A 114,261-nucleotide genomic window follows, 5' to 3' on the forward strand; every position below is an offset into this window, starting at 1 on the left:
GCAGCCACAAGTGCGGGGCTAGGTAACATGATGGCCACCGCCGCGCTGACCTCGCTGGCCAGTACCGGTGCTGTGAGCACGATCAACAACAAAGGCAACATCGGCATTGCGCTCAAGGACACTTTCAGCAGCAGCAGCCTGAAAAACGCCGCTATCGCTGGTCTGGCAACCGGGGCGTTGAACTACGCCGACAGTAATTGGTTCAAGGGCGCGAGCCCGGCCGACGGCGCGGGCGCGAAAGTCACTACGGCGGGGCCGGTGCAGAACCCGGGTTATTCCAGTGATTGGCTCAGCTGGCCAAAAGCTCAGGATGCTGTCCTGCGCGGTGGCACTCATGCCGTCATCGAAAGTGGCATTTCTACAGCCATCAACGGCGGCAGCTTGAAAGACAATCTGAGCTCCGCCTTGGTGTCGCAAGGTTTCGACCTTGCCGCTGCGGCCGGCAACAAGGGGCTTGGCAATCTGGCGAGCGACCTTGATCTGAGCCCCGGCTCGGCGGAGAAGGTCCTGATGCATGCCATCTTGGGTGGCGCACTTTCAGCTGCTCGAGGCGGGGACTTCAAGACCGGCGCCATTGCCGCCGGCGCGGCTGAAGGGCTGACAGCAATTGCGACAGAGAACTTGGGTAAGTACCTGGATGATCGTTTCGCAACGGATAATCAATTCAAAGTCGCAACCGCGCAAATCATCGGTATTGCGGCTGGTTCTCTAGTGAACGGCAATCCGAACGACGCCGCTTGGGTGGCGGGCAATGTTGAACGTTACAACGAGCAACTGCACCCGCGAGCCGCCGAACTGATTAAAGATCAAGCGCCAAAAATGGCGGCGGATTTAAAGATCAGTCAGGAAGAGGCCTCGCGGCGCATGGGGGTTGCGCTGGCCTATTACACCGATGATGGCTGGAGAAAATCAATCTCGGCAGATGATGTAAGCAATATCGATACAGCAACCTTGCAGCACTTAGGTGTGGCTCTGGCACCCATTGCGGATAACTACGCGCGAACCGATGCGTCCGCGGACGGAAGCCAGCGCGGATACAGTGGTAATGAGACGGCGGCCTTGATTCTTGATTTCAAGGACACGCGCCCGTCTGCCTACAAAGACGGCACTAGAAATATCGACTACTTGGGCGACCCTGAAGGGCACAACAGCCAAGGAACAGTGGATTTCTATCAGTCCAATTTGAACTACAGCGATAAGCCGACGGACTACCTGGAGAGCTTTAAAGGCGGAGTGGCAGGCGTAGGTCGTAGTGCGTGGGGCCTAGTTACATCCACTGCTAAGCTCGGTAGTGAGCTTTTGGGTGGAAATGCACTGGGCGTTGCCAATGACTTCCTGGGGCCTGTTGCCGATCCGTCTCTGAACCCGGTTGGTCAAATGACCACCCGGCAAACGGGTCGGGCATTCGTTTCAGGCCTGCAAGGCAACAGCTATGAGTCAGCTGCGCAAGTTTCAGAGTTAGTCACTGACGCTGCGACTATGGCCGCTCCTGGGTCTACTGCTGGCAGGTTTGGGCAGATTTCCAAGGCTAGCGAAGCCTCGGCTCTTGTCAGGGCTGACAGTGCCCTGGTGGCGAGAAGCGAAGCCGCTGCGGGGATGACGGCCCGATTGGCGGATGACATCCCAACCTACGGCCTGAGCCCCAACAGCTTTGACACCACGTTACAGTTTGAGCGCACGGGCACCCGTACACCGACCACATCCGTCGGTGCCTATCAACCGACTGCCCTCACTGGTGATGTAGGCAGCTACGTCAGAGCGGATGACTTACTTGCTGCCCGAAGCAATGAAGTCGTGCTCACGAAATACAAAGAGCCCTGCTGCTTCGCTGCCGGCACTAAAGTCTCAACCCCTAACGGCGACCGCGCCATCGAATCGCTCAAAGTCGGCGACGTGGTCTGGAGCAAACCGGAAAAAGGCGGCAAACCCTTCGCCGCTAAGATCCTGGCGACCCATCAGCGTTCCGACCAGCCGATTTACCGCCTCAAACTGAAAAGCGTTCGGGCAGACGGCATAGCTGAGGGCGAAACCCTGCTAGTCACGCCGGGTCACCCGTTCTATGTTCCGGCCAAGCGCGACTTCATTCCTGTCATCGATCTGAAACCGGGCGATCTGCTGCAGTCCCTCGCTGATGGCGAGACGAACAACACATCGTCTGAGGTGGAGTCGCTGGAGCTTTACTTGCCTGTGGGCGAGACCTTCAACCTGACGGTGGACGTGGGGCACACGTTCTATGTTGGAGAGTTGAAGACGTGGGTGCACAATACGGGGCCGTGTGCGTTGCCGGAGGGGTATTTTGGTCCAAAAGGCGCAGGTACATCTCTAGAGCGAGGTCTTGCCTACGACAACCCATCTAACCTTATCCAAAGCCGTGTAAGTGAAATTCAGTCACAAATACCTGCGAATTCTCAAGGCCGAATAACTATGGGTGTTGCGGTAGTAGAGGATGCCAATGGTGTTCGCTCTGTTCTGGTCAGTACAAGTGAACCTCGTGGCTATCTTCGTCCTGGAGTGAGTTTGCAAGAAGGCGAGAAAGTAGTTGTTGGAACTGGCCACGCAGAAGCGGATATTGTCAGCTATGCCAACGCTAACGGATTGAAAGTTGTTGATATCGGTGCGACACGTCCTGTCTGTGCATCATGTCAGAACGTAATTGAGCCGACAGGGGCCAATGTGTCAACGCCATTAAAACCACTGCCAAAGGCTAAACAATGATTATGCGTTTAGAAATGGTTGAGAAAGGACTTGTAGAAAAGCTTAAGTTGGTCAGTGAGGAGCAACGAAGAGTTGCTGTAAAAGTGGCTTGCGAACTTGCTTTTCAGGCTTGTCCAGTAGAAGTGCCTATTGTTGTCGAGTCTCTTAGGCAACTACTATCTGGTAATAGACTCACAAATGATCAGGTTTCTGGGCTAGATGCTTTAGCTGCACAGTTAGATGAGAAGTATTTTGACTTGCAAGACAGCCTGGATGAAGGGCAAAACTTAAATCTAGAAGGTCTTCAGTTGTTTAGCCAAGCTCGTGCTGTATCGGCGCTGTCCTTAGCTGGTGGAGAGAATTCGCTTATGACAGCGACCGAAGCAATATATGAAGCATCGTCAGCCGTTGATGATGGAACTCATATTTTTAAAGCAGTACTTTCGGTTTTGCCAGAGTCTTAATCATCAGGTGTTTTGCTTTGGCTGAGATCCGGCGCACTCTTGCGCCGGTATTTCCAGTTTCTGTTGCGCCCTGATTGCACCCTATTTGCACTCTTTCTGCATCCTATTTGCATCCTTTTTGCCGTCAAGTTGCATCCCTTTTGCACCCACCCTTTGGTTCATCAACCGACCATGGAAGATGTAAAAGTCATTCTAAATAAATATAGTAAATTCGATGGCGTCGCGTCGTTGTCTATTTCCCTGGGACCTGAATATGGGCCTTACGAAATCAACCTTTACGCTGATTCTGGAAATTATCTTTTGATGCTAAATCAATACCTCGATAATGGGGAGCACGCTGTGCGTACTCTTAGTAATACGTCGGCTGGAACAAGTCCGGTTGAGATTCTGGGCGATTATTATCCGGCGAATTTCATCACAAGAGATATAGATATCGTCATTTCTTGTTTTCAAGAATTTTTGAATTCTGGTGATGTAAGCTCTTTAAGTGAATAATTAAAGGGAGCAGGAAGCAAAAGGGGGACAGATTTATTTTAATTCGACATGTTGGTTAAAATTCTATTAAATAAACCTATCCTTTTTTGTTTGCATTTATTTAGATAGTGATGGCGAGTTATGTTGGACAAGCAAGTATGCGAGCTAACGATTGATGATTTTGATAGCTGTAACGTTTGGTTTTTTCCGATGGACGACACCGTGGAGGACGAGTTAACTGTACGCCCCCTGTGCGAACAAGACGCGTGCTCAGACTTTCAGATTATTGTTCGAGCTGATTTTTTTGGTGTGAATGGGACTGTATATTGCGGTTATTTGTATTGGGGCTTTAATGCCGAAGTTGAATACTTGAAGCCTGTTATATTATCTGATGAGGGGAAGGTCGTAACTTTTTGGAGCGGTATAGTAACGCCTGCGTGGGAAAGCTCAGAGTTTGCCTGTTCGATTAGGTCCGAGTTGCCTCTTTCTTATGTCTCAGAACCGGTTTTTGGTCTTCCTTCTATTTGCGGAAAACTTGAGGGGCTTTATTACCTTTCCGATGATCAGGTGTGCTGCGTGAAATGACCGGGAAAGTCGCGAGCTGAATTGATCCACTTTCTTCGGGTCGCCAAACCCGGTCGCTTTTTGAGCGACCGCCGGACTATAAGCCGCACCATCAAACCCACGCAAGGCATCAAAATGCCGCCTCGTCGGAGAATACCCACAACCCCTAACGTCTTCCCCTCCATTGCCGATAGGTTATCGACGAAAAACGCACCACGAATACAAAATCCACCCTCAAACATTAAAGGACTGATGTGAAAAACCTCCTCCTAATCCTTTTCACCACCCTCATCCTCGGCGGTTGCGTCAGCCACCCGCTCACTCCCGAAAACCGCGCGCAGATCAAGACGGTAAAAGTCCTGCCCGTGAAGTGGGAAAAGAACATGGTGTACTTCGGCCGCGAACAAGCCTGGGGCGCGGCACTGGGGGCCGGGGTTGGCGCGGGTGTTGGCGTGGCCAGCGGTGCGTCCAAGGTGGGTACTGCGGCGTTGAGCGGCGCCGGTTTGGCTGGCGGCATGAAGCTTGGGCAGTTGGCAGAGATGCCGACGTCGATGGCGATCCTGACGCTGATCGAAGCGGAAAAAATCGACGTGGGTGTGTTGCTCAAGCAGGGCTTTGTCGATGCACTGGGCAAGACCTCGACGCTCAAGGTGGTCGGTGACGATGAACCGGCCGATGCGCAGATCCAGTTGACCGTGTCCGAGTGGGGTTTTCGCCTGACCCAGGGGTTCAGCAGCGTGATTTACCCCACCATTAGCGTGGTGGCGCAGATGAATCGCGGCGATGAGATGATCTGGCGCACCTTTGAAACGGTTACACCATTCAATGGCCAGAACGTTTATGGCTACACGCCGCTGACTTATCGCACCGACCCTGAAGCCTTGCGCCGGGCGTTGACCGGGATTACGCAGATTTCTGCGCAGTATCTGGTGAAGGAGCTCAAGTAAGGCGGACGGTGATGTAACAACGGCTAGGCGGCGTTTTTCTGGTTGCTCGCGTTATCGTTGACGATTTTCGCGAGCAAGCTCGCTCCTACAGGGTGGGCGGTGTTGGGGCGTGCCGCTTATAGCTTTGAACATTTTGTTTATCCCAGTGTCTTTACCCCGCCCACCCGCAATCGGTCGGGCTGCATGGACTGCAGCGTTTTCAAATGACATTAAGGATTGATGTGAACCTTTCCCTCTTACGACCCCTTTCTGCCACCGCCTGCGGTGCACCGGCTCGCGCCTGCGATTCCCAGGGACGTCAGAGGCATCATTCGGATCGATTGATCCTTTCCCACAGCACACCTACTGCCGCCGGGCCTCTTGGCGGTTTTGACCTGTAGTTCATGGAGTTAGAAATGAAGCGCAAGCAGTTCCAGAAAAGTCTGTTGGCAATCATGGTCGGCGCGATCAGCACCCAAGTGCTGGCAGTCGAGTTCGACCTGGGTCAGGGCAAGAATATTTGGGCCAATGAGACGTTTAACGAGCCAGTAACCATTACTGGCAAGTTTTCCGAGGTGGTCGATTCCAGCACGACTGACCCCGCCGGTCTCGGATTTGTGAACACCAACATTCAAGGCTCGCTGATCAATCGCGCAGACATCACGCTGGACTCACAGGGCAAAACCATTCGCGCCATCGCCATCGACCCGATGTTCTGGTCTGGTCCTTCCGGTCTGAACCCCGGCACAATCACTGGGGATGTGGTTCAGGCGGGCAATATCCTGATGACCCATGGCGCCTATGAAGGGCTTGAAATCGGCGCTACCACCATTGGCGGCAGCGTTATCAACTCCGGCACCATCCGTTCCACGCCGCCGGTGAGCGCCGAGCCCTTTCCCGGCTACCTGGGCGGTGGTGAGGGTATTTACCTGCACGGCACCACGGTTGCCGGTGACGTTTCCAACACTGGCGTGATTGATATGGCCGGCCCGGAAGCGATCGGCCTGGTCCTCGACGTCAACAGCGGCACGCCGACCACCATCGGCGGCAAGCTGCTCAACTCGGGCTCGATTATCGCCACAGGTAATGGCGCCTGGGGTATGGAAGTTGAGACCGCTACCAACCCCCTGCGCATCGAAAACAGTGGCCTGATTTCCGCCAACGGCAATGAAGCCAAGGGCCTGACGTTTTACGCGGGCACCGTCGATTACATCCTCAACACCGGCACCATTGAAGCCAAAGGCGCGGCGGCCAATGCCTTCGACCTGTCCGGCGCCAGCTTTGCGCAGAACAGCGCCACGGGCGCGCGCGGTATCGTCAACCGCGGCCTCATCACCGCCGACGGCACTGCGATCCAGGTGAGTGCGGCTGAGCAGTCCTCGCCGTTCGAAATCAACCAGCAAGCCGGCGAAATCCGCAGTAACAGCGGCATCGCCGTCGACGCCAATAACCTCGCCAGCCTGAACTGGACCGGCGGCAAAATCACCGGCGACTTGCTCAACCTCAGCGCGGTCAACGTCGATGGCCAGGCAGGTTTCAGCGGTGGCCGTATCATCGCGCCGGTGTCGGTCAACTCGGGTTCGCTGAACCTCTCCGCGCCCGGCACCGCTATCACCGGCAACCTCAATGTGGCCAGCGGCGCGGGCATTGATATGCACCTGGCCGACAGCGTGGTGCCGACCACGCCGTATCTCACCGTCAACGGCACGGCCAATCTGGCCCAGGCCTCCAAGCTGACCGTCAGCGCCAACCCGGGCGACTTCGCCGCGCCTAAAGCCGGCACGCAATACACCTTGCTGCAAGCCACCAACGTGCAGAACAGCGGCGTGGCCGTGGCCAGTGCGTCGTCGTTGCTGAACGTGCTCAGCTACTCGGCCGATGCGCAGACGGTCAAAGCCGTGGTGGCGGTGAAAAGCGATCAGCAGGTGCAGCAGGAACTGGCGGGTGCCAGCGCGGGGGCGTCGGCCGCAACCGCCGTTAACGTGTTGAAGAACGATGTGCTCGGCCAGCTCAACCAAAACGATCCGGTGTTCCAGAGCCTGGCCAACGCCGGGACGGCACAGCAACTGGCGCAACTCGCCGACCAACTCACCCCGGACGTCAACCGTGGCGCCCTCGACGTGGCGCTGTCGGGGCAAACCGTGGTCAACGGCGCGATCTTCAATCGCCTCATCGACCAGCGCGAAAGCCACCAGGTCGGCGGCGTGTGGGTGCAGGGCCTGAGCAGCAACATGGACCAGGACGGCCGTGGCGGCAACAACGGTTACTCGGCCAACAGCAGCGGCATGGCGGTGGGCGTGGACGGTCGTGTGAACGACACCACCACCTTGGGTGTGGCCTACAGCTACCTCAACTCGAATATCCATTCGGACCTGGGCAACAAGACCGAAGTCGAGGGCCACGCGCTGTCGCTGTACGGCAATTGGGCGCTGCAGAACTGGTTCGTGGATGGCAGCCTCAGCTACGGCCATAACGAGAACGACAGCAAGCGCCACGTCGCGGGCACCACGGCCAAGGGCAGCTACGACAGCAATGTGTTGGCGGCCAGCGTGATCGGCGGCTACAGCTTCAAGCCGTCCCAGGCGGTGGTGATCGAGCCACGTGTAGCGGCGCGCTATGCCAACGTACGCATGGATGGTTTTACCGAGAAAGGTTCGTCGGCGGCGTTGAGCACGGCTTCGCAGCGTTATGAAGTGGGCGAGCTGGGTGCTGGTGTGCGTTTGGCGGCCAACCTGCCGTTGAGTGCCGGCACGCTGCAACCGGAAGCCACGTTGATGGCCTATCACGACCTGATGGGTGATCGCGTCGCGCAAACCTCCAGCTTCGTGGCGGGTGGTTCGCCGTTTACCGTGACCGGCGCATCGGTGGCGCGTGACAGCTATGAAGCCAGTGTGGGCGTGAATTACCAAGTGTCGGACTTCACCGTCGGCGCCAGCTACACCCGCCAGGCACGCAGCGGTTTCGATGCTGACGGCGTCATGCTCAAGGCGCGATACGCGTTCTAAGCAACCGCAAAACAAGTGTGGGAGGGGGCTTGCTCCTGATAGCGGTGGTCCAGTCAATGATGTGTTGACTGACTCACCGCCATCGGGGGCAAGCCCTAATGCCAGTCAGTTAAGCGTACACCGCCGTCTGTAGGAGCGAGCTTGCTCGCGAAAAACGTCAACGATAACGCGTGCTTTCTGAATGAACGCGGTGCCTGTGAGTTTTTCGCGAGCAAGCTCGCTCCTACAAAAAGCCCTAACTGACTGGCATTAGGGCAAGCCCCCTCCCACATTTGGATTTGTGTGAATCCGTCAGAACAACTTGCGCTGTACCGCCTCATCCAGCGTGCTGCGCGTCAACGCCTCTACCACTTCCCGGGTGTCTGCCTGGAACGGGATGCCCACGATCAGCACCAGGTGCATCCAGGTGCGTACCGACTCGCTCTTCTTGACGCGGCCCAATTCCTTGCCATCTTTGTCCTTGAACACGGTTTCCAGGGTAAAGGTGTTCTTGGCTGTGGACGGGATGATGAAGAACGTCACGCCGGTGATGATCGCCGAGGCCATGCTGAACTGTTCGTTGTTGTACAGGGTGGCGTCGGCGTAGATGTCCGAGTCGACCTTGTCGGTGCTCACCCGTGCAAAGCGGTTGGACTGGCGGAACCCATCCGCCACGGCTTTTTCCCACAGGGCGGCAGGTGCGCCGGCAGCGGCGTTGGCGGGGCCGCCGTTGATCTGGTTCAGCCCGGTGGTGCGCACGTACGCCGTAGGTTTGTGTGCGGGCGCGTTGGCGGTGGGCGGCCAGGTCTGTACTGGTGGCAGTTCGTGTTGCGAGTAAGACACGCAGCCCGTCAGCAAGACTGCCGCGAGTACCAGGCCGTGCTTGATCAATCCTTTCATGTGGTGCTCCCTGCGGTTACGGTTTGGCCAGTTTGGCGGTGGCGGTGTCGAGCAGTTGCGCGACGAGTTCGTTCAGTTGTTTGGCGCCCATGGTCGGGGCCCAGTATTCGCGACCGTAAAGGCCCACGTTGCGCTCGAACTTGACCTCTTGTTTGCTGCTGGCCAGTTCCTTGCCGTCGCGGTCGACGATCACCAAGTCGCCGGCCAGGTCGAAGGTGTCGACGTAGATGGGGCCGTTGACCCAGATCCAGATCGTCAACGTCAGCAAAGCACCGGGCACGTAACCGGGGTGCACGCCGCGATGGCCCTTGAGCGACGTCATGTTGAACTTGAGCGAAACATCCTGCTCACCCAGGCGCACCGGGTACTCGGTAACCTGCTTGAAGTAACCGGCCGCGCGCACGTACTGGTTGAGCTGCAGCGTCAACGAACGGCTGATCGCGGTTTTGTTGGCGTCGTTGACGTCGGCGGCGTTCACCGTCACATCAGCGATTTGCGCGCTGCGCGGGCTGCTGACAGAAGCCGGGTGTAACGGGGCGCCGATAGGGCCGGTGACGGTGTAGGACACACAGCCGGTCATCGACAGTGCGGCAACGAGGGCCGCTGCCCGCAAGAGGATTTTCAACACGCAATATCCCTATTAATGAATGAACCAGATCAGGGTCTCGGCACGTCGGCTCAGAACTTTAGGCCGATCCGGTTTCCCTCCCTCAGCAGCCCCATTCATCACTTAACCCTGCGTTTATTCAAAACACCTTGAGAACCGCTCTCAACCCCGTAAAATGCCGCAGCCGTTGCGGCACGACAGGTTCAGGGATGAATACAGACGCACGTGTTTCCCTCCCCGAAAATGGCCGCAGCCCTGCGCTCTGCCGATTTCTCACTTTAGGAGCAACACGTGAAGACACTGTCCAAAATCCTGCTGTCGGGCCTCACCGCCGCGGCGCTGTTGACCGTGGCCGGTTGCGCCACCGAGAGCAACCGCGCAATGCCGGTGGAGCAAGTCGCCAGCGCCAGCGTGGCCTATTCCGGCGTGCGCGTGCCGATTGCCGTGGGCAAGTTCGACAACCGCTCCAGCTACATGCGCGGTATCTTTTCCGACGGCGTCGACCGTCTCGGTGGCCAGGCCAAGACCATCCTCATCACCCACTTGCAGCAGACCAACCGCTTCAGCGTGCTGGACCGCGACAACATGGGCGAAATCTCCCAGGAAGCCAAAATCAAAGGCACCGTGCAGAAGCTCAAGGGCGCTGATTACGTGGTGACCGGCGATGTGACCGAGTTCGGTCGCAAGGAAACCGGCGACCGCCAGCTGTTCGGCATCCTCGGCCGTGGCAAGACCCAAGTGGCCTACGCCAAAGTCGCGTTGAATATCGTCAACATCAACACCTCCGAAGTGGTGTATTCCACCCAGGGCGCCGGTGAGTACGCGCTCTCCAACCGTGAAGTGATCGGCTTCGGCGGCACCGCCAGCTACGACTCCACCCTCAATGGCAAGGTGCTTGACCTGGCCATGCGCGAAGCGATCAACCGCCTGGTGGACGGCATCAACGCCGGCGCCTGGAACCCACGTAACTGATCAGCAACACCTCAAGGAGCAGTACACGGATGAGCAAGGCAGTGAAGTTGGCGCTGACGCTGGCAGCAATCGCGACGGTAACCGGGTGCCAGACGGCGCCCCAGCCCCTGTATCAATGGGAGAGCTACCAGCCGCAGGTTTACGAATACTTCAAGGGCGAGCCCAAGGAAGCGCAGGTCGAGGCACTGGAGCGCGACCTGCAAAAGATCAACGCCACCGGCCGCAAAGCGCCGCCGGGCTACCACGCGCATTTGGGCATGCTGTACATGAACATGGGCAAGGACGACCAGATGGTGCAGGAGTTTCGTACCGAGAAGGCGCTGTTCCCTGAGTCGGCCGCCTACATGGACTTTCTGCTGAAAAACGCCAAGACCGGAGTCGCCACTAAATGAGCCTGTTAAAACTCACCGGCGCCCTGCTGGCCCTGGCCTTGCTCGGCGGTTGCGCGGCGCCCAAGACGTTTGATTACTCAGCCTACAAACAGGCGCGGCCCAAGTCGATCCTGGTACTGCCGCCGATCAACGAATCGCCGGAAGTGCAGGCGTCCTACAGCCTGGTGTCGCAAGTCACCTACCCGTTGGCCGAAGCCGGCTACTACGTGCTGCCGATCGCCCTGGTGGATGAAACCTTCCGCCAGAACGGCCTGACCACCGCCAACGATATCCAGGCCGTACTGCCGGCCAAGCTGCATGACATCTTTGGTGCGGACGCCGCGCTGTACATCACCGTCAGCGAGTACGGCACCAAGTACATGCTGATCTCCAGCGACACCTCCGTGACCGCCTCGGCCAAACTGGTCGACCTGCGCACCGGCACCACCCTGTGGACCGGCACGGCGCGTGCGTCGAGCGAGGAGGGCAACAATAACAGCGGTGGCCTGGTGGGTATGTTGATTACAGCGGCGGTCAAGCAAGTGATCAACAGCTCCACCGACGCGGCGCACCCGATTGCGGGCATCACCAGCGCACGGTTGCTCTCGGCCGGGCAGCGCACCGGCATCCTGTACGGCCCGCGCAACCCGAAATACGGCACGGACTGATAGGCTCTGCAGATCAAATGTGGGAGGGGGCTTGCCCCCGATAGCTTAGTGTCAGCCACTGCATCTGGTGGCTGACCCACCGCCATCGGGAGCAAGCCCCCTCCCACCCTGATTTCTGCTGTTATCTAAATCGAGAGCATTAACCCGAACCCCGCATTCCTCGCGTCTGACCTTGTGAACGGACTATTCACTCACGAGGTTCAGCCCATGTCCCGCCCTCTGCTCTCCCTGCGTCCTGCTGCCCAAGGCTTCTCCCTTACCCTGCTGGTGGCGCTGGCCGGTTGCGGGCTGTCGTCCTCGCCTGACCTGGCGAAACCGGCTGAGCCTGTCGCAGAGCTTCAGCGTGCGCCGGCCCAGGGCGTATTGGTCAAGCGCATGGCCATGCCTGCACCGATGCAAATGCGCGAGACCGCGACCATGGACTACCGCAGCGAACCCCGCGAGCAATACGCCAACCTGCCCGACAACCCGGTGCATCGCGTCGCCGAAACCCCGGTCTCCACCTTCAGCGTGGATGTCGACACCGGCAGCTACGCCAATGTCAGACGTTTCCTCAACCAAGGCAGCCTGCCGCCCGAAGGCGCGGTGCGATTGGAGGAAATGGTCAACTACTTCCCCTATGACTACGCGTTGCCTACCGATGGCTCACCCTTTGGCGTCACGACCGAAGTCGCCGCCACGCCGTGGAACCCACGGACTAAACTTCTGCGCATCGGCATCAAAGCGTCCGACCGCACCGTGGCGGAACTGCCGCCGGCCAACCTGGTGTTTCTGGTGGATGTGTCCGGCTCGATGGATCGTCGCGAAGGTTTGCCATTAGTGAAAAGCACCCTGAAATTGCTGGTGGATCAACTGCGTGATCAGGACCGCGTGTCGCTGGTGGTCTATGCCGGTGAGTCCCGCGTGGTGCTCAAGCCGACTTCGGGCCGCGACAAAACCAAAATCCGCAACGCTATCGACCAACTCACCGCCGGTGGATCCACTGCTGGCGCGTCCGGCATCGAACTGGCCTACCAGATGGCCCGCGAAGGCTTTATCGACAAGGGCATCAACCGCATCCTGCTGGCTACCGACGGTGACTTCAACGTGGGCATCAGCGACTTCGAAAGCCTCAAGCAAATGGCCGTCGACCAGCGCAAAAGCGGCGTTTCGCTGACCACCCTCGGTTTCGGTGTGGGCAACTACAACGAACACCTGATGGAGCAACTGGCCGACGCCGGTGACGGCAACTACGCCTACATCGACAACCTGCGCGAAGCCCGCAAGGTGTTGGTAGACCAGCTCAGCTCAACGCTGGCGGTGGTGGCGCGGGACGTAAAATTGCAGGTGGAATTCAACCCGGCACAGGTCAGCGAGTACCGCCTGCTCGGCTATGAAAACCGCGCCTTGAAGCGTGAGGATTTCAACAACGACAAAGTCGATGCCGGCGAAATCGGCGCAGGGCACACGCTGACCGCGCTGTACGAAATCGTACCGAAGGGCGAGAAGGGCTGGTTGGAGCCGTTGCGCTATGCCAGAGCGCCTGCAGCTGAAAACACCTCGGCCGAACTGGCGACGGTGCGCGTACGCTACAAACCTGCGGCGGGCGGTGATAGCCAATTGATCGAACGGGCCGTCGATAAAATATCCACCAAGCCCAGTGACGACCTGCGCTTCAGTGCCGCCGTGGCCGCCTTCGCCCAACAGCTCAAGGGCGATGGCCGCTACACTGGCAGCATGAGTTTGCAGGACACCGCCAACCTGGCCCGCACTGCACGCGGCGGCGACCCGTTCGGCCTGCGCAACGAGTTCGTACAACTGGTCGAACTGGCCCAAAGCCTGAAACGCTGACCAAATGTGGGAGGGGGCTTGCCCCCGATAGCGGTGTGTCAGCCAGCATGTCCGATACTGACCCACCGCCATCGGGAGCAAGCCCCCTCCCACAGTCAATCCTGCTTCGGCTGACAAAAAGGAGTTCACCCCAGCACATGGCCGTCCCAGACGATCCACCCAGCGACGAATTGCTGCTGGCCCGCTACCGCACCGGCGACTCCGCTGCTTTCGAAGCCTTGTACGCCCGGCACCGCCAAAGCCTGTACCGCTTCCTCATTTCCCTGTGCAACAAACCCGAACTGGCCGAGGAAATCTACCAGGACACCTGGCTCAGCCTGATCCGCAGCACCACCCAGCCACATGGCCGGGCGAGTTTTCGTACGTGGCTGTTCCAGATCGCGCGCAACCGCCTGATCGACCACTGGCGCAAGCACGGCATCCACAACCCGCTGCACGACAGCTACGACGAGCAGCTGCACGCCCAGGCTGACCACAGCGCCGGCCCCGAGCAACACCTGAGCCTGAGCCGCGACCAGGCGCGCCTCGACGCCGCCGTGCAAGACCTGCCCGAAGACCAGCGCGAAGTCTTCCTGCTGCGCCTGCACGGCGAACTCGAAGTCCCCCAAATCGCCACGCTCATCGGCGCCCCGCTGGAAACCGTAAAAAGCCGCCTGCGCTACGCCCTGCAGAAATTGCGGCGCTTGCTGGCCGACGAGGTAACTGTATGACTGACACTCGACCCACCCCAGACGACGAACTGCTCCAGCACTACCGCCAACACAGCACCGGCGAACCCCCCGCGTCCCTCGACGCCTTCATCCTCGCCACCGCCCGCCGCGAAGCCCCGGCGCCACAACCGAACCTGTGGCAACGCTGGCTGCACGCCTGCCAACGCCCACGCTGGCAAATGGCATTCGCCACTGTCGCAGGTTTAGCGCTGATGATCGGCGTGCTCACGCGCTCCCCGGTGCCGCAGCCCGAAATCTCCACCGCGACATTCTCCGCCCTGCACCACCAAGAAGCCGCCCAGCCAACGCCGCAAGCCTTCTCAGCCCCCGCGCCAATGGCCCGAATGGCAGCGGCGCCCAGGCTTGAAAGTACACCGGCTCAGGCTGAAACCGCAGATGCACTGGCGGCTCCGCCAGCGGCAAAGCTCAGCAAGGCCGCGCCGGTTGCATTGCCGTCTTTGGAGCAGGAGTTGCAGGCGATCGTGAAGTTGCGTGAGGCGGGAGAGAGCAAGGCAGCTGATGAGAAACTGCTGGCGCTGCATAAGCGCTTTCCCGAGGAAGATTTGCCGGCGCGGTTGGAGGCGTTGCAGAAGCGCTGAATTGGCACCCACAAAAAAGCCCCAGGCCTTTCGGCCTGGGGCTTTTTCATTCATATCTGATGCCCCGGCGTCGTTTGAACTGGGCGGTAAGATGCCCGTATTTATTGGGCTTCTTTGGTGGTGCGTCGGTTAGGCATACACCTGGGCATACAGGGCGCAGTGTGCTGACGCCTTTAACGCTCTTTCTGGAGGTTCCATCGAAGCTCCTCGTGACCTGGATCCCGATGGGTGACTCGCTGTCTTCAATGGCCTCTCCACGTTGAATCCTGTGGTCCTTTCGCCACCAGCATAACTACGGTGCTTTCGCGACATTCAGTAATTGGGTGAAGGTATTAATTGCTAGGTGGATGTCATCTTGGGTATCTCCGTCCCACTCCTCAACCGTTTCTAACTCGGCTCGTAAGCTGACGATACGCTGTTCGATTTCTTCGATCTCAGCGGCACCGCATTGCTTAGCGATTGTCTGCCAACTGTCATCAGAGATTTTTTCGTCGAGAGCTAAGCCGGATCGGGCATTTACGATTAGGTTCTGGAGGTTACTCATCTGAGATCTCGGTGGGTTGCAGAAAAAGGTGCTGGGGTCCCTGACGATATCCTGAGTATACGGGGGCATGAAACCCGCGGGATTAAGTTAGTGGGAGGCGTCGGAAGTTACTGAAATTTCAATCATTGAAATTGAAAGGATCTTGAAGAAAAAGGGTTATCGTTACAGCTTCGGTAAAGGTGGCTGTGTGTGTTGCTGATAGTGAACACCTGCATGGCGTCAACCATGGTGATGGGTGTCAACCACGTCAACCTGTCAACCAACTTAAAAAATCCAGCCGCTAACACGAACGCGCGGGTTCTATGCCCCGTACCTTTAAGAATGCTCCAGGGTCCCCACTATCGAACCAAAGCCAAGAGCATGACCCGCCTCGCTTCGCTGGAGGAGCAATACTAAATGGGGCTAGGGGGATACCCTGATAAAACCGTGTTACGGGTGTTACGCGTATTACTTAAGTAGGTAAGCGTATGATTTTAAATGATTTATATGGCGTTACACAGCTGTGACTGGTTTGCCGATATGCGTGTTACATGGCAAATAGGTGTTACATCAATGAATGCTCTGGGAGGAGCGGTTTGTGATGATTAAGGCGGGTCTTATCAATTAGGGGCTTTCGCTTAGAGGGCCGCTACCGCCGCTGCCCGTCGGCATCAGGGAATAAGGAGATTGATCATGTGGCTCAAAAATGTAGCATTTGCGCTGTTGATTTGCCCCCACGTCACCGCTTGCTTTAGCAAGCCATTCCAGCCCCCCACGGCCGATGCCGACTTGTGGGAGAAAACCCGGCGCCAGTCATCAGGATGTGGTTGCGTCCATGTTGGCGTGTGGTGAGAAGAATGGTTCCGGCGTTGATCCCAAGGCCAGCTTCCAAGAGATGGCCCAGCGATTTGTATGTATGAAGCGTGCGGGCTATACCAGGCGTGACGGTTTCGACATCTGTGCATTGCACCCCAAGGAGCCGTTGAAGGCCTGTGAGTCGGCGCTATGAAGCCATAAAGGCATCGCACGGTATTAAAACTCGTTAGGGCGAGTTGCCCCAGGTATCTATAGGTACATCCAGCTGACTGCTTCCGGCCAATAGCAGCCTATCGCCGACACTCCGTTTTAGGCGGTTCGACGCCCTTTCCAGTGATCGCTTACCATGGCTCACTGATTTTGATTTTCAATCATTAAATGGTACTGAGTAATGAAAAGGTTTATATCCCACGCCCTCGTATTGACGTTGCTCTGTGCACTTTCTAATGGAGTGTCCGCTGAGACGCCTTCTCATCGGGACGCCAAAATTTTCGTCAATCAGGCACAGATCGGCCGAAACCTTCCCGGTATTGCACTATCGGTGGCAAAGCGGACGGTGACCTTTACAATTCTCGCCGGCAGGCTGGGACATGCGGATGCGGCTTCAGCGGTATCGAAAGAGATCGACGCACTACTGCCCAAGTATCAATCCAGGTGGGATGAAAACATCGCGCAAGCATATGAAAAATCATTCTCTGATGAGGAGTTGTCTTCGCTCGCATCGGAAGGCCGATCATCAAAATACGCGGCGAAAGTCAGAGAGCAACAAGACAAGATCGGTATAGCGATGGAGTCAAGCTCCAAACCGATCCTGAGCGAAATGGTCTCAGAAGCCCTCAATGCTACGTTTTCCAAGCAATCCTTTGAATAAGTGTTCTGTCATTGAAACTATCGACGTGTCTTCCGCTTTCAATTTCAAACGACCGACAACTTCGCCCCCCTTCACGATGGGCAGCAATCGGCCAATAGCGGTCATTGCAATGTCATTGTGAGCGGATTGAGCCCTGGATTGCGCAAATAGCAGCCAGCAATTGACTTCATGGTGCGAGACCGCCATACATAAATTTTCCAACGTGGCGTAGGTAGATCTGACAATGGTGCAAGTGGATGCAAACCTGATTTCTGATTGGCAAACATTCCACAATGTTTTCGCAGAAAAGTTCGGCTTTCCTGGCTTTTACGGTCGCAATATGGACGCCTGGGTTGATTGTCTTTCATACCTCGATGACCCCGGCGCAGAAATGTCGTCTATCCACGTTCAAAGCGGACAAACACTTGCATTGGTCATCGACAATGCCCAGAGCTTCAAGCGCCGCTGTCCTGAACAATTTGAAGCGCTTGTGGAATCTGCCGCTTTTGTGAACTGGCGAATCGTGATCGCTGGCGGAACTCCGCTCTTGGCACTTGCTTTCAATGTTTAAATGCTCGCCCATGCCAATCGACGGGATGTCATCCACTTGTGACTATTGGGATCAGGTGCCTACGTCATTTATCAGTTCGCGCCAGAAATCCCTTGCCTTCTGCTCAGAGGTAAAGACTTGTACTTTTGGATGCCAGAACTGCCCCTCATTTACGATGCATTCCAAGGTAGAGTCCTGAAACGTAAAGACATAATGGATGGCATCTTTTAGAAACCGCTGTTTATCGTGTCGCGGATGAATGGCGTTTCTCTGTTCAAGCTCTGCTAACCAGGGCGAGTTATCTATTCGATGAATTCTGTAGTGCTTGAGGCCATGTCCAATGAGCGGATGCCCGGCCAGAGCCTCGTCGTTTGGTGAGCCGAACTGAATTTTTTTCACTAGGGGAAAATGGATTACAGCTATTTTTTCCTCAGCGGTGCAATACCGTAAACAAAGCTGCGTGTCCGTGGCGAACACCACGGGTTCGGGTGACGTACTTGGCTGTGGCCAGGAGTCGAGCAGCACTACGGTTGCAAATGACATAGGGGCGCCTAGTGAAGAAGTAGGGGGCAAAACAGAGTGCGAGAGCGACGCGTTGTCGTCAAACGGTTCTGATCGCGTTCGGCTGCTTTTGGCCGATTTCTGCCTGTTATGATTGACCTACATCGACCCACTAGGGCCAGTCGCGACAGGTAGACCCCAGCCATGAGAGTGCGAACTGTATGGCACCCAAATTTGTGGAGAAAATCGCTGTGCGAGTAAGAAAGGAGCAAAGCATTTGTGAATGGCAGGGGGTTATCCCAGATCGACCACAATCTGGGTCAAAAATCGGAATAGCGTTGGGCACCCTGGGGCTACAGCCCATAAATGGGTTAAGGGTTAATCCGGAAAACGGTACGAACGGTTGGTACCTGTGGTGCGGTATGGAGTGGTCTGAGGCTGACGATTTTTTTTCACCCCTGCATGTAGGGCACATCACGGACTATCTACCGGAAGTTGTCGAATATCTCGATTTGCCGCCAGGGTATCGTTTTTACATCGACGGCAATAATTTTGAAGACGTTTGGCTTGACCCAGAGTTGGTACGCACTTGACTCTCCCCGTGAATTGCCGTGAGTTTTCACAGACACATCGAATGACTACTCCTGGCCGATTTCTGCCGCTGATGACGGGCAGCGATCGGCCAGAAGTGGTCACTCGCCTGACGACAAGAATGCGCCCCCATTTGAGTTTGCTGGAGTAAGCTCCGCTCGATAAAGTTGACCGTTATATATTGCCCGTTTTGTCTTTGCTCGGAAAAATAAAAGGAGCTGCGGCTACGTCAAATTTATCTATTGTAATAGTGATCTTATCGTCATCGGAGTCCACATCACCAGTTACGTCAAGGTTGCTGATCATAAATCCATTTTTGAGATTACTGGCAAATGGGTTCGCGTGGTTCGTAGGTTCGTTCCATCCGTGCGCCCGAATGAACTCTTCGGTAGATATCTCCCCTGCGAGAAGTCGAAGCAGCCCTCTAGATGAGATTGTAACCTTATTTCCTTGCATAGAATATCTTCCTAATTGATCGTATCCAACGCCTGGAGTTTTCAGCAGCGAAGCAGAATGATAGGCGGGACGTAATGGCCTCGGTAAGTTTGGTAACGCGACATGCAACGCTGCGGTCAATGATTCAATTGATTCATTCGTAGCTCGGCGAGAGCGAGCCAAAAGAGGAGCAAAGATTAGCTCGTAGCTCATCTGATATTCTGGTGGACTACCAAATGGTTGATGCGGCTCATCTATGGCGACTAGCAACACAGCATCAATACTACTATTCTGACGAAGAAAGTCTTCTGCGACTTCTCGCGCGCTATAGGTATAATGTGATTTCCCTCGATTTCCGCGTCTAATTAAATCGCAACCGCCATCACAGGCGATGATAATACGAAGAGAGTCATCTGACGCGCCATTTAGCTGCTTAACTTTACCTTTTAGCGCACTAAATAAAGGGTTGATACTTTTTGATGTGGCTACAGTGTAGCTAGTATGGCTGCCACCACCACTCTCCCAATTCGGATCGTAGATGATTTGAAGGCTGGTGTTGTTTTCGGTACGATCAAATCTGGATTTTATTGCGGGGGCTTCTCTGATGCTATAAAACCATGGTTCAAGCTCTGTTTTGATGAAGCTACTCATCTCAGCTTTTTCAGGTAGCATCAGGCGCATTTTGCTTCTATGGCGAGGCCCTGTAGTTTCTCCACGCACATCTATCCAAAAATTTCCGGGGCGCAATCCAAACTTAGATGCAATTCGAAGAATTTCTTCGCTGATATATTTTAGGGGGTTCTGAGCGTCAAGCCCATCATCTGATATTGTGGTGATATCACCGATGATCGTTAGTGTGCCACCGTCTTGCTTATTTATCGTCCAACGGATGTCAGGGCAACGTCCATTTGGCAACGCCTGCTCGTGCTTGAGGTGTCCCGCTTGGGAGAGCCCATGCAATATTACTAACTCCCACATTACATGCAGTCGGGTGGCGTTCGTAGCGTTGAGTCTGTTGATGATTGCCGTGAGCTGAGTGGGGCTAAGGGTTTTCGCAAGGTCATTGATGCGAGCTTGCATTGCTCTACGTGAAAATACGAAATTAGTCACTCATTCCCTCCACGGGGCGGTCATCATACATCGGCGGCATTGTGACATTGCACTCGACGAAGGGCAGCCTATTGGTCGAAAGCAGGCGATCGGAAGCTTCCGCTTATGGCCGATAGCGTGCTGTCAAAGTTTGTATGTTGCCCATCATCAGGATTCGCTGAGCGCCTCTCGATGCCACGTCGTCTGTTAGCACTAGTAATGCGAGGGCTAGGGAGGCCGCTTTCACCGAAAGTGGACTGACGGCAAGGTTAGCTCCTGTGAAAGTCGGCCCGTATTAGCTCACGATCTTTTAAACCGGTAACGACCATCAATCGGTTCAGTTGGACGGCAAATATAGCAATTAGCTACTATGTCGCCGCATTCATAAAGCGACTCCGCTTCAATCGCTGAACAAAACCTGCCCTGCCTCAAGCCGACGGCTCGAAGTGGTATAGCCTCCATCGATTCAAAACCAATTTTCTGCCTATCCACGAATGCGACAAGGACTGTTCAATGCACCACGATAAGGACGATCCTAAAGGCTACTACGCAGTCTTGGGTCTAACATCGATCGTCAGCGCCGAGCAGATCAAAACGGCATTCCGCAGACGCGCCATGGAGCTGCACCCTGACCGCAACCCTGGCAACAACACGACTCAGCAATTTCAGTTTTTGAATGAGGCGTACGCAGTGCTTTCGGACCCGGCTTCCAAAGCCGATTACGATACTCAGACCACTCGTAGCAGGGCCGTAGAACCCGAGACGTCTAAAGTACCAGATCCCATCGTGTGCTCCGTTTGCGCCAAGGTATCAGCCCAGCCACGAGTAGTGGTGTTCCGTTCCGTGAAGAGCTTCCTCTTACTTACAATTCGTAAACCCATCGTTGGCGTGTATTGCAGTCCCTGCGCCCAAAAGCAGTCTCTCAAGGCGTCAGCAACCAGTTGGCTGCTTGGATGGTGGGGATTTCCATGGGGCCCGCTGTATACGGTTCATGCATTGGTCACCAACATGTTCGGTGGATCACATCCACCGCTGGAGAACGCCAGAATGTTGGGTTACCAAGCATATTACTTCTACTCAACCGGTCGTCCAGACCTAGCGCGGTCAATCGCCCAAAACGCGATAACGTACTGCAAGAAGATCCCTAAGACGCTTGGCCGCACTGAGGCAGGGATCAACGAAAGAGATAGCCTGACCAGCAACCTTGAAGCCTTCATAGACGAACTTGGCGGCGACAAAGACAATCGTTTGAAGAGTAGTTGGGGTTTCATTCACAGCCGATTCTTCATCCATCTCGGCGCTATCGCTACAGTGGCTGCGGTGATCATTATCACGGTAATGAATTCGTCCGGAACGCATTATTCCGCTCCGCGTGGTCCGATGCCGTATTCCGCTCAGGCCGTTCCATCGGTTACAGCTTCTAACGGCTCAGGTACCAACGCAGCTCAACGCCCTATAAGCGTTGCAAATCAGCGCGAGGCGGCCGCGAAGAAGCCGGCCTACGTGCGGCCAAAAAACGCGCCCAATGGCCGCCCATGGCCCCGTACTGCCGGTTACCTAGTAGATGAGCCACAAACGCACAAAGCCGGCCATTCAGAAGTAACCATCGACAATGGGCAGAACAACTCAGACGTGTTTCTAAAACTCGTCTCCCTACAAGGCGCGGTAGCCAGGCCGGCAAGGCAGATTTACATTCCTGCACGAAGCCGCTTCACCATCAAAAATCTCACTGCTGGTGCTTATGACGTTCGGTATCGCGACCTGACCTCTGGGGGCCTTTCACGCTCCGAATCAATGACGCTCACTGAAACCACCACCAGCCGGAACATCCAATACAGCGCAATCACGCTCACGCTCTACAAAGTTGCTAACGGCAACACTGCGACATACGGCCTTTCAGAGGACGAGTTCTAGATAGATCTGGAATAGGTGCAAGACATGGCCATCCGGTTCAGCACCAATTGGCGGGTGCTGTGCGCCTCGCCTGATTACTTGGCGCGATACGGTGAGCCCCAGAAGCCTGCTGATCTGGATAACCAAAAGCTCATCGTGCTGATGACATCCGCAGGCCCATTGAACACCTTTCACTTTGTGGTGGACGGCCATGGTGGAATTACACCGTGCCCATGAGCCAGGCGTGGGAAATCAATGATGGCGCACTCGCGCGTAAATGGGCGTTGGCCGAGCATGGCATCGCACACAAAAACCATTTGAGACGCGGCGGCCGATGTCCGTGCCGGAAGGCTAAAAGTCCTGTTGCCGGAGTTTTGTGTTCGAGAGGCCGACGTTTAAGCAGTGCTGCACGGCAATCATTACCGGGTTGCGGAACCTTCAAGATCAACGGTCTCAACGTTTAGCGCAAACGAGTTACCTCGGTGGTTTGTACGGAACCTTGCTCGGAGTTACGACGCGGCCACTTTGAATTCGTGGCAGGACGACTTCCGCGTAGTAGTGACCCAGCGGCCAGTTGAAAAAGTGTCGTGGCCGCCTAATAGCAGATCGTGCATGACTCACTCGATGCGTGAGACCCAATTAAGTGCCCTTTCAACTTTCTGCATTGTTGTTGACGTTCGCTTGGGGTCGATTTATGCCTGTAGCCACCGTCAGCTTTTGGCGGAAAGCGGTCCTAAGCCCACAGCCGCCAAAGATCAGAAGCCGAAAAATCTAGAGGCTTGTTTCGTAATCGGAGGATCTAGAGAAGCGGAGGCTGTTTAGGCTTCCGCCTCTTCTTTATCCGGCCTTTCTTTTGAGCTGAAGGTCAATGAAGTGGAGCTCCGCCTTGATTGCATCAATCGTGAGCGTCTCAACTTTAGTTTCTTTGATTCCTATTGCGTTGAGCTTTTTAATTCTGGTCATGCCGACAATTATCCCGTTCAAATGCAGCTTTCGGGACTTTAGGTAATCCGGCATCTGAGCACTGTTCTGTAGTGTCTTGTTCATTGTTAGACCGATGGTAGGCCCGAATCAACCGGCCCTCGCCGGTTGCTTCGGGGAAGGTTTGAGTTAGGCCGCCAACAGGTCAAGCAGGCTGTGTTGGTGTGAGCGAGCCGCGAGTTCTCGCCAGGTCCAGCTTCCAAAGTGCTCGCCCAGTTCAGGGATATCCAGCTTCATCAGTGCAACCGGGTCACGACTAATCAGGTTGCGTGCGGCCCACAGCTTGCCGCCGGTCTCCAGCAGTGTTTTGGCGGCCTCATTCCACTGTTCTTCCAGCACAGTGTTCGCCAGGTGAGCCGCTTTATTCTCGATCTCGGTGCGTTCCTTTTGTGCCTCTGTGATATGCAGATCAATCGTCACCAGCTCCTGCTCCAGTGCGGTGATGAGCAGTTGTTGGCGGCGGTGATGCTCAGCCGCAGCCGTGAGGTTTTTTGCTGCCTTTTGAGCTTCTGCGTTAGCCGCTTTTTCGCCCTCTACATCGCCCCAGGCGACGGCCTGTGAATAAGCGGTGGCCGCGTCCGTTTCAGCTTGTCGAGCTTTTGCCATGTCTTCCTGATCGCTCTGGCGGACCTGCTGTAACCGAGTCTCGATGCTGCTGCGCTTTTCGTTGAGTTCCATCTCGTCGGCTTTCCAGTTCGCCATATCGCTGAGATATCCCGCAGCCAAGCTCTCACGGTTTGCCAATCTCTCAAGGCGAAGAATCTTTTGATTCAGGTTGCTGATCTCCAGATTTCGCGAGTCGATACGTCTTTTGTGATCGTTGATTTCATCTTGCACGGCTCGTTGACGGCCCTGCTGGATGACCTCTGGGCTTTCCAGCGCCTCTTCGAAGGGAGCCAGGTCACCCTGAATGCTCTCAACTTCGAGGGTCAGTTGGTCGCGGCGGTCTTTCAATTCTTGGATAGTGTTCATCTGTATTGTCTCTGGGTACTGCGGTTAATAGGGATGGTTGTCGAATGGCTGGCAAGGCCGGTAATGAGCCGGCGCTACCTCGATCAGCAGGCTCGCCGTCAGGCGGCCTTGGCCTCGCCTTCGTCCGTTCCTGGAACGGTCTTCACCACGTAGCAGCGCTGGGGCCCTAACCCGGGCAGACGGATCAAGCTGTATGCCTTGCCGTCACTACCTGGCTCAAGCACGCCGCGTTGCAGCAACTCCTTGTTCACCGCACTGATGTTTATGCCCTTGAAAATCTCGGCCCTCCAGGCTTCAGGCAGCACGTAATAGGTGTTGGTTGTGTGCAAGGCATCGCCCATGCCGTGTTCCAGGGTCTTGCGAAAGCCCAACCGATCAATCGTGCGTGGGCCGTGTTCATCGATCTTGGCGGCGGCGGATTCCCAGCGGGTAAAGCGGCTTTCTCCAAAGCGCTCGATGACCTGTCTCAGTCGCGCCAAAATCGCATCGCCCTCGAAATTTCCGGCGCCGCCACGCTCGGCTAGCCACGCATGCAGACATACACGTGCAGCGGTCGTGGCTGTGCCGTCCGGCCAGCCGGTGACTCCGAAGGCGGTGGCTAACTCTCCGGCCGCTGCGGCGAGGCCGAAGCGAAGGGCGGCACGCTGCGCCTGACCACTGGCCGAGGCTGGTAGGTTTTGGGTGATGAACTGTTCCACCGTGCGGCGCACGATCACTGTCCACCTGAGCATTTCCCCAGGCGCACACAGTGCGTGCAGGAACGCGGTGAGGGGCGTGCCGTAATATTTGGCTACTCGGGCCTTGAGCGCATCGGAGAGGGCGGCAGCGTCCTCAAAACCATTCAGCACATCGAACATGCCGAGGCCTTTGCTGGCATCCGCTGGCACGGCGAGCATGCGCACCTCCATACCGGCTTTCAGCTCCTTGTTTGCATCCGCCATGTGCTGCGCCAGCGTCTTCTCGCCGGTCGAGAGAAACAGCAAGCGCCACTCCTGCACCTGTCGGCCCGCTTGTCCTCGGTCATTCGCCCGGGCCTTGCCGGTGCCGTTGCCGAGCATGTACACCGTCTCGCCAATAATGCGCGGGTCGCACATGCCGATTTCATCCAGTACCGGGAGACCGTCTGAGTGTGCGGCGGCGATGGACTCCAGGGCGTTATCCGTGGAGCGCCACGAGCGCACCAGACGCGGTCCGCCATAGACCGAGGCAGCGACTTGCAAGTGGGGGGGCTTGCTATCTGAGCTGTCGCCGTAGAGGTGGAAGCCGGACTCATGTCCGAGCATGTTCAATATTGGGCCTGCAAAGGCTACAGAGATGACAAACGCTAAGCGGTGGTTGCCAACGCACAGCGCGCCGATTTGCTGCTGCCATTGTTCCAGAGAGCCCGCCTCGCTGATCGGCGGCAACTGCGCACCGGCCTCATAAAAATGCAGGTGTTCGGAGTGCGAGCCGATCTGTTGTTTGGGCAATAGAAACGCGTTGTCGTGCCAGCCCAGGCGCGTCACCAAGCGTGCTCGCTGGGCGCTATCGAAGCCGCCGAGATAACTCATCGCGGGCATTGCGCCCTGATCGGGTTCCCGCGAGGCGCAGGCCCATGTCGACCGGGGGACCGAGTACGTCCTTGCCGAAGTCGCCAGTCATGGTTCGGGCCGGAATGTTCCAGCGCTTTTTGGCGCCGTCCGGGTAATCGAATTCGACCAACAAGCCCCAGTTGTGGCCCTTGTCGTCGCGATTACAGGCGACGGATAGCCAGAAACAAGAAAGCCCGCACGGGGCGGGCTTCTTGGAGTGTTTCGTAGACTGTCTGAGACAGCCCGAGACTGCTATATGGTGCACCCGGCGGGATTCGAACCCACGACCCCTGCCTTCGGAGGGCAGTACTCTATCCAGCTGAGCTACGGATGCTTGTGCGGGCGACATCATACCCATGTCGACCTTGGGCGTCCATGCCGGTCTTTGGGCCTTTAAGTGTAGGAATCCGCCGCGTGCAGGCTCTGGGCCGGGGGCCATCGATCAGTGCGGTGAAACCAAGTGCAACTACGCTGATCAGAAAGGTCTGACGGATAGGCCGTTTTTGTTCTTTTTTTCGAACATCCTATTGCCCTGTACCCCCATTGCTCCTAGGATTCGTTTGAGATTTCAAACGCTCTGTCTCCCGTGCGCACTTTATTGGTTCTTGCGCAGCGAGGCCGATTTCCCTGACGGCAGCCCACCAGGCGCCTTTCAACAACTCTAATTCGCTCCGCGCGCGCGCGGTGCTGTTAAGGAAAGCCGACATGCAGCTTAAAGACACCCAGTTGTTCCGCCAGCAAGCGTTCATCGATGGCGCTTGGGTCGATGCGGACAACGGTCAAACCATCAAGGTCAACAACCCGGCCACGGGCGAGATTCTCGGCACCGTGCCGAAGATGGGCGCCGCCGAAACTCGCCGCGCCATCGAAGCCGCCGACAAGGCCCTGCCGGCCTGGCGTGCACTCACCGCCAAGGAGCGCGCCAACAAGCTGCGCCGTTGGTTCGAACTGTTGATCGAAAACCAGGACGACCTCGGCCGCCTGATGACCCTCGAACAAGGCAAGCCGCTGGCCGAAGCCAAGGGCGAAATCGTCTACGCCGCTTCCTTTATCGAGTGGTTCGCCGAAGAAGCCAAGCGCATCTACGGTGACGTGATTCCCGGCCACCAGCCCGACAAGCGCCTGATCGTGATCAAGCAGCCGATCGGCGTGACCGCTGCCATCACCCCGTGGAACTTCCCTGCGGCAATGATCACCCGCAAAGCCGGCCCGGCCCTGGCCGCCGGTTGCACCATGGTGATCAAGCCAGCGTCGCAAACCCCGTTCTCGGCCCTGGCCCTGGTTGAGCTGGCACACCGTGCCGGCATCCCGAAAGGCGTGCTGAGCGTGGTCACCGGCAGCGCCGGCGACATCGGCGGCGAGCTAACCAGCAACCCGATCGTGCGTAAATTGTCCTTCACCGGCTCCACCGAAATCGGTCGTCAACTGATGGCCGAGTGCGCCAAGGACATCAAGAAAGTCTCCCTGGAGCTGGGCGGCAACGCGCCGTTCATCGTGTTCGACGACGCCGACCTGGATAAGGCCGTCGAAGGCGCGATCATCTCCAAGTACCGCAACAACGGCCAGACGTGCGTCTGCGCCAACCGCCTGTACATCCAGGATTCGGTCTACGACGCGTTCGCCGAAAAACTCAAAGTGGCCGTGGCCAAGCTCAAGATCGGCAACGGTCTGGAAGAAGGCACCACTACCGGCCCGCTGATTGACGAAAAGGCCGTGGCCAAGGTCCAGGAACACATCGCCGATGCACTGAGCAAAGGTGCCAAACTGTTGGCCGGTGGCAAGGCGATGGAAGGCAACTTCTTCGAGCCGACCATCCTGACCGACGTGCCGAAAAACGCCGCCGTGGCCAAGGAAGAAACCTTCGGCCCACTGGCACCGCTGTTCCGCTTCAAAGACGAAGCCGAAGTGATCGCGATGGCCAACGACACCGAGTTTGGCCTGGCGTCCTACTTCTATGCCCGCGACCTGGGCCGTGTGTTCCGTGTGGCTGAAGCCCTGGAATACGGCATGGTCGGCGTCAACACCGGGTTGATCTCCAACGAAGTGGCGCCGTTCGGCGGCATCAAGGCTTCGGGCCTGGGCCGTGAAGGTTCCAAGTACGGGATCGAGGATTACCTGGAAATCAAATACCTCTGCCTGGGCATCTGACCGGTAAGGGATTGCAGTAAACGCAGAGGGCACGAGAGCGCTGTCCCTTTGCGTGTTTCACGCCGTTATTCGCAGTGGCCGGAAAGCTGTGGCAGTCGATCATCGCATGCTGCCGTAGTTGCCTCCCCGCCACCTATCCTTGAGCCACGCCGCCCGATGAGCGGCGAATGAGGACTTTATGAGCAAGACCAACGCTTCCCTGATGAAACGCCGCGAAGCCGCTGTACCGCGCGGTGTTGGCCAGATTCACCCGATCTTCGCCGAATCCGCGAAGAACGCCACCGTGACCGACGTTGAAGGTCGCGAGTTCATCGACTTCGCCGGCGGTATCGCCGTGCTGAACACCGGTCACGTGCACCCGAAAATCATCGCAGCGGTGACCGAGCAGCTGAACAAGCTGACGCACACTTGCTTCCAGGTCTTGGCCTACGAGCCTTACGTGGAGCTGTGCGAAAAAATCAACGCCAAGGTGCCAGGTGATTTCGCCAAGAAAACCCTGCTGGTCACCACCGGTTCCGAAGCGGTCGAGAACGCCGTGAAAATCGCCCGTGCCGCCACGGGCCGTGCCGGTGTGATCGCCTTCACCGGCGCGTACCACGGCCGCACCATGATGACCTTGGGCCTGACCGGTAAGGTCGTGCCGTATTCGGCCGGCATGGGCTTGATGCCGGGCGGCGTGTTCCGTGCGCTGTTCCCCAATGAACTGCACGGTGTGAGCGACGACGACGCCATCGCCAGCATCGAGCGTATTTTCAAGAACGATGCCGAGCCGCGTGATATCGCTGCGATCATCATCGAGCCGGTGCAGGGCGAAGGCGGTTTCTACGTCGCGCCGAAAACCTTCATGAAGCGCCTGCGCGAACTGTGCGACAAGCACGGCATCCTGCTGATCGCCGACGAAGTGCAAACCGGTGCCGGCCGCACTGGCACTTTCTTCGCCATGGAACAGATGGGCGTCGCCGCCGACCTGACCACCTTCGCCAAATCCATCGCCGGTGGTTTCCCGCTGGCCGGTGTGTGCGGCAAGGCCGAATACATGGACGCCATCGCCCCAGGCGGCCTGGGCGGTACCTACGCCGGTAGCCCGATCGCTTGCGCGGCCGCGCTGGCGGTAATGGAAGTGTTCGAAGAAGAGCACCTGCTGGACCGCTGCAAAGCCGTCGGCGAGCGCCTGGTAACCGGCCTCAAGGCCATCCAGGCCAAATACCCGGTAATCGGCGAAGTGCGTGCCCTGGGCGCGATGATTGCCGTGGAGTTGTTCGAAGATGGCGATAGCCACAAACCGAACGCCGCTGCCGTTGCATCCGTGGTGGCCAAGGCGCGTGACAAGGGCCTGATCCTGCTGTCCTGCGGTACCTACGGCAACGTCTTGCGCGTACTGGTGCCGCTGACCTCGCCGGACGAGCAGCTGGACAAAGGCTTGGCAATTATTGAAGAGTGTTTCGCAGAGCTTTGAGCCCAGCGCTTTTCTCGATAGAAAAACCCCGCGTCGGCGGGGTTTTTTTATAACCGGTGAATCACCTCCAGGCGTTGATTGGGTTAATCCGCGATCACCACACCGATCAACGGCACGATCAACGCCGTACTGATCGCCATGGACAAGACGTTGCCGATGTAGGGGTGCAGGTAGCCAGGCAGACGCCCGGCAATCGCGCAGGCCAGCGGCGGGGCGATCAGCGCGCCCAGTATCGCGCTGGCTACAATCACTGTCGGGTTGCCGCCATAGGTCAATACGGCAGCGGGCACTACCGACACCAGGGGCACATAGGTTGGGTACCAGCCACGCTCACGCCATTGCCGACGCCACAAAAGAATACCGATGAGTGAGGTCAGCGCTTGGCCTGCAATCAGGTGTGGCAACCATCCAGATCCATACGCGGGGCTCAGGGGATTCAGCGCATAAGCCAGCAACACCCCAGCGAGCAAACCCAGGCTGGCCCACTCATTGCCATAGAACGGCGCTTCGGAAAAGTCCGCCAGCACCCGACGTAACGTCCAGCGTATACCGTAATCGGGTATTTTCAGGGCTGTGGCGGGAGGGATGCTGGCCCTGGGTTCAGCTGCACGGCTTACCAGCACCGGCAGGGCACGGCATAGTAAAAACGCCACCACACTGCCCAAAGCCATGCCCAATACATTGCCAATCACCACCGGCAAACCCAGCGGAATGCACAGGTAGTTGACCAGCAACAGGCAGCTCGGCGTCACCAAAAGCGCGCCGAGCAAGGCGCCATTGAGCGTGACCTTCCACCCCCCGCCAAACAGCAGCACCATGGCCGCCGGCAGCGAAACAAAGGCGGCGAACGTGGGTTGCCAGGCGTCTGCCGTCAGGGTCCAGCCCCACATCGCATTGCTCAGCAGCAGGCCCAGCAATGAACTGGTCACCAGCCAGGGCCAGAGCCCCGTGCCGTAGGCGATGCTGAAGCCTTGCCAGGCCTGGGCATAACGACTGGTCCAGTAACCGAAAGCGCCACCGAGCAGCAGGCCGAGTGACGCGAACTCGTGTTTGTAGAAGGCCACCTCACTGATATCGCCGACCACCCAACGCAACCACGCTGTTGGTGTGGGCAGGCTGGCCATCATGTCGTTGTAGCTTGGCCAAAGCTCCGGCGCCGAAGTGGAGTAAGCCACTGACAACCCGGTGAGTGACACTACCAGGGTGAGCGAGGCCAGGAACAGAATGACAAGGTGGCGAACAGGTGAGTCTGATGGCAGTTTTTTTGTCGGTAGGAGAGCCATGGTCGCACCCCCATCAGCGTGGCAGGCACGGGTGAAGGCGGTAGCCGAGCATCCCGTCATACAGGTCGCTGCGACGATCCCGTTGCAGGTCGTTGAGGCTGTTCCAGATCGGTGCGCTGCGAGCGCTGGAGAGGTCGATGTCGGCGTAAATAATCGCTTGCTCGTTAGGTGAAGCGATCTTGCCGATGGGCCAGCCGTTGGTGCCGGCAATCAGTGAACACCCAAGGTAACGTGCATCCTGTTCCTCGCCGATACGGTTGGCCGCAGCAATGAACACGTTGTTGACGTGGGCGGCCGTCATGGTCAAGTACGAGGCCATGCATTTGCCGGCTTCGTCGAACAGCGGCGGTGGGGTCCACACCCAGTTGTTCAGGCTGCAGATGATATCGGCGCCTTGCTGGGTCAGGATGCGTGGGACCTCGGGGAACCAGATGTCCCAGCAGATCAGTAAACCTATACGGCCTATGGGGGTTTCAAACACGGGGAATCCAAGGTTTCCGGGGCTGAACCAGAGCTTTTCCTTGTTCCAGAGGTGGGCCTTGCGGTATTTGCCAATCAGGCCGTCGGGGCCCAGCAGCACGGCGGTGTCGAACAGTTGCATGCCGTCGCGTTCAGCCAGGCCTGCCACGAGATGCACCTGGTGAAACTGCGCGAAATCCATCCAGGCCCGCAGGCTGGGACCGTCTGGAACGGGCTCGGCATGCAGATAGGCATCCTGGCGACTGTTGAACAGATAACCGGTATTGGCCAACTCGGGCAGCACAATCAAATTGGCGCCATTGTTAACCGCTTGCAGGGCAAGGCTCAGGCTGGTTTCCAGGTTGGAAGCGCGATTGTAGGTGCCGACTTGCGGATCAAATTGCACAACGGCGACGCGTACGGGGCTCGTGGACTCGTTCATGGTGCAGACCTCTTATTGTTATGAGCCCACCGGAATGGGTGGGCCGTTTAATAGGAAGTCTTCTTTTGCTGGGCGTCAGTAGGTTGTTTCCTTTTGAAGCGTAGGCAGTTGCTGTATCAGCGGCTGCCTCTGGTAGCGCGGTACGCGACTAGCGCTGCCAACCCAATACGAGCTAACCCGCGATCACCCGATTTTTACCCTGGCGTTTTGCCTCATACATCGCCGCATCGGCGCGGCCGAACAGGCTGTCGAGGGTCGAGTCGTCTTCGCGCAGGCTGGTCAGGCCTTGGCTGACGGTCACTGTAAACGCGTGGCCTTCAACGCTGAAACTCAGCGCCTGGATTTCCTTGCCCAGCCGCTCGGCTACCTGCAGGGCCATGTCCGGGGCGCAGCCGGGCAGTATGGCGGCGAATTCTTCGCCGCCGATGCGGCCGAACAGGTCGCCACGGCGCAACACGCTTCGGCCACTTTCGGCGATGCGCCGCAGCACCTGGTCACCTTCGAGGTGGCCATAACTGTCGTTGATGTCTTTGAAGTCGTCGATGTCCAGCAACAGGAACGCCAGCGGCGTGCCCTGCATACAGGCGTTGTCAAAGGCCTGGTTGGCGAGTTCGAAGAAGTGCCGGCGGTTGCTGCTCTGGGTCAGTACATCGGTGGTGGCCAGGCGATGCAGTTCCAGCTCCAACTGCTTCTTTTCGGTGATGTCCTCGGCCATGCCCACGACGATCATCGGCTTGCCCGGCTCGGCCTGCTGATTGATATAGCATTTGTCGCTGAGCCAGCGGATCTGCCCGTCGACCGTGACGATGCGGTATTCGCGGTCTTCCACGGCGCCCTGTTCCAGCACGCGGGCCAGGCTGTGTTCGGCGTAGTCGAGGTCTTCGGGGTGGATGCTGTTGCGCCATTCCCGGTGATCGGCCAACAGCAAACCGGCGCTGCGGCCGAATATCCGTTCGTAGGCCGGGCTGACGTACAGCACGCGACGCGTTTCCCAGTCGATGGCCCACAGCACCGCGTTCACGCTCACCAGCAGCGAGCTGAGCAGCTGCTCACGCTCACTCAGCCGCTCGACCTCGCCCTGGGCATGCATCAGCGCCAGCAGGGTCGACGCCGCCGCTGGGCGCGGTGGCTGGACGGTGGACAGGTCAATCGGGCAGGGCTTTTCGTGAACCATCGGAACAACTCTCTCTGGGCGCGCCGCAGGATGGAACAGCGGTCACTACAAGGGGTCACCATGATGGCGAAGTGTTCTTTGAGAGAGGGGAATTGCGGTGAAGTTCCGTGATCGGGATGGATTGGCGGTGCCCGGAAAATGGCGCCAAAAAGCCAGTGTGCGGGAGGGAGAGCCCTCCCGCAGTACCGTCAGACCGCTGCGGGACGCAGTGAATAGGTCTTCAATTGGTGAGCGAAATCACGCAGAGATTGAATGCCGCTGGCCTCGGCTTCGTGCACCCATTCCTTGATCGCCGCCAGCATGTCGTGGCCGTTGGAACTGGTTTTGAGCCAGATTTGCTGCAGCGCCAGGCGCTTCTCGTAGATCACGCTCAGCGCATGGCTGTGTTCCAGCATGCTCTGGATGCGCACGTGGTGGCGATCGCTCAGCAGGCTGGTTTCCCGCGACAGCAGGCGCTTGGCGCGGTGAAACTGGTGGCGCACCGAATGATCGACTTTCTCCAGCTCCTGCTTGACCAGCGGGCCGATCACCAATTTGCGGTATTGGGCCATGATCTGGAAGCGGTTGTTGAGGATCGCCATCGCGGTGTCCATGTCCAGGTGGCCCTTGCCTTCGACACGGTGGGCGATCGGCGCGACGCGCTGCACCTTGGCCAGGCGCAGGAAGCTGAATACCTTGATCCAGGCCCAGCCCAGATCGAATTCCCACTTCTTCACCGACAACTTGGCCGAGTTGGGATAGGTGTGGTGGTTGTTGTGCAGTTCTTCGCCACCGACGATGATGCCCCACGGCACCAGGTTGGTCGCCGCGTCGCGGCATTCGAAGTTGCGATAGCCCACGGCATGGCCCAGGCCGTTGATGACGCCGGCGGCCCAGAACGGGATCCACATCATCTGGATCGCCCAGATGGTGATGCCAATGGTGCCGAACAGCAGCACGTCGATGACACCCATGATCGCCACGCCCAGCAGCGGGTAGCGCGTGTAGAGGTTGCGTTCGATCCAGTCGTCCGGGCAGTTCTTGCCGTAGATGCGCAGGGTCTCGGGGTTTTCCGCCTCGGCGCGGTACAGTTCGGCACCTTTGCGCAGCACGGTGGACAGGCCCTTGATCACCGGGCTGTGCGGGTCATCGACGGTTTCGCATTTGGCGTGGTGCTTGCGATGGATGGCGGTCCACTCGCGGGTGTTCTGCGCCGTGGTCAACCACAGCCAGAAGCGGAAGAAGTGTTTCAGGCCAGCATTGAGCTCGAGCGAGCGATGGGCCGAATAACGGTGCAGATAGACGGTGACCCCGATAATGGTCACATGGGTCATCAACAACGTGACTGCCACCAGTTGCCAGGCTGACAGGTCAAGAAAACCGTTGTACCACATAGGCTGTATGGCCCTCAGATAAAGTAAAGAACAGCTCACGCATTATCACTAAGCCTACAGAGAAAACCAGCCGCCCTTTCAGATAGAAGTGACTGGATGTTTCTTATTCTATAATCCTCAGCCTTCGTAGGGCGATTGTGTTTTTTTGGTAAGGATTACTGAGCATATGTTGTTTTCATACCGAGGAGCCCTACGTGCGGGGCTGGTATACCTGCTGATTTCCGTTCTATGGCTCCAGCTTAGCCACCAATTATTAATCAGCTTTATCGATGATCCACGGGTCTTGGCGCATTGGCTGCAACTGCGCGGCTATGTCTGGGTAGGCCTGAGCGCGCTGGCTATTTACCTGATGGGCGCGCGGTTTGCCCGTGCCCACACGTTGCAGCAACCCTTGAAAGAAAACCGTGAACGCCTGCAACAGGCCGCTGCGGTGTTTGATTGCACCCGCGAAGGCGTGCTGGTCACCGACGCTCAGGGCCTGATCGTGCACGTCAATCGGGCGTTCATCGAGATCACCGGATACCGCCGCGAAGACGTCATGGGCCGGCCCCCCAGCCTGTTCAAGTCCGGGCGCCATTCGTCGAATTTTTATCAACAGATGTTCCATGCCCTCCAGCGCAGCGGTGAATGGAGCGGCGAAATCTGGAATCGACGCAAAAGCGGAGAAATTTACCCCCAGTGGCAAACCATCCGCGTCATCCGTGATGACCAGGGCCACATCAGCCACTACGTCGCCGTGTTCTCGGATATCAGCGCCATCAAGGACTCCGAACACGAGCTGGCGCACCTGGCCCACCACGACCCGCTGACCGGCCTGCCCAACCGCCTGCTGTTCACCGACCGCGCCGAGCAGGCGCTGGCCTCGGCACGCGTGCACAAGCGCGGCTGTGCATTGCTGTTGATGGACCTGGATCACTTCAAGATCATCAATGACAGCCTCGGCCACAATGTTGGCGATCAACTGCTCAAGCTGGTGGCCGACCGTCTCAAGGGGCTTTTCGGGCCTGGGGTGACCCTGGCGCGCCTGGGGGGCGACGAGTTCGCCGTGCTGGCGGAAAGTTGTCCACAGGTGATGCAGGCTGCGGCCATGGCCCAGCGCATGCTCGAGGCCATGAAGGAGCCGTTCATTTTTGACGGCAACCAGCTGTTTATCAGCGCCAGCATCGGTATCAGCCTGTTCCCCAGTGATGCGCTGAGCGCCGAGCAATTGTTGCGCAACGCTGACTCGGCCTTGTTCAAGGCCAAAAACGCGGGCCGTGAAAGCTACGCCTTATACACCGAGGAACTGACGGCTCACGCGCAGAGTCGTGTGGAAATCGCCAGCGAATTGCGCCGCGCCCTCGACCGGCAGGAACTGCGCGTCTATTACCAGCCCGTGCACGACCTGCAGAACAGCCGTTTGATTGGCGTGGAAGCGCTGGTGCGCTGGCAGCACCCGGAGCGCGGCCTGGTGCCGCCGGCTGAATTTATCCCCATCGCCGAGCGCACCGGGTTGATCGCCGACATCGATGCCTGGGTGATGGACCAGGCCTGCCGCCAGATGTGCCTATGGTTGGCGGACGGCGCGCCGTTGGGGTTTATCGCGATCAATGTCTCCAGCCGTCTGTTTGCCCGGCGCGAGCTCTACGAACAGGTGGGTCAGGTGCTCCACGACACAGGCCTGGACCCAGCCTTCCTTGAGCTGGAAGTCACCGAAAGCGCGGTGATGGATGACCCGGAAGTCGCCCTTGAACAACTGCACCGCCTGCGCGAACTGGGCTTGCGCCTGGCCATCGACGACTTCGGCACCGGCTATTCCTCGCTGTTGCGCCTCAAGCGCCTGCCGGTGCAGAAACTCAAGATCGACCAAGGTTTTGTCGCCGGCTTGCCTTGGGATGAAGACGACGCCGCTATCGTGCGCGTGGTCATCGCCCTGGCCAAAAGCATGGGCATGCAGGTGCATGCCGAGGGGATCGAGCAAGTGGAGCAGGCGCGCTTCCTGCTGGACCAGGAATGCGACATGGGCCAGGGGTATTGGTTTGGCAAGCCGATGCCGGCCCAGGAGATAGATTGGACCCGGACACCCCCCATCCACATTTGAAATGCATTCAACTGTGGGAGGGGGCTTGCTCCCGATAGCGGTCTATCAGGTTAGAAAATCTTGTCTGACCCACCGCCATCGGGAGCAAGCCCCCTCCCACATTTGGATTACATCAGGCCTTAATTTCAGTGGCTGAACGCAAAACCTGCGCGCAACCCCACGTCCCGTCAGAAAATTCTTTCTGGTTATATAAACATTCTTAAATAGTATTTTTAAGAATATCCGCGCTTATCTACTATCGCCCTCACGCCGCAAGCAGTGCCGCCACTGCCAGGCATTATTCATTTCAGGAGCGAGACCATGAGCGCATCTCTACGTAGCGTCGACGGCCAGGACGAAGCAGCCATTTTGCGTGAGATCCAGAGCGCCTTGCGCGATCTGCGGTTTGGCGCGGTGGAAATCACCGTACACAACGCTCAAGTGGTACAGATCGAACGCAAGGAAAAATTCCGTCTGCAGAACCCGGGTAACAAACCCGCCTAAGAATAAGCCACCAGTAGGAGCGAGCTTGCTCGCGAAAAACGCCAACGATAACGCTGCGCATCAGGTTTAACGCGGTGCTCCTGGGTTTTTCGCGAGCAAGCTCGCTCCTACAGGGTTGCGCCAACATAAGAATTTCAGGAGCTTCTATGTCGTCGATTCGCCGTTACGCCCTGGCCGCATTGGCCAGTGCCGTGTTTGCCGGTTCCGCCGTTGCCAAGGACTACGAGTTGCTCAACGTCTCGTACGACCCGACCCGTGAGCTGTACCAGGACTACAACGCTGAGTTCACCAGCTTCTGGAAACAGTCTCACCCGGGCGACAACGTGAAGATCCAGCAATCCCACGGTGGTTCGGGCAAGCAGGGCCGCGCGGTGATCGACGGCCTGCGCGCCGACGTGGTGACCCTGGCCCTGGCCGGCGACATCGACGAAATCGCCAAGCTGGGCAAGACCCTGCCGGAAAACTGGCAGACCCGCCTGCCGGATGCCAGCACCCCGTACACCTCGACCATCGTGTTCCTGGTACGCAAGGGCAACCCCAAGGGCATCAAGGACTGGGGCGACCTGATCAAGAAAGACGTTTCGGTGATCACGCCCAACCCGAAAACCTCCGGCGGTGCGCGCTGGAACTTCCTCGCGGCCTGGGCCTACGGCCTGAAGACCGGCGGCAGCGAAGCCAAGGCTCAGGAATACGTCAAGGAGCTGTTCAAGCATGTGCCGATCCTCGACACCGGCGCGCGCGGTTCCACCATCACTTTCGTCAACAACGGCCAGGGCGACGTGCTGCTGGCGTGGGAAAACGAGGCGTTCCTGGCGCTGAAAGAAGACGGCGGCGCCGACAAGTTCGACATCGTCGTGCCTTCCCTGTCGATCCTCGCCGAGCCACCAGTGGCCGTGGTCGACAAGAACGCCGAGAAAAAGGGCAATACCGAGATCGCCACCGAATACCTCAAGCACCTGTACAGCCCGGCTGGCCAGGAGATTGCGGCGAACAACTTCTACCGCCCACGCGATGAGAAAGTCGCCGCCAAATACGCCCAACAGTTCCCGAAACTGGACTTGGTGACTATCGACAAAGATTTCGGCGGCTGGAAAACTGCCCAACCGAAATTCTTCAACGACGGTGGCGTGTTCGACCAGATCTACACGGCGCAGTAAGCCAAAGTACCTGTAGGAGCGAGCTTTCTGTGGCGAGGGAGCTTGCTCCCGCTGGAGTGCGAAGCGCTCCCAGTACCGGTCCCCACGGTTCATCGGGTCGCCTGGTCCTGGGGCTGCTGCGCAGCCCAGCGGGAGCAAGCTCCCTCGCCACAACAGCTGGCTTCTACAGTGGTTTCTACCCTTTAACCAAGGACTCTTATGTCGCGTCGTATCTCCCCCGTCATACCCGGCTTCGGGCTGACGCTGGGCTACACCGTCGTGTACCTCAGCCTGATCGTGCTCATCCCGCTGGCGGCGATGTTTGTACACGCCGCTCAACTCACCTGGGATCAGTTCTGGAACATCATCTCCGCACCCCGCGTGCTGGCGGCGTTGAAACTAAGCTTCAGCACCGCGTTGTACGCCGCGCTGATCAACGGCGTGATCGGCACCCTGCTGGCCTGGGTGCTGGTGCGCTACACCTTCTCCGGACGCAAGATCATCGATGCGATGATCGATCTGCCGTTCGCCTTGCCCACCGCCGTGGCCGGTATCGCGTTGACCGCGCTGTATGCGCCTAACGGGCTGGTTGGCCAGTTCGCCGCCGACCTGGGCTTCAAGATCGCCTACACCCCGCTGGGCATCACCCTGGCGCTGACCTTCGTTACCTTGCCCTTCGTGGTGCGCACCGTACAGCCGGTACTCGCCGATATCCCCCGGGAAGTCGAGGAGGCCGCCGCCTGCCTGGGCGCCAAGCCGCTGCAAGTGTTCCGTCACATCCTCGTGCCGGCGCTGTTGCCGGCCTGGCTGACCGGTTTTGCATTGGCCTTCGCCCGTGGCGTCGGCGAGTACGGTTCGGTGATTTTCATCGCCGGCAACATGCCGATGAAAACCGAGATTCTGCCGCTGCTGATCATGGTCAAGCTTGACCAGTACGACTACCGCGGCGCCACCTCGATCGGTGTGCTGATGCTGGTGGTTTCCTTTGTCCTGCTGCTGCTGATCAACTTGTTGCAGCGGCGCATCGAACGTCCATAAGGAGGCGCGGAACATGTCCCAATCGTCTATCTCCGCCGCGTCCTCGGCCAACGCCGCCCGGCGCGGCAGCGCCACCTCGCGACGCATCCTGATCGGCCTCGGCTGGCTGGTGTTCGCGCTGTTTTTGCTGCTGCCGCTGTTGATCGTGGTGTCCCAGGGCTTGAAGAATGGCCTCGGCGCGTTCTTCACTGCGATCCTTGAACCGGACGCGCTGTCGGCGCTGAAACTCACGGTAATCGCCGTGGTGATTTCGGTGCCGCTCAACCTGGTGTTTGGTGTCAGCGCCGCGTGGTGCGTGAGCAAGTATTCTTTCCGTGGCAAAAGCATATTGGTAACGCTGATCGACCTGCCGTTCTCGGTCTCGCCCGTGATCGCAGGCCTGGTGTATGTGCTGATGTTCGGCGCCCAGGGATTCTTCGGACCGTGGTTGCAGGCCCATGACATCCAGATCGTGTTCGCCTTGCCCGGCATCGTGCTGGCGACCATCTTCGTCACCGTGCCGTTCGTGGCCCGCGAGCTGATCCCGTTGATGCAGGAGCAGGGCACCCAGGAAGAAGAGGCCGCGCGCCTGCTCGGTGCCAACGGCTGGCAGATGTTCTGGCATGTCACCGTGCCGAACATCAAGTGGGGCCTGATCTACGGCGTGGTGCTGTGTACCGCGCGGGCCATGGGTGAGTTCGGCGCGGTGTCGGTGGTGTCCGGCCATATTCGTGGCGTAACCAACACGCTGCCGCTGCACGTCGAGATTCTCTACAACGAATACAACCACGTCGCCGCCTTCGCGGTGGCCAGCCTGTTGCTGATCCTGGCGCTCTTCATCCTGCTGCTCAAGCAGTGGAGCGAGAACCGAATCAACCGCCTGCGCAACAGCGCCGGTGAGGAATAAGTCATGTCGATCGAAGTCCGTAATGTCAGCAAGAACTTCAATGCCTTCAAGGCCCTGGACAGCATCAACCTGGATATCCAGAGTGGCGAGCTGGTGGCCTTGCTGGGCCCGTCCGGCTGCGGCAAGACCACCTTGCTGCGCATCATCGCAGGTCTCGAAACCCCGGATGACGGTAGCATCGTGTTCCACGGCGAGGACGTCTCCGGCCACGATGTGCGTGATCGCAACGTGGGCTTTGTGTTCCAGCACTATGCGCTGTTCCGCCACATGACCGTGTTCGACAACGTCGCCTTCGGCCTGCGCATGAAGCCGAAAAACCAGCGCCCGAGCGAAAGCCAGATCGCGACCAAGGTTCACGACCTGCTGAACATGGTGCAGCTCGATTGGCTGTCCGATCGCTACCCGGAACAACTCTCCGGCGGCCAGCGCCAACGTATCGCCCTGGCCCGCGCCCTGGCGGTAGAGCCTAAAGTGCTGCTGCTGGACGAACCCTTCGGCGCCCTCGATGCCAAGGTGCGCAAGGAGCTGCGCCGCTGGCTGGCGCGCTTGCACGAGGATATCAACCTGACCTCGGTGTTCGTGACCCATGACCAGGAGGAGGCCATGGAAGTCGCCGACCGGATCGTGGTGATGAACAAGGGCGTGATTGAGCAGATCGGCTCACCGGGCGAGGTGTATGAAAACCCTGCCAGCGATTTTGTGTACCACTTCCTGGGTGACTCGAACCGCCTGCACTTGGGCGAGGATAAACACCTGCTGTTCCGCCCCCACGAGGTGTCGCTGTCGCGGCATGAGCTGGAGGATCACCATGCGGCTGAGGTGCGCGATATTCGGCCATTGGGCGCGACCACACGGGTGACGTTGAAGGTGGAAGGCCAACCCGAGCTGATCGAAGCCGAAGTGGTCAAAGACCACGACAGCCTCACCGGCCTGGCCCGTGGCGAAACCCTGTTCTTCAAACCCAAGGTCTGGCAAAAAACTTAAGCTCACCGCAGTGCCAAATGTGAAATGGGGCCAATGTGGGAGGGGCTTGCTCCCGATAGCGGAGTGTCAGTTGGCCTATGAATCAGCTGACCCACCGCCATCGGGAGCAAGCCCCCTCCCACATTCAGACCTCGCTTGGCTTGAGATCGCGACGAGCCACCGGCCCCGAGCGCGCTTCAATCTGTTGTTTCAGGTCCTGCCGCAAGCCCACCAGAAACGCCAACTCCGCCACCACAAACAACGGCCCCACGATCAGCCCCGACACGTCGTCCACAAACGCCGGCTTGCGGCCTTCGTAGTAATGCCCGACAAACTGGATCACCCAGCCCAGTACAAACAGGCCCACGCCGCTGCCCAGCCACACCGTCGTGCTCTGCGCCGCCAGTACATGCCCGGCCCACACCGACAAACCCATCAGCACCGTCATCAACCCACCCAGCGCCAGCTCCAGGCGCAGGTAGAACCACGCCGAAAACAGCGCCAGCAGCACCGCCGGTGATAGCCACAGCCCGCCCACCGCCCATTCGGGGCGTGACAGCAGCACGGCGACCGCCACCACGATCAACGGAATGCCGATGAAATGACTGGTGATATTGCGCGGGTCGCGGTGGTAGGCGGCGTATTGACTGAGGTGGTCGACGAGGCTTTTCATTGTTATTCCTCTTGTAGGATGTTTGATCATGCCCTGTCAGTCGGCTGCCAGCGGCTGCTGCTGATGATCGCGCAAGGCCAGGGTGAAGTCGAGCAGGCGCGCCTATGAACCGCGATAGGTGGAGAAGCCGTAAGGGCTGAGCAACAGCGGGATGTGGTAGTGCTGGTCAGCCTGCTTGACTTGGAAAATCACCGGCACTTCGGGGAAGAAGGTTTCGCGGTTGGCTTTCTTGTAATAGTCGCCGGTCTTGAACACCACGCGGTACTCGCCCGGCTTCATTTTGCGGTCAGCCGGGAACAGTTCGGCGATGCGCCCTTGCTGGTTGGTCACGCCTTGGGACAGCGCCTGCCATTGGTCGCCCACGTGTTCTTCCAGGGTGACGTTGACGCCGGCGCTCGGCAGGCCATTTTCCAGGTTGAGCACATGCACGCTCAGCGGGTTGCCGTCGGCCAGGGCCAGATTGCACAGGCCGCTCAGGCTGAGGGCGGCGAGGGTCATGCTTAGGGTTTTCATCGAGAAGTCCTTGTTGACAGGAGTGGAATCAAGGGGTGATTTTCAAGCCCAGTTTCTCGGCCGCCTGTACGGCGCAGGCTTCATCCTGCGGCGCGCCGCCGGCACCGGCGATGCCCAGCGCGCCGACCAGTTCGGCCTCGGCAAACAGCGGCACGCCACCGCCAAGCAACAGCAATTCGGGCAAGCTGTTAAGGTTGGCGGCCTCGGGGTTGTTGCGCGCAAGCTCGGCGAACAGCCGGGTTGGGGTTTTGGTCGACAACGCCGTGTACGCCTTGCGCTGGCTGGCGAGGCTGTTGTGCGGGCCGACGCCGTCGGCGCGCAGGCTCAGCAACAGATTGCCGCCGCGGTCGAGCACAGTCAGCGCGGCGTTGCAGTGAGCCAGGCTGGCATCGGCCAATTGGCGCGCGGTGCGTAAATCAAGCGTGGCGTGGCGTGGCAGTTGTGGCGTCGCCTGGGCGGCAGTCGCCACGGCGAGGCTCAGGAATAAAGCAGTGCGATACATGGTGAACGCTCCAGAAGGCAGGCCGTCACGGTAGCCAGTGGAGGTGGACAAAAGCCGCACAATTTGATGACAGGTTTGTAATCAAACCCAGAGGTAAGGCATGCACGTGTTGTTAGTGGAAGACCAGCCGCAACTGGCGCAACGGATGGCCCAGGGCTTGAGCGAGGCCGGTTTTACCGTGGAAGTCGCGGCCAACGGCATGGCCGCGCAGCGGTTTGTGGAAAGCACCGTGTACGACCTGGTGATCCTGGATGTGATGCTGCCGGGCCTGAATGCCTGGAAGTTGCAGCAGGAGATTCGCCAACGCGGCGAAACGCCCGTGCTGTTTCTGACCACGCCCGATGGCATTGAAGATCGTTTGCGCGGGTTGGAATTGCATGAAGACGACTACTTGCTCAAGCCGTTTGATGCCAAGGCATTGGTGGCGCGGGTGAGGAAGGTGTTGAGGCGTGATCGGGGGCGGTGATTGCCTGGACCACCGCTATCGGGGGCAAGCCCCCTCCCACATTTGAACTGTATTCACAAATCAACTGTGGGAGGGGGCTTGCCCCCGATGAGGCCCTCAAAGCCAACCCCACATCTGCCTACCGCAACCCATCCCTGAACTGCCCCGGCGTCATCCCCGTCCAGCGCTTGAACGCCCGATTGAAGCTGCTGGTATCGGCGAACCCCAGCAAATGGCTGATCTCGGCCAATGAACACTGCGGATCGCGCAGGTGCAACAGCGCCAGGTTCTGCCGACACTCATTGAGCAGCGCATCAAACCGGCAGCCTTCATCCGCCAGGTGCCGCTGCAGGCTGCGCAGGCTCAAATGTAGCGCCTGGGCGATCCGCTCCGCGCTGGGTTCGCCGTCGGGCAGTTGCGCCTCGATGGCGGCGCGCACCTTGCGTTCCCAGGTCAGCGGTTGCAGTTGGGCCAGGGTGCGCTTGAGCACGGTTTCATTGTGTTCGGCCAACTCCGGGTTGGCGTCGTCCAGGTGGCTGTCGAAGTCGCGGGCGGCGAACTCCAGGCGGTCTTCCTCGGCGCCGAAGAACACCGGTGAGCGAAACACCGTGTGCCACGGTGCAGGGTCGGCCGGTTCCGGGCGCCGCAGGTATACCGCCAGCGGTGCGTAGTCACGCCCCAGGCGATTGCGGCAGGTGCGCACATAGATCGCCGCGAACGCATCGATGGCTTCCAGCGCCGGCGCCGGGCTGCCTTCGGGTTGCAGCAGGCGGAAACGGTAGCCGTCACCGTGACGGCTCAGCTCCAGGCTCAGGGCATCACTGACCACCTGGTGATAGCGCACGATACGCTCGAACACCTCGCGCAGGCTGCCGCTGGCCACCAGCGCATACCCCAACGCATGAAAGGTGGTGGGGCTGACAAACCTCGACACCCGCAAGCCAATCGCCGGATCGCCACTGGCCTGCACCGCCAGTTCCCAAAGGCGCGTGGTGGCCGACAACGGGTAGCGCGCATTCGGGTCGTCCATCAACAGCGGGTCGAGCCCGGCCTCGCGGCAGAGCGCGGCGCTGTCGAGGCCCAGGGCGTCGAGTTGCTTGCGCAGGGCGCGGGTCCAACTGGCGAGGGAGGTGGGTTCGGTCATGGCGATTGGCGCTTGCGGTCAACAGGTTGGCGTGCGGAGCTAGCGCCCTGCGCCAGGGTAGGGTGCAGGATGCAGGCATCACTCCACTAGAGAATGGAAGCATGGACGGTACTTGTGCAAGTCCCCAGCAGATGAACGCCCAACAGCGTTCGGCGCATATCCGTGAGGTGGTGCTGGCCGAGGGCGTGCGATTGCGCCAGCGCCACCCCTGGCTGCTGCATCAGGACGCCCTGGGCGCGGGCATCCTGGCGTTTGCGCTGGTCGGCATGCTGGGTTCGGCAGCGCTCTATATCAGCGGCCAGATGGCCTGGTGGGTGTGCCTGCTGCTCAATGCCTTCTTCGCCTCACTCACCCATGAGCTGGAACATGACCTGATCCACAGCATGTACTTTCGCAAGCAGCGCGTGCCGCACAACCTGATGATGGGCCTGGTCTGGCTGGCGCGACCGAGCACCATCAATCCATGGATTCGCCGGCACCTGCACCTTAACCATCACAAGGTCTCCGGTACCGAGGCCGATATGGAAGAGCGCGCGATCACCAACGGCGAGCCCTGGGGCATCGCGCGCTTGCTGATGGTGGGCGACAACATGATGTCGGCATTGATCCGCCTGCTGCGCGCCAAGACCTGGCGGCACCGGTTCAGCATCCTCAAGCGCGTAGTGATGGTGTACGCACCGCTGGCGCTGCTGCATTGGGGCGCGTGGTACGTGTTCCTGGGTTTTCATGCCGCCAATGGCATCGCCAGCCTGATGGGCGCGCCCATCGAGTGGTCAGCCGGCACGCTGCAGATGATGCAGGTGATCGACATCGCCGCCGTGGTGATCATCGGCCCCAACGTGCTGCGCACCTTCTGCCTGCACTTCGTCAGCTCCAACATGCATTACTACGGCGATGTGGAGCTGGGCAATGTGATCCAGCAGACCCAGGTGCTCAACCCCTGGTGGATGTGGCCGTTGCAGGCGTTCTGTTTCAATTTCGGCAGCACCCACGGCATCCACCATTTTGTGGTGAAGGAGCCGTTCTATATTCGCCAGATGACCGCCAAGGTGGCGCACAAGGTCATGGCCGAGATGGGTGTGCGCTTCAATGATTTGGGCACCTTTGCGCGGGCCAATCGGCTTGAGCGCCAGGAGCAGCCGCGCAGCGAACTGTCGTTCAGCAAGCGATGAACGCCAACGGCAGGTCGCGGATCTGTTCGCGCGCCGGCGGCTGGTAGTGATCGTCGCTGGTCAATTCATGCAGCAGCTCTTCGCGCAACTGGTGGAATTCAAAGCTGCTGCGCTGGCGTGGATGGGGCAGGGCAATCTCGACCACCTGCTTGATCCGTCCCGGTCGAGGCTCCATCACCACCACCCGGTCGGCCAGGAAAATCGCTTCCTCCACGTCGTGAGTCACCAGCACCGTGGTGATGCTGGCGCGGGCGCGGATCGCCAGCAATTCGTCCTGCATCTGCTGGCGGGTCAGCGCATCCAGTGCGCCGAACGGCTCGTCCAGCAGCAGAATTCGTGGGCTGGCGACCAAGCCGCGAGCGATCGCCACCCGTTGCGCCATGCCGCCGGACAACTGGTGAGGATAGGCGCGGGTGAAGTCAGTCAGGCCCACCAGTTCGATAAAGTCGCTGATGCGCCGGCTGCGCTCGGCCTCGCTCAAGGGCTCGTTGACCAGACCCAGGCCAATGTTCTGTGCCACCGTCAGCCACGGAAACAGGCGGTGTTCCTGGAACACAATGCCGCGTTCGCCACCGATGCCGTTCACCGGTTTACCGTCCACCTGAATCTCGCCGCGAAACTGCGTATCCAGCCCCACCAGCAAGCGCAGCAGCGTGGATTTTCCGCAACCGCTGGAGCCGACAATCGCAACGAATTCGCCCTCGGCGATCTGCAGGTTGAACTCACGGATGGCCTCCAATTCGAAGCCGTCCACATCGAAAGACTTGCCCACATGGTTGAAGCTGACAATCGGTGCGTTCATGCGTGTCTCCAGCGGGTGGCGCGAGTTTCCAGGCGTTGGCCGACAAGGTTGAGGGTGGCGCCGGTAAGGCCGACCAGCAGCATGCCGCTCATGATCAAGTCCATGCGCAGCAGCTGTTGGGCGCCGATCATCAGGCTGCCGATACCGCCGTTGGACGGCATGAAGTATTCCGCGCCGATGGTGCCCAGCCAGGCGTAGATCAGGCTCAGGCGCAGGCCGGCGAAAATTCCCGCTGCCGCGCCGGGCAAGATCAGGCAGCGCAGCCGTTGGGGCAGGTCCAGGCGCAGCACTTGGGCGGCTTCGCTCAGTTGGGGGGACAGGTTCAACACGCTGCGCTGGGTGGCGACAAACAAGGGGAAAAACGCCGCCAGGCCGATAAACACCCACTTGGCCAATTCCCCCAGGCCAAACCAGGCCGTGAGCAGTGGCACCCAGGCGAAGATGGCGATCTGGCGCAACGCGGCGAGGGTAGGGCCCAGTACCCGCTCACTGCGCGGTGACAAGCCCAGCCACAAGCCCACGGCAAACCCCAGGCTGCCGCCCAGCACCAAGCCGCCCAAGGTGCGCCCCAGGCTTTTGCCCAGCGCCCCCGACAGCGTGCCATCCGCGACACCCGAGGCGGTGGTGTGCAGCACCGTCCACGGGCTCACCAGGATATTCGCGTCGACCCAGCCCTGTTGCGTCGCCACCTGCCACAGCGCGAGCAACAACAGCGGCAGCAGCCACGGCTGCAGGCGTGGCCAGCCGTGGTAACGCGGGCCGCGACGGATCTGCGCCGTGGCCGGATGCGGCCAGTGCACCCAGCGCCGATCCAGCCAGCCGATGCCACGGTCCATCGCCACGCCCAGCACGCCGATGACCACGATGCACACAAAGACGATATCGAGCATGAACAACTGGCGCGCCCACACCATCAGGTAGCCGATGCCTTCGCTGGAGGCGAGCAGTTCCACCGCCAGCAGCGACGTCCAACCGGCTGCCAGGGCCAGGCGCACGCCAGCCATGAACGCCGGCAGGGCGGCGGGCAGGATCAGCCGGCGGATCAGCAGAGGGGTGGGCAGGCGCAGCACCCGCGCAGCCTCACGCAACTGCGGTTGGGCATCGCGCACGCCGACCAGCGTATGCAGGGTGACCGGCACCACGATGGCATTGACCAGCACCACCAGTTTCAGCGTCTCGCCAATGCCGAAAAACACCATGAACAGTGGGATCCACGCCAGGGTCGGCACCTGAGACAGCGCGCTGAATGTCGGAAATACCAGGCGCTCGGCACGCGCGCTGAAGCCCAGCCAGGCGCCGAGCAAGGCCCCGGCGCTGATGCCCGCCAGCAAGCCCCAGCACAAGCGTTGCAGGCTGATCGCCAAATGGCTCCACAACTCGCCGCCCGCCAGTTCCACCGCGCTGCGCCAGACCAGTGAAGGCGGCGGCAGGATCTGTTCGCTCATCCACTGCTGACGGCTGGCCAGCCACCACAGGGCAAACAGCGACAGCGGCAGCAGCCAGTGGCTGAACGACGGCCAGCGCAGGATGGGCGTTGTCAGAGGCGGGCTCAACCGTGCGCTCCGGGCCATTGAGGACTTCCCTTTCGTTATGTGATTTCGATCTTATAAAAACGTAATCAAGATGATTGTGGGATAAGAGAACTCATTTAAAGCCTGCGCTCCACACGCATCCAATGCATTCGAAGAATATTTTCGATGCTGTTTATGCATAGGTCGCTGGAGCCTGCGGTTTGGCTCGCATAGTGCTGAAAGCTATAAAATTGTGAATTTATAGTATTTAAAGTTTTCAGCAGCCTGTGCCTACTTTCAGCTCCCCGGCGACCGACGCCCACCAGGAGCTGCGCTTATGAAACTGCCCTTCAAACGTCTTATCACGCTGTTCGCGGGCACCGCACTGGCGGGGCTGGTGCATGCCGCCGAACTCAAGGAAATCCGCATTGCCGTGCCCGACCTCAGCGCTGGCACCCAACACAGCGGTGGCGGCATCACCGATGTGTTGCGCCAACAGCAGATCTTCGAAAAGGCCTTCGCCGACCAAGGCATCACGATTCAGTGGAATTACTTCAAGGGCGCGGGCCCGGTGATCAACGAAGCCTTTGCCAACGGCCAGGTGGACCTCGCCTACCTGGGCGACCTGGCGGCCATCATCGGCCGCTCCAATGGCCTGCAGACCCGCTTGCTCAGTGCAACGGCACGGGACATCAAGCAGTACCTCGGCGTGGTACCGGGCTCGGGCATCAAGACCCTGCAAGACCTCAAGGGCAAGCGCGTCGCGGTGTTTCGCGGCACGGCCAGCCAGTTGTCGTTCGACAGCGCACTGGCCAGCCAGGGCTTGAATGAGAAAGACCTGAAAGTCATCAACCTGGATTTCAACGCGGCCGGTGCGGCGCTGGCCGCCAAGCAAATCGACGCGACCTGGGGCGGCTCGAACCTGACCGCGCTGCAAGCCAAGGGGCTGGCCGAAATCGCCCTGACCACCAAGGACCTCGGCGGTGCCGGCAGCATTCAGGCGGTGCTGGTGGGCAGCAAACAGTTTGTCGATGAGCATCCCGACGCCGTGGCCAAGCTGCTCAAGGCCCAGCAGCAGGCGGTGCAATGGTTGACCGATGACAGCAACAAGCAGGCTTACATCGAACTGGTGTCGGGGCTGGCCAGTTATCCGCCGGTGATCCTGACCAATGATTTGAAAGACCAGCAGCTCAGCGCGATTTTCCCGGCAACGCTTGATCCGGTGTTCCTTGGCAAATTGCAGGATGCAGTGGACTTGGCGTCCAGGGAAAAGCTGATTCGCCGGTCGTTTCAGGTGAGTGACTGGGTGGCGCCTGGGTTGGTGGCGGCGGGGCTTTGAGCTGAGTGGTGCCTGGGCCATAGCTATCGGGGGCAAGCCCCCTCCCACACTTTGAATGTGTTCGCAGTTCAAATGTGGGAGGGGGCTTGCCCCCGATGAGGCCTTCAGACCGCCACACTCACCTCTTGCCTGTCTACCTCAACCAACGTCTCGATCATCGCCTTGGCCGCCGGCGACAAGCGTGACCCGGTACGGCTGACAACCCCGCACCGCGCACTCAGGGTCTCCAGGCTCTGCGGCAGATTGCGCCAGTGCAGCAGCACCAGCGCACCTCGGGCGATGTCCTCGGCGAACGCTTCTTCGGTGCCCACGCCGATGGCATTGGACTGCAGCACAATCTTTACCAGCGCCGGGAAGTGTTCGGTCTGGATGCTCGGTGAAAAGTCCATGCGCCCGCTCAGGTTTGCCAGCAGTTTGCGAATGCCCTGGGAGATCAGCGGCGCGGCCAGCGGGTAGTCGAACATGTCGTTGGTCGACAGGCTGTCCTTGGCCAGCAGCGGGTGCCCCGGGCGGCAGAAAAACACGCCGCGCTTGGGCGTCAGCGCACGGGTCTGGAAGTTCGGGTCGGCTTCGAACTGGCGGATGTCGGCAATGAAGAATTCGATCTCCTCACGGCTCAGTGCACGGCTGAGCTTTTCCCAGTTATCCACTTGGAAACTGGTGCGGATTTTCGGGTGCGCGCCGATAAAACGCGCCACCGCATCCGGCACCAGCTTCACCGCGGGCGCCGGGCCGCAGCCGAAGCGCAGGTCGCCGGCATCGAGCTTGGTCATGCGCGTGACTTCACTGCTCAGCAAGGCGGCGCCATGCACCAGGGTCAGGGCGTGTTGCAGCACCACCTGACCTTCCGGTGTCGGGCGCAGGTCCTTGTGGCCACGGTCCACCAGCACGCAGCCAAACTCCTGTTCCAGCCCCTGGATACTGCGGCTGAACGCCGGTTGCGTGATGCCCATGGCGTCCGCCGCACGCACAAAACTGCGGTGTTCGTTGAGGGCGATGAAGTAGCGCAGCTGACGAAGATCCATATGCATTCCCGGCATTTGAAAAATAGGTCGAAGGCATTTGCGAGCGACGCAGCTGAGGTTTTAAATGCAAGCTCTTATTCCGTCAACGAAGCATTGGTTCAATTGCTAGATCTAAAAGGCATATGAATAGAGCGTTGTCGGCGAGCGTTCCACCATCCGCAGGCACATGAGGGTCACTACAATGAGCAACGCCGCATTAGCTGTTCAACCCATCGCCCAGGCACTGGAGATTCATCCGGTTGCCGGCCGCATCGGTGCCGAGATTCGTGGCATCACACTGTCCGGTCACCTCGATGCCGCCACGGTCGAAGCCATCCAGCAAGCGCTGGTGCAGTACAAGGTGATCTTCTTTCGCGAGCAAACGCACCTCGATGACCAGAGCCAGGAAGCCTTCGCCCATCTGCTCGGCGAGCCGATTGCGCACCCGACTGTGCCGGTACGCGACGGCACGCGCTTTTTGATGGAGCTGGACGGCACCCGCGGCCAGCGCGCCAATTCCTGGCACACCGACGTGACCTTCGTCGACGCCTACCCGAAAGCCTCGATCCTGCGTTCAGTGCTGGCGCCAGCCTCCGGCGGTGACACCGTCTGGGCCAACACGGCGGCCGCCTACAACGACCTCAGCGTCGAACTGCGCGCCCTGGCGGACAACCTCTGGGCCATTCACAGCAACGAATACGACTACGCCGCGCGCAAGCCGGATGTGGCGGTGGAGAAGCTTGAAGAATACCGCAAGGTGTTCACCTCGACGGTGTATGAAACCGAGCACCCGGTGGTGCGCGTGCATCCGGTCAGTGGCGAGAAAACCCTGCTGCTGGGGCATTTCGTCAAACGCCTGAAAGGCTACTCCCAGGCTGACTCGACGCAACTGTTCAACCTGCTGCAAAGCCACGTCACCCGCCTGGAAAACACCGTGCGCTGGCGCTGGAACAGCGGCGACGTGGCCATCTGGGACAACCGCGCCACCCAGCATTACGCGGTGGATGACTACGGCACCCAGGAACGCATCGTGCGCCGGGTGACGCTCAAGGGCGATGTGCCGGTGGGTGTGCAGGGCCAACGCAGCCAGACCACCAAAGGCCTTTAAATTCACACAGATGATCGTTCCCACGCTCCGCGTGGGAATGCCTCCTGGGACGCTCCGCGTCCCGCTACCGCGCACAGGTGACGCAGAGCGTCACGGGCTGCATTCCCACGCAGAGCGTGGGAACGATCATAGGCCTTACCAGACCCCAATCTGCACCACCCTCTCCGCCTCCGGCTCCCCATAGCGAAACCACTGGCCACGCACTTCAATCTCCGTGTGGCTGATGGTCGTGCGCCGCTTCAACCCACGCAGCCACTCGAACAGATAACCCACGTGTGTCTCGCGCACATCCGCATAGGCCGGATCGGCGCCCAGGTCGTGCACTTCCTGCGGGTCGTTTTCCAGGTCGAACAGCTGCGCGCGAAAGCCGTCGTACGCCAGGTATTTCCAGCGCTCGCTGCGCACCATGGTCATGCGGCAACGGTCGATCGGCTGGCCCAGGCGCTCGCGGGCCGGCGCCTGGAAGGCGTAGTCGTATTCGGCAATTGCATACTGGCGCCAAGGGGTCGGCTGACCATGCAGCAGCGGGATCAGCGAGCGGCCTTCCAGGCGGTGATCGGCGGCGGGCAGGCCCAGGGCGTCGAGGAAGGTCGGCAGGGCATCGATGGTCTCTACCAGGCGCGCGTCCACCGAGCCGCGGCTGCTATCGGCACTGGCGCGCGGGTCGCGCACAATCAAGGGAATGCCCACGGCAGGCTCCAGCAGAAATTCCTTTTCACCGAGGAAGTGGTCGCCGAGGAAGTCGCCGTGGTCGCTGGTGAACACGATCAGTGTGTCATCCCAGCGCCCGTTGCTTTGCAGGAAATCGAACAGCCGCCCGAGCTGGTCGTCGATCTGTTTGATCAACCCCATGTAGGTCGGAACCACCGTGAGCCGCACCTCGTCGCGGGAGAAATTCACGCTCTCCTGGTGCTGGCGGAACGCCTGGTACACCGGGTGATCGCTGGTCTGCTCCGGTTGAATCGGCGCCTGGACATGCTCGGCGGCGTACAACGCGTGGTACGGCGCCGGTGCGATATAGGGCCAGTGCGGCTTGATGTAGGACAGGTGCAGGCACCAGGGTTGCTCGGCCTGCTCCTGGATGAAGTCGATGGCGCGGTCGGTGGTGTAGACGGTTTCCGAATGCTGCTCGGCGACCCGTGCCGGCAAACCGGCGTTGCGCATATGCCAGCCGCTGAGCACTTCGCCGTTTTCACCTTGTGCGGCATTGGCCCATTCATGCCACGGGTTGCTGCCGCTGTAGCCCTGTTCGCGCAGGTAATGCGTGTAGGGCGCGGACTCGCGTTTATCCTCGAACAGCGGGCTGTCGGGGTAGATGCCGTCGTGACGAAAGTAGGCGTCGAAGCCCACTTCATTCAGCGGCTCGGCCTGGGCGCTTTCGGGGTCGATGTTCACGCGTTGCAGCGCATCCAGATTCGGCGTGGCGTGGGTCTTGCCCACCAGCGCAGTACGGATGCCGTGGGGGCGCAGATAGTCGCCAATGGTCAATTCGTCCAGCGGCAGCGGCACGGCATTCCACGCCACCTGGTGGCTGCTGACATAACGCCCGGTGTACGCCGACATTCGCGACGGCCCACAAATGGTGCCTTGGGTGTAAGCCCGGCTGAAACGCACGCCGGCAGCGGCGAGGCGGTCGATATTGGGGGTGTGCAAATGCGCATGGCCGTAGCACGAGAGGTAATCGCGGCGTAGTTGATCGCACATGATGTACAGCACATTGCGCACGGGTTGGGGTTTGGACATGAGGCTTCACCGAACGGAGGACAGGTGACGGTTTTCGCCGTTCGGATGGGCGCTGGCAAGTGCATTTGGGGTCTGGGTTTCATGCAGTGAATGCATGGGGCTTGCCCCCGATGGCGTCGGTTCACACAGCGACATTCTCCAGCGTACAAATGTCTTCATCCAACTCATCAATCTCCTTGATCTGCTCAATCATCGCCTCCGCCAGCGGCGACAACCGATACCCCGCGCGGCTGACGATGCCGTAGCGGGTGTAACGCTCCTCCAGGTTTTCATCCAGGCCGTCGATCGTCAGGCACACCAATTCGCCGCGAGCCATCTGCAGCACGTCGCTGTTGGCGCTGACGATACCGATGGCGTCCGAGCGCAGCACCACCCCAGCAGGCTGTAGCCGTTTTCGCATTCGACATTGGGCAGGTAATCCGGTCGGCCGCTGAGGTCGACGATGACTTTGCGCAGGTTCGGTGGGCGGATGGTCACGGCCAGCGGATAGCTCATCAGTTCGGCGGCGCTGACGCTGTCGCGGGCGGCGAGGGGGTGGCCGACGCGGCAGCAGAAATACCAGCGGCGCGGGCGCAGGCGATGGGTGTGATAGTCGGGGTTGGCCTCGAAATGACGGGTGTCGGCGACGAAGAATTCGAACTCTTCGCTGAGCAGGCGTTTGCTCAAGCTTTCCCAGTCGTCCACCTGGAACTGCACGCGGGCCTTGGGATAGCGCCCGATAAAACTGCCGATGGCGCGGGGGATCAAGCCGCCCGCCGGGGCCGGGCCGCACCCGAAGCGCAGTTCGCCTGCCTCGAGGCCATTGAATTGGCTGATTTCGTTAGCCAATTGCTGCGCGCCGCTGACCAGGCGCCGGGCGTGTTCGAGCAGCACCTGGCCTTGTTTGGTCGGCGCCAGGTCTTTGCGCCCGCGGTCCACCAACTGGCAGCCGGCGCTGTGTTCCAGGGCCTGGATGCTGCGGCTGAAGGCCGATTGCGACAGGTTCACCGTCAACGCCGCCGCGACAAAACTGCGTTGTTCGGCGAGGGCGATGAAGTGGCGAAGCTGGCGCAGGTCGATATGCATTTTTCACATCAAAAATATCCGGGAAATGCATTGGCTATGCATTAGGTCGACTCCTTATAAAGGCTATCTCTTATGCAGTAAATGTTCGTAAAAACATAAATAAATAACCTAAAGGAATATCAGAGATTGAATATTCCCGGGTTCCGGAGCCGCTCATGAGTCTGTTCACGCCCGCTGTACCTTGCTTCCCCTGGACGCTCAAGCGCCTGCCCTTGGCCCTGTTGCTCGCGGGCAGTGCCGGCTGGTCGTCCAGCCACGCGGCTGAGCCGGCGCCTGCGGGCGAAAGCATTAGTGGCCAGCTGGAAACCGTCACGGTCACGGCCCGCCGGCGCACCGAAAGCGCCCAGGCGGTACCGACGCCCATGAGCGTGGTCGGCGGCCAAGCGCTGGAGAGCCAGCGGGTGTACCGGATTCAGGATTTGCAGCAACTGGTGCCCAGCGTCAACGTCGCCTATATGCATGCGCGCCAGTCCAGCGTGTCGATTCGCGGCCTGGGCAACAACCCGGCCAGTGACGGCCTGGAAGGCAGCGTGGGGTTGTATATCGATAACGTGTACCTCGGCCGCCCCGGCATGGCGGTGTTCGACCTCATGGACATCGAGCAGCTCGAGGTGCTGCGCGGCCCGCAAGGTACGTTGTTCGGCAAGAACACCACGGCGGGGGTGATCAATATCAGCACGCGCGCGCCGAGTTTCACCCCGGAGCGCAGCATCGAAACCTCGCTGGGCGAGGACGGTTATTTCCAGACCAAGGGCACGATTTCCGGCCCGCTGACCGATGAGTTGGCCGGGCGCTTTTCGGCCTATCGCACGCGCAGCGACGGCGACATCAAGAACGAACATGACGGGCATGACCTCAATGGCGGTTCGCGCCAGGGCTTTCGCGGGCAACTGCTGTACAAGCCCAATGAGGCGTTCAACCTGCGCTGGATCGGTGACTACAACGAGGAGGATTCCAGCGCCGGTACCCGCGTGCTCTACAGCACCGGGCCGACCATCAACGGTACCAACCTCTACCAGTCCAGGGCCAACGCAGCGGGCGCGACGCTGGTCGATGGCACCCACCGCAAGGTCAATCTGGACAATGACCAGCACGTCACGGTGTTCCAGGGCGGAACGTCGCTGGAGGCCAACTGGACCTTGCCGAGCGATTTCACCCTGACGTCGGTCAGCGCCTACCGCTGGTGGAATTTCACCCCGCGCAATGATGACGGGCTTAACGTGCCGGCCTCGTATAACGCCGGCGTATCGGTGGAAGACAAACAGTGGTCCCAGGAATTTCGCCTGGCTTCACCCCAGGGCGGGTTCTTCGACTACGTGCTCGGCGCCTATTACTTCGGCTCAGACCTGGATAACCAAGCCTTCGCCTACTACGGCCCGAGGGCCGACATCTGGAACGGCACGCCGACCGGCGCGTTGAATAATGTGAGCAGCGTCGGCAACGGGCACATCCGCACCGACAGCTTTGCGCTGTTCGCCCAAGGCACCTGGCACCTGACTGAACGCCTGGATTTCACCGCCGGCCTGCGCGGCACCTACGAAGAAAAAAGTGCCTGGGTGACACGCAATGCCCCGCTCGGCGGCGTAGCGGTCAGCGGCGCGGCTGCCACGGCGCGGCGCGGGCGTGCCGGGGCGTATGACTCGGGTGACCTGACGCAATACAGCGCCACGCCGTCGGGGCTGCTCAACCTCAGTTATCACTTCAACGACAACCTGCTGGGCTACGCGACGCTGTCCCACGGCGAGAAGTCCGGTGGCGTCAACCTGGCGGTCGGCTCGGCACCGACGGCCGGGGCCGACTCGCTGCTGATCGGCACCGAGCGCGCCAACAATGCCGAGTTGGGTTTCAAGAGCACGTTGTGGGATCGACGCCTGCAGCTCAATGCCAACCTGTTCTGGACCCAGGTCAATGGCTACCAGACCAACGCTTACGATCAGGACAACCGGGTGCAATACCTCACCAACGCCGGCTCCGTGCGCTCGCGGGGCGTTGAAGTGGAAAGCACCCTGGTGCCGATCAAGGGCCTGACGTTGAATATCAACGGCTCGTTCAACGACGTGAGTTACCTGTCTTACAAGGACGCGCCCTGCCCGCCGGAAGTCAGCCTGCGCCCCGGTGCGCCGGCGTCCTGCGACTTGACCGGGCACCAGGTGGTGGGCGCGTCGAAATGGATTGCCAATGCCAACGGCGAGTACAAGTGGAACCTGGATAACGGCTTTGAACCCTACGTCACCGCCAGTTATGCCTTCCGCTCCAAGGCGGTGGGCACGGTGGAAGACTCCGACTACGGGCAGATCCCCGCCTATGCGCTGGTCAACCTCTCCACTGGCCTGCGCGGCAACTACGAGCAAGGCCAGTGGGATGTGTCGTTGTGGCTGAAAAACGCCTTCGACAAAACCTACTACACCACCCTGTGGACCGGCGGCAACGGCGGTTACGAAGGCCTGCTGGGCACGCCGCGCACCCTAGGCGTGACCGGGCGCTACGACTTCTAGCCCGGTGCGGTAGGTGGCCGGGCTGAACACCCGCGTCACCAGCAGCATCGCCACCGCCGTTACCGTGAGCACGACCCAGGCGCTGATGAAGTTGCCGGTGAGTTCGCGCAGCCAGCCGGTCAACCACGGCGAAATCGCGTTGATCAAAAAGCCCACGCCTTGTACGAAGGCCGCCAGTTGCCCGGCCTGGCGTGGGTCGCGGTGATGGTCGAGGGTCAGCAGCAGGCTCAGGGCGAAGCACGCACCCAGGCCGAACCCGCACAAGGCCACCCACAGGTGCGGGAATGCGGTGGGCGCGATGATCAGGCCGAGGTAGCCGAGGGTTTGCGCCAACAGGCTGAAGCCGAGCAGCGGGCGACGGTCGATCCCACGTTGCGCCAGTACCGGCATCAGCAGCGCGGCGATTACTTGAAAAATGGTCATGAACGCCAGCAACGAGCCGCTGGGCAGCACGCCCCAACCCAGTTGCTGATAGTAGGCGGGCAGCCAGGCCACCATGCTCATGTAGCCGCAATTGACCAGGCCGAAATACAGCGCCAGCAGCCAGGCGCGGCGATTGCGCAGGCCTTTGAACGCAGGGGCAACCTGTGTATTTCGGGCGGCGCCCAGTGGCAACCCTGCCCATAGCAACAACGCCCCCAGCGCCGGCAACAGCCACACGCCCAGGCCCGCCTGCCATTGCTGGAAATACGTGGCCACCACCGGGCTGAGCAGCGCCGCGAGCCCTCCACCGGCCATCAGCGACGCCGAATACACGCCCATCGCCACCGGCACTCGATGCTGAAATTCGCGCTTGATCATCGCCGGTACCAACGCCTGGATCAGCGCCACACCCGCGCCGCCGAGCAATGCCGTGACCAACAGCGCCGAGGCCTGGCCCATCAGCCAGCGCGCCAGGCACGCCAGCAAAATCATCACCAGTCCCAGCGCAATACCGCGCCGTTCACCCAGCCGTGCTTCTACCCTCACGCCCACCAGCGCCACCAACCCCATGCACACCACCGGCAGGCTGGTGAGCAGGGCGCTGCTCTGGAAGCTCAGGCCGGTGGCTTGGCGAATTTCACCGAGCAGCGGGCTGATGGAGCTGAGGATGGGCCGCAGGTTCAGGCCCAGGACCACCAGGAGACCCCAGCCTGCGAGCTTGCTGGCGATCGAATGGTTAAGCGTCATGCAGGACCTGCCGGAGTGCAAAAAGAGGCAGGGAGTATGCCAGCCGTTGTGCTGGGTCGACAGCCTGAGCACGCCTGGGGTGAGTTGCTTATCTGGTGCGATGCAAATCCCGTTTGAACCATGCCTTCGCTGAATATTTTGTATGCCGTAAACGCATGCAAAAACAAGCGCTTCGTGCAAAGCCACGGAAGACGCGGGCTTGACGCAGGGGACGTATTTTTATATTCGCTTTAGATATATCCATAACTTTAAAGATTACTTTAAGAGATAAGCGCTCAACCCCGATGATTCAGCCCTCGACGGCCTTTCAAGCAGGCCTGTCGGTTTTTTGGTCTTAAAGCCGTAGGGAGTGAATCAATGGGCAATGTCCAGACCGCCGCCAGTGCACAAGAGGCGCAATGGCGCCTGGCACCGGGTGGTGAGTTGGTCGACCTTGGCCGGCCGCACCGTGCGCCGTTGGGTCAGTTACGCCTGCAACAGACCCCCAAGCGGTTTTCCAGCCGACGCGAAGGCATTCTGCTGGGCTTGTTGGTGCTGGCCTTGCACGGCGCCGTGATCTATTGGGTGAGCCAGAAGCCCACTCCGGTGCTGCCAGTGGTGCCGCCGGAAATTCCGCCGATGACCATCGAGTTTTCCCGGCCGGCGCCACCCGTGGTCGAGCCGCCACCGCCCGTGCCGCCACCACCTGCGGTGGTCGAGCCGCCACCGCCGGTGGTGGATGAGTTGGCCGCCAAGCCGGCGCCGCCCAAACCGATTCCTAAACCCAAACCCAAACCCAAGCCCGTGCCCAAACCTGAGCCCAAGCCGGTACCCAAGGCGATCGAACAGCCGCCCGCGCCGCCTGTACCCGCGCCGCCGGCACCTGTTGCACCGCCCGCGCCGGCCCCGGTAACGCCCGCTTCGGCCAACGCTGCGTACCTGAAGAACCCGGCGCCGGAATACCCGTCGCTGGCCCAGCGCCGCGGATGGGAGGGCACCGTGTTGTTGCGGGTGCACGTACTGGCCAGCGGCAAACCGGGTGAGATCCAGCTGCAGAAAAGCAGCGGTCGCCAGCAACTCGATGACGCCGCATTGGCCGCCGTGAAGCGTTGGAGCTTCGTGCCGGCCAAGCAGGGTGACGTGGCCCAGGACGGCTGGGTCAGCGTGCCGATCGATTTCAAGATCCATTAATTATTCAGCTGCACAGAGGGAACACATCATGGCTTTGGCATCTCCACTTGAATCCATTGAAAGCGCGGTGATCTGGCTGTTGGTGGTCTTTTCGGTCGCCACCTGGGGCTTGGCGTTGTTGAAGGGCGTGCAATTCGGGCGCCTCAAGGCCCAGGATCGCCGGTTTCATAAAAAATTCTGGGCCGCCTCGAGCCTGGACGCCGCCGCCGAATTGACTGAAACCCAACCGGGCGCGGCGGCCCGAGTAGCCCATGCCGGTTACGCCGCGATCCAGGTCGGCGATACCCAGCACGCGGCTGACCTGAGTCAGGCCATCAATCATCAGGACCGCCTCGAACGTGCCTTGCGCCAGCAGATCGTGCGTGAACGCCGCTCCCTGGAAACCGGTCTGGCCGTGGTCGCCAGCATCGGCAGCACCTCGCCGTTTATCGGCCTGTTCGGCACGGTGTGGGGCATCATGGAGGCGCTCAAGGGCATCAGCGCCGCCGGCTCGGCCAGCCTGGAAACCGTGGCGGGGCCCATCGGTGCAGCGTTGGTTGCGACGGGCGTGGGGATTGCCGTCGCGGTGCCGGCGGTGCTGGTCTACAACTATTTCCTGCGTCGCCTGAAGCTGACGGCTGCCGATCTGGATGACTTTGCCCACGACTTCTACAGCCTCGCGCAGAAAAACGCCTTCCGCGTGCTGTTGCACCCGGCGCTGACCAAGACCAGCGCCGCCCAACCGCAAAAAGTGAAGGAGGCCTCCTGACATGGCCTTCTCCACCCAAGACAGCGACGAGGTGCTGAGCGAGATCAACGTCACGCCGCTGGTAGACGTGATGCTGGTGCTGCTGGTGGTGTTTATCGTCACCGCGCCGCTGCTCACCAATGCGATTCCGATCAACTTGCCCAAGACCGAGGCCGTGGCCCCGGTCGAGCAGAAAGACCCGCTGGTGGTGAGCATCGACGGTGCCGGCAAACTGTTTATCAACAAGGACGAAATCCAGCCGGACCTGCTGGAGTTCAAGCTGCAGGCGGCCAAGGCCAAGGACCCCGATGTGCGGGTGCAACTGCAGGCTGACGATGGCGTGAACTACGGCGAAGTGGCGCGAGCCATGGCGTCTATCGAGCGCGCGGGGATAACCAAGCTGTCAGTGATTACCGCACGTTAATCGCAACAAAGCCGCGACGATTTTTGGGCCGTTTCCTTGGCAGGGTGCGGCCTTTTTTTTGGATGTGGGAGGGGCAAGCCCTAATGCCAGTCAGTTAAGAAGTAGAAAGGGTAAAAAGTAACCTGTGGCGAGGGAGCTTGCTCCCGCTGGACTGCGCAGCAGTCCCATTTTTGGGGCCGCTTCGCGGCCCAGCGGGAGCAAGCTCCCTCGCCACAGGTACAGTGTTCGTCCTTAACTGACTGGCATTAGGGCAAGCCCCCTCCCACATTTGATCATCATTGGTTATGGAATTTGGTTATTAATAAATAGCTTCTTATTCCTTAACGAATATAAACCACGTCCCTATACTGGTCTGCAACGTTAAACGCTGCAGGAGGGCACACCCATGCACAGCGAATCGATTCGTTACCTGATCGTGCCGGGCTGGCAAGGATCGCCAGAAAATCATTGGCAAAGTCACTGGCAGAACAGCCTGCCCAACAGCGCGCGCGTGGAGCAGGATGACTGGCTGACCCCGCGCCGCGAAGACTGGGTGGCGGCGTTGGCCGAGGCCATCGCCGCCGACAGCACGCCGGTGATCCTGATCGCCCATAGCCTGGGTTGCATCACCGTGGCGCATTGGGCCGCCACCGCGCCGGTGAATTTCCTGCGCCAGGTGCGCGGTGCCTTGCTGGTGGCCCCGGCGGATGTCGAACGTCCGGCCTGCGCCCCCGCTCTGCGCAACTTTGCGCCGATTCCTACCGACCTGTTGCCGTTTCCCAGCCAAGTGGTCAGTTCCGACAACGACAGTGCCGTCAGCGCGCCACGGGCGTTGGAGCTGGCGCGCCACTGGGGCGCCGAAGCCGGCATCCTGTCGGGGGCCGGGCATATCAATGTGAAGTCCGGCCACCAACGTTGGGAGCAGGGTTTCGCGTACCTCTATCGCCTGCAAAATCGCCTCGAGCATCACGCTCGGCGCCGTGCATAACCTATTTCAACGCCCTGTCCCTGAGTGGATGGGGGCGGGAGCCTGCCATGAGTCTGCATGAAACCTACGGCCAGCCATTGCTGACCTTCCCCGATGCCGAAAAAAGCCCGCTGAGCATCCGCGCCAAGGCGCTGGTGTTCGTCGACCCACGTTCGCGGCAGCTGCGCGAAGAGCTGGAAAGTCTCGCACCGCGTGCGCTGCCCGTGTTGATTCGCGGCGAGACCGGTAGCGGCAAAGAGCTGCTGGCGCGGCATATTCACCGTGGCAGTGATCGCTCGGGCTTGTTTGTGTCGGTCAATTGCGGCGCGATCAGCCCGACTTATGCCGACGCGGAGCTGTTCGGCTATGCCGCCGGCAGCCATAGCGGCGCGGCGAGCAGCCGGGCGGGGTGGTTCGGTTCGGCCAATGGCGGCACGCTGTACCTGGACGAAATCGGCGATTTGCCGTTGCCGATCCAAGTCAAATTGCTCGCCGCCCTGGAAAACCACGAAGTCACCCGTGTCGGCGCCCACCAACCCAGCCCGGTGGACGTGCGCCTGGTGGCCGCCACCAGCATCGACCTGGCCCAGGCGGTGGCCGCGGGCAAGTTCCATGAGCGCCTGTTCCATTATCTGAGCGAAGGTCAATTGGACCTGCCGGCATTGCGCGAGCGGGTCGGCGACATCCTGTCCCTGGCCGAATACTTCCTGGGCATCTACAGCCAGCGCCTGGAACTGCCGGTGCCGCTGATCAGCGACGCCGCCCAGCGCGTGCTGGAACGTCATAGCTGGCCGGGCAATACTCGCGAGCTGGAAAACGTTATCCACTTTGCCCTGTTGGTGAGCAGCGGCGATGAGATTCTGCCCGAGCATCTGAACCTGCCCGCCGCTGGCTCGCCGTTGGAGCAGGTGCAGCGGATTTTCGCGAACGCCAGTCCCACCGAACGGGAGACGCTGCGTACCTTTCTGTATGAGCAAAATGGAATATCAACGTGAATAAAAGATATTGTTCGGGAATAAAAAATCTAGGTATTGTCCACTCCACGCCGCGATAGCACTTCGCTGGCACTCCACATAAAAACGGTCGTTAGAAGGACATTGCATGAAAAAGGTTCTGTTGTTTACCGCACTGGCGGCTGCCCTGACTGCCAGCTTCGCCCAGGCCAACGAGAAACTGGTGGTGGCCGCCACCCCGATCCCGCACGCCGAGATCCTTGAGCTGGTCAAGCCAACCCTGGCCAAGGAAGGCGTAGACCTGCAGATCAAAGTCTTTACCGACTACGTACAGCCGAACGTGCAAGTGGCCGAGAAGCGCCTGGACGCCAACTACTTCCAGACCCTGCCGTACCTGGAAAACTTCAACAAGGGCAAGGGCACCAACCTGGTGACCGTAGTCGGTGTGCACGTTGAACCGTTCGGCGGTTACTCGAAAAAGATCAAAAATATTTCCGAGCTCAAGGATGGCGCCACCGTGGCTATCCCGAACGAAGGTTCCAACAGCGGCCGCGCCCTGTTGCTGCTGCAGAAAGCGGGTGTAATCACCCTCAAAGACCCGACCAATGCCCTGGCCACGCCGAAAGACATCGCCAGCAACCCGAAAAACCTGAAATTCAAGGAGCTGGAATCAGCCCTGCTGCCACGCGTGCTGGACCAGGTTGACCTGGATCTGATCAACACCAACTACGCGCTGGAAGCCGGCCTGAACCCAGCCAAAGACGCGCTGATCATCGAAGACGCCAAGTCGCCCTACGTGAACTTCCTGGTCGCTCGCCCGGACAACAAGGACAGTGACGCGATCCAGAAACTGGCCAAGGCCCTGACCAGCCCCGAAGTCAAAGCCTTCATCGAGAAGAAGTACAACGGCGCGGTCGTGCCAGCGTTCTGATGTAAGTCAAAACCCCCTTCAAGGTTTCAACGCCGGTGGCTAATAAAGCGCCGGCGTTTTTTTTGTGACAGATACAGGGCGCCGAAGTGAGGCGTTAAGTTGTGGAGCGCAACTTTATACCCGTTACATTAAGGGAGTTTATTGGTTTTGTTTGTGGATTAGTTCCATTGAATGTTTTCTTGAATTGCCGGCTTATGTTTCTTAAATAATCTTACATTTGTATCTTTGTTTTTTTGTTTTTTTACCCGCAGGCTTGGAGTCGATGAAGGAATTAACGCATGGAGGCGCCGGCAAGTGTTGTCAGCTTTTTGGAGCCAATAGTTATGACTCAGCATGTCTCTTCGCATCAACTGCTCACCACCTCCCCAAGCATGAGTCCGGTAGCGGCCCAGCCCCAGAGCCCTAAGAGCTTTGAATCCACCTACCCTCTAAGCGAATTCAAGCCCGTCCCGAACAATATCCATATGGTGTGGGTGGGCTCGGAACCAAGCGCCAAGCAGGATGAATACTTGCGTCAGTGGGCATCCAAGAACCCTAACCATGAAGTCACGCTTTGGGTGGATTCCACTCAATTTGATGCTTACGCCACGAATAAGTCCGCGCAGGCAAAAGCGGAAGCTATTTATCCAGGCTATCAATCAGAGCGTCCCATTCGCGGTTTATTCAGCCAGCTCAAAGTGACTACGGAATCTCCCAGGCAGCGTAAAGCTGCAGAACAGTCACAAGTCATCAGCGAGTTGAACAAACAGCTGTCTGCCTCGAGTAACAAACAGTTGAAAGCGCTACTGCTGCCCGAAGGTGGAAACGTGACGGCTGCTAACGCTCGGCAGGTACTTGACGGATTTGAGCGTTACGCGCAGCGCACCGACGATAAGTTTTATCAAGCAGAAGCCGTGATTCTGGACCAGACGACAAAATCCTGGGACCGTTACGCGAGTAACCCTCCCCGTGATATCAGTACGCTGACGAGTTTAAAAGAGCGGTTTGCCGATCAAAAGAACATTCAGATTCGTGACCTGAGCAATCCCTCGGACATTCGATTACAGAACAAAGACGTGTATCAACACGAAATTATCGGACGCAACGGTGGCTATGCTGCAGCCTCGGACGTGGCACGTTATGAAATCGTCAATCGTTATGCGGGCACTTATACGGATATTGATCTGGAGAGCGTACGACCCCTCGATGGCGCACTGCATGCCCATCCCGATTTAATGCTGGTCGGCATGGCTGAAGGCAAAAATGACGCAAAGGGCAGCGCCACCCCTTATTTCGCCAACGCCTTATTTTCCAGCCATGCCCAGAGTGCGATGCTGTCCAGCCTGATTGATGACATCGGCAACAACTACCGTTCCATGAAGGGCAATGAGTACGGCGGTGACCGTTACTTCAGTCGCCCGAATAAAAGCACGATTGAAACCACCGGCCCCAATGCATTACGCGGGCATGTCGACAAAGTGATACAGCAAGCGAAGGGGCAGCCGGATCTGGTGCGCAGCGACGCCCGCTCTCTGGCTGATCGAATATGGGACAAAGCAAAGCCGCAAAACGAAGAGTACTGGAAACTCGTGGATTCCCATTTCAAATTCCCCGACAACTACGTCAATTTTGAGACCGAAGAGCAGCAAAACAGCGCTACCAAAGCAATGGCCGGTGGCGGCCAGCCCGACACGCTGAAGAGGGGCTAAATAGTGTTGAAAGCCTTGCCTGTCGGCAGGGCTTATTTTATCGAAGCCTTCACGTCTTGTGCTCGGTTAAGCAATCCCCCAATAGGTTAGCTATTTGGGTGATATTAATATGCTATTTCGGTATTTAAATTTTTCTTTTTATACCTTTAAAGTTCGCGCTACCCGACGTTACCCACGCCGGAACGGACAGCGCTCGCCGCATTATCCTGCGGCGTCATGGACTCAAGATGACCTTCGATTTTGCTTTTATCCTCAGCACCCTGCCGGCATTTCTGAAAGCGGTCGGGGTGACGCTGCAAGTGGGTCTGATCGCCATTGCCACCTCCTTGCTGGTGGCGCTGATCAACGCAGCGCTGTTGGTGTTTCGCACCCCCTACCTGTCGCGGTTGGTGGCGCTGTATGTAGAGCTGGCGCGTAACACGCCGCTGCTGATTCAACTGTTCTTCGTGTATTTCGCGCTGCCGGCCCTGGGCTTGAATATTTCCGGGTTCTGGGCGGCGATCATCACCATGACCTTCCTCGGCGGCGCCTACCTCACCGAAGTGCTGCGCGCCGGTGTGGAAGCGGTGCCAACGGCGCAGATCGAGTCAGGCAAGTCCATCGGCCTGTCCGACTGGCAGCTGCTGCGCCATGTGATTCTGCCCCAGGCCGGCATCCTCAGCCTGCCGGCGCTGTTCGCCAATTTCATCTTTCTGCTCAAGGAGACCACGGTGGTTTCCGCTGTGGCGGTGCCCGAGATTCTCTACACCACCAAGAGCTACATCGCGCTCTACTACAAGACCTACGAAATGCTCGCCGTATTGACGCTGATCTGCGTGCTGCTGTTCTTGCCGTTGTCGCTGTTGCTCAGCCGCTTGGAAAGGAGGCTCCAGCATGGCCAGTTCGGGTCTTGAATTGTTATGGGTGTCGTTGCCGCAACTGGGCAAGGGCGCTGCGCAAACCCTGTCGATTTCGTTCTTGAGCATCGCCTTCAGCACGGTCGGCGGCGTGTTGTATGGCGTATTGCGCACCTTGGACAACCGCGTGATCAATGCGCTGCTGCGGGTTTACCTGGAGCTGTTTCGCGCCATCCCGGTGCTGGTCTGGCTGTACCTGTTGTTTTTCGGCCTGCCGATCTTCTTCGGCCTGAGCATCCCCAGTTTCTGGTGTGCGGTGCTGGTGTTGTCGTTGTGGGGCGCCAGTGAAGTCGGCGAAGTGGTGCGCGGCGCCTTGCATTCGCTGCCCCGTGGCCAGCGCGAAGCCGGCTTGTCGATCGGGTTGTCCGACCCGCAGCTGTACGGCTACGTGCTGCTGCCCCAGGCCCTGAAACGCATGACGCCGCCGACCATCAATATCTACACGCGGATCATCAAGACCAGCTCCCTGGCCGTGCTGATCGGCGTAGTGGATGTGATCAAGGTCGGCCAGCAAATCATCGAGCGCACCTATGAGTCGGTGTTGATCTACGGCGCGCTGTTCCTGTTTTTCTTCTTTATCTGCTACCCGTTGTCGGCCGCCTCCAAGGTGCTGGAACGGCGCTGGGCCCAAGCATGAGCGCATTGATCGAGTTTCAGGGTTTCAACAAATTCTTCGGCGAACAGCAGGTGCTCAAGGGCATCGACCTGAGCGTGCACAGCGGCGAAGTGGTGGTGATCCTCGGCCCCAGTGGTTGCGGCAAAAGCACCTTGCTGCGCTGCCTCAATGGCTTGGAAGTGGCTCACAGCGGGCACTTGCGGTTCGCCGGCAACGAGCTGTTGGCAAAACATACCGACTGGCGCCAGGTGCGCCAGGACATCGGCATGGTGTTCCAGAGCTACCACCTGTTCCCGCACATGAGCGTGCTCGACAACATTCTGCTCGGCCCCTTGAAGGTGCAAAAGCGCGACCCGCGTGAAGCGCGTGAGCAGGCGGAAAAACTGCTGGCGCGCGTGGGCCTGGCCGACAAGCGCGACGCCTTCCCACGCCAGCTTTCCGGCGGCCAGCAGCAACGCATCGCCATCGTCCGTTCGCTGTGCATGAACCCTCAGGTCATGCTGTTCGACGAAGTCACCGCCGCCCTCGACCCGGAAATGGTCAAGGAAGTGCTGGAAGTCATCCAGGGCCTGGCCCGCGACGGCATGACCCTGCTGATTGTCACCCACGAAATGGCCTTCGCCCGCGCCGTCGCCGACCGCGTGGTGTTTATGGAGGCCGGTCGCATCCTCGAACACAACACCCCCGAGGCATTCTTTACGAACCCGCAAACCGCACGCGCGCAGCAGTTCCTGGAGAAGTTCTCCTTTGTTTCAACATTGCCCAGAAAGATCAAGGAACCGGAGCTGCTATGAAAAAGTTACTGCTGCCACTGTTTGCCGTCGCGTTACTGGCCGGCTGCGACAAGAAGGCCGAAGAGCCCGCCAAGCCTGCCGCCAGCGCGGTGAGTGCCATCGACAAGATCAAGGCCCGCGACAAGCTGATCGTCGGCGTCTTCACCGACAAGCCGCCGTTCGGCTTCGTCAACGAAGCCGGCCGCTACGTCGGCTTCGATACCGACATCGGCCGCCAATTCGCCAAGGACCTGTTGGGCGATGAAAACAAAGTCGAGTTCGTCGCCGTGGAGCCGGCCAGCCGTATCCCGTTCCTGCAAAGCGATAAGGTCGACCTGATCCTCGCCAACATGACCGTGACCCCTGAGCGCAAGGAGGCGGTGGACTTCACCAACCCCAACCTGAAAGTCGCGGTACAGGCGCTGGTGCCGAACGACAGCCCGGTCAAGAACCTGGATGACCTGGCCACCCGCACCACCATCGTCACCACCGGCACCACCGCCGACATCTGGCTGACCAAGCACCACCCGGACTGGAAACTGCTCAAGTTCGAGAAAAACTCCGAGTCGCTGCAAGCGCTGTCGGCCGGCCGTGGCGATGCCTACGCCCAGGACAACCTGGTGCTGTTCAGCTGGGCCAAGCAGAACCCCGGCTACCGCGTGCTGGAGCAGAAGCTCGGTGACGAAGCACCGATTGCCCCGGCGGTGAAGAAGGGCAATATCGAACTGCGCGACTGGGTGAATGCGGAGTTGGCGAAGTTGGGCGAAGAGAAGTTCTTGCTCAAGCTCTATGACCAATATGTGCGTAAAGAGCTGAGCGATGACACCAAGCCTGAGAGTGTGATTGTTGAAGGGGGCAAGTGGCAGGGCTGAGGCCTGGCTTTGGTGTTGGCTGTTCTGCCGCCATCGGGGGCAAGCCCCCTCCCACACTGGATTGGGTTCACAGGTTCTGATTTGTGCATATATCCAAATGTGGGAGGGGGCTTGTTCTGGTCAAGTTTTTCCGGACACCGATTACGGTGATCAAGCCGCCTCCTGCTCCATGGCTATTGGCGACAGGTAGTTGTTGTAGCTGTGGAGCCTGATTCGGTTGTATCGCATGAAGAAGCTGGTCATATCCTGCTTGGCTTCTTCAACTGTCGTATAGCCTTGGGTGGGCACCCACTCTGATTTGAGCGTTCCGAAGAAACGCTCTGTTGGCGCGTTGTCCCAGCACTGCCCCCTACGGCTCATGCTTTGCGTTATCCCATGCCCCAGCAGCTCGGACTGAAAGTGCTGGCTGGTGTATTGGCAGCCTTGATCTGAATGAAACATCAAGCCTGCATGTTTGCCTCGAACCTCCACCGCCATTCTCAGCGCCTTGCTAACCAGGTTGGCGTCATTGATCAGAGAAAACGCCCAGCCAACGATTCGGCGGGCGAACAGATCAATGACCACTGCCAAGTGATACCAGCGTTTCCCAACCATTAGACTGGTAACGTCGCCGCACCAGACTTGATTAATTGCGGTTGGCTCGAAGTTACGCTCAAGCAGGTTCTTGGCCACAAATGCTTCAACGCCTCTAGAGCGATATTGATGGCGGCGGCGCTGTCTGCTGGCCAGATTTGCCTCCGCCATAAGTTTTCCGGCCAGATGCCGACCTACCTTGATCTGCTGGGCCTTCAAGTGCTGAGAGATCATCCGTGCACCTGCACTTCCCCGGCTTTCGTCATGCAGTTGCACGACTTTTGCTCTAAGCGCGTCACGCTTGGTATTCGGCTCTGAGCGACGCTTAAGCCAGTCATAAAACGCGCTGCGAGAAACGCCTAGCGCACTGCAAAGCAGGCTGGTCGGATACGAACTCGACTCCCTCAGTTCCTCGATCAGGAAAAACGATCGGGATCCGACATCAAGAGAGCCGTAGCCTTTTTTAAGATTTCAGCCTCACTCTCCAGGCGCTTGACCTTGGCTCGTAGCTGTTGAAGCTCTCGCTGTTCGTCGCTGATAGCCTTGGTACCTGCCACTGGCTGCCCTTTGTGACGCTCTTTACGAACCTGATCAACCCAGCGGCGCAGAGCCGTAGGGCCAACGTCCATCGATGCACAGACGTCGGAAACTGAGCAGTTATCATCAAGAACCATGCTTGCAGCACGTTGCTTGAACTCGTGGGTGTAGGTCTTTCGCTGTTGCATGGAACCTCCTGATTGGGCGAATCATATCGCCCTTAAGAGGTGTCCGGGATCATTAGGCCAGTTCAGCTTGCCCCCGATGAGGCCTGTGCAGTCACCCCCTATTCCGGCCACTGCCACGCCGGCGCATCCAGCATCCCCTGGCCCACCACTCGCGTCTCCCCCAGCACCTTCTCCAGCACAATCGAATTGCACTCCTCATCCTGCTGCAACGCCGCAATCAAGCGGCTGGCATGGGACACCACCCACACCTGGCACTGCGCCGACGCCTGGATGATCAAGCGCGCCAACGCCGGCAACAGGTCCGGATGCAAGCTGGTTTCAGGCTCGTTCAGCACCATCATGGTCGGCGGCCGTGGCGTCAGCAGCGCGGCGATCAGCAGCAGGTAGCGCAAGGTGCCGTCCGACAACTCTGCCGCCGACAACGGGCGCAGCAGGCCTTCCTGGTAAAACTCGATGGCAAAGCGCCCGCCCTGCAACGGTTGGATATTTAAGCGCGCGCCTGGAAACGCATCGCTGACTGCGCGCTGTAACGCCTCGGGGTCGCCAATTTCACGAATGGTTTGCAACGCTGCGGCCAAATCGCGCCCGTCGTGATGCAGCACCGGCGTGCGGGTGCCTAACTGCGGTTGGCGCACTGGCGCGTCCACGTCGCTGCGAAAGTGATCATAAAAGCGCCAGCCACGAATGCTCTCGCGCAGCAGCAATACTTCCGGCGAGCCACGCAAACTGCCGACTTGGTCGAACAGGCTGTGATAGTTCGGCGTGTGCTGGGCCAGTACATCCCAGGCACGGCCTTCGCGAGCGCGCACCAACGGCCCGGAACGCTGTACCAACAGGCTGGCCGGGCGGTAGACGTGCCCGGCCCAGATGCATTCCCTCTTCACTTCCGGGTCGAGGCTGAAAAACGACTGGGTGAGTTCCGGCAAGCCCAGGGAGATCGCGTAGCTGAAATCTTCGGCGGCGAACCCCAGGCGCAGACGCTTGACGCCCTTGCGCACGACAGCCTCCACCGGCACTTCGCCGCTGTGCATGCGCCGGCTGATGGTTTCCGGCCCGGCCCAGAACGTCGAGTCCAGCCCGCCTTCCCGGGCCAGGGCATTGATCACCCCGCCCTGGGCGGTTTCGGCCAGCAGGCGCAGGGCGCGATACAGGTTGGACTTGCCGCTGCCGTTGGGGCCTGTCACCAGATTCAAGCGGCCCAGGGGCACCACCAATTTATTGATCGAGCGGTAATTGGCCACCGCGAGGGTCTTGAGCATGGCAATTGAGTCGGTAGGGGAACCATTGAAGTATGGGATCCTCCATGCAGATAAGGAACCCTGATCTAAGCTCACAGTCGCATACACACTGGCACGTCGGCATCACGCAAAAGGAGCCTGCATGGGCGGTCGCATTTCCACATTTTTATTCGGGCTTGGCTTACTGACGCTGCTGGGCGGTTGTGGCCAGGAAAAGGCCGAGCCCAAGGCCCATTCGCGGGTGTTCGTGCAAACCGTGCAGCCGGCGGATTTCGCCGCAGCGGTCACGCTGACCGGGGATGTCCAGGCGCGGGTGCAAACCGATTTGTCCTTTCGGGTGGGTGGCAAGATCATCCAGCGCCTGGCCGACGTCGGTGATCGGGTGACAGCCAAGCAAGTGCTGGCCAAGCTCGACCCCAAGGACCTGCAGACCAACGTCGATTCCGCCCAGGCCCAGGTCGTGGCCGAGCAGGCGCGGGTCAAGCAAACCGCCGCCGCCTTCGTGCGCCAGGAAAAACTCTTGCCCAAGGGCTACACCAGCCGCAGCGAATACGACGCCGCCCAGGCCGCGTTGCGCAGCAGCCAAAGCGCCCTGGCCGCCGCCCAGGCGCAGTTGGCCAATGCCCGTGAACAACTGGGCTACACCGCGCTGGTCGCCGATGCGCCGGGCATTATCACCGCGCGCCAGGCTGAAGTCGGCCAGGTCGTACAAGCCACCGTGCCGATCTTTAGCCTGGCCCGCGATGGCGAACGCGACGCGGTGTTCAACGTTTACGAATCGCTGCTGGTGGAGCCGCCGCCGGACGCGCCGATCACCGTCAGCCTGCTGGATAACCCGAGCATCAAGACAGTGGGCAGAGTCCGCGAAGTCACCCCTGCCGTGGCCGCCAATACCGGCACCGTGCAAGTGAAAATCGCCCTGCAAAGCCTGCCCAAAGGCATGGAACTGGGCTCGGTGGTGAGCGCCACCGCCAATGGCCCGGCCAAGGCCAGCATCGAGTTGCCGTGGTCGGCCTTGACCAAGGACCTCAGCGAACCCGCCGTGTGGCTGATAGACGGCGACGGCAAGGCGCAGCTGCACAAGGTTACGGTGGCGCGGTACCTCACCGGCAAAGTGATCATCGGTGACGGCCTTAAAGGCGGCGAAAAAGTCGTGGTGGCCGGTGGGCAATTGCTGCACCCCGGCATGCTCGTCGAAATCGCCCAGCAAGGAGCCCAGCCATGAAGCACCTGACGGTGATCCTCGCCGCCAGCCTGTTGCTGGTGGCCTGCTCTAAGGAAGACGCGCCGCCCGAACCGGTGCGCCCGGTGTTGTCCATGGAGGTGAAGGCCGAAGACCAGGCACACCTTGGCCGCTTTGCCGGCACCATTCAGGCCCGCTACGAAAGTAACCTGGGTTTCCGTGTGCCGGGCCGTATCGCCCGCCGCGCGGTGGACGTTGGCGCCGAGGTGGAGAAGGGCGCCTTGCTCGCCGTCCTCGACCCCACCGACCAGCAGAACCAACTACGCGCCGCCCAGGGTGACCTGGCCCGCGTGCAGGCGCAGTTCATCAATGCCCAGGCCAATGCCCGCCGCCAGCAGGAGCTGTTCGACCGTGGCGTCGGCGCCCAGGCGCAGTTGGACGTGGCCCAGACTGACCTGAAAACCACCCAGGCGACCCTCGACCAGGCTCGCGCCTCGGTCAATCAAGCCAAGGACCAGCTCAACTACGCCGAGCTGCGCACCGACCACGCCGGCATCGTCACCGCCTGGAACGCCGAGGCCGGCCAGGTGGTCAGCGCCGGCCAGCAAGTGGTGACCCTGGCCCGCCCGGACATCAAGGAAGCGGTGATCGACCTGCCCGCCGGCCTGGCCGAGCGCCTGCCGGCGGATGTGGTGTTCCTGGTGGCCGGGCAACTGGACCCCAGCGTGCACACCACCGCCATCGTGCGCGAGATCGAGCCCCAGGCCCAAAGCGCCACGCGTACCCGGCGCGCACGCTTGAGCCTGACTGACACCCCCGCCGCGTTTCGCCTGGGCACCGCCATCAGCGTGACCTTGAGCAGCGCCATCGCGCCGCGTATCGAGCTGCCGTTGAGCGCGTTGCAGGACGTCGACGGCAAGACCCGCATCTGGCTGCTCGACACCCAGAGCCAGACAGTGCAACCGCGTGACGTCACGGTGGTCAGCCGTGACGCCGACAGCGCAGTGCTCAATGGTGGCATCAAGCCCGGCGAGCGCGTCGTCACCGCCGGTGTGAACAGCCTGAAACCCGGGCAGAAAGTCAAAATCGACGAGGACAGCCCGCGATGAAAGGCAGCTTCAACTTATCCGACTGGGCCATCAAGCATCAGTCCTTCGTCTGGTACCTGATGTTCGTCGCGCTGCTGATGGGCGTGTTTTCGTACATGAACCTGGGCCGCGAGGAAGACCCCTCGTTCACCATCAAGACCATGGTCATCCAGACCCGCTGGCCGGGCGCGACCCAGGAAGAAACCCTCAAGCAGGTCACCGACCGCATCGAGAAAAAACTCGAGGAACTCGACTCCCTCGATTATGTGAAGAGCTACACCCGGCCGGGCGAATCCACGGTGTTCGTGTTCCTCAAGGACACCACCAGCGCCAAGGCCATTCCGGAGATCTGGTACCAGGTTCGCAAGAAGATCGACGATATACGCGGCACCTTCCCCCAAGGCTTGCAGGGGCCGTCGTTCAACGACGAATTCGGTGATGTGTTCGGCTCGGTGTACGCCTTTACCGGCGATGGCCTGTCGATGCGCCAGTTGCGCGACTACGTGGAGCAGGTGCGCGCCGAAATCCGCTCGGTGCCGGGGCTGGGCAAGGTCGAGATGATCGGCCAGCAGGACGAAGTGATTTACCTGAATTTTTCCACACGCAAACTGGCGGCCCTGGGCATCGATCAGCGCCAGGTCGTGCAAAGCCTGCAATCGCAAAATGCCGTGACCCCCGCCGGGGTGATCGAGGCCGGGCCGGAGCGGATTTCCGTGCGCACCTCGGGGCAGTTCGCCTCGGAGAAGGACCTGGCCAACGTCAACCTGCGCCTGAATGACCGCTTCTATCGCCTGGCCGACATTGCCGACATCAGCCGGGGCTACGTCGACCCGGCGCGGCCGATGTTCCGTTTCAACGGCAAGCCGGCGATCGGTTTGGCGATTGCGATGCAGAAGGGCGGCAATATCCAGTCGTTCGGCAAGGCGCTGCACGGGCGCATGGATGAGCTGACCGCCGACCTGCCGGTGGGCGTCGGTGTGCACAAGGTTTCGGACCAGGCCGAAGTGGTGGAAGAGGCGGTCGGTGGCTTTACCAGTGCGTTGTTCGAAGCGGTGATCATCGTGCTGGTGGTGAGCTTTATCAGCCTGGGCATGCGTGCCGGGCTGGTGGTGGCGTGCTCGATTCCGTTGGTGCTGGCCCTGGTGTTCGTGTTCATGGAATACAGCGGCATCACTATGCAACGGGTGTCGTTGGGCGCCTTGATCATCGCCCTCGGCCTGTTGGTGGACGATGCGATGATCACCGTGGAGATGATGATCACACGCCTGGAAAAAGGCGAAACCAAGGAGCAGGCCGCCACCTACGCTTACACCTCCACAGCGTTTCCGATGCTCACCGGCACGCTGGTGACCGTCGCCGGTTTCGTGCCGATTGGCCTCAACGCCAGTTCGGCGGGGGAGTACACCTTCACCTTGTTCGCGGTGATTGCCGTGGCGATGTTGGTGTCGTGGGTGGTGGCGGTGCTGTTTGCGCCAGTGATCGGCGTGCATATCCTCAGCGCCAATGTGAAGCCCCATAGTGCCGAGCCGGGGCGCATCGGCCGCGCGTTCAACGGTGGCATGCTATGGGCGATGCGCAACCGCTGGTGGGCCATCGGCATCACCGTGGGCCTGTTTGTGGCGTCGGTGTTCTCCATGCAGTTTGTGCAGAACCAGTTCTTTCCGTCGTCGGATCGCCCGGAAATCCTCGTCGACCTCAACCTGCCGCAAAACGCCTCGATCAACGAGACGCGCAAGGCGGTCGACCGTCTGGAAGCGATCATCAAGGACGACCCGGACATTACGCGCTGGAGCACCTACATCGGCCAGGGTGCGATCCGTTTCTACCTGCCCCTGGACCAGCAACTTGAAAACCCCTACTACGCGCAGTTGGTGATCGTCAGCAAGGGCCTGGAAGAGCGCGGTGCGTTGATCGCACGTCTGCAGAAGCGCCTGCGCGATGACTTCGTCGGCATCGGCAGTTTCGTGCAGCCGCTGGAAATGGGCCCGCCGGTGGGACGGCCGATCCAGTACCGCGTGTCCGGCAAAGACACCGACCAGGTGCGCAAGCACGCCATCGAACTGGCGACCCTGCTCGACCAGAACACCCACCTGGGCGAGATCATCTACGACTGGAACGAGCCGGGCAAAGTGCTGCGCGTCGACATCGCCCAGGACAAGGCGCGGCAACTGGGGCTGTCGTCGGAAGACGTGGCGCAGTTGATGAACAGCGTGGTCAGCGGCGCCTCGGTGACCCAGGTGCACGACGACATTTACCTGATCAATGTGGTCGGCCGCGCCGAAGACGCCGAACGCGGTACACCGGAAACCTTGCAGAACCTGCAGATCGTCACGCCCAACGGCACCTCGATTCCGTTGCTGGCCTTCGCCACCGTGCGCTACGAGCTGGAGCAGCCGCTGGTGTGGCGTCGCGACCGCAAGCCGACCATCACCATCAAGGCCGCGGTGCGCGACGAGATGCAGCCGACCGACCTGGTCAAGCAGCTGGCGCCGACTATCCAGAAGTTCAGCGACGGCCTGCCGGTGGGTTACAAAGTCGCCACCGGCGGCACCGTGGAAGAAAGCGGCAAGGCCCAGGGTCCGATTGCCAGCGTGGTGCCGCTGATGCTGTTCCTGATGGCGACGTTCCTGATGATCCAACTGCACAGCGTGCAGAAGATGTTCCTGGTGGCGAGTGTCGCGCCGCTGGGGCTGATTGGCGTGGTGCTGGCGCTGATTCCCACGGGCACGCCCATGGGGTTTGTGGCGATCCTCGGTATCCTCGCGCTGATCGGCATCATCATCCGCAACTCGGTGATCCTGGTGACGCAAATCCACGAATATGAAGTGGCCGGCTACACACCGTGGGACGCCGTGGTGGAGGCCACCGAGCATCGGCGCCGGCCGATCCTGCTCACGGCGGCGGCGGCGAGCCTGGGCATGATCCCGATTGCCCGGGAAGTGTTCTGGGGGCCGATGGCCTACGCGATGATTGGCGGGATCATCATCGCCACCTTGCTGACGCTGTTGTTCCTGCCGGCGCTATATGTGGCCTGGTACAAGATCCGCGAGCCACAGCAGGAAGAACGCGGTTAAAAATGTGAGCGGGGCTGATCGTTCCCACGCTCCGCGTGGTAACGCCTCCTGGGACGCTCCGCGTCCCGCTGCAAATTTCGGCTACTGCGCACAGGTGACGCGGAGCGTCACGGGCCGCATTCCCACGCGGAGCGTGGGAACGATCTTTGAGACGTGGGAAACTTCCGGAAGCGACGGGTGTTGCCCTGGTCACCCCGTTGAGTGTTTTACCCTCCGGCCTCCACCTCTCAACGGTCGCCTGCCATGAACCGTCTGCGTCATACCTTGCTGCTCTGCTGCTTCCTGTCGCCCCTGGCCTTTGCCAGCACCGTACTGGAAAACCCGTTGTGGCGAGTCGAACTCGACCCGGCCACCCTCGCCATCCGTGTGACACCCAGCGGCCAACCCGAGGTTCAAGCCTCCCAAGGCGTATCGGCCCGCGCCGTCAGTCAACTCGCAAAAAACGATCAACAGGTCAGTTGGCAATGGGACGACGGTGCCTATCGCGTGATTGCCAGCCTTGAGCAGCGCGACCTGCTGCTGTCGATCAGGGCGCGGGAAGACGGTGAACTGCCGATCCTTGTGCAGCCGGCGAGCGCCCTGGGCAAGGGGTTGATGTGGCCGTTGGCCGAAGGGCATTACGTGCCGGCTGGCAATGCCCTGTGGAGCGAGTTCCTGGTAGAGCAGGGCGATATCAACACCACCCAGGACCTCAGCCTGCCGCTGTGGGGTGTCGATCACGGCGCCTTTACCTTGAACTGGCTGCTGACCAATCCCTACAACAACCGCCTGCGCTGGCAAGGCCAGGCGTTGTCGTTGGCCCATGAGTTCACGTCGCTCGCACCTGCCGCGCCCATGACCCTGTTGTTGCACCTGGGCGAAAGCGACCCGTTGGCCGGCGCCAAGCGCTATCGCCAATGGATGGTCGAACAGGACCGTTACGAACCCTTGGAGGCCAAGCTGCGACATACGCCGGGCGCGCAAAAACTGCTGGGCGCCAGCCATGCCTACCTGTGGGGCAATGACCTGCTGGCGCTGGAGGATGTGCGTGATTGGCCGCTGTTGCTCAAGCGCTTGCGCGATCATGCGCTCAAGGGCCTGTTGGACAAGGACTCCGCAGCGCTGCTGGCGCAGCCGCGCAGGTTGAATCGCTACGAGCAAACCGTGCTGTTGCGCGGCCTCAACGCGGCGATCAACCAGAAGGCCCGGCAGAGCTGGCAGGTGGACGAGCCCGATATGACCCGTCTTGCCGCCCGCTACGGTGAGTTGCGTCGCGAACTGGCCGTGGATTTTGCCGGTGCCCTCGGCGGTAGCCCCGACACCTGGGGCAGCAAGGTAGTACAGACACTGCGCGACGCCGGGCTGCCACGCTTGATGTTGACCCTGGGCGAAGGCTGGGAAGGCGGCCTGTGGCACCCCGAAACCATCCGCGCCGGTGTCGACGCGGGCTACCTGATGGCGCCCTACGACTCCTATCAAACCGCGTTGTCCGCCACCGAAAATCCCGACTGGACCACCGCCCACCTGGGCAGCAAGGCCTACCGCGACTGCGCCATTGTATTGAAGGACGGCCAGCTCAAGACTGGCTTCCAACGGTCCGGCCACTACACCGATCCGCGCTGTGTGCGGCCGTTATTGGAAGCGCGGGTGAAAGCCGTACAGGCCAGGGCCGGCTTCAACGCCTGGTTTCTCGATGCGTACGCTACCAGCATGCTGCTCGACAGCTACCGCGACAGCGCACCGATGACCCAGGCGCAAAACGCTGAAGGCAATATCGATGCGTCCCGTTGGCTGAACACCACGCTGCAATTGCCGACAGGCTCCGAAGACGGCAACGCCATCACCGCCCAGGGGATCCTGTTCGCCCATGGCATGCAAACCCCGGTGCTGGGCTGGGGGGATCGCGACATGACTCAGGACAAACAGTCGCCCTACTACGTGGGCAACTGGTATCCGCCGGAGCAACCGGCGGTGTTCTTCAAGTCGGTGCCGCTGAACGAGCCGTTTCGCACGCTCTACTTCGATCCGACGATGCGCCTGCCGCTGTACCAGGCGGTGTTCCATGGTTCAGTGATCACCACCCATCACTGGCTGTTCGATAGCCTCAAACTGAGCAATGTGCGGGCTGAAAATGAGCTGACGCAGTTGCTCTACAACGTACCGCCGCTGTATCACCTGAGTGCTGCGACGCTCAAGGAACGGCTGCCGTTGATCCAGCGCCAGGACCGATTTTTCCGTCCCCTGCATGAGCGCCTGGCGACTCAGGCGATGACCGGGTTTCGTTGGCTGACGGCGGATCGGCAGGTGCAGGAAACCACGTTTGCCGATGGCACGCGGCTGGTGGCGAATTTTTCCACCGGGTCGAGAGAGGAGTTTGCGGCAAGGAGTGTGACAGCGGTGTTGGATGAGAAATCGGTGGTGTATCAGGTGGAGTAGCGGCGTCCATCAGTCCGTCATCGGGGGCAATACATCACTTAAACCCGACGCCACACACTGGCCAACCAAGGCTGCTGTTCCCGAGGCAATCCCGCCGGCCGGTAATAATGTTCCAGTTCCGCAAAGCCGGCCTCAGCCAGCAAGCCACGCCACGCCGCCAGATCGTGATAAGACCCATACCGTGGCCCATTCCAGCCTTCCTGGTTGTCACCGCGAGGGTTGGAGCTGAACAGCACGCCCCCAGGCTTCAACGTGCCATGCAGTTGCTTGAGGACCCGGGGCAATTCCTGCTTGGGAATATGAAACAGCACCGCATTGGCAAACACCCCATCGAAGCGCCCGTCGGGCAGGTCCAGCTTGAGGAAGTCCTGCTGCAACACCTCACAGCCACTGTCGTCCCGCGCCATCTGTGCAAACCGTTCGGAACCATCGAGCCCCACAGCGATATGCCCCAGGCGTGCAAAGGTCTGCAGATCCCGCCCCGGCCCGCAGCCAAAATCCAGCACGGTAAACGGCGGCGTGCCCTGGATGTGCCGCAGCAACGCGTCGATGTTCTGGCTCACATCGTGATCGCGGGTGCCCTCGCGGAAGTCTTCGGCGACTTTGTTGTAATGGCCGAGGGTGGTGGCGGTGATCTGGTTAAGGTCGTCGGGCTTGAGGGTCATGAAAGGCAATACCGGGCGCTGGGATGCGCCGACTATACCTCACCTCTTGTTCAGCACCCGCGCCAGTCGATCGCCGCCGAGTTGGATCACCGCCACCAACACCACCAACAGCACAATCACCGTGAGCATGATCTGCGTATCGAAGCGCTGGTAGCCATAGCGGTACGCAATGTCGCCCAAGCCACCGGCGCCAATCGCCCCGGCCATGGCCGATGAGTTGATCATGGTCACCAGGGTAATGGTGAACCCGCCGACGATCCCCGGCAGCGCTTCCGGCAACAGCACGTGCCAGATGATGTGCCAGCGGCGGCACCCCATGGCCTGCGCCGCTTCGATCAAACCATGGTCGACCTCGCGCAGGCTGACTTCGGCGATGCGCGCAAAGAACGGCGTGGCCGCGATGGTCAGCGGCACGACTGCCGCCCATACGCCGTAGGTGGTGCCGACGATCAGGCGCGTGAACGGGATCAGCGCCACCATCAGGATCAGAAACGGAATGGAGCGGAACAGATTGACGAAGGCCCCGAGCACCCGGTTCAGCGCCGGTGCCTGGTAGATGCCACCTTTGTCGCTGGTGACCAGAAACACCGCCAGTGGAATCCCTACCAGCAAGGCGATCAACGACGACACGCCGACCATCAACAAGGTGTCGATGGCGCCCTGTACTAAACGATCAAACCACATAGCCCAGCACCTCCACCTGTTGTGCCCAGTTCGCGGCGCGGTTGCGCAGTTCTTCGGTGCTATGGGGCGAGCCATTCACCGCCAGCAGCAGTTGCCCCAAGGCATGCCCCTGAATCCGTTCGACACCGCCCTGCAGCAGACGCACGCGGCCGCCGAGGGCACTGAACAGCGCGGCCAGGTCGGGTTCATCGCTGGCGCTGCCGGTGAACTGCAAGCGCAGCACCACGGCGGCTTCCGGCGATTCAGGCTGGGTATGCAAACGGTTTTGCAGTTCTTCCGGCAGCCCATGTTGCAGCGGCGCCAGCAGGGTCTTGCTCACCTCGTGTTGCGGGTTACCGAACACTTGCCACACCGGGCCTTGCTCGACGATGCGCCCATGCTCCAGCACCACCACGCGGTCGCAGATGTCGCGGATCACCGCCATTTCGTGGGTGATCAACACGATGGTCAGGCCCAGGCGCCGGTTGATCTCGCGCAGCAGGCCGAGGATCGATTGGGTGGTTTCCGGATCCAGCGCCGAGGTGGCTTCGTCGCACAGCAAAATCTCGGGGTCGTGCACCAGCGAACGGGCGATGCCCACGCGCTGTTTCTGCCCGCCCGAGAGCTGCGCCGGATAGGCCTGGTGCTTGTCTTGCAAACCCACCAGTTCCAGCAGCTCACGCACCTTCTGCTCACGTTGCGGCTTGGGCACCCCGGCGACCTTGAGCGGCAGTTCGACGTTCTGCCAGACGGTCTTGGCCGACATCAGGTTGAAGTGCTGGAAGATCATGCCGATGCGCCGGCGCAGCGCGACCAGGCGGTCTTCATCGAAGCTGCCAATGTCCACTTGATCGATCAGCACGCGCCCGCTGCTGGGTTGCTCCAGGCGATTGATGGTGCGGATCAGCGACGACTTGCCGGCGCCGCTGCGGCCGATGATGCCGAACACTTCGCCGCGCGTAATCGCCAGGTCAATGCCTTGTAGGGCATGCACCGTGCCGTCATAGGTTTTGCCCAGGTTGATGAAACGCACATGGGCGCTGTTGAAGTCCGGATGCAGTTCGGTCTGCTCGGCGCCCCTGGGAAATGTGCCCAGGTCGCGCAGTTGGGCGTTGGCAGCGGTCATTTTTTATCGTCCCAGCCGACCTGGTAGAGCTTGCCGAGGGATTTATCCAGGGCGGCGCGCACCGTCGGCGAGTGCTGGTAAATGTCGACGAACTTGATCACCCTCGGGTCGGTTTTGCTCTTGGGCTGGATCACGAACTGGATCACGTATTCCGGGTGGTCGAGGCCATCGAACAGCAGCGCCGTCTCGGCATCGAAGGTCTTGGACAGGCGGATGTACGCCGGGTAGCCCTGCACCAGATCGGCGTCGTCATAGGCGCGTACCAGTTGCACGGCCTCGACTTGCAGGATCTTGATCTTTTTCGGGTTGCTGACGATGTCTTCTTCAGTGGCCTTGTAGCCCACCCCCGGCTTGAGCGTGATCAGCCCGGCTTTGGCCAGCAGTTGCAGGCCGCGCCCGCTGTTGATCGGATCGTTGGCGATGGCCACGCTGGCGCCTTCGGGCAGGTCATCGAATCTTTTGTACTTTTTCGAATACAGACCGACGTTGTTGATGATGCCCGGCGCATAGGGCACCAGGTCAAAGCCGGCGGCGGCCTTGGCATTTTCCAGGAAGGGGATGTGCTGGAAGTAGTTCACATCGATATCGCCGGCGGCGAGGCTGACGTTCGGCGCGATCCAGTCGGTGAATTCCACCAGTTCGACCTTCAGGCCTTGTTTGCCGGCCTCTTCCACGGCGGCTTCCAGGGGAATCGCGAAGGCGGCGGTGGTGCCGACTTTCAACGGCGCATCGGCGGCGAATACGGCCGAGCTGAACAAGCCGAAGGCCAGGGAGAGCACTATTTTTTTCATATGAATTTCCAATTGTAGGAGCGAGCTTGCTCGCGAAAAACTTGAGGGCGCCTCGGTAAACCAGATGCACCGCGTTATCGTTAACGATCTTCGCGAGCAAGCTCGCTCCTACAGGGGTTAGTGGCGGTAGGTAGACCCGGTGTGTTGTTCGGGAAGACGCGCAGTGCCGTGGAAGACTTTTTCGCGCAGCGTTCCCTGCTCATATTCAGTCTTGTACGAACCACGCTTTTGCAGCTCCGGCACCACCAGATCAATGAAATCCACATAGCTTTCCGGCGTCACAATGCGCGTGAGGTTGAAGCCATCCAGGCCGGTTTCGCTGATCCACGATTCCAGTTCGTCGGCGACCTGCTCGGGCGACCCCACCAGCGTGATGTAGCGCCCACCGAGGGCGTGCTGCGCGAGCAATTTGCGTCGGGTCCAGTCGTTGTTCTGCAGGTTCTTGGTCGCCGACTGGATGGCGTTGCTTTTCACGTACTGGATCGGTTCATCCAGTTCGTACTCGGAAAAGTCGATCGCCGTGGACGCCGAAAAGTGCGCCACGCCGGCCTCCGCGCTGGCATAGCTGAGGTACTCGGCATGCTTGGCCCAGGCCAGTTCCTCGGTCGCGCCGACGATCACGTTCAGGCCCATGAACACCTTGATGTCATCCGGGTTGCGCCCGGCCTCCACCGCGCTGGCGCGCACCTTGTCCACCTGGATTCGGGTCGCGGCCTTGTTCTGCCCGCTGATGAACACGCACTCGGCATGGCGCCCGGCGAACTGCAGGCCACGGTCCGAACTGCCGGCCTGGAACAGCACCGGCGTACGCTGCGGCGATGGCTCGCACAGGTGATAGCCCTGCACCTGGTAGAACTCGCCATGGTGTTCGACCTTGTGCACCTTGCCCGGCTGCGCATACACCCGTGCCTTGGGATCGTTGACCACCGCGTCATCCTCCCAGCTGCCTTCCCAGAGTTTGTACAGCACCTCCAGGTATTCATCGGCCTGGTCATAGCGGCGGTCATGCTCGACCTGCTCGGTCAGCCCCATGGCCTTGGCGGCGCTGTCGAGGTAGCCGGTGACGATGTTCCAACCCACCCGGCCCCGGCTCAGGTGGTCGAGGGTGGACATGCGCCGGGCGAACAGATACGGCGGCTCGTAGGTCAGGTTGGCAGTGAGGCCGAAGCCGAGGTTCCGGGTGACGGCCGCCATTGCCGAAACCAGCAGGAGCGGGTCGTTGACCGGCAACTGGATTGCTTCCTTGAGCGGCACGTCGATGGACTTTTGGTACACGTCATACACGCCGACGATATCGGCGATAAACAAACCGTCGAACAGCCCGCGCTCGAGAATTTTTGCCAGGTCAGTCCAGTACTCGAGGGTCTTGTACTGGGTGGACGTGTCCCGTGGATGGGTCCACAAACCGTGGTTGATATGCCCGATGCAGTTCATGTTGAAGGCATTGAGCAGGATTTTTTTCTTGCTCATCAGATAGTCCCCCGCAGCGGCGGGTTTTCATCGTTGAGGTAGTAATTGCCCACCGCGTGGTATTTCCAGCGCACCGGGTCATGCAAGGTGTGCACGCGAGCGTTGCGCCAGTGGCGATCCAGGCCATGCTCGGCCAGGGTCGCCTGGCTGCCGGCCAGTTCAAATAGCGTGCTGCCGGCGGCCAGGGAGATTTCGGTGCTCAAGGCGCGTACTTCGGCGACGGCGATGGAGGCGGCCGCGACGGTCTGGGCATTGCTGTCGGCCTGGGCACGGTCGAGGAATTCGCCCGAGCGCTCGAGCAGCGCTTCGGCGGCGTGCAGGCGAATGCTCAAGTGGCCGAAGCTCTTCAAGGTCAGCGGGTCATCAGTGGCCTTGTCGCTGCCCGAGTCGATCCAGGGACGGGTCTTGGTGCGCACAAAATGCAGCGCGTCTTCGAAGGCGGCGCGGGCGATACCGGTGTCGATGGCGGCATGAAGAATCTGCGCCAAGGGGCCGACGGTGGTCGGGCGTTCGAACGCGCTCTGGAACGGGATCACCTCCTGCGCCGCCACCCACACGTTGTCGAATACCACTGAGCCGCTGCCGGTGGTGCGCTGGCCGAAGCCGCTCCAGTCGTCAATCACGCTCAGGCCCGCGCTGTCGCGGGGCACGAAGGCGAGTTGCTGAACCCCATGTTCATCCACCACTGAAGTGGGGATGCGCTGGGCGTAGATCGCGCCGGTGGAATAGAACTTGCGGCCGCTGATACGGAAGCCATCACCGTCGCGGGTGATTTTGGTGACGCGGTCATGAGCGGTTTTCGTGCCCAATTCCGCCAGGGCGTTGCCGAAACGCTGGCCGGCCAATACTTCTGCATACAGGCTGCGTTGCTGGGCCGGGCTGCCATTCACGCGCAGCACTTCCAAGGCGTAGAAATGGTTTTGCGGAATCTGTCCCAGGGACGCATCCGCCTGGGCGATCAAGGCGATGACCTTGGCCAGGGTGACGTTGGACACACCAGCGCCGCCGTAGGCCTTGGGCACGCTGATGCCCCACAGGCCGGAGCGCGAAAAGGCGTCTAGCTCGGCCAGCGGCAGGCGGCGCTCGCGGTCGCGCTGGGCGCTGTCGCGGCGCAAGTCCTCAGCCAGGTCGCTGGCGACAATAAGGGCTTGTTCGTCGCTGGTGATGACCGCGACGGGGTGAGAGAAAGTCATGATGTTCTCCAGATGTCTGGTCGGTCAGATCCAGGAATGGCGAGCCGGCAAAGTGCCGTTCAGGCGATAGGCGCCGATGGCGTGATACTTCCAGCGCACCGGGTCATGCAGCGTGTGGACCCGCGCATTGCGCCAGTGCCGGTCAAGGTTGAATTCGGCGAGGGTGGCGCGGCTGCCGGCCAGCTCGAAGAGTTTTTCGCTGACCAGCAATGACACCTCAGTGGTGAGCACTTTGGCTTCGGCGACGGCGATCGACGCGCGTGCGGCGGACTGCGCGGTGATCGGCGCAGCGCTGACCCGGTCCAGCACCTGGCCGGCCTTGCGCAACAGCGCCTCGGCGGCGTGCAGTTCGATTTTCAGCTTGCCGATGTCCGCGATCACATACAGGTCGTCGCTGGCCCGTTCGACCTTGGCGTCGATCCACGGGCGCGAGCGTTCACGTACAAAGGCGATGGTGTCGTCCAGGGCGCCACGGGCAATGCCGGCGTCGATGGCCGCCTGGATCAATTGCGAGACGGCACCCTGGATATTCGGGCTTTCGCCCAGGCGCCAGTTGTCCACCACCAGTTCTGCGTCCACCGGTACCCGGTCAAGCAGCACGGTGCCGCTGGCAGTGGTGCGTTGGCCAAAGCCCGACCAGTCATCCACGATGCGCAGCCCTTCGCTGCCACGGCGCACGAACGCCATGACTTGCTTGCCGTCGTCGTTGAGCGCTTTGATGGCCACCCAGTGCGCAAACAACGCGCCGGTGGAGTAGAACTTCTGGCCGCTGACCACATACCCGTCACCCTCGGCGGTGATACGCGCCTTGAGCTCCAGGGTATTTTTGGTGCCGCGTTCCGGGCCACCATTGCCGATGCGCCAACCGTCGAGCACGCTCTGGAACAGCTGCTTTTTCTGGCGCTCGCTGGCGGTGTTTTGCAACAGGTGCAGGATGCCGAAATGGTTCTGCGGGATCTGCCCCAGGGCCGGGTCGGCCGCGCTGATGATCGCGAAGACCTCGGCCAGGGTGACGAATGAAACCTGCGGGCCGCCGTACTCACGGGGAATGGAAATGCTGCCCAGGCCGCTGCGGGTGAACTGTTCGACCTGCGCCCAGGGCAATTGGCGTTGCTGGTCGCGCTTGGCGGCTTGCAGGCGCGCGGCGTCGGCCAGCTCATGGGCGGCGCTCAGCGCCTGGGCGTCGTTGCGCAGCACCGTGGCCGGCAACAACAGTGGGGCTACGTCCAGATCACTCTGGAGGGGTGTTAGAGCCAAGTTAGACATCAGCGCCGCTCCTTGGCTGCACGTAATGCCCTGGCGTTATGCACCGGGGTAATTCTGACCATACCGACCTCGCATTCAATGAAATAAAAACAAAACAATCAGGAATGTCCGGTGGTCCGGTGCATATACCCTAAGCGTGTTTATTTTTTAAATAAACTAACTTTTAGGAATATGCATAGAAGGGGCGTCACCCCGGTTCGCAGGGGGAGCCGAAAGGGCGGGGTTGATACACGTCCTTGGCTGCGCCAGGACAGGTGGGAACCCAGGCGGCGATGCGCAAGGTGCGGGCTGGCGCCCAGCGCGAATTGTTGCCGACGCGGTCCAGGATGCAGTACGTCACCTCCAGGCGGCAGTCGTCACCGCCTTCGATAATGACTGTCGAAGGCACCCAGACCTGCACCGCCAGGCCGACGTCCCTGGCCTGGATGTTCGGCAGGTCCATGCGCACGTCACCCCAGCGCAGCGTGATGGCATCGCCACTGGCCATGTTCGCGTAAGGCTCGATGCTCAGCGGAATTCCGCGTTGCACCTGGCGACTGTTGACGCCCTGGCGGCGGATGGTCTCGGGCAGGCTGACCGGCGCGAGGTTCTGGTTTTCGTCGCTGTACAGGGCCGACGGCGCGCCGCCCGGGTAGTTGGTTTTGACGCGGACCTGGGTGGTGGCCGAGCGCGCCGGGCCGTGGCCGATCTGCATGATCTGGTAATGCACCCGCGCCGGGCCATCCTGTACAAAACTTTCCGGCACTCGCAGGTGGGTAGGCGTGCCGATTTTGCCGGCGGTCACCCGGCGTGAGGCGGCAAAGCAGTTGTTCCAGAACAGCTCGATCAGGTCGCCTTCTTCCATGCCGGGGTAAGGTGCGATGTCGACCTGCAATTGGGCAGCCGCGTGGGCACTGATGCCGTTTCGAACGGCTTGGGGCAGGGTGGGTGCGGTCAGCATGGCCGGGGTTGTAGTGTGCGTCATAAGTGATCTCCTTGATGCAGCCAGCAGCAATCGTTCCGGGCCTGGGCGCGGGTGCGCAAAGGGGCCGAAAGAACGATTCAGTGAGTAGCCGGGATAGGATCCAATCCTCTGGACGCTAGATAAGAGGGTTGGGCCGGGGGCGTCAATGGCGGCAAAAGGCTAAACGGCGGGTTGGAGGATATTCAGAAGGGTCTGACTGGAAGGGGTATTTCAAGAGGGGCGCAGCGTGATGTTTTACCGGCGGCAATGGCGATTCGGTGTAGGAGCAGCGTTTTTGTGGCGAGCAAGCCCGCTCGCCACAAAAAGCTGGGTCAATGGGCGAGAAACTTGCTCAGGAACTGCTGGGTGCGTTCTTCCCTGGGATTGGCGAACAGCGCCTTGGCTTCACCCTGTTCGACGATCACGCCCTTGTCGAAAAAGATCACACGGTTGGCCACATCCCGGGCAAAGCTCATCTCGTGGGTGACGATCACCATGGTGCGGTTTTCTTCGGCCAGGCTGCGGATGGTCGCCAGCACTTCACCCACCAGTTCGGGGTCGAGGGCCGAGGTGGGTTCGTCGAACAGGATGACCTCCGGCTCCATGGCCAGCGCCCGAGCGATCGCCACACGCTGTTGCTGCCCACCGGACAAGCGCCGAGGATAAGCCGCCTCCTTGCCCGCCAGGCCCACTTTGGCCAGTAGCTTGCGGCCCAGTTCGGTCGCCGCCTCGCGTGGCATCTTCTTGACCACGATCGGGCCTTCGATGACGTTTTCCAGCGCGGTGCGGTGGGGGAACAGGTTGAAGTTCTGGAAGACAAAACCGACGTGCTGGCGCAGGCGTCGCACCAGGCCCTGTTGCTGGTTGAGTGGCTTGCTGCTGTCGATCTCGATGTCGCCCACCTTGATGCGGCCGCTGGTGGGTTCTTCGAGAAAATTCAGGCAGCGCAGGAAGGTGGTCTTGCCGGAACCGCTGGGGCCGATGATGGCCACGACTTCGCCGGCCTTGACCTCCAGGTCGATACCGTTGAGCACCACCTGGCCGTTGAATTGTTTGGTCAGCTTTTCAACCACGATCATGCTTCAAGACTCCAGGTCGTGCCGGTTGACCCGGTCTTCCAGACGATTTTGCAGATGCGCCAGGATGCTCGCCAGGATCCAATAGATCAGGGCTGCGGACAGATACATGGTGAAAATTTCGAAGGTGCGCGCCGAGACCAGTTGCGCCTGACGGAACAGCTCGGGCACCTGGATAGTGGCGGCCAACGCCGTGTCCTTGACCAGCGAAATGAAACTGTTGCCCAGCGGCGGCAAGGCCGTGCGCATGGCTTGCGGCAGGATGGCCCGGCGCAACGTCTGCGCACGGGTCATGCCGATACTCGCGGCGGCTTCCCACTGGCCACGCTCGATGGACGCGATGGCGGCCCGCAGGATTTCACAGGCGTAGGCGGCCATGTTCAGCGAAAAGCCGATCATGGCGGCCGGGATCGGGTCCAGCTCGATACCCACTTGCGGCAAGCCGTAGTAGATCAGGAACAGTTGCACCAGCAAGGGCGTACCGCGAAAGAACGACACGTAGACCCGCGCCGTCCAACTCAGCAGCTTGAAGCGCGACAGGCGCATCAACGCCAGGCCAAAGCCCAGCAGCAGGCCGAAAAACATCCCGCCCAGGCTGAGGATCACCGTGTAATACGCGCCCTTGAGCAGAAAGGGCGCGGAGTCCAGCGCGAGTTGGAAACCTGCTTCCATTATTGAGTGACGTCAGCGTTGAAGTACTTCTCGGACAACTTCTTCAAGGTGCCGTCGGCGCGCAGCTTGTCGAGGGCCTTGTTTACCGCGTCGAGCAGTTCAGGCTCGCCCTTGCGCAGGGCAATACCGGCTTCCTGGCGCGAGAAGGCGTCGCCGGCAGCGGCGGTGTCCTTGGCTTTCTTGGCGTATTCCAGAGCGGCCAGGCGGTCGATCAGGATCGCGTCGATGCGGCCGATGCGCAGGTCCTGGAATTTGGTCGGGTCGTCGTTGTAGGTCTTGATGATGGCTTTGGGTTGGTTTTCCTTGAGCCATTGTTCGTAGTTGGTGCCCAGGCCCACCCCGACTTTCTTGCCGGCCAGGTCGTCGGCGGTCTTGATGCTGTCGACATTCTTCGCCAGGGTCAGCGCCTGGATACCGGAAATGGTGTAGGGCTTGGAGAAGTCATACTTCTTCTTGCGCTCTTCGGAAATCGTCACCTGGTTGACCACGGCGTCCAGGCGTTTGGATTCCAGGGCGGCGAGGATGCCGTCCCATGGCGTGGCTTGCAGCTTGACCTTGACGCCCAGCTCCTTGGCCAGCGCCTCGGACAGCTCCACCTCGAAGCCGCTGAGCTTGCCGCTTTCATCGACAAAGCTGAACGGTGGGTAGGTGCCTTCCAGGCCGATCTTGATCTCGCCGGCTTTCTTGATGGTATCCAGTTGCTCGCCGGCGACCGCCTGGCCAAGCATGCCTGCGCCGAGCGCCAAGCCCAATGTGCCGACCAGCAATGTGCGACGCAATACAGAAATAGTCATGAAGAGCCCCTGTGGTTTTTTATGGTGAGCGAAGCCGGTGACGCAGTAGCCGTATCCTGCCTTAAAGCGCGGTGCGCGTCTTCGCCTTCGGCGCGATGATAAAGGCGGTTTTTAAGACTTGAAAATAATATAAATCCAACTTCATATTCATATTTAGAATATCAATGAGGTCAAGTGTGGGAGGGGGCTTGCTCCCGATGGCGGTGTAACAGTCCCTTTATCTGTATCTGACCCACCGCTATCGGGAGCAAGCCCCCTCCCACATTCCGGTCCGTGTTCAGTCAGTTGAACACCGAATCATAGGCAAACAACGCCGGCGCTCCGCCGGTATGCAGGAAAATGATCGGCCCGTCTGCGAACCGCTGGCGCCCGATACCGTCCAGCAGGCCGGCCATGGCCTTGCCCGTGTAGACCGGGTCGAGCAACAGACCTTCCTGGCTGGCCAGAAGTTTGATCGCCGACAACGTACCCGCATTCGGCTCGCCATAACGCGGGCCGAAGTATTCGTCCCACAGGATCACCTTGAAGGCTTCCGGCACCTGCATGCCGAGCAGCTCGGCCGTGCGCTCGGCCAGGCCTTGCACTTTCGGACGTTGGGCTTCGTCGGTGCGCGACACGGTGACGCCGATCACCGGCAAGCTCGGCAGTGCTTCGCTCAACGCCAGTGCCAGGCCGCTGTGGGTGCCTGCGCTGCCGGAGGCCAGTACCACCGCCGCAAAGTCGAGGCCGCTGTCTTCGATCTGCGCCGCCAGCTCCAGGCCCGCGCGCACATACCCCAACGCACCGAGGGCATTCGAGCCGCCGATAGGCACCAGGTAGGGCTTCTTGCCGTTGCTGCGCAGGCGGTCGGCGAGCGCGTTGAGTTGGTCGTCGGCATTGTCGAGGTTTTCTACCCGCTCCACCTTGGCGTCGAACAGCTCCAGCAACAGGCGGTTGCCGTTGCCCAGGTAGTTGGGGTCTTCGGTGCCGGTGGGGTTTTCCAGCAGGGCGACGCAGCCCAGGCCGAGCCTGGCAGCCAGCGCGGCGGTCTGGCGCACATGGTTGGACTGGATAGCGCCGGCGGTGACCAGGGTATCGGCGCCCTGGGCGATGGCGTCAGCGGCGAGGTATTCAAGTTTGCGCAATTTATTGCCACCCATGGCCAGTGGGGTGGTGTCGTCGCGCTTGACGTAGATATCCCTGCCCAGCCAGGCCGACAGCCGCTCGAGTTTTTCCAGGGCGGTGGCGCCGCCCAACAGTTCCAGACGGTTAAAGCGGTCGAGCTGTTGTTTGATCATGGCTATGCACGGTGGCTGAGTGATGGGGCGACTATAGGCAGGCACTTTTCATCGGGCAACCGCCAATCGCTTATGTCAGATGGTTCTTAGCCTCGCACCATTGGTTCTTAAGCGCTGCCAGGGCCATACCGTAAAGTGAGGGCCATTTCGTCAGGAGTGAATACCGTGAGTGAGCGTTCCAGCCATTGGCAACTACAGACCATCGTCAGCCAACTGCGCAGCGCCCGGGACCAGTGGCGAACGCGCAATGGCCGCTTGAGTGGCGAACATGGAGGCCGCGAACTACCGTCTCGCCAGGCGGTGGCGCAGATTCTCGAAGCCTTGTGCGGCGCACTGTTCCCGATGCGTCTAGGCCCGGTGGACCTGCGCGAAGAAAGTGAAGACTTCTACGTCGGGCATACCCTCGACGTCGCCCTTAACGCCTTGCTCGCCCAGGCCCGCCTGGAGCTGCGCTACGCCGCGCGCCAGGGCGGCCAGGATGACCGTGAGGTCGACGCCCAGGCCATTCGCCTGATCCAGGATTTCGCCCTGGCCTTGCCGGCGTTGCGCAGCCTGCTGGATACCGACGTACTGGCCGCCTACCACGGAGACCCGGCCGCGCGCAGCGTGGATGAGGTGCTGCTGTGCTACCCCGGCATTTTGGCGGTGATTCACCACCGCCTGGCCCATCATCTGTACCGCGCCGGTTTGCCCTTGCTGGCGCGGATCAGCGCGGAAATCGCTCATTCGGCCACCGGTATCGATATCCACCCCGGCGCGCAGATCGGCCCGAGTTTCTTCATCGACCACGGGACCGGCGTGGTGATTGGCGAGACGGCGATCATCGGTGAGCGCGTGCGCATCTACCAGGCGGTGACATTGGGCGCCAAGCGCTTCCCGGCGGATGAAGATGGGCAATTGCAGAAAGGCCATCCGCGTCACCCTATTGTGGAGGACGATGTGGTGATCTACGCCGGCGCTACGATTCTGGGGCGGATTACCATCGGCCAGGGTTCGACCATTGGCGGTAATGTGTGGCTGACCCGCAGCGTGCCGGCCGGGGCGAATATTACCCAGGCCAATCTGCAGCATGATGATGGTGCGCAAAAGTAAGGAATCTGCACAAATCCCCTGTGGGAGGGGGCTTGCTCCCGATAGCGGTGGATCAGCCAATACCTGTGTTGGCTGACCTACTGCTATCGGGAGCAAGCCCCCTCCCACATGTTTGACTGCATTCCAAAATCATCCCGTCATTGCTGAACGAATTCCGGTCCTCACGCGTCATACCAATCCCTAAGCTAGTGTAGGAATCACCTACCACTCGGCCCCGAAATTAGTCCCAAACCGCCTATCCATGTTTAACTTGAACGTTCGTTCAAGTTAAACCGGTGGTTCGCTGCCCGCTCACAACAGGAGGCTTACCTTTGCTGAGTCCGTTATTGACAGCCACATTTCACACCTCGGGGGTGCATGGTTCATGAGTGCATCGTCTACCCCGTCCAGCGGTCAGGTGCGCATGAATGCGCCCGTCTTCTACTTTGCCGCCACGGCTATTCTGCTGTTCGGCATCACTGTCATCGCTATTCCGCAACAGGCCGGTGCCTGGCTGCTGGCGGCGCAAAACTGGGCGGCCAATACGGTTGGCTGGTACTACATGCTGGCGATGACCCTGTATCTGGTCTTCGTGGTGGTCACCGCGTTATCGGGCTACGGCAAGATAAAACTCGGTGCCGACCACGACGAGCCCGAATTCAGTTACCTGTCCTGGGCCGGCATGCTGTTCGCCGCCGGGATCAGCATCACGCTGTTCTTCTTTTGCGTGTCCGAGCCCCTGACCCACCTGGTGCAACCGCCCCAGGGCGAGGCGCTGAATGCCGATGCGGCGCGCCAGGCCATGCAGATCCTGTTCCTGCACTGGGGCCTGCACGGCTGGGGCGTGTTCGCGTTTGTCGGCATGGCCCTGGCGTACTTCGCCTACCGGCATAACCTGCCGCTGGCGCTGCGTTCGGCGCTGTACCCATTGATCGGCAAGCGCATCAATGGCCCGATCGGTTACGCGGTGGATGGCTTCGGCATCATCGCCACGGTGTTCGGCCTGGGCGCCGACATGGGCTTTGGCGTGCTGCACCTCAATTCCGGCCTGGATTACCTGTTCGGTATTGCCCATACGCAGTGGATCCAGGTGGGCTTGATCACCTTGATGATGGGCGCGGCGATCATCGTCGCCGTGGCCGGTGTGGACAAGGGCGTGCGGGTGATGTCCGACATCAACATGCTGCTGGCCTGCGCGCTGCTGCTGTTTGTGTTGTTTGCCGGGCCCACCCAGCATTTGCTCAACACCTTGATCCAGAACATCGGGGACTACCTGGGCGCCTTGCCGACCAAGAGTTTCGATGTGTACGCCTACGACAAACCCAGCGACTGGCTGGGTGGCTGGACGGTGTTCTATTGGGCGTGGTGGATCGCATGGTCGCCGTTCGTGGGCCTGTTCATCGCACGCATTTCCCGTGGCCGCACCATCCGCGAATTCGTGTTCGGCGTGCTGCTGATCCCGCTGGGTTTCACCCTGGCGTGGATGTCGATCTTCGGAAACAGCGCCATCGACCAGGTGCTCAACCATGGCATGACCGCGCTGGGCCAGTCCGCCATCGATGAACCGTCGATGAGCCTGTACCTGCTGCTGGAAACCTACCCGTGGAGTAAAACCGTGATTGCGGTCACGGTGTTCATCAGCTTTGTATTCTTCGTGACCTCGGCGGATTCCGGCACCGTGGTGCTGTCGACCCTGTCGTCCAAGGGCGGCAACGCCGATGAAGACGGGCCGAAATGGCTACGCGTGTTCTGGGGCGCAATGACCGCCCTGGTCACCAGCGCCTTGCTGTTTGCCGGCAGTATCGATTCGTTGAAATCAGCGGTGGTGCTGACTTCGCTGCCGTTCTCGCTGATCCTGTTACTGATGATGTGGGGGCTGCACAAGGCGTTCTACCTCGAATCGCAAAAGCAGATCGCCCAGTTGCATTCGTTGGCGCCGGTGTCGGGCTCACGCAAGGGCACGGGCGGTTGGCGCCAGCGTTTGAGTCAGGCCGTGCATTTCCCGTCGCGGGATGAGGTGTACCGCTTCCTTGAGACCACGGTACGTCCGGCGATCGAAGAAGTGACGGCGGTGTTTGTCGAAAAAGGCCTCAACGTCGTCACCCAGCCCGACCCGTCCAACGACAGCGTCAGCCTGGAAATCGGCCACGGCGAAGAGCATCCGTTCGTTTACCAGGTGCAGATGCGCGGCTATTTCACGCCTTCATTTGCGCGCGGCGGCATGGGGTCCAAACAGCTCAACAATCGCCGCTATTATCGGGCGGAAGTGCACTTGCGTGAGGGCAGCCAGGACTACGACCTGGTGGGCTACACCAAGGAGCAGATCATCAACGACATCCTCGACCAGTACGAGCGGCACCTGCAGTTTCTGCACCTGGTGCGCTGAGAAAACGTACGGCGCACCGTTCCTCTCAAGTAGGTCTTTGCTGTAAAAGGGAAAGGCAGACTTAAGCGATTCAGCGGGCAGATAAGGCCTGGGAATAACCTTATTCCCAGGCCTTATCTGCCCCAAGCCCAGAGAGGATTCGATGACGTACATTGCTGCCGAAAACCGCTATGAATCTATCCCTTATCGCCGCGTAGGCCGCAGTGGATTGGTGCTGCCGGCACTGTCCCTGGGGTTGTGGCACAACTTTGGCGACAGCACCCCGATCGCCACCCAGCGTGCCCTGCTGCGCACCGCATTCGACTTAGGCATCAACCACTTCGACCTGGCCAATAACTACGGCCCGCCCTACGGCAGCGCCGAGATCAACTTCGGCCGGTTGCTGCGTGAAGACTTCAAGCACTACCGCGACGAGCTGATCATCTCCAGCAAGGCCGGCTGGGACATGTGGCCCGGCCCCTATGGCCAGGGCGGCGGTTCGCGTAAATACGTGCTGGCGAGCCTGGACCAGAGCCTGCAACGCCTGGGCGTGGACTATGTGGATATTTTCTACTCCCACCGTTTCGACGCCGACACGCCGCTGGAAGAAACCGCTAGTGCGCTTGCCACCGCCGTGCAGCAGGGCAAGGCGTTGTACATCGGTATCTCGTCCTACTCCGGCGTAAAAACCCGTGAGATGGCAGCGCTGCTCAACGAGTGGAAAGTGCCGCTGTTGATTCACCAGCCGGCCTACAACCTGCTCAACCGCTGGGTGGAAAAAGACCTGCTCGACACCACCGAAGAGCTCGGCGCCGGGGTGATTGCGTTCACACCGTTGGCCCAGGGTTTGCTCACCGACAAGTACCTCAACGGTGTGCCGGCCGACGCACGAGTCAACCGCCCGGGTGGTGGCTCGCTGCAGGCCAAGCACCTGTCCGACGCCAACATTGCCCATGTTCGCGCCCTCAACGAAATCGCCCAGCGTCGCGGCCAGAGCCTGGCGCAAATGGCGCTGGCCTGGACCCTGCGTGATCCACGGGTGACCAGCGCGCTGATCGGTGCCAGCCGGCCGGAGCAGATCATCGAGAACGTCGGGGCGTTGAAGAACCTGAGTTTCAGCGCGGAGGAACTGGCGGAGATCGATCGGTTTGCCCAGGAAGGCGGGATCAACTTGTGGGAAAAACCATCCACCGCTGAATGACCTGACACAACTGGGTTAAAAGTGTGGGAGGGGGCTTGCTCCCGATGGCAGTGGATCAGTCAATAGATACAGTGACTGACCCACCGCTATCGGGAGCAAGCCCCCTCCCACATTTGAACCGAGGTGTTCTTAGAACGGCACATCGCCCAGGATGGTTGCCCGATGCATCACCCGCCGCTGCGGCCGGTAGTCATCCACCGCGTAATGCTGGGTCACGCGGTTGTCCCAGAACGCCACGTCATTTTCCTGCCAGCGCCAGCGGATGGTGAATTCCGGGCGTGTGGCATGGGCGAACAATAGTTTGAGAACCGCCGCGCTTTCGGCCGATTCCAGTTCATTGATCCGGGTGGTGAAGCCTTCGCTGACGAACAGCGATTTGCGCCCGCTCACCGGGTGCGTGCGGATCACCGGGTGCGACAGGGGTGGGTTTTTTCGGCGGGCTTCTTCCCAGCGGACTCGGTCGTCGGCGGTGTTGCCAAAGCGCTCCAGTGGGAAAGACTGGGTGAAGTCGTGGGTGGCAGTCAGCCCATCGAGCAACGCTTTGAATGGCTCGGACAGCGCTTCATAAGCCGCAATCCCACTGGCCCACAAGGTATCGCCACCGAACGCCGGCAGCAGTTTGGCGCTGAGCACCGCGCCCAGGGCTGGTGTGGGCAGGAAGGTCACGTCGGTGTGCCATACGGCGTTATCACGCACATCGGTGACCGCCGTGTCGAGGATCAACACTTCGGGCTGTTCCGGTACGTTGGGGTAGATCGGGTGGATGTGTAGGTCGCCGAAATTCGCCGCGAACCGTGCCTGTTGCTGCGGGGTGATCGGCTGGTCCCGGAAGAACAGCACCGAATGCTTGAGCAGGGCGTGTTCGATGGCGTCGCGCTGTTCGGCGCTCAGTGTCTGGGTGATATCGACGCCACTGATCTGGGCGCCGAGCGCGATGCTTAGGGGGGTAACGGTCAGGCTGCTCATTTATTCATCATCACTCAGTGTGCCTGGCCATGCCACGGCACTAATTTACGCTGCAGGGCGCGCAGGCCCATTTCCATGGCGAAGGCGATCAGCGCGATCACCAGGATGCCCAGGACCACGACGTCAGTGACCAGAAACTGCGCCGCCGACTGCACCATGAAGCCCAGGCCGCTGGTGGCGGCGATCAGCTCGGCGGCCACCAGGGTCGACCACCCCACACCCAGGCCGATGCGCACGCCAGTGAGGATGTCGGGCAGGGCGCTGGGCAGGATCACATGCCGAATCAACTGGGCCCGGGTCGCGCCCAGCGACTGTGCGGCGCGCAACTTGGCCGGGTCGACCGTGCGTACGCCGGTCGCGGTGGCGATGGCAATCGGCGCAAAGATCGCCAGGTAAATCAGCAGCACCTTGGACAGCTCGCCAATGCCGCACCAGATCACGATCAGCGGCAGATAGGCCAGCGGAGGGATCGGCCGGTAAAACTCGATCAGCGGATCGAGAATGCCACGGGCGATACGGTTGGCACCGATGGCGATGCCCACCGGCACGGCCGTCAGCACCGCAAAGCCCAAGCCGAGGCCAATGCGGCTGAGGCTCGCGCCCAGGTGCTGCCACAAGGTGGAATCCATATACCCCGTGGTCGCCAGCAACCAGCCTTTTTGCAACACGGCAGAGGGCGGCGGCAGGAACAGCGGCTCGATCAAACCGCTGGCGGTCACGGCCCACCAGATAGCCAGCAAGGCCAACAGGGTCAACAGGCTGATCCAGCGCGTGCTCACGCGGCGGCGTACGGGAATGACGACGTGTGTCACCGGCTTGGCCGCCGTGGCGGCGAATTCGTAGCTGCTCATGCGCCCACCTGCCGTTGCGAGAACACTTTGCCCAGCACGTGTTCACGGGTTTCGATAAAGCGCGGGTCGGACTTGATTGCCCGTGCCGATTCGCCCGCCGCGTAGCGTTGGCCGAAGTCCAGGTGCAGGCGCTCGACGATCTGGCCGGGGTTGGGGGCCAGCAGAATCAAGTCGGTGGCGAGGAACACCGCTTCTTCGATGTCATGGGTGATCAGGAATACCGGCTTGGCCGTGCGTCGCCAGACTTGCAGCAGCAGCTCCTGCATCTGTTCGCGGGTGAAGGCATCGAGGGCGCCGAAAGGCTCGTCCATCAGCAATACACGAGGGTCGGCCGCCAAGGCGCGGGCAAGGCCGACGCGTTGCTTCTGGCCGCCGGAGAGTTGCCAGATGCGGCGGCTGTCGAAACCGCCCAGGTCCACCAGCGCGAGCATTTCCCGAGCGCGCACTTCACGTTGCGCCTTGGGCACGCCGGCCAGTTCCAGGCCGAAGGCGACGTTGGCCAGTACGTCCTGCCAGGGCAACAGGGCATCGTCCTGGAACACCACGCCGCGCTCGGCACTGGGCCCCTTGACCGGCACGCCATCGAGGGTGATGCGCCCGGCCGAGGGCTCGACAAAACCGGCAATCAGGTTCAACAGCGAAGTTTTGCCACTGCCGGACGGGCCGAGGGCCACCAGCAATTGCTGGGGCCCAAGCTCGAGTGAAATATCCGCCAGTACCGGTTCCGGAGCGCCTGGGTACTGTGCGCTGATGCGCTCCAGTTGTAGCAAGGCCATCGCGATGAACTCCTCAATTAGTGATGAATTTGGCGCTGATGTAAGGGGCGTAGTCTGGGAGCACGGCATCGACCTTGCCCTGTTCCTTGAGGAACGCCGCAGTGTCGGTGACGGCCTTGGTGGTCGGCGCGCCCAGCAGGGTCACCTGGTCAGCGGCCAGCGGGTAGACGTTGCCTTGCAACAGCAGTGGGATGTCGCTGGCCTTGGCACCGGAGAGCTTCACCAGTTTGTCGACGTTGCCTTTGTCGGCGAGCCAGGCTTGTGGGTCTTTGCGGTACGCCGCGTAGGCATCCAGGGTGACTTTTGCGAAGGCGGTGACGATTTCCGGATGCTCCTCGGCAAAGTCCTTACGCACGATCCAGGCATCGAAGGTCGGTGCACCGAACTTGGCCAGCTCGCCGGAGGTGATCAACACCTTGCCGTTTTCCTTGGCTACGCCCAGGGCCGGGTCCCACACATAGGTGGCGTCGATATCACCGCGCTTCCAGGCGGCGATGATGGCCGGCGGTGCGAGATTGAGGATGGTTACTTTCGAGGGGTCGATGTTCCAGTGCTTCAGCGCGGCCAACAGGCTGTAGTGACCGGTGGACACGAACGGCACGGCGATCTTTTTACCGATCAGGTCCTGCGGGCTGTTGATCCCCGAACCATCGCGCGCCACCAGGGCTTCGGCGCCGCCGATCTGGGTGGCGACGAGGAAGGTCTGCACCGGTACGTTGCGCGTGATCGCGGCGGTCAACGGGCTGGAACCGAGGTAACCGATCTGCACGTCGCCCGAAGCGATGGCGGCGATGATATCGGCGCCATTGTCGAATTTGCGCCAGTCGATTTTGGCATTGGTGGCTTTTTCATAGGCGCCATCGGCCTGGGCGACTTTCGCCGGGTCGACGGTGGTCTGGTACGCGACGGTCACATCCGCCGCCTGGGCAAACAGGCTGGCACCGGCCAGGGACAACGCCGCCAGCAAGCGCAGGGGGGTCAGCAGTTTCAAAGGGAAGCTCCTCGATCAGGCGGCCGGGGGTCGGCGTGTGAGGAGACTAAATGATCTAAGAATCCGAAAATAAATAACATTTTCGAATTAGCTTAGTTACAGAAGTAACCGTGAATTTGAATGCACAGAGAGCAAATGTGGGAGGGGGCTTGCTCCCGATAGCGGTGGATCAGTCACTGATCGGTCGACTGACACTCTGCTATCGGGGGCAAGCCCCCTCCCACATTTTTAAAGCAGCTTCGGCGTTTAATCAGTTACTGATCGCCAGAATACTCGCCTGGTACGACCCCACAAACACATCGAAATCGCCCACTTCGTTCTGCTCAAGCTCCGCCTGCTGGGCCAGGGACGTACGCGCCAGTTCTTCAAAACGCGCCTGTTCCTCGGCCGGAAGCGGCTCCTTGCGGAAATACTCAGCATGCACCTCGCTCTGATGCAGGGAGAACTGCGCAAAGCTTTCCTTGCGCTCGGCCATCGCTGCCAGCACCTGAGCCGACGGCGTCAGTGACGGGTCATTGACCTTCGCCAACTGCGCGTCCAGTGCCTGGCTGTGCTCAGTGATGCCGTGGCTTGCATCGAGCAGGGCGGCCAGGGGGGCGATGTGCTCCAGCAGCTCGGTGGCCCACTCTTTCATATCCACCGCTTGGCCCTCACGCTGCAATTGCAGGCCCGGACGGCGACCTTCCTTGACCACGCTGAGGAAGTTGGAGGTGGCATTCCCACATTCATTATTGGCGAACAGCGGGCTGTCATTCAGCGCGCAATAGAGCAGGAACGCGTCGAGAAAGCGCGACTCTGGAAGATCGATACCCATCGGCAGGAACGGGTTGATGTCCAGGCAGCGCACTTCGATGTACTGGATGCCTCGCGCCATCAGGGCCTGGATCGGCCGTTCGCCGGTATAGGTCACGCGCTTGGGGCGGATGTTGGAGTAGTACTCGTTTTCGATCTGCAGGATGTTGGTGTTGAGCTGCACCCATTCACCGTCCTTGTGCGTGCCGACTTCAACATAGGGCGCGTAGGGCGTTGCCACCGCTTCGCGCAGGCTGTCGGTGTAGCTGGCCAGGTCGTTGTAGCACGGCGTCAGGCCAGCCTGGGCGTTGCTCTGGTAACCCAGGTCGCTCATGCGCAGGCTGGTGGCGTACGGCAGGTACAGGGTGTCGGCGTCGAGCACTTCAAGCTGATGCGAGCGACCGCGCAGGAAGCCGGCGTCCAGGGCCGGCGAGGCACCGAACAGGTACATCAACAGCCAGCTGTAGCGCCGGAAGTTACGGATCAGCGCGATATAGGCGGTGGACTGATAGTCGCGGTCGGTGCCGACAAACCCTTCGGCTTCCTTGAGCAGCGGCCACAGCTGTTCCGGCAACGAAAAGTTGTAGTGGATACCGGCAATGCACTGCATGGTCTTGCCGTAGCGCAGGGCAAGGCCCTTGCGATAAACGTACTTGAGCTGTCCGATATTGGAGGTGCCGTAGTAGGCGATCGGAATATCTTCCTCGGCCGGCAACGGGCACGGCATCGAGGGGCTCCACAGGTACTCGCTGCCCAGCTTGGTGTAGGCAAAGCGGTGGATCTTGTCCAGGCTGCTCAGGGTATCGGCCGGGTTGGGCAGCGCGGGAGTGATGAACTCCAGCAGCGATTCCGAGTAGTCGGTCGTGATCTGTTCGTGAGTCAACGCGGCGCCCAGGGCTTCCGGATGCGGTGTCTGGGCCAGGCGGCCCTCGCTGGTGACGCGCAGGCATTCACGCTCGATGCCATGCAGGCAGTGCTCTAGCAGGGAGAGGTGTTCGCGCTTGCCGAGCAGAGCCAGGCGGCGGTTGAGAAGTTCGCTCAAGTTGGATTCCTTCACGCGTCAGTCGCCCCAATATGGGGGTGGGCAAGACGGTCTACAAGGGTGAAGTTGAAACTGGCGTGATCGCCTGGTTCTGAGTCGATTTGACCCGCTCTGAATATGCCGACTTCACTCCATGAATTGGGCTACAGCGCAGCGAGAAAATTCCGACGCTGTTGTCACAGGGCCGAAATTAACTCAAATCATGGGCGGGGAGCTATAGGACAGCGAACGTGCCCTGTGCTTTTGCGACAAGTCTGTCGCCTTGGTACACGTCGGCTTCGACCACTAATGTGCGCCTGCCGGCGTGGATCACCCGGCTGGTGCACAGTACGTCACCGTCTTCCACGGCGCGGATATAGTTGATTTTGCACTCGATGGTCGCGCTCTGCTGGTCGAACCCATGGGCGCTGGAGCAGGCCAGGCCCATGGTGATGTCCACCAGGCTGAAAATCGCGCCGCCATGCAGCTTGCCGCCGCGATTGCGCAAATGCGGCGCCAGGCTCAGGGCCACTTCGGCAACGCCCTCATCCAGGCGCTGCAGGCGGCAGCCGATCAGTTCGCTGAACGCGCTCTGGGTCAAACCGGCCGGAATCTCCATCAGCGCTTCTTCAACTGTTTTGCGTTGGCGAACAGCGAAGCCATGGCGTTGTTGCTCGGAGCAGCTGTCGCGGTTTCCTTGCGCGGCGCGGTGTTCTGCGACGAGCGCGGGGCCGAGCCAGGACGAGCGCCACGGGCGCCGTCGATTTTCTCGCCGGGGGTGTCGCTCATGCGCATCGACAGGCCAACGCGTTTACGTGGGATGTCGACTTCCATCACCTTGACCTTGACCACGTCACCGGCCTTAACCGCTTCGCGCGGGTCCTTGATGAATTTCTCCGAAAGCGCAGAGATATGCACCAAACCGTCCTGATGCACACCGATATCCACGAATGCGCCGAAGTTGGTCACGTTGGTCACCACGCCTTCGAGGATCATGCCCAGCTGCAGGTCCCTGAGGTCTTCGACGCCGTCCTGAAACTCGGCGGTCTTGAATTCGGGGCGCGGGTCGCGGCCGGGTTTTTCCAGCTCTTGCAGGATGTCGGTGATGGTCGGCACGCCGAAGGTTTCGTCGGTGTACTTCTTCGGGTCCAGACGCTTGAGGAACGCCGCGTCGCCGATCAGCGAGCGGATGTCGCGGTCGGTTTCGGCAGCGATTCGTTGCACCAGCGGGTAGGCTTCCGGGTGAACCGCAGAGGCATCCAGCGGGTTATCACCGTTCATTACGCGTAGGAAACCGGCGGCTTGCTCGAAGGTTTTCTCGCCCAAACGCGCGACCTTTTTCAGCGCGGCGCGGGTTTTGAAGGCGCCGTTTTCGTCGCGGTGAGTAACGATATTTTGCGCCAGGGTAGCGTTGAGGCCAGAAATACGTGCGAGCAGCGCCACGGAAGCGGTGTTCACGTCCACACCCACGGCGTTTACGCAGTCTTCCACTACCGCATCCAGGCCACGCGCCAGCTTGAGCTGCGACACGTCGTGCTGGTATTGGCCGACACCGATGGATTTAGGATCGATCTTCACCAGCTCGGCCAGCGGGTCCTGCAGGCGACGGGCAATCGACACGGCGCCGCGGATCGACACATCGAGGTCCGGGAATTCCTTGGACGCCAGTTCCGAGGCCGAGTACACCGAAGCGCCTGCCTCGGAGACCATGACCTTGGTCATCTTCATGGCGGGGTATTTTTTGATCAGCTCGGCGGCCAACTTATCGGTTTCGCGGCTGGCGGTGCCGTTGCCGATGGCGATCAGGTCCACGGCATGCTTGGCGCACAGGGCGGCCAGGATGGCGAGGGTCTGGTCCCACTTGTTGTGCGGCACATGCGGGTAGACGGTGGCGTGGTCCAGCAGCTTGCCGGTGGCGTCGACCACCGCGACCTTGCAGCCGGTGCGCAGGCCAGGGTCCAGGCCCAGGGTGGCGCGTGGGCCCGCCGGAGCGGCCAGCAGCAGGTCATGCAGGTTGTGGGCGAATACGTTGATCGCCTCGGTTTCGGCGCCGTCGCGCAGTTCGCCGAGCAGGTCGGTTTCCAGGTGGGTATAGAGCTTGACCTTCCAGGTCCAGCGCACGACCTCACTGAGCCACTTGTCCGCAGGACGATTCTGATTCTGAATGCCGAATTGTTGACCGATCATGCCCTCGCACGGGTGCATGGTGCCCGGCAGTTCGTCGCCGACTTTCAGCGCGGAGCTGAGAATGCCCTCGTTACGGCCACGGAAAATCGCCAGGGCGCGGTGGGACGGCATGCTCTTGAGGGGCTCGTCGTGTTCGAAGTAATCGCGGAACTTGGCGCCTTCTTCCTCTTTGCCGGCGATGACGCGGGCGCTGAGGATGGCTTCCTGTTTCAGGTAGGTACGCAGTTTTTCCAGCAGGCTGGCGTTTTCCGCGAAGCGCTCCATCAGGATGTACTTGGCGCCTTCCAGGGCAGCCTTGATATCGGCGACGCCTTTTTGCGCGTCGACAAAGCGCGCGGCTTCGGCTTCCGGGGTCAGCGACGGGTCATTGAACAGGCCGTCGGCCAGGTCGCCCAGGCCCGCTTCCAGGGCGATCTGGCCCTTTGTGCGACGTTTCTGTTTATACGGCAGGTAAAGGTCTTCGAGGCGGGTCTTGGTGTCGGCGAGCTTGATGTCGCGTTCCAATTGCGGGGTCAACTTGCCCTGTTCCTCGATGCTGGCAAGGATGCTGATACGCCGCTCGTCGAGTTCTCGCAGGTAACGCAGGCGTTCTTCCAGGTGCCGCAGCTGGATGTCGTCAAGGCTGCCGGTCACTTCTTTTCGGTAACGGGCGATGAAAGGCACCGTGGAGCCTTCATCCAGTAGCGCGACGGCCGCTTCGACCTGTTGTGGGCGTACACCGAGTTCCTCGGCGATGCGGCTGTTGATGCTGTCCATAAAACCACCTGAAATTCTGAAAAGCAGCTCGCAGGCCCGAAACACAAGGCTTTGCGAGGCTGGTTGAGCGGCCCGACTGGCGCCGCTGCCTGGGTCAAGAGGCAGTCTGTTGACCCTCGAAATCGAAAAAACACGACAAGCGGGTAAAAAAAGCCTGGCAGTAAACGGTAACGATCTGACGTTGCCCTGCACGAAGGCGCCGCATTATAACCAGCGTTCTGCCCTTGGGGGCTACTGCGCCAGTGGTCGTAGAGCGCGGCTTGGCTGGCAGTAGAGGAAAAATCTGCTAACAATGCACACGGTGCGTATAACGGCAGCTAGGCCATAATGCGCGCCGAGATAAGAGGAGCATCTAATGAGCAGCACTGCACAAACTGCTGAAGGCGAAAAAATTCTCATCGTTGACGACGATCCGGGGCTGAGCAGCCTGCTGGAGCGTTTTTTCAACTCCAAAGGCTACCGGGCGCGCGCGGTGCCGAACACCGAGCAGATGGACCGCCTGTTGGGGCGTGAAGTGTTCAATCTGGTCGTGCTCGACCTGATGCTGCCCGGCGAAGACGGCCTGACCGCCTGCAAGCGTCTGCGCGGTGCGAACAACCAGATCCCGATCATCATGCTCACGGCCAAGGGTGATGAGCTGAGCCGCATCAAGGGCCTTGAACTGGGTGCTGATGACTACCTGGCCAAGCCGTTCAACCCGGACGAACTGATGGCCCGGGTCAAGGCCGTATTGCGTCGCCAGGCACCGTCGGTACCGGGTGCGCCGGGCAGCGAAGACGAAAGCGTCACCTTTGGCGACTACGAGTTGTCCCTGGCGACCCGCGAGCTCAAGCGTGGCGACGAAGTGCACATGCTCACTACCGGCGAATTCGCGGTGCTCAAGGCCCTGGTGATGAACGCTCGCCAGCCGCTGACCCGCGACAAGCTGATGAACCTGGCCCGTGGCCGAGAATGGGACGCCCTGGAGCGCTCCATCGACGTGCAGATCTCCCGACTGCGCCGGATGATCGAGCCGGACCCTTCCAAGCCGCGGTATATCCAGACGGTGTGGGGTGTGGGTTATGTGTTTGTGCCGGATGGCACCGCAACCAAGTGACCGATGATTTGCAGGGGCGGGCATCCGGCGTTTGATTCCATGAGGATCGACGGGGTGTCCGGCGTCTGCAATTCTGCGAGCGCCGCTCGTTCCTGCAAGGTGTCTAGCTGTCTCCTATGAAAACCCCGCTGTGGTTCCCGCAAAGTTTCTTCTCCCGCACCCTTTGGCTGGTGCTGATCGTCGTTCTGTTTTCGAAGGCACTCACACTGGTTTATCTCTTGATGAACGAGGACGTGCTGGTGGATCGGCAATACAGCCATGGCGTCGCCTTGACGTTGCGCGCCTACTGGGCCGTAGACCCAGAGAACCGTGAAAAGGTAGCCAAGGCCTCAACCCTGATCCGGGTTGATGGGGCCGGCGTGCCTGAGGGCGAACAGCATTGGCCCTACAGTGAGATCTACCAGCGCCAGATGCAGGCGGAACTGGGCGACGACACCGAGGTGCGGCTGCGCATGCATGTGTCGCCTGCGCTGTGGGTGAGGGCGCCCAGCCTGGGAGATGCCTGGATCAAGGTACCGCTGTATCCGCACCCGTTGCGCGGGCAGAAAATCTGGAACGTATTGGGCTGGTTCCTCGCCATTGGCTTGCTTTCAACCGCGTCCGCGTGGATTTTCGTGCGCCAGCTCAATCAACCGCTCAAGCGCCTGGTGTTCGCGGCCCGCCAATTGGGCCAGGGGCGCAGTGTGCGCCTGCCGGTCAGCGATACGCCCAGTGAGATGACCGAGGTGTACGGCGCGTTCAACCAGATGGCGGAGGATGTCGAGCAGGCCGGGCGCGAGCGCGAGCTGATGCTGGCGGGCGTGTCCCATGACCTGCGCACGCCGTTGACGCGATTGCGCTTATCCCTGGAGTTGATGGGCAACCATACCGACCTCACCGATGACATGGTGCGCGACATCGAGGACATGGACGCGATTCTGGACCAATTCCTGGCATTCATCCGTGATGGGCGCGACGAGGTAGTGGAGGAGGTTGACCTGACCGATCTGGTTCGTGAAGTGGTCGCACCCTACAACCAGAGCGGTGAGCAGGTGCGCCTGCGCCTGGAACCGATTCAGCCGTTTGCGTTGCGCAGGGTGTCGATGAAGCGCCTGCTGAACAACCTGATCGGCAATGCCTTGCATCATGCCGGTTCGGATGTGGAAGTAGCGGCGTACGTGTCTGGCGACAGCGCTGCGCCCTATGTGGTGCTGAGCGTGATGGACCGCGGCACCGGTATCGACCCGGCGGAACTGGAGGCCATCTTCAACCCGTTCACCCGTGGCGACCGCGCCCGTGGCGGTAAAGGTACCGGCTTGGGCTTGGCGATTGTGAGGCGGATTGCGTCGATGCATGGCGGCAATGTCGAATTGCGCAACCGCGAAGAGGGCGGGCTGGAAGCACGGGTGCGCCTGCCGCTTGGATTGATGTTGCCCCGGGATGCGGTCTAACAGACAACATGAATCAAATAGTGGGAGGGGGCTTGCTCCCGATAGCAGAATGTCAGTCAATGCAGATGTGACTGACCCACCGCTATCGGGAGCAAGCCCCCTCCCACATCTGAACTGATGTTGTGTCAGGGGCAGAGCTTTTCAGCCCTTTCCCTTGGTTCGGGTCATGTTCGGCCCGCCATTTTTTTCCAGATGCTCAATGATGATCCCCGCCACATTTTTGCCCGTGGTGGTCTCGATCCCTTCCAGGCCCGGCGATGAGTTCACCTCCATGACCAACGGGCCATGGTTGGAGCGCAGGATATCCACGCCCGCCACGGCCAACCCCATGACCTTGGCCGCACGCAACGCAGTCATGCGCTCCTCCGGCGTGATCTTGATCAGGCTCGCGCTGCCGCCACGGTGCAGGTTGGAGCGGAACTCACCCGGCTTGGCCTGGCGCTTCATGGCGGCAATCACCTTGTCGCCCACCACGAAGCAGCGGATATCCGCACCGCCCGCTTCCTTGATGTACTCCTGCACCATGATGTTCTGCTTGAGGCCCATGAACGCCTCGATCACCGATTCCGCCGCCGTTGCGGTTTCGCACAGCACCACGCCGATGCCCTGGGTGCCTTCCAGCACCTTGATCACCAGCGGCGCGCCATTGACCATGTCGATCAGGTCGGGGATGTCATCCGGGGAGTGGGCAAAACCGGTGACCGGCAGGCCGATACCCCGGCGTGACAGCAGCTGCAGCGAGCGCAACTTGTCCCGCGAGCGCGCGATGGCCACGGATTCATTCAGTGGGAAGACCCCCATCATTTCAAACTGGCGCAGCACCGCGCAGCCATAGAACGTCACCGAGGCGCCGATGCGCGGGATCACCGCGTCAAAGCCTTCCAGCGGCTTGCCCCGGTAGTGGATCTGCGGCTTGTGGCTGGCAATGTTCATATAGGCCCGCAACGTGTCGATCACCACCATTTCATGGCCACGTTCAGTGCCGGCCTCGACCAGGCGGCGGGTAGAATACAGACGCGGGTTTCGCGACAGCACAGCGATCTTCATGCAGCACCTGGGGCAGAAATAGTAGAGACCGGGAACACCGGCTTGTCTTGAACGTACTTGACGCCCGGGCTGACCACCAAATGGCCGTCAATCAGCGCCTTGGAGCCTAGCAACAGGCGATAACGCATGGCTTTGCGGCAAGCCAGGGTGAACTCCACCCGCCACACCCGATCGCCCAACGCCAGGGAGGTGCTGATCACGTAGCGCACCTGCGCATGGCCGTTGGAGCTCTTGATGGTTTTCATCGTTACCAGGGGCGCCTCGCAGCGGCGGTGACGCAGTTGCACCACGCTGCCCAAGTGGGCGGTAAAACGCACCCACTTTTCGCCATTACGCTCGAATGGCTCGATTTCAGTGGCGTGCAAGCTCGAGGTACTGGCGCCGGTGTCGATCTTGGCGCGCAGGCCAGCCACTCCCAGGTCGGGAAGCGCCACCCACTCTCGCAGACCCACAACGGTCAAATGGTCAAATGTCTTCAATATGGGTACCGGTCAATGTGCCCAGGCGTCAGGCGAAACCTTGGCTAGGGCATTGAATGCGGGCTTGGCGAACCAATAGCCCTGCATTAGAAATATTCCACAGTCGGAGAGGAAGTCCCGCTCGCCGGCACTTTCGATGCCTTCGGCGATGACAGTAACCCCCAACTGCTCACAGATTGTGACAATCCCCCGGACGATCACCTGACGGACACGGTCTTGGTCGACATCGCGAATCAGCGCCATGTCGAGTTTGATCAGGTCCGGCTGGAAATCGGCCAGCAGATTCAGCCCCGAATAGCCCGCGCCGAAATCATCGATGGCGGTCTTGAAGCCGAATTCGCGGTATTCACGCAGAATATTCGTCAAATGGCGATTGTTATCTACATGCTCGCTTTCCAGTGTCTCGAAAATCAGGCGGTCCAGCGGAAAATTGTGCGCGCGGGCGGCCTCCAGGGTGCTGCGGATACACAGTTCCGGACGGTAAACGGCATTGGGCATGAAATTGATGGAAAGGTGAGTCTGCATGCCCAGGGCGGCAGCGCCGGCAATTGCCTGGGTGCGGCAGCGCTGGTCGAAGCGGTAGCGATTGGTTGCGTTGACGTGGGCCAGCACCGACGACGCGCCTTCACCCTGGATGCCGCGCACCAAGGCTTCATTGGCGAATATCGAATGATCACGCAGGTCTACGATAGGCTGGTAGGCGAAAGCAAAATCGAACCCCAGAGGCTCGCTTTGCTGGCAACCCACGCACCGCTGGTTGGGCGAGGTGAGTGAAACGGGAAAGTCGGTCACAGCGTGTCCTCGCGAAAACAGAGTGCTACCTGGCGTATCTTAGGTGAGCCTCAGGGTTTATGCGTCGAAGCGTTTCAACGGTAAGGTTGCGACATTTTTCAGAGCGAGGAATTCAAGTGGCTCAAAAACAGGAAGAGGAAGAAAAGGTCCGCCTGGACAAGTGGCTGTGGGCCGCGCGTTTCTACAAAACCCGTGCCCTGGCCAAGGCCGCTATCGAGAGCGGCAAGGTGCACCATCGCGGTGAGCGCTGCAAGCCGGGGAAGGAACCGCGTGTCGGCGACGAGTTTCAGATTCGTACAGGGTTTGATGAAAAGACCGTCGTGGTTCAGGCGCTTTCTGTCGTGCGCCGGGGCGCGCCAGAAGCGCAGACACTGTATGCGGAGACCGAAGCCAGCATTACCAAGCGCGAGAACGCTGCGGCCATGCGCAAGGCGGGAGCTTCGGGTTTGACCACCGATGGCAAGCCGAGCAAAAAGCAACGCCGTGACTTGTTCAAGTTTCGCGGCAGTGGCAATGATGATTGATTACACGAATCTCCAACCCAAAGGAGATCAAAATGTGGGAGGGGGCTTGCTCCCGATTGCGGTAGGTCAGTTACCGATAAGCTGACTGATCCACTGCTATCGGGAGCAAGCCCCCTCCCACATTTGGTCGGCGGTGTTAAGGGGTTGTGCGCATGACACTCAATCGCCCGATCACCGGCAATTTGCCGAGCAACCCGAAAACCGGCGCTGTCATCCGCAGCAGGAACCCCGACACCTTCGCTGCAAACGGCGTGTAGTAACCCCAACCCAATGCCAACAGCGCCAGCAAAACCCCGCCGATGTAATCGTCCTGGCCCCAGTGCGCGCCTGCTACCAGTCGCGGCATCATGAACAGCAGCGCCAGGCCCCAGATCACCAGCACCTGGCCGATGCGCTGGGCGAACAGGGTCATGAACATCGCCCAGATCAACAACACCGAAGCATGATCGCCGGGAAAGCTCTGGCTCGATCGGTCTTTCAGTTCCCAGGTTTTCTCCAGCCCAGGGAAAAAATCACTCATCTGCACTGCGCCGCCGATCACCATCGACGGGCTGCTGTGCTGCCAACCCATCTGCGCCGCGAGTTTGGAAAACAGCATTCGGATAAACAGCAACAACAAAAGAATGCTGAGGAAGCCAAAGAACGCTTGGCGAACCTGCACGGCCTTGAACACCCAATCGCCGCGTATCAGCAGCGCCAACAGAATTACCCCGACGACCGCATCAAACGGTCGCAGGCTCGCCACGGCCCACACGTGCAGCCAAGTAGAATTGCTCGCCAGCGGACCATTGAGCAGATGAAACAGCCACTCGTCGAAAATCACACACAGCATCTGCCCCGTGGGCCACAGCCAAAAACACAGCAGCCCGATAGCGAGTAGATTGCAAAGAGCCCATCGCCGGAGGTTCCAGTTCGCTTGGAACAAACCCGGATTGTTCATAAACTGTCCCTCATCGTCCTATTAAGCTCCTTGTTTTCAGGAGAATCCGCACCAATATGGTGCTAAAGCGTTTAATTTTATAAACGTTGTAATCATTTTGTCATCACTTCAGATACCCAGACCTATGACTGATCTACCGGATACCGACTTCACCCAACGCTTTATCTTTGACGAGAACGACGCCCGCGGCGAATTGGTTTCGTTGGAGCTCAGCTATGCCGAAGTCCTTGCCAAACACGCGTATCCGGAGCCGGTCGCGCAGTTGCTCGGTGAGTTGATGGCAGCGGCTTCGCTGCTGGTGGGCACGATGAAATTCGATGGCTTGCTGATCTTGCAGGCGCGTTCCGAAGGTCCGATCCCGATGCTGATGATCGAGTGTTCCAGCGAGCGCGAGATTCGTGGCCTGGCCCGTTATGACGTCGACCGGATTACACCGGATGCCACCTTTTCCGAGCTGATGGCCGATGGCGTGCTGGCGATCACCGTTGACCCCACCGAGGGCCAGCGCTACCAGGGTATCGTTGACCTCGACGGCGAGACCTTGGCGGACTGCTTTACCAACTATTTTGTAATGTCCCAGCAAGTCGGCACCAAGTTCTGGCTCAACGCCGACGGCAAGCGCGCTCGCGGCCTGTTGTTGCAGCAATTGCCGGCTGACCGGATCAAGGATGAGGATGATCGCGCTGAAAGCTGGCGGCATATCATCGCCCTAGCCGACACGTTGAAGGCCGAAGAGCTGCTGGGCCTGGACAACGAAACCATCCTGCACCGCCTTTACCACGAAGAGGCCGTGCGCCTGTTCGACGAACAGTCCCTGCGCTTCAATTGCAGTTGCTCCCGCGAGCGCTCGGCCAATGCCTTGATCAGCCTGGGCCTGGAAGATGCGCAGAATCTAGTGGTGGAACACGGTGGCCATATCGAGATCGACTGCCAGTTCTGCAACGAGCGTTATCTGTTCGATGCTGCCGATGTCGCCCAATTATTCGCCGGCGCAGGCATCGACACCCCTTCCGACACCCGCCACTAAAACGTTTAAGCACAGGTAAATCACCTGTCAAATGCCGGATTAGAGGCGTTCTGACGGGAGGGCCCTACTCTTTTTGGGCTTTTCTGGCATAATCCGGCCCACTTTTTTCGCGGTAGTAGTGCGCAACTTTCTACTACAAAACGTTTGGAGCACTCGGCCATAGGCCGACGGGGAACCTCATGACGCAAGCCAATAACGCCGTATACACCGATCTGAGTGTTGACGATCTGGTCAAAGAAGCCCTGCAGCGCGGTGAAGGCGTGCTTGCCGATACTGGCGCGCTGGTCGTAGAAACCGGTCACCGCACCGGTCGTTCGCCGGTCGATCGTTTCATCGTTGAAGAGCCGACTACCCAGGCTGCAATCGCCTGGGGCCCGATCAACCGCAAGTTCCCGGCCGACAAGTTCGATGCCCTCTGGGCTCGCGTCGAGGCCTTCAACAATGCGCAAGAACATTTCGTTTCCCACGTTCACGTAGGGGCTGCCGAAGACCACTACCTGGCCGTGAAAATGACTACCCAGACGGCTTGGCAGAACCTGTTCGGTCGCTGCCTGTTCATCAACCCGGCGCAGTACAACCCGGCCGGTCGTGAAGAGTGGCAAGTGCTCAACGTGGCCAACTTCGAGTGCGTGCCAGAGCGTGACGGCACCAACTCCGACGGTTGCGTGATCCTCAACTTCGCCCAGAAGAAAGTGCTGATCGCCGGCATGCGTTACGCCGGTGAAATGAAGAAAGCCATGTTCTCGGTGCAGAACTTCCTGCTGCCGGCCGCCGACGTGCTGCCGATGCATTGCGCCGCCAACATCGGTGAAGCAGGCGATGTGACCCTGTTCTTCGGCCTGTCCGGCACCGGCAAGACTACCCTGTCCGCCGACGAAAGCCGTTACCTGATCGGTGACGACGAACACGGTTGGGGCGAAGGCGTGGTGTTCAACATCGAAGGCGGTTGCTATGCCAAGTGCATCGACCTGTCCGAGCAGAACGAGCCGGTTATCTGGAAGGCCATCAAGCACGGCGCCGTGCTGGAAAACGTCGTCATCGACGAAGCCGGGCATGCCGACTACGCCGATGTCAGCCTGACCCAGAACAGCCGCGCCGCCTACCCGCTGGAACACGTTGCCAAGCGTTCCGAAAAGAACCTGGGTGGCGAGCCCAACGCGGTGATCTTCCTGACCTGCGACCTCACCGGCGTTCTGCCGCCCGTGTCGATCCTCAGTGAAGAACAAGCGGCCTACCACTTCCTGTCCGGCTACACCGCACTGGTGGGCTCGACCGAAATGGGTTCGGGCAGCGGCATCAAGTCGACTTTCTCCACCTGCTTCGGCGCACCGTTCTTCCCGCGCCCTGCCGGTGAATACGCTGAGCTGCTGATCAAGCGCATCCGCGGCTTCGGCTCCAAGGTCTACCTGGTCAACACCGGCTGGACCGGCGGCGGCTACGGCGTCGGCAAACGCTTCAACATCCCGACCACGCGCGGCGTGATCGCAGCGATCCAGAGCGGCGCGTTGATCGGTGCCGAAACCGAACACCTCGACACCATCAACCTCGACGTGCCATTGGCCGTGCCGGGCGTTGAGACTGGCCTGCTGAACCCACGTAACACCTGGGCTGACAAGGCTGCCTACGATGAAGCGGCGAAGGCGTTGGCCGGGTTGTTCATCGAGAACTTCAAGAAGTTTGAAGTGAGCGATGCGATCAAGGCTGCAGGGCCTAAGTTGTAAGATTTAGCTGCAGTGAAAAAGCCGCCTTCTGTAGGCGGCTTTTTTGTGCGCGAAAGATCAGTCGGCAATGTGCAAAACCACTGCTCCGACCAGCACCAGCACAACCCCCAGCACCTGCACCGCCGTCAGCCGCTCCTTGAAAAACACAAACCCCAGGATCGCTGCAATCCCACCTGACAGCGTACTGATCACCGTCACCACCGAAACCGACCCTGCCATCGCCCCCCACGAAAACGCCGAGAAGCCACCGAGGTTCATCACGCTCGCTCCGGTCAATGTCGCGCAGTTTTTCAGCGGCGGGATTTTCAAGCCGTCCTTGATCTTCAGCACCATCATCACCATTACGCACCCCCCAACCAGGTAACCCAGCCACAGCATGGTGATGGGGCCCAGCGCTGGCAGCGTATAGCGGCCTTGCAGCCAGAAACTGGTGCCGTACAGCAGCGCGGCGAGCATGGCGTAGGCGATGGACAGGCGCGGATTGTTGTGGGGTACGCCGTTGTCCTTATGGAGGCTGGAAAGGATCACGCCGATGACGCACAGGCCGATACAGCCGAGTTGGATCAGGCTGATCTGCTCGCCGCTGGCCCAGGACAGCAAGGTGGTGACTACGCCGTATGAGGTCACGAGTGGCGCAACGATGGCGGCTTTGCCCAGGGCGAAGGCCTTGGACAGTGCGAGGGCGCTGGACACGGTGAGCAGCGCGGCCGCGATACCCAGGAGCCAGACGCTTAACGGCGCATTGAGGGATTTGAAAAAGAAGGCAGGAAAACTGACCAGCAGCAGGGTCATGATCAAAAAGCCGAGGGCTTGGCCGAAATACACCGCGCGTTTAACACCAACGGCCCGGGCGTTGAGGCCCACCAGAAAGTCCGTGCCGCCCCAGAGCAGGGCGGCCAGCAGGCCCATCGTTACGTCCATGTAAGGTCCTTGTTATGTATCGCTCGCCAGATTTGCGCAAAGCTAATGTGGGAGGGGGCTTGCCCTAATGCCAGTCAGTTAAGGACGAACACTGTACCTGTGGCGAGGGAGCTTGCTCCCGCTGGGCCGCGAAGCGGCCCCAAAAATGGGACTGCTGCGCAGTCCAGCGGGAGCAAGCTCCCTCGCCACAGGTTACTTTTTACCCTTTCTACTTCTTAACTGACTGGCATTAGGGCTTGCCCCCGATTGCGGTTTAACAGTCAAAAATTTGCTGGCTGACACACTGCTATCGGGGGCAAGCCCCTCCCACATTTGAACCTCAGCGCTCTGAGTTCAGCTCAGGTTTTCCAGCGTTTGCGTGTCCCAGCTGTAGGTCTTGATCGCCAGGTAGAGCATACCAATGGTCAGCGGGACTTTGTCGCCATGCCCCTTGGCCCGGCGCTTGAGGAACACGTCGAAGACCGGTGGGTTGAAGTAACGATAAGTGTCGTAGTCGCCCAGGTCGAGGGCGAACTCCTGCTCCAGTGCTTCCATCAGTTGCTTGGCCTCGCCGCCGTCACAGCCCAGGTCGAAATTGAGTGAGGTTTGCAGATGGATGGTCTTGTGTTTCGGCAGGCCGATTTCTTCGTGCAGCAGTTGCAGGAGTTGCTGCATGGCGGGGTCTTTGGGGAAGTTGGGGGCGAGGTTCACGGTAGGGGCACGCAGGAGTGGGTGAGGGGGACGGTTGCGTTGGTGGCGATACTTGTTTTGGCTTTTTAACAAAATGATGCCTGTTACAAAAGCGATGACCGGCAGGCTCTCTGTTTGTGTCTCCCTTATCCAAGAGGTGGCGCAGAATAAGATTGTCGGACCGCTCACCACGAGTATGAGCCCAAAAGCCTTTCTGAATACGGGCCGCTTGATTGTTTTGTCGGCTAAAGCGGCAAGTGCCAAGAGTAGAATCAAATTTATCCATTGGATGTACATGGTTATCGTATTAGCCACCCTGAAATTGTCGGACCATTGACGAGAGAGATCGCTGAGGGCCGATGCCTCCGTTGACCTGAGCGTCGATCCCTATAACGACGTCACCGGCGTGATAGCTACGAATGAGGCCTTTGATAGTCAGACCTACGGCTGCTCCTGCGGCGAGTCCAACTGCTGGAGATGCCAGACTCATTGGCGCTGATACCGCGCCGCTGATTAATCCTGCAACGATTTCCCCGCGAATGTTGAGCAAGTCGGCATGTTGCCGGGTGATTGGCTTCGAGATGCCGATGGTGATTTTGCAAGGCAAATCACGGGCAAGCATTTTGTCGTATAAATCTACGAGCCGCTGGCGCAGCTCATTTGCGAATGTGCCTGCTTCCAGCAGGCATAGGTTTGCCAGTGCGTGCCGGTTGGCTGGTAAGGCTATAAGGCGAAGCACCGTGAAGGTGATGCCATAATGGCCGATGTATTGAGTCCTTTCGATGTTCACGGGTGTCCGCCGAGAAAGTTGAGACCGCGCTATTTTCATTCAGCTACGGGTAACTTCTGTAGACGTTAGGTGGGTATTTGGAGCAGTTTGGGAAGGGGATGTCGCGGTGTTTGGAAGTTTCTTACAGCGGTTTCCGGCATTTGTGCCTTGGCAGCGACGCCATAGGTAAAACTGGTCAAATGTGGGAGTCGGGCTTGCCCGCGTTGACGTTGGGTCAGGTGTGGAAATGTCGCCTGATACTCCGCTATCGCAGGCAAGCCAGCTCCCACAGGGTTAGCTGTGTGGCTGGCTAGTTGGTGTTGGACTGCCGGCCGCCGGCTGTAGCTGCACGTGTTGCGCCGCTTCCAGCAAATCACATCCGTCCTGGACGAGCAGGTACAAGGCGTTGGTGATGTGGGAGATGTCTTTGAGGTCGGCGTGTTCGAAGGTCAGGCAGGAGAAGGTTTCCAGTAAGTCGGTGGCAGCGCGGATGCGTTGG

At 60.1% G+C, this 114,261-nt stretch carries 101 protein-coding genes, 1 tRNA gene and 3 pseudogenes (2 of these 105 only partly in view); 52 read left to right on the top strand and 53 right to left on the bottom strand.

Going from position 1 to position 114,261, the window contains the following annotated elements:
• The 6 genes from C4J88_RS00865 to C4J88_RS00895 all read left to right on the top strand — a co-directional run.
• On the top strand, nt 1-2,715 hold the end of the coding sequence (locus C4J88_RS00865; RefSeq protein WP_256659069.1) for a DUF637 domain-containing protein. 6,492 nt of this gene lie to the left of the window's left edge; the window shows 2,715 of its 9,207 coding nt (coding positions 6,493-9,207); its start codon lies off the left edge, out of view; its stop codon occupies nt 2,713-2,715.
• Nucleotides 2,712-3,158, top strand: a complete 447-nt coding sequence (locus tag C4J88_RS00875; protein ID WP_124405962.1) for a hypothetical protein — start codon at nt 2,712-2,714, stop codon at nt 3,156-3,158. Before C4J88_RS00865 ends, C4J88_RS00875 begins: the two co-directional genes overlap by 4 nt.
• A 153-nt stretch (nt 3,159-3,311) precedes the next feature.
• Nucleotides 3,312-3,653, top strand: coding sequence for a hypothetical protein (locus C4J88_RS00880; RefSeq protein WP_372238007.1), 342 nt, complete (start codon nt 3,312-3,314; stop codon nt 3,651-3,653).
• Nucleotides 3,654-3,773: 120 nt separating this feature from the next.
• Entirely contained in the window at nt 3,774-4,217 is a 444-nt protein-coding gene (locus tag C4J88_RS00885) for a hypothetical protein (protein WP_124405964.1), read from the top strand.
• 233 nt (nt 4,218-4,450) lie between these two features.
• Nucleotides 4,451-5,143 carry a hypothetical protein gene (locus C4J88_RS00890; RefSeq protein WP_124405965.1) on the top strand — a complete coding sequence of 231 codons (693 nt, stop codon included), beginning with the start codon at nt 4,451-4,453 and terminating at the stop codon, nt 5,141-5,143.
• Between the two features lie 395 nt (nt 5,144-5,538).
• Nucleotides 5,539-8,127 carry an autotransporter outer membrane beta-barrel domain-containing protein gene (locus tag C4J88_RS00895; protein ID WP_124405966.1) on the top strand — a complete coding sequence of 863 codons (2,589 nt, stop codon included), beginning with the start codon at nt 5,539-5,541 and terminating at the stop codon, nt 8,125-8,127.
• Nucleotides 8,128-8,418: 291 nt separating this feature from the next.
• Here C4J88_RS00895 and C4J88_RS00900 read toward each other — a convergent pair whose 3' ends face one another.
• Both C4J88_RS00900 and C4J88_RS00905 read right to left on the bottom strand, forming a co-directional pair.
• Nucleotides 8,419-9,006: a hypothetical protein gene (locus tag C4J88_RS00900; RefSeq protein ID WP_124405967.1), complete on the bottom strand. Its 588-nt coding sequence runs from the start codon at nt 9,004-9,006 to the stop codon at nt 8,419-8,421.
• Between the two features lie 16 nt (nt 9,007-9,022).
• Nucleotides 9,023-9,634, bottom strand: coding sequence for a hypothetical protein (locus C4J88_RS00905; protein ID WP_124365365.1), 612 nt, complete (start codon nt 9,632-9,634; stop codon nt 9,023-9,025).
• Nucleotides 9,635-9,904: 270 nt separating this feature from the next.
• Here C4J88_RS00905 and C4J88_RS00910 point away from each other — a divergent pair, with 270 nt between their 5' ends.
• From C4J88_RS00910 to C4J88_RS00935, 6 genes are all read left to right on the top strand, one after another.
• Nucleotides 9,905-10,585, top strand: a complete 681-nt coding sequence (locus C4J88_RS00910; RefSeq protein WP_124356516.1) for a CsgG/HfaB family protein — start codon at nt 9,905-9,907, stop codon at nt 10,583-10,585.
• 29 nt (nt 10,586-10,614) lie between these two features.
• Entirely contained in the window at nt 10,615-10,977 is a 363-nt protein-coding gene (locus tag C4J88_RS00915; protein WP_124365366.1) for a DUF4810 domain-containing protein, read from the top strand.
• Entirely contained in the window at nt 10,974-11,624 is a 651-nt protein-coding gene (locus tag C4J88_RS00920; protein ID WP_124365367.1) for a DUF799 domain-containing protein, read from the top strand. Before C4J88_RS00915 ends, C4J88_RS00920 begins: the two co-directional genes overlap by 4 nt.
• A 207-nt stretch (nt 11,625-11,831) precedes the next feature.
• Nucleotides 11,832-13,454 carry a VWA domain-containing protein gene (locus C4J88_RS00925; RefSeq protein WP_124405968.1) on the top strand — a complete coding sequence of 541 codons (1,623 nt, stop codon included), beginning with the start codon at nt 11,832-11,834 and terminating at the stop codon, nt 13,452-13,454.
• Between the two features lie 137 nt (nt 13,455-13,591).
• The gene (locus tag C4J88_RS00930) at nt 13,592-14,164 is read left to right on the top strand and encodes an RNA polymerase sigma factor (RefSeq protein ID WP_124405969.1); all 573 of its coding nucleotides are present in this window, start codon (nt 13,592-13,594) and stop codon (nt 14,162-14,164) included.
• Nucleotides 14,161-14,763 carry a hypothetical protein gene (locus C4J88_RS00935; protein WP_124405970.1) on the top strand — a complete coding sequence of 201 codons (603 nt, stop codon included), beginning with the start codon at nt 14,161-14,163 and terminating at the stop codon, nt 14,761-14,763. The genes C4J88_RS00930 and C4J88_RS00935 overlap by 4 nt, the downstream gene beginning before the upstream one ends.
• A 292-nt stretch (nt 14,764-15,055) precedes the next feature.
• Here the strand turns inward: C4J88_RS00935 and C4J88_RS00940 are convergent, their stop codons facing one another.
• The gene (locus tag C4J88_RS00940) at nt 15,056-15,307 is read right to left on the bottom strand and encodes a hypothetical protein (RefSeq protein ID WP_124405971.1); all 252 of its coding nucleotides are present in this window, start codon (nt 15,305-15,307) and stop codon (nt 15,056-15,058) included.
• A 1,186-nt stretch (nt 15,308-16,493) separates the two neighbouring features.
• Here C4J88_RS00940 and C4J88_RS00945 point away from each other — a divergent pair.
• Together C4J88_RS00945 and C4J88_RS00950 are read left to right on the top strand one after the other, a co-directional pair.
• On the top strand, nt 16,494-16,973 hold the full coding sequence (locus tag C4J88_RS00945) for a hypothetical protein (RefSeq protein WP_124405972.1): 480 nt from the start codon (nt 16,494-16,496) through the stop codon (nt 16,971-16,973).
• 223 nt (nt 16,974-17,196) lie between these two features.
• Entirely contained in the window at nt 17,197-17,523 is a 327-nt protein-coding gene (locus C4J88_RS00950) for a barstar family protein (RefSeq protein ID WP_124405973.1), read from the top strand.
• A 51-nt stretch (nt 17,524-17,574) separates the two neighbouring features.
• Here C4J88_RS00950 and C4J88_RS00955 read toward each other — a convergent pair whose 3' ends face one another.
• A complete protein-coding gene (locus tag C4J88_RS00955) occupies nt 17,575-18,045 on the bottom strand; it encodes a hypothetical protein (RefSeq protein WP_124405974.1) in 471 nt (156 codons plus the stop codon).
• Nucleotides 18,046-18,224: 179 nt separating this feature from the next.
• Between C4J88_RS00955 and C4J88_RS00960 the strand changes: the two genes are divergently transcribed.
• Nucleotides 18,225-18,596 carry a hypothetical protein gene (locus C4J88_RS00960; RefSeq protein ID WP_256659070.1) on the top strand — a complete coding sequence of 124 codons (372 nt, stop codon included), beginning with the start codon at nt 18,225-18,227 and terminating at the stop codon, nt 18,594-18,596.
• Nucleotides 18,597-18,768: 172 nt separating this feature from the next.
• Here the strand turns inward: C4J88_RS00960 and C4J88_RS00965 are convergent, their stop codons facing one another.
• Nucleotides 18,769-20,139, bottom strand: a complete 1,371-nt coding sequence (locus C4J88_RS00965; RefSeq protein WP_256659071.1) for a hypothetical protein — start codon at nt 20,137-20,139, stop codon at nt 18,769-18,771.
• Nucleotides 20,140-20,631: 492 nt separating this feature from the next.
• On the opposite strand from C4J88_RS00965, the gene C4J88_RS00970 reads away from it, so the two are divergent.
• A complete protein-coding gene (locus C4J88_RS00970) occupies nt 20,632-22,032 on the top strand; it encodes a J domain-containing protein (RefSeq protein WP_124405975.1) in 1,401 nt (466 codons plus the stop codon).
• A 1,089-nt stretch (nt 22,033-23,121) separates the two neighbouring features.
• Here C4J88_RS00970 and C4J88_RS00985 read toward each other — a convergent pair.
• From C4J88_RS00985 to C4J88_RS00995, 3 genes and pseudogenes are all read right to left on the bottom strand, one after another.
• Nucleotides 23,122-23,964, bottom strand: coding sequence for a chromosome segregation protein SMC (locus C4J88_RS00985; RefSeq protein ID WP_124405976.1), 843 nt, complete (start codon nt 23,962-23,964; stop codon nt 23,122-23,124).
• A gap of 98 nt (nt 23,965-24,062) precedes the next feature.
• Nucleotides 24,063-25,707, bottom strand: a pseudogene (locus C4J88_RS00990) (DUF927 domain-containing protein); the annotation flags it as partial.
• 85 nt (nt 25,708-25,792) lie between these two features.
• Nucleotides 25,793-25,869: transfer RNA gene (locus tag C4J88_RS00995), tRNA-Arg, on the bottom strand.
• A gap of 371 nt (nt 25,870-26,240) precedes the next feature.
• Between C4J88_RS00995 and gabD the strand changes: the two genes are divergently transcribed.
• Entirely contained in the window at nt 26,241-27,683 is a 1,443-nt protein-coding gene (gene gabD, locus C4J88_RS01000) for an NADP-dependent succinate-semialdehyde dehydrogenase (protein WP_124360737.1), read from the top strand.
• A gap of 178 nt (nt 27,684-27,861) precedes the next feature.
• Entirely contained in the window at nt 27,862-29,139 is a 1,278-nt protein-coding gene (gene gabT, locus C4J88_RS01005) for a 4-aminobutyrate--2-oxoglutarate transaminase (protein ID WP_124369168.1), read from the top strand.
• Nucleotides 29,140-29,222: 83 nt separating this feature from the next.
• Here the strand turns inward: gabT and C4J88_RS01010 are convergent, their stop codons facing one another.
• The 4 genes from C4J88_RS01010 to desA form a co-directional block, all read right to left on the bottom strand.
• On the bottom strand, nt 29,223-30,422 hold the full coding sequence (locus C4J88_RS01010; protein ID WP_124405977.1) for a hypothetical protein: 1,200 nt from the start codon (nt 30,420-30,422) through the stop codon (nt 29,223-29,225).
• Nucleotides 30,423-30,435: 13 nt separating this feature from the next.
• On the bottom strand, nt 30,436-31,323 hold the full coding sequence (locus C4J88_RS01015; RefSeq protein ID WP_124365376.1) for a nitrilase family protein: 888 nt from the start codon (nt 31,321-31,323) through the stop codon (nt 30,436-30,438).
• 172 nt (nt 31,324-31,495) lie between these two features.
• Nucleotides 31,496-32,497 carry a sensor domain-containing diguanylate cyclase gene (locus C4J88_RS01020; RefSeq protein WP_124405978.1) on the bottom strand — a complete coding sequence of 334 codons (1,002 nt, stop codon included), beginning with the start codon at nt 32,495-32,497 and terminating at the stop codon, nt 31,496-31,498.
• A gap of 188 nt (nt 32,498-32,685) precedes the next feature.
• Nucleotides 32,686-33,870, bottom strand: coding sequence for a delta-9 fatty acid desaturase DesA (desA, locus tag C4J88_RS01025; protein ID WP_124405979.1), 1,185 nt, complete (start codon nt 33,868-33,870; stop codon nt 32,686-32,688).
• A 166-nt stretch (nt 33,871-34,036) separates the two neighbouring features.
• On the opposite strand from desA, the gene dibA reads away from it, so the two are divergent.
• From dibA to C4J88_RS01055, 6 genes are all read left to right on the top strand, one after another.
• Nucleotides 34,037-35,950 carry a phosphodiesterase DibA gene (gene dibA / locus C4J88_RS01030; protein ID WP_124405980.1) on the top strand — a complete coding sequence of 638 codons (1,914 nt, stop codon included), beginning with the start codon at nt 34,037-34,039 and terminating at the stop codon, nt 35,948-35,950.
• Nucleotides 35,951-36,250: 300 nt separating this feature from the next.
• A complete protein-coding gene (gene oscA, locus C4J88_RS01035) occupies nt 36,251-36,433 on the top strand; it encodes a sulfur starvation response protein OscA (RefSeq protein WP_010565387.1) in 183 nt (60 codons plus the stop codon).
• A gap of 146 nt (nt 36,434-36,579) precedes the next feature.
• On the top strand, nt 36,580-37,590 hold the full coding sequence (locus C4J88_RS01040) for a sulfate ABC transporter substrate-binding protein (protein ID WP_124405981.1): 1,011 nt from the start codon (nt 36,580-36,582) through the stop codon (nt 37,588-37,590).
• A gap of 198 nt (nt 37,591-37,788) precedes the next feature.
• Nucleotides 37,789-38,607 carry a sulfate ABC transporter permease subunit CysT gene (gene cysT, locus C4J88_RS01045; protein ID WP_124405982.1) on the top strand — a complete coding sequence of 273 codons (819 nt, stop codon included), beginning with the start codon at nt 37,789-37,791 and terminating at the stop codon, nt 38,605-38,607.
• A 13-nt stretch (nt 38,608-38,620) separates the two neighbouring features.
• Complete coding sequence (gene cysW / locus C4J88_RS01050) at nt 38,621-39,493, top strand: sulfate ABC transporter permease subunit CysW (protein ID WP_124365381.1); 873 nt, start codon at nt 38,621-38,623, stop codon at nt 39,491-39,493.
• A 3-nt stretch (nt 39,494-39,496) separates the two neighbouring features.
• Complete coding sequence (locus C4J88_RS01055) at nt 39,497-40,477, top strand: sulfate/molybdate ABC transporter ATP-binding protein (protein WP_124405983.1); 981 nt, start codon at nt 39,497-39,499, stop codon at nt 40,475-40,477.
• Nucleotides 40,478-40,601: 124 nt separating this feature from the next.
• On the opposite strand, the gene C4J88_RS01060 is transcribed toward C4J88_RS01055, so the two are convergent.
• From C4J88_RS01060 to C4J88_RS01070, 3 genes are all read right to left on the bottom strand, one after another.
• Entirely contained in the window at nt 40,602-41,129 is a 528-nt protein-coding gene (locus tag C4J88_RS01060) for a DUF962 domain-containing protein (RefSeq protein ID WP_124369173.1), read from the bottom strand.
• Between the two features lie 102 nt (nt 41,130-41,231).
• On the bottom strand, nt 41,232-41,642 hold the full coding sequence (gene uraH / locus C4J88_RS01065; protein ID WP_124360746.1) for a hydroxyisourate hydrolase: 411 nt from the start codon (nt 41,640-41,642) through the stop codon (nt 41,232-41,234).
• Nucleotides 41,643-41,670: 28 nt separating this feature from the next.
• Nucleotides 41,671-42,144 carry a heme-binding protein gene (locus tag C4J88_RS01070; RefSeq protein WP_124405984.1) on the bottom strand — a complete coding sequence of 158 codons (474 nt, stop codon included), beginning with the start codon at nt 42,142-42,144 and terminating at the stop codon, nt 41,671-41,673.
• Between the two features lie 100 nt (nt 42,145-42,244).
• Here C4J88_RS01070 and C4J88_RS01075 point away from each other — a divergent pair, with 100 nt between their 5' ends.
• On the top strand, nt 42,245-42,610 hold the full coding sequence (locus C4J88_RS01075) for a response regulator (protein WP_124405985.1): 366 nt from the start codon (nt 42,245-42,247) through the stop codon (nt 42,608-42,610).
• Nucleotides 42,611-42,728: 118 nt separating this feature from the next.
• Here the strand turns inward: C4J88_RS01075 and C4J88_RS01080 are convergent, their stop codons facing one another.
• The gene (locus C4J88_RS01080; RefSeq protein ID WP_124365386.1) at nt 42,729-43,733 is read right to left on the bottom strand and encodes an AraC family transcriptional regulator; all 1,005 of its coding nucleotides are present in this window, start codon (nt 43,731-43,733) and stop codon (nt 42,729-42,731) included.
• Between the two features lie 101 nt (nt 43,734-43,834).
• Between C4J88_RS01080 and C4J88_RS01085 the strand changes: the two genes are divergently transcribed.
• Nucleotides 43,835-44,905: a fatty acid desaturase gene (locus tag C4J88_RS01085; RefSeq protein WP_124365387.1), complete on the top strand. Its 1,071-nt coding sequence runs from the start codon at nt 43,835-43,837 to the stop codon at nt 44,903-44,905.
• Here C4J88_RS01085 and C4J88_RS01090 read toward each other — a convergent pair.
• Both C4J88_RS01090 and C4J88_RS01095 read right to left on the bottom strand, forming a co-directional pair.
• The gene (locus tag C4J88_RS01090; RefSeq protein WP_124365388.1) at nt 44,892-45,707 is read right to left on the bottom strand and encodes an ABC transporter ATP-binding protein; all 816 of its coding nucleotides are present in this window, start codon (nt 45,705-45,707) and stop codon (nt 44,892-44,894) included. The two genes, C4J88_RS01085 and C4J88_RS01090, sit on opposite strands and share 14 nt — an antisense overlap.
• On the bottom strand, nt 45,704-47,278 hold the full coding sequence (locus tag C4J88_RS01095) for an ABC transporter permease (protein ID WP_124405986.1): 1,575 nt from the start codon (nt 47,276-47,278) through the stop codon (nt 45,704-45,706). The genes C4J88_RS01090 and C4J88_RS01095 overlap by 4 nt, the downstream gene beginning before the upstream one ends.
• A gap of 277 nt (nt 47,279-47,555) precedes the next feature.
• Here C4J88_RS01095 and C4J88_RS01100 point away from each other — a divergent pair, with 277 nt between their 5' ends.
• A complete protein-coding gene (locus C4J88_RS01100) occupies nt 47,556-48,557 on the top strand; it encodes an ABC transporter substrate-binding protein (RefSeq protein ID WP_124405987.1) in 1,002 nt (333 codons plus the stop codon).
• Between the two features lie 104 nt (nt 48,558-48,661).
• Here the strand turns inward: C4J88_RS01100 and C4J88_RS01105 are convergent, their stop codons facing one another.
• Nucleotides 48,662-49,582, bottom strand: a complete 921-nt coding sequence (locus C4J88_RS01105) for a LysR family transcriptional regulator (RefSeq protein ID WP_124365391.1) — start codon at nt 49,580-49,582, stop codon at nt 48,662-48,664.
• A 181-nt stretch (nt 49,583-49,763) separates the two neighbouring features.
• Between C4J88_RS01105 and C4J88_RS01110 the strand changes: the two genes are divergently transcribed.
• Nucleotides 49,764-50,669 carry a TauD/TfdA family dioxygenase gene (locus tag C4J88_RS01110; protein ID WP_124365392.1) on the top strand — a complete coding sequence of 302 codons (906 nt, stop codon included), beginning with the start codon at nt 49,764-49,766 and terminating at the stop codon, nt 50,667-50,669.
• A 135-nt stretch (nt 50,670-50,804) separates the two neighbouring features.
• Here the strand turns inward: C4J88_RS01110 and C4J88_RS01120 are convergent, their stop codons facing one another.
• The gene (locus C4J88_RS01120; protein ID WP_124405988.1) at nt 50,805-52,412 is read right to left on the bottom strand and encodes an alkaline phosphatase family protein; all 1,608 of its coding nucleotides are present in this window, start codon (nt 52,410-52,412) and stop codon (nt 50,805-50,807) included.
• 121 nt (nt 52,413-52,533) lie between these two features.
• Nucleotides 52,534-53,477: pseudogene (locus C4J88_RS01125) on the bottom strand (LysR family transcriptional regulator).
• A 155-nt stretch (nt 53,478-53,632) separates the two neighbouring features.
• On the opposite strand from C4J88_RS01125, the gene C4J88_RS01130 reads away from it, so the two are divergent.
• Nucleotides 53,633-55,972, top strand: coding sequence for a TonB-dependent receptor (locus C4J88_RS01130; protein ID WP_124405989.1), 2,340 nt, complete (start codon nt 53,633-53,635; stop codon nt 55,970-55,972).
• Here the strand turns inward: C4J88_RS01130 and C4J88_RS01135 are convergent.
• Complete coding sequence (locus C4J88_RS01135; protein ID WP_124405990.1) at nt 55,943-57,142, bottom strand: CynX/NimT family MFS transporter; 1,200 nt, start codon at nt 57,140-57,142, stop codon at nt 55,943-55,945. The two genes, C4J88_RS01130 and C4J88_RS01135, sit on opposite strands and share 30 nt — an antisense overlap.
• 357 nt (nt 57,143-57,499) lie before the next feature.
• Between C4J88_RS01135 and C4J88_RS01140 the strand changes: the two genes are divergently transcribed.
• The 11 genes from C4J88_RS01140 (at nt 57,500) to C4J88_RS01190 (ending at nt 67,138) form a co-directional block, all read left to right on the top strand.
• The gene (locus C4J88_RS01140; protein ID WP_124405991.1) at nt 57,500-58,312 is read left to right on the top strand and encodes an energy transducer TonB; all 813 of its coding nucleotides are present in this window, start codon (nt 57,500-57,502) and stop codon (nt 58,310-58,312) included.
• Between the two features lie 25 nt (nt 58,313-58,337).
• Nucleotides 58,338-59,060 carry a MotA/TolQ/ExbB proton channel family protein gene (locus tag C4J88_RS01145; protein WP_124368924.1) on the top strand — a complete coding sequence of 241 codons (723 nt, stop codon included), beginning with the start codon at nt 58,338-58,340 and terminating at the stop codon, nt 59,058-59,060.
• A 1-nt stretch (nt 59,061) separates the two neighbouring features.
• Nucleotides 59,062-59,463 (top strand): biopolymer transporter ExbD, encoded by a 402-nt coding sequence (locus C4J88_RS01150; protein ID WP_124360761.1) that lies wholly within the window; start codon nt 59,062-59,064, stop codon nt 59,461-59,463.
• Between the two features lie 385 nt (nt 59,464-59,848).
• On the top strand, nt 59,849-60,430 hold the full coding sequence (locus C4J88_RS01155) for an alpha/beta hydrolase (RefSeq protein ID WP_124405992.1): 582 nt from the start codon (nt 59,849-59,851) through the stop codon (nt 60,428-60,430).
• Between the two features lie 47 nt (nt 60,431-60,477).
• A complete protein-coding gene (locus C4J88_RS01160; RefSeq protein WP_124405993.1) occupies nt 60,478-61,404 on the top strand; it encodes a sigma 54-interacting transcriptional regulator in 927 nt (308 codons plus the stop codon).
• A 106-nt stretch (nt 61,405-61,510) separates the two neighbouring features.
• A complete protein-coding gene (locus C4J88_RS01165; protein ID WP_124405994.1) occupies nt 61,511-62,293 on the top strand; it encodes a MetQ/NlpA family ABC transporter substrate-binding protein in 783 nt (260 codons plus the stop codon).
• Nucleotides 62,294-62,616: 323 nt separating this feature from the next.
• The gene (locus tag C4J88_RS01170) at nt 62,617-63,981 is read left to right on the top strand and encodes a TcdA/TcdB catalytic glycosyltransferase domain-containing protein (RefSeq protein WP_164487705.1); all 1,365 of its coding nucleotides are present in this window, start codon (nt 62,617-62,619) and stop codon (nt 63,979-63,981) included.
• 227 nt (nt 63,982-64,208) lie between these two features.
• Complete coding sequence (locus tag C4J88_RS01175; RefSeq protein ID WP_124365402.1) at nt 64,209-64,874, top strand: amino acid ABC transporter permease; 666 nt, start codon at nt 64,209-64,211, stop codon at nt 64,872-64,874.
• On the top strand, nt 64,855-65,514 hold the full coding sequence (locus C4J88_RS01180) for an amino acid ABC transporter permease (RefSeq protein WP_124405996.1): 660 nt from the start codon (nt 64,855-64,857) through the stop codon (nt 65,512-65,514). The genes C4J88_RS01175 and C4J88_RS01180 overlap by 20 nt, the downstream gene beginning before the upstream one ends.
• Nucleotides 65,511-66,287, top strand: coding sequence for an amino acid ABC transporter ATP-binding protein (locus tag C4J88_RS01185; RefSeq protein ID WP_124365404.1), 777 nt, complete (start codon nt 65,511-65,513; stop codon nt 66,285-66,287). Before C4J88_RS01180 ends, C4J88_RS01185 begins: the two co-directional genes overlap by 4 nt.
• A complete protein-coding gene (locus C4J88_RS01190) occupies nt 66,284-67,138 on the top strand; it encodes a transporter substrate-binding domain-containing protein (RefSeq protein ID WP_124360768.1) in 855 nt (284 codons plus the stop codon). The genes C4J88_RS01185 and C4J88_RS01190 overlap by 4 nt, the downstream gene beginning before the upstream one ends.
• Before the next feature lie 150 nt (nt 67,139-67,288).
• Here C4J88_RS01190 and C4J88_RS01195 read toward each other — a convergent pair whose 3' ends face one another.
• From C4J88_RS01195 to C4J88_RS01200, 3 genes are all read right to left on the bottom strand, one after another.
• The gene (locus C4J88_RS01195) at nt 67,289-68,131 is read right to left on the bottom strand and encodes an IS3 family transposase (RefSeq protein ID WP_305955159.1); all 843 of its coding nucleotides are present in this window, start codon (nt 68,129-68,131) and stop codon (nt 67,289-67,291) included.
• A complete protein-coding gene (locus C4J88_RS27565) occupies nt 68,128-68,436 on the bottom strand; it encodes a transposase (protein WP_256659074.1) in 309 nt (102 codons plus the stop codon). The genes C4J88_RS01195 and C4J88_RS27565 overlap by 4 nt, the downstream gene beginning before the upstream one ends.
• A 98-nt stretch (nt 68,437-68,534) precedes the next feature.
• Nucleotides 68,535-69,695 carry an AAA family ATPase gene (locus tag C4J88_RS01200; protein ID WP_124405997.1) on the bottom strand — a complete coding sequence of 387 codons (1,161 nt, stop codon included), beginning with the start codon at nt 69,693-69,695 and terminating at the stop codon, nt 68,535-68,537.
• 121 nt (nt 69,696-69,816) lie between these two features.
• Between C4J88_RS01200 and C4J88_RS01205 the strand changes: the two genes are divergently transcribed.
• The 4 genes from C4J88_RS01205 to C4J88_RS01220 all read left to right on the top strand — a co-directional run bounded on the left by C4J88_RS01205 (nt 69,817) and on the right by C4J88_RS01220 (nt 77,434).
• On the top strand, nt 69,817-70,899 hold the full coding sequence (locus tag C4J88_RS01205) for an efflux RND transporter periplasmic adaptor subunit (protein WP_124405998.1): 1,083 nt from the start codon (nt 69,817-69,819) through the stop codon (nt 70,897-70,899).
• Complete coding sequence (locus tag C4J88_RS01210) at nt 70,896-71,966, top strand: efflux RND transporter periplasmic adaptor subunit (protein ID WP_124405999.1); 1,071 nt, start codon at nt 70,896-70,898, stop codon at nt 71,964-71,966. The genes C4J88_RS01205 and C4J88_RS01210 overlap by 4 nt, the downstream gene beginning before the upstream one ends.
• On the top strand, nt 71,963-75,019 hold the full coding sequence (locus C4J88_RS01215) for an efflux RND transporter permease subunit (protein WP_124365408.1): 3,057 nt from the start codon (nt 71,963-71,965) through the stop codon (nt 75,017-75,019). Before C4J88_RS01210 ends, C4J88_RS01215 begins: the two co-directional genes overlap by 4 nt.
• Nucleotides 75,020-75,262: 243 nt before the next feature.
• Nucleotides 75,263-77,434 (top strand): glycoside hydrolase, encoded by a 2,172-nt coding sequence (locus C4J88_RS01220; RefSeq protein ID WP_124406000.1) that lies wholly within the window; start codon nt 75,263-75,265, stop codon nt 77,432-77,434.
• A 38-nt stretch (nt 77,435-77,472) separates the two neighbouring features.
• Here C4J88_RS01220 and C4J88_RS01225 read toward each other — a convergent pair whose 3' ends face one another.
• The 13 genes and pseudogenes from C4J88_RS01225 to C4J88_RS01285 all read right to left on the bottom strand — a co-directional run bounded on the left by C4J88_RS01225 (nt 77,473) and on the right by C4J88_RS01285 (nt 89,370).
• Nucleotides 77,473-78,099, bottom strand: a complete 627-nt coding sequence (locus tag C4J88_RS01225; RefSeq protein ID WP_124406001.1) for a bifunctional 2-polyprenyl-6-hydroxyphenol methylase/3-demethylubiquinol 3-O-methyltransferase UbiG — start codon at nt 78,097-78,099, stop codon at nt 77,473-77,475.
• 39 nt (nt 78,100-78,138) lie between these two features.
• A complete protein-coding gene (locus C4J88_RS01230) occupies nt 78,139-78,783 on the bottom strand; it encodes a methionine ABC transporter permease (RefSeq protein WP_034117212.1) in 645 nt (214 codons plus the stop codon).
• Complete coding sequence (locus C4J88_RS01235; protein ID WP_124406002.1) at nt 78,773-79,888, bottom strand: methionine ABC transporter ATP-binding protein; 1,116 nt, start codon at nt 79,886-79,888, stop codon at nt 78,773-78,775. Before C4J88_RS01235 ends, C4J88_RS01230 begins: the two co-directional genes overlap by 11 nt.
• On the bottom strand, nt 79,885-80,679 hold the full coding sequence (locus tag C4J88_RS01240) for a MetQ/NlpA family ABC transporter substrate-binding protein (RefSeq protein ID WP_124406003.1): 795 nt from the start codon (nt 80,677-80,679) through the stop codon (nt 79,885-79,887). Before C4J88_RS01240 ends, C4J88_RS01235 begins: the two co-directional genes overlap by 4 nt.
• 10 nt (nt 80,680-80,689) lie before the next feature.
• Nucleotides 80,690-80,779 (bottom strand): annotated as a pseudogene (locus C4J88_RS27570) (outer membrane lipoprotein carrier protein LolA); the annotation flags it as partial.
• 17 nt (nt 80,780-80,796) lie between these two features.
• Entirely contained in the window at nt 80,797-82,149 is a 1,353-nt protein-coding gene (locus C4J88_RS01250; RefSeq protein WP_124406004.1) for an LLM class flavin-dependent oxidoreductase, read from the bottom strand.
• Nucleotides 82,149-83,342: an SfnB family sulfur acquisition oxidoreductase gene (locus C4J88_RS01255; RefSeq protein ID WP_124406005.1), complete on the bottom strand. Its 1,194-nt coding sequence runs from the start codon at nt 83,340-83,342 to the stop codon at nt 82,149-82,151. Before C4J88_RS01255 ends, C4J88_RS01250 begins: the two co-directional genes overlap by 1 nt.
• Nucleotides 83,343-83,366: 24 nt before the next feature.
• Nucleotides 83,367-84,608, bottom strand: a complete 1,242-nt coding sequence (locus C4J88_RS01260) for an SfnB family sulfur acquisition oxidoreductase (RefSeq protein WP_124406006.1) — start codon at nt 84,606-84,608, stop codon at nt 83,367-83,369.
• A 187-nt stretch (nt 84,609-84,795) separates the two neighbouring features.
• Nucleotides 84,796-85,572, bottom strand: a complete 777-nt coding sequence (locus tag C4J88_RS01265; protein WP_124406007.1) for a hypothetical protein — start codon at nt 85,570-85,572, stop codon at nt 84,796-84,798.
• Nucleotides 85,573-85,883: 311 nt separating this feature from the next.
• Nucleotides 85,884-86,630 carry an L-cystine ABC transporter ATP-binding protein TcyN gene (tcyN, locus tag C4J88_RS01270; RefSeq protein ID WP_124360781.1) on the bottom strand — a complete coding sequence of 249 codons (747 nt, stop codon included), beginning with the start codon at nt 86,628-86,630 and terminating at the stop codon, nt 85,884-85,886.
• A 3-nt stretch (nt 86,631-86,633) separates the two neighbouring features.
• Nucleotides 86,634-87,299, bottom strand: a complete 666-nt coding sequence (gene tcyL / locus C4J88_RS01275; RefSeq protein ID WP_003187646.1) for a cystine ABC transporter permease — start codon at nt 87,297-87,299, stop codon at nt 86,634-86,636.
• Nucleotides 87,299-88,093 (bottom strand): cystine ABC transporter substrate-binding protein, encoded by a 795-nt coding sequence (gene tcyJ, locus C4J88_RS01280; RefSeq protein ID WP_124360783.1) that lies wholly within the window; start codon nt 88,091-88,093, stop codon nt 87,299-87,301. The genes tcyL and tcyJ overlap by 1 nt, the downstream gene beginning before the upstream one ends.
• Before the next feature lie 281 nt (nt 88,094-88,374).
• Nucleotides 88,375-89,370: a D-cysteine desulfhydrase gene (locus C4J88_RS01285; RefSeq protein ID WP_124406008.1), complete on the bottom strand. Its 996-nt coding sequence runs from the start codon at nt 89,368-89,370 to the stop codon at nt 88,375-88,377.
• A 165-nt stretch (nt 89,371-89,535) separates the two neighbouring features.
• On the opposite strand from C4J88_RS01285, the gene epsC reads away from it, so the two are divergent.
• The 3 genes from epsC (at nt 89,536) to mgrA (ending at nt 94,007) form a co-directional block, all read left to right on the top strand.
• Complete coding sequence (gene epsC, locus C4J88_RS01290; RefSeq protein ID WP_124360785.1) at nt 89,536-90,462, top strand: serine O-acetyltransferase EpsC; 927 nt, start codon at nt 89,536-89,538, stop codon at nt 90,460-90,462.
• 403 nt (nt 90,463-90,865) lie between these two features.
• Nucleotides 90,866-92,827, top strand: a complete 1,962-nt coding sequence (gene betT / locus C4J88_RS01295) for a choline transporter BetT (RefSeq protein WP_164487677.1) — start codon at nt 90,866-90,868, stop codon at nt 92,825-92,827.
• A 142-nt stretch (nt 92,828-92,969) separates the two neighbouring features.
• Nucleotides 92,970-94,007: an L-glyceraldehyde 3-phosphate reductase gene (gene mgrA / locus C4J88_RS01300; protein ID WP_124360787.1), complete on the top strand. Its 1,038-nt coding sequence runs from the start codon at nt 92,970-92,972 to the stop codon at nt 94,005-94,007.
• A gap of 129 nt (nt 94,008-94,136) precedes the next feature.
• Here mgrA and tauD read toward each other — a convergent pair whose 3' ends face one another.
• The 7 genes from tauD to C4J88_RS01335 form a co-directional block, all read right to left on the bottom strand.
• Entirely contained in the window at nt 94,137-94,973 is an 837-nt protein-coding gene (gene tauD, locus C4J88_RS01305; RefSeq protein ID WP_124406009.1) for a taurine dioxygenase, read from the bottom strand.
• Nucleotides 94,974-94,987: 14 nt separating this feature from the next.
• Nucleotides 94,988-95,824, bottom strand: a complete 837-nt coding sequence (tauC, locus tag C4J88_RS01310; RefSeq protein WP_124406010.1) for a taurine ABC transporter permease TauC — start codon at nt 95,822-95,824, stop codon at nt 94,988-94,990.
• Nucleotides 95,821-96,600: a taurine ABC transporter ATP-binding subunit gene (gene tauB / locus C4J88_RS01315; RefSeq protein WP_124406011.1), complete on the bottom strand. Its 780-nt coding sequence runs from the start codon at nt 96,598-96,600 to the stop codon at nt 95,821-95,823. Before tauB ends, tauC begins: the two co-directional genes overlap by 4 nt.
• Nucleotides 96,601-96,613: 13 nt before the next feature.
• Entirely contained in the window at nt 96,614-97,591 is a 978-nt protein-coding gene (gene tauA, locus C4J88_RS01320; RefSeq protein ID WP_124406012.1) for a taurine ABC transporter substrate-binding protein, read from the bottom strand.
• 250 nt (nt 97,592-97,841) lie between these two features.
• Nucleotides 97,842-99,425, bottom strand: a complete 1,584-nt coding sequence (gshA, locus tag C4J88_RS01325; protein WP_124406013.1) for a glutamate--cysteine ligase — start codon at nt 99,423-99,425, stop codon at nt 97,842-97,844.
• A 214-nt stretch (nt 99,426-99,639) separates the two neighbouring features.
• A complete protein-coding gene (locus C4J88_RS01330) occupies nt 99,640-100,023 on the bottom strand; it encodes a PaaI family thioesterase (RefSeq protein ID WP_124365425.1) in 384 nt (127 codons plus the stop codon).
• Complete coding sequence (locus C4J88_RS01335) at nt 100,023-102,347, bottom strand: Tex family protein (protein ID WP_124406014.1); 2,325 nt, start codon at nt 102,345-102,347, stop codon at nt 100,023-100,025. Before C4J88_RS01335 ends, C4J88_RS01330 begins: the two co-directional genes overlap by 1 nt.
• A gap of 355 nt (nt 102,348-102,702) precedes the next feature.
• On the opposite strand from C4J88_RS01335, the gene ompR reads away from it, so the two are divergent.
• Together ompR and C4J88_RS01345 are read left to right on the top strand one after the other, a co-directional pair.
• Nucleotides 102,703-103,443, top strand: a complete 741-nt coding sequence (ompR, locus tag C4J88_RS01340) for a two-component system response regulator OmpR (RefSeq protein WP_003236035.1) — start codon at nt 102,703-102,705, stop codon at nt 103,441-103,443.
• A gap of 116 nt (nt 103,444-103,559) precedes the next feature.
• Complete coding sequence (locus C4J88_RS01345; protein WP_124360795.1) at nt 103,560-104,873, top strand: ATP-binding protein; 1,314 nt, start codon at nt 103,560-103,562, stop codon at nt 104,871-104,873.
• 141 nt (nt 104,874-105,014) lie between these two features.
• On the opposite strand, the gene rimK is transcribed toward C4J88_RS01345, so the two are convergent.
• The 3 genes from rimK to C4J88_RS01360 are packed head-to-tail and all read right to left on the bottom strand — an operon-like array spanning nt 105,015 to nt 107,191.
• Nucleotides 105,015-105,920: a 30S ribosomal protein S6--L-glutamate ligase gene (gene rimK, locus C4J88_RS01350; protein ID WP_007949201.1), complete on the bottom strand. Its 906-nt coding sequence runs from the start codon at nt 105,918-105,920 to the stop codon at nt 105,015-105,017.
• Entirely contained in the window at nt 105,917-106,399 is a 483-nt protein-coding gene (locus C4J88_RS01355) for an ATP-dependent zinc protease (RefSeq protein ID WP_124365427.1), read from the bottom strand. The genes rimK and C4J88_RS01355 overlap by 4 nt, the downstream gene beginning before the upstream one ends.
• Before the next feature lie 12 nt (nt 106,400-106,411).
• Nucleotides 106,412-107,191 (bottom strand): EAL domain-containing protein, encoded by a 780-nt coding sequence (locus C4J88_RS01360; RefSeq protein WP_124365428.1) that lies wholly within the window; start codon nt 107,189-107,191, stop codon nt 106,412-106,414.
• Between the two features lie 116 nt (nt 107,192-107,307).
• Here C4J88_RS01360 and C4J88_RS01365 point away from each other — a divergent pair, with 116 nt between their 5' ends.
• A complete protein-coding gene (locus C4J88_RS01365; protein WP_124365429.1) occupies nt 107,308-107,715 on the top strand; it encodes an RNA-binding S4 domain-containing protein in 408 nt (135 codons plus the stop codon).
• Nucleotides 107,716-107,851: 136 nt separating this feature from the next.
• Here C4J88_RS01365 and C4J88_RS01370 read toward each other — a convergent pair whose 3' ends face one another.
• Nucleotides 107,852-108,655, bottom strand: coding sequence for a phosphatase PAP2 family protein (locus tag C4J88_RS01370; RefSeq protein WP_124406015.1), 804 nt, complete (start codon nt 108,653-108,655; stop codon nt 107,852-107,854).
• A 124-nt stretch (nt 108,656-108,779) separates the two neighbouring features.
• Here C4J88_RS01370 and hslO point away from each other — a divergent pair, with 124 nt between their 5' ends.
• On the top strand, nt 108,780-109,682 hold the full coding sequence (gene hslO, locus C4J88_RS01375; protein WP_124365431.1) for an Hsp33 family molecular chaperone HslO: 903 nt from the start codon (nt 108,780-108,782) through the stop codon (nt 109,680-109,682).
• Nucleotides 109,683-109,861: 179 nt separating this feature from the next.
• Nucleotides 109,862-111,403, top strand: a complete 1,542-nt coding sequence (locus tag C4J88_RS01380) for a phosphoenolpyruvate carboxykinase (protein ID WP_124365432.1) — start codon at nt 109,862-109,864, stop codon at nt 111,401-111,403.
• Nucleotides 111,404-111,460: 57 nt separating this feature from the next.
• Here the strand turns inward: C4J88_RS01380 and C4J88_RS01385 are convergent, their stop codons facing one another.
• The 4 genes from C4J88_RS01385 to C4J88_RS01400 form a co-directional block, all read right to left on the bottom strand.
• A complete protein-coding gene (locus tag C4J88_RS01385; protein ID WP_256659075.1) occupies nt 111,461-112,324 on the bottom strand; it encodes a DMT family transporter in 864 nt (287 codons plus the stop codon).
• Between the two features lie 333 nt (nt 112,325-112,657).
• Entirely contained in the window at nt 112,658-112,978 is a 321-nt protein-coding gene (locus tag C4J88_RS01390; protein WP_256657445.1) for a DUF1493 family protein, read from the bottom strand.
• A gap of 322 nt (nt 112,979-113,300) precedes the next feature.
• A complete protein-coding gene (locus C4J88_RS01395) occupies nt 113,301-113,783 on the bottom strand; it encodes a hypothetical protein (protein ID WP_124360803.1) in 483 nt (160 codons plus the stop codon).
• A 273-nt stretch (nt 113,784-114,056) separates the two neighbouring features.
• Nucleotides 114,057-114,261, bottom strand: partial view of a hypothetical protein gene (locus tag C4J88_RS01400; protein WP_164487706.1) — the 3' portion only. The gene runs 116 nt beyond the window's last position; only the last 205 of its 321 coding nucleotides appear in the window; its start codon lies off the right edge, out of view — the gene reads right to left on this strand; its stop codon occupies nt 114,057-114,059.

The sequence above is a fragment of the Pseudomonas sp. R4-39-08 genome (genome assembly GCF_003852275.1).
Classification (GTDB): Bacteria; Pseudomonadota; Gammaproteobacteria; order Pseudomonadales; family Pseudomonadaceae; genus Aquipseudomonas.

What these genes read in the sequence shown, in the direction of transcription:
- tcyN (WP_124360781.1), bottom strand. Translation starts at nt 86,630, where the DNA reads ATGATCGTGGTTGAAAAGCTGACCAAACAATTCAACGGCCAGGTGGTG.
- C4J88_RS01140 (WP_124405991.1), top strand. Translation starts at nt 57,500, where the DNA reads ATGGGCAATGTCCAGACCGCCGCCAGTGCACAAGAGGCGCAATGGCGC.
- C4J88_RS01110 (WP_124365392.1), top strand. Translation starts at nt 49,764, where the DNA reads ATGAGCAACGCCGCATTAGCTGTTCAACCCATCGCCCAGGCACTGGAG.
- C4J88_RS01260 (WP_124406006.1), bottom strand. Translation starts at nt 84,608, where the DNA reads ATGTCTAACTTGGCTCTAACACCCCTCCAGAGTGATCTGGACGTAGCC.
- desA (WP_124405979.1), bottom strand. Translation starts at nt 33,870, where the DNA reads ATGTGGTACAACGGTTTTCTTGACCTGTCAGCCTGGCAACTGGTGGCA.
- dibA (WP_124405980.1), top strand. Translation starts at nt 34,037, where the DNA reads ATGTTGTTTTCATACCGAGGAGCCCTACGTGCGGGGCTGGTATACCTG.
- C4J88_RS01185 (WP_124365404.1), top strand. Translation starts at nt 65,511, where the DNA reads ATGAGCGCATTGATCGAGTTTCAGGGTTTCAACAAATTCTTCGGCGAA.
- C4J88_RS01095 (WP_124405986.1), bottom strand. Translation starts at nt 47,278, where the DNA reads ATGGCCCGGAGCGCACGGTTGAGCCCGCCTCTGACAACGCCCATCCTG.
- C4J88_RS01230 (WP_034117212.1), bottom strand. Translation starts at nt 78,783, where the DNA reads ATGTGGTTTGATCGTTTAGTACAGGGCGCCATCGACACCTTGTTGATG.
- C4J88_RS01080 (WP_124365386.1), bottom strand. Translation starts at nt 43,733, where the DNA reads ATGACCGAACCCACCTCCCTCGCCAGTTGGACCCGCGCCCTGCGCAAG.
- oscA (WP_010565387.1), top strand. Translation starts at nt 36,251, where the DNA reads ATGAGCGCATCTCTACGTAGCGTCGACGGCCAGGACGAAGCAGCCATT.
- C4J88_RS00920 (WP_124365367.1), top strand. Translation starts at nt 10,974, where the DNA reads ATGAGCCTGTTAAAACTCACCGGCGCCCTGCTGGCCCTGGCCTTGCTC.
- C4J88_RS00930 (WP_124405969.1), top strand. Translation starts at nt 13,592, where the DNA reads ATGGCCGTCCCAGACGATCCACCCAGCGACGAATTGCTGCTGGCCCGC.
- C4J88_RS01205 (WP_124405998.1), top strand. Translation starts at nt 69,817, where the DNA reads ATGGGCGGTCGCATTTCCACATTTTTATTCGGGCTTGGCTTACTGACG.
- tauD (WP_124406009.1), bottom strand. Translation starts at nt 94,973, where the DNA reads ATGAGCAGCCTGACCGTTACCCCCCTAAGCATCGCGCTCGGCGCCCAG.
- C4J88_RS00895 (WP_124405966.1), top strand. Translation starts at nt 5,539, where the DNA reads ATGAAGCGCAAGCAGTTCCAGAAAAGTCTGTTGGCAATCATGGTCGGC.
- C4J88_RS01055 (WP_124405983.1), top strand. Translation starts at nt 39,497, where the DNA reads ATGTCGATCGAAGTCCGTAATGTCAGCAAGAACTTCAATGCCTTCAAG.
- C4J88_RS01390 (WP_256657445.1), bottom strand. Translation starts at nt 112,978, where the DNA reads ATGCAGCAACTCCTGCAACTGCTGCACGAAGAAATCGGCCTGCCGAAA.
- C4J88_RS00885 (WP_124405964.1), top strand. Translation starts at nt 3,774, where the DNA reads ATGTTGGACAAGCAAGTATGCGAGCTAACGATTGATGATTTTGATAGC.
- C4J88_RS01380 (WP_124365432.1), top strand. Translation starts at nt 109,862, where the DNA reads ATGACGCAAGCCAATAACGCCGTATACACCGATCTGAGTGTTGACGAT.
- C4J88_RS01120 (WP_124405988.1), bottom strand. Translation starts at nt 52,412, where the DNA reads ATGTCCAAACCCCAACCCGTGCGCAATGTGCTGTACATCATGTGCGAT.
- C4J88_RS01235 (WP_124406002.1), bottom strand. Translation starts at nt 79,888, where the DNA reads ATGACCGCTGCCAACGCCCAACTGCGCGACCTGGGCACATTTCCCAGG.
- C4J88_RS00875 (WP_124405962.1), top strand. Translation starts at nt 2,712, where the DNA reads ATGATTATGCGTTTAGAAATGGTTGAGAAAGGACTTGTAGAAAAGCTT.
- C4J88_RS01135 (WP_124405990.1), bottom strand. Translation starts at nt 57,142, where the DNA reads ATGACGCTTAACCATTCGATCGCCAGCAAGCTCGCAGGCTGGGGTCTC.
- C4J88_RS01040 (WP_124405981.1), top strand. Translation starts at nt 36,580, where the DNA reads ATGTCGTCGATTCGCCGTTACGCCCTGGCCGCATTGGCCAGTGCCGTG.
- C4J88_RS00950 (WP_124405973.1), top strand. Translation starts at nt 17,197, where the DNA reads ATGGTGCAAGTGGATGCAAACCTGATTTCTGATTGGCAAACATTCCAC.
- C4J88_RS00935 (WP_124405970.1), top strand. Translation starts at nt 14,161, where the DNA reads ATGACTGACACTCGACCCACCCCAGACGACGAACTGCTCCAGCACTAC.
- C4J88_RS01180 (WP_124405996.1), top strand. Translation starts at nt 64,855, where the DNA reads ATGGCCAGTTCGGGTCTTGAATTGTTATGGGTGTCGTTGCCGCAACTG.
- C4J88_RS01285 (WP_124406008.1), bottom strand. Translation starts at nt 89,370, where the DNA reads ATGATCAAACAACAGCTCGACCGCTTTAACCGTCTGGAACTGTTGGGC.
- C4J88_RS01175 (WP_124365402.1), top strand. Translation starts at nt 64,209, where the DNA reads ATGACCTTCGATTTTGCTTTTATCCTCAGCACCCTGCCGGCATTTCTG.
- C4J88_RS01240 (WP_124406003.1), bottom strand. Translation starts at nt 80,679, where the DNA reads ATGAAAAAAATAGTGCTCTCCCTGGCCTTCGGCTTGTTCAGCTCGGCC.
- rimK (WP_007949201.1), bottom strand. Translation starts at nt 105,920, where the DNA reads ATGAAGATCGCTGTGCTGTCGCGAAACCCGCGTCTGTATTCTACCCGC.
- C4J88_RS01060 (WP_124369173.1), bottom strand. Translation starts at nt 41,129, where the DNA reads ATGAAAAGCCTCGTCGACCACCTCAGTCAATACGCCGCCTACCACCGC.
- C4J88_RS01090 (WP_124365388.1), bottom strand. Translation starts at nt 45,707, where the DNA reads ATGAACGCACCGATTGTCAGCTTCAACCATGTGGGCAAGTCTTTCGAT.
- tcyJ (WP_124360783.1), bottom strand. Translation starts at nt 88,093, where the DNA reads ATGACTATTTCTGTATTGCGTCGCACATTGCTGGTCGGCACATTGGGC.
- tauC (WP_124406010.1), bottom strand. Translation starts at nt 95,824, where the DNA reads ATGAGCAGCTACGAATTCGCCGCCACGGCGGCCAAGCCGGTGACACAC.
- C4J88_RS01200 (WP_124405997.1), bottom strand. Translation starts at nt 69,695, where the DNA reads ATGCTCAAGACCCTCGCGGTGGCCAATTACCGCTCGATCAATAAATTG.
- C4J88_RS01170 (WP_164487705.1), top strand. Translation starts at nt 62,617, where the DNA reads ATGACTCAGCATGTCTCTTCGCATCAACTGCTCACCACCTCCCCAAGC.
- C4J88_RS01160 (WP_124405993.1), top strand. Translation starts at nt 60,478, where the DNA reads ATGAGTCTGCATGAAACCTACGGCCAGCCATTGCTGACCTTCCCCGAT.
- C4J88_RS00925 (WP_124405968.1), top strand. Translation starts at nt 11,832, where the DNA reads ATGTCCCGCCCTCTGCTCTCCCTGCGTCCTGCTGCCCAAGGCTTCTCC.
- C4J88_RS01220 (WP_124406000.1), top strand. Translation starts at nt 75,263, where the DNA reads ATGAACCGTCTGCGTCATACCTTGCTGCTCTGCTGCTTCCTGTCGCCC.
- C4J88_RS00945 (WP_124405972.1), top strand. Translation starts at nt 16,494, where the DNA reads ATGAAAAGGTTTATATCCCACGCCCTCGTATTGACGTTGCTCTGTGCA.
- C4J88_RS00900 (WP_124405967.1), bottom strand. Translation starts at nt 9,006, where the DNA reads ATGAAAGGATTGATCAAGCACGGCCTGGTACTCGCGGCAGTCTTGCTG.
- C4J88_RS01100 (WP_124405987.1), top strand. Translation starts at nt 47,556, where the DNA reads ATGAAACTGCCCTTCAAACGTCTTATCACGCTGTTCGCGGGCACCGCA.
- C4J88_RS01385 (WP_256659075.1), bottom strand. Translation starts at nt 112,324, where the DNA reads ATGGACGTAACGATGGGCCTGCTGGCCGCCCTGCTCTGGGGCGGCACG.
- C4J88_RS01265 (WP_124406007.1), bottom strand. Translation starts at nt 85,572, where the DNA reads ATGACGCACACTACAACCCCGGCCATGCTGACCGCACCCACCCTGCCC.
- C4J88_RS01215 (WP_124365408.1), top strand. Translation starts at nt 71,963, where the DNA reads ATGAAAGGCAGCTTCAACTTATCCGACTGGGCCATCAAGCATCAGTCC.
- betT (WP_164487677.1), top strand. Translation starts at nt 90,866, where the DNA reads ATGAATGCGCCCGTCTTCTACTTTGCCGCCACGGCTATTCTGCTGTTC.
- C4J88_RS01010 (WP_124405977.1), bottom strand. Translation starts at nt 30,422, where the DNA reads ATGGCTCTCCTACCGACAAAAAAACTGCCATCAGACTCACCTGTTCGC.
- C4J88_RS01020 (WP_124405978.1), bottom strand. Translation starts at nt 32,497, where the DNA reads ATGGTTCACGAAAAGCCCTGCCCGATTGACCTGTCCACCGTCCAGCCA.
- C4J88_RS01085 (WP_124365387.1), top strand. Translation starts at nt 43,835, where the DNA reads ATGGACGGTACTTGTGCAAGTCCCCAGCAGATGAACGCCCAACAGCGT.
- C4J88_RS01225 (WP_124406001.1), bottom strand. Translation starts at nt 78,099, where the DNA reads ATGACCCTCAAGCCCGACGACCTTAACCAGATCACCGCCACCACCCTC.
- C4J88_RS00940 (WP_124405971.1), bottom strand. Translation starts at nt 15,307, where the DNA reads ATGAGTAACCTCCAGAACCTAATCGTAAATGCCCGATCCGGCTTAGCT.
- C4J88_RS01330 (WP_124365425.1), bottom strand. Translation starts at nt 100,023, where the DNA reads ATGGAGATTCCGGCCGGTTTGACCCAGAGCGCGTTCAGCGAACTGATC.
- C4J88_RS01070 (WP_124405984.1), bottom strand. Translation starts at nt 42,144, where the DNA reads ATGTATCGCACTGCTTTATTCCTGAGCCTCGCCGTGGCGACTGCCGCC.
- C4J88_RS01015 (WP_124365376.1), bottom strand. Translation starts at nt 31,323, where the DNA reads ATGAACGAGTCCACGAGCCCCGTACGCGTCGCCGTTGTGCAATTTGAT.
- C4J88_RS01075 (WP_124405985.1), top strand. Translation starts at nt 42,245, where the DNA reads ATGCACGTGTTGTTAGTGGAAGACCAGCCGCAACTGGCGCAACGGATG.
- gabD (WP_124360737.1), top strand. Translation starts at nt 26,241, where the DNA reads ATGCAGCTTAAAGACACCCAGTTGTTCCGCCAGCAAGCGTTCATCGAT.
- C4J88_RS01105 (WP_124365391.1), bottom strand. Translation starts at nt 49,582, where the DNA reads ATGGATCTTCGTCAGCTGCGCTACTTCATCGCCCTCAACGAACACCGC.
- C4J88_RS01150 (WP_124360761.1), top strand. Translation starts at nt 59,062, where the DNA reads ATGGCCTTCTCCACCCAAGACAGCGACGAGGTGCTGAGCGAGATCAAC.
- C4J88_RS01255 (WP_124406005.1), bottom strand. Translation starts at nt 83,342, where the DNA reads ATGACTTTCTCTCACCCCGTCGCGGTCATCACCAGCGACGAACAAGCC.
- C4J88_RS01345 (WP_124360795.1), top strand. Translation starts at nt 103,560, where the DNA reads ATGAAAACCCCGCTGTGGTTCCCGCAAAGTTTCTTCTCCCGCACCCTT.
- C4J88_RS00955 (WP_124405974.1), bottom strand. Translation starts at nt 18,045, where the DNA reads ATGTCATTTGCAACCGTAGTGCTGCTCGACTCCTGGCCACAGCCAAGT.
- C4J88_RS01250 (WP_124406004.1), bottom strand. Translation starts at nt 82,149, where the DNA reads ATGAGCAAGAAAAAAATCCTGCTCAATGCCTTCAACATGAACTGCATC.
- C4J88_RS00970 (WP_124405975.1), top strand. Translation starts at nt 20,632, where the DNA reads ATGCACCACGATAAGGACGATCCTAAAGGCTACTACGCAGTCTTGGGT.
- C4J88_RS01165 (WP_124405994.1), top strand. Translation starts at nt 61,511, where the DNA reads ATGAAAAAGGTTCTGTTGTTTACCGCACTGGCGGCTGCCCTGACTGCC.
- C4J88_RS01155 (WP_124405992.1), top strand. Translation starts at nt 59,849, where the DNA reads ATGCACAGCGAATCGATTCGTTACCTGATCGTGCCGGGCTGGCAAGGA.
- ompR (WP_003236035.1), top strand. Translation starts at nt 102,703, where the DNA reads ATGAGCAGCACTGCACAAACTGCTGAAGGCGAAAAAATTCTCATCGTT.
- tauB (WP_124406011.1), bottom strand. Translation starts at nt 96,600, where the DNA reads ATGGCCTTGCTACAACTGGAGCGCATCAGCGCACAGTACCCAGGCGCT.
- C4J88_RS27565 (WP_256659074.1), bottom strand. Translation starts at nt 68,436, where the DNA reads ATGCAACAGCGAAAGACCTACACCCACGAGTTCAAGCAACGTGCTGCA.
- C4J88_RS01130 (WP_124405989.1), top strand. Translation starts at nt 53,633, where the DNA reads ATGAGTCTGTTCACGCCCGCTGTACCTTGCTTCCCCTGGACGCTCAAG.
- C4J88_RS01190 (WP_124360768.1), top strand. Translation starts at nt 66,284, where the DNA reads ATGAAAAAGTTACTGCTGCCACTGTTTGCCGTCGCGTTACTGGCCGGC.
- uraH (WP_124360746.1), bottom strand. Translation starts at nt 41,642, where the DNA reads ATGAAAACCCTAAGCATGACCCTCGCCGCCCTCAGCCTGAGCGGCCTG.
- hslO (WP_124365431.1), top strand. Translation starts at nt 108,780, where the DNA reads ATGACTGATCTACCGGATACCGACTTCACCCAACGCTTTATCTTTGAC.
- C4J88_RS00985 (WP_124405976.1), bottom strand. Translation starts at nt 23,964, where the DNA reads ATGAACACTATCCAAGAATTGAAAGACCGCCGCGACCAACTGACCCTC.
- mgrA (WP_124360787.1), top strand. Translation starts at nt 92,970, where the DNA reads ATGACGTACATTGCTGCCGAAAACCGCTATGAATCTATCCCTTATCGC.
- C4J88_RS00915 (WP_124365366.1), top strand. Translation starts at nt 10,615, where the DNA reads ATGAGCAAGGCAGTGAAGTTGGCGCTGACGCTGGCAGCAATCGCGACG.
- C4J88_RS01210 (WP_124405999.1), top strand. Translation starts at nt 70,896, where the DNA reads ATGAAGCACCTGACGGTGATCCTCGCCGCCAGCCTGTTGCTGGTGGCC.
- cysW (WP_124365381.1), top strand. Translation starts at nt 38,621, where the DNA reads ATGTCCCAATCGTCTATCTCCGCCGCGTCCTCGGCCAACGCCGCCCGG.
- tcyL (WP_003187646.1), bottom strand. Translation starts at nt 87,299, where the DNA reads ATGGAAGCAGGTTTCCAACTCGCGCTGGACTCCGCGCCCTTTCTGCTC.
- cysT (WP_124405982.1), top strand. Translation starts at nt 37,789, where the DNA reads ATGTCGCGTCGTATCTCCCCCGTCATACCCGGCTTCGGGCTGACGCTG.
- C4J88_RS00960 (WP_256659070.1), top strand. Translation starts at nt 18,225, where the DNA reads ATGGCACCCAAATTTGTGGAGAAAATCGCTGTGCGAGTAAGAAAGGAG.
- gabT (WP_124369168.1), top strand. Translation starts at nt 27,862, where the DNA reads ATGAGCAAGACCAACGCTTCCCTGATGAAACGCCGCGAAGCCGCTGTA.
- C4J88_RS01335 (WP_124406014.1), bottom strand. Translation starts at nt 102,347, where the DNA reads ATGGACAGCATCAACAGCCGCATCGCCGAGGAACTCGGTGTACGCCCA.
- C4J88_RS01370 (WP_124406015.1), bottom strand. Translation starts at nt 108,655, where the DNA reads ATGAACAATCCGGGTTTGTTCCAAGCGAACTGGAACCTCCGGCGATGG.